The organism is Anaerocolumna sp. AGMB13025 (assembly GCF_029689925.1).
Classification (GTDB): domain Bacteria; phylum Bacillota; class Clostridia; order Lachnospirales; family Lachnospiraceae; genus Anaerocolumna.
The window spans coordinates 5,617,712-5,733,054 of sequence record NZ_CP121445.1 but is presented as its reverse complement, the minus strand read 5'-3'; the positions used below and the strand labels follow the sequence as shown (position 1 = coordinate 5,733,054).

The 115,343-nt window shown below is 37.2% G+C and carries 90 protein-coding genes (2 of these 90 running past the window's edge); 76 read left to right on the top strand and 14 right to left on the bottom strand.

What is annotated here, in order from left to right; all coding sequences use genetic code 11:
• Window positions 1-112: the final stretch of a nitroreductase family protein gene (locus tag QA584_RS23815; RefSeq protein WP_278271600.1), read on the top strand. 515 nt of this gene lie to the left of the window's left edge; the window shows 112 of its 627 coding nt (coding positions 516-627); its start codon lies off the left edge, out of view; the stop codon is at window positions 110-112.
• A 378-nt stretch (window positions 113-490) separates the two neighbouring features.
• Here the strand turns inward: QA584_RS23815 and QA584_RS23810 are convergent, their stop codons facing one another.
• On the bottom strand, window positions 491-859 hold the full coding sequence (locus QA584_RS23810; RefSeq protein WP_278271599.1) for a DUF1292 domain-containing protein: 369 nt from the start codon (window positions 857-859) through the stop codon (window positions 491-493).
• A 267-nt stretch (window positions 860-1,126) separates the two neighbouring features.
• Here QA584_RS23810 and QA584_RS23805 point away from each other — a divergent pair, with 267 nt between their 5' ends.
• The 3 genes from QA584_RS23805 to QA584_RS23795 all read left to right on the top strand — a co-directional run bounded on the left by QA584_RS23805 (window position 1,127) and on the right by QA584_RS23795 (window position 5,040).
• Window positions 1,127-1,801 carry a hypothetical protein gene (locus QA584_RS23805; RefSeq protein ID WP_278271598.1) on the top strand — a complete coding sequence of 225 codons (675 nt, stop codon included), beginning with the start codon at window positions 1,127-1,129 and terminating at the stop codon, window positions 1,799-1,801.
• Window positions 1,802-1,941: 140 nt separating this feature from the next.
• Window positions 1,942-4,344 (top strand): ATP-dependent DNA helicase, encoded by a 2,403-nt coding sequence (locus tag QA584_RS23800; protein WP_278271597.1) that lies wholly within the window; start codon window positions 1,942-1,944, stop codon window positions 4,342-4,344.
• Between the two features lie 153 nt (window positions 4,345-4,497).
• Complete coding sequence (locus QA584_RS23795; protein ID WP_278271596.1) at window positions 4,498-5,040, top strand: hypothetical protein; 543 nt, start codon at window positions 4,498-4,500, stop codon at window positions 5,038-5,040.
• A gap of 3 nt (window positions 5,041-5,043) precedes the next feature.
• Here QA584_RS23795 and QA584_RS23790 read toward each other — a convergent pair whose 3' ends face one another.
• Together QA584_RS23790 and QA584_RS23785 are read right to left on the bottom strand one after the other, a co-directional pair.
• A complete protein-coding gene (locus QA584_RS23790) occupies window positions 5,044-5,922 on the bottom strand; it encodes a VanZ family protein (RefSeq protein ID WP_278271595.1) in 879 nt (292 codons plus the stop codon).
• Between the two features lie 120 nt (window positions 5,923-6,042).
• Window positions 6,043-6,966, bottom strand: a complete 924-nt coding sequence (locus QA584_RS23785) for a diacylglycerol/lipid kinase family protein (protein ID WP_278271594.1) — start codon at window positions 6,964-6,966, stop codon at window positions 6,043-6,045.
• Between the two features lie 655 nt (window positions 6,967-7,621).
• On the opposite strand from QA584_RS23785, the gene QA584_RS23780 reads away from it, so the two are divergent.
• From QA584_RS23780 to QA584_RS23685, 20 genes are all read left to right on the top strand, one after another.
• Complete coding sequence (locus tag QA584_RS23780) at window positions 7,622-8,302, top strand: LiaF transmembrane domain-containing protein (RefSeq protein ID WP_278271593.1); 681 nt, start codon at window positions 7,622-7,624, stop codon at window positions 8,300-8,302.
• On the top strand, window positions 8,299-9,135 hold the full coding sequence (locus tag QA584_RS23775; protein WP_278271592.1) for a DUF4097 family beta strand repeat-containing protein: 837 nt from the start codon (window positions 8,299-8,301) through the stop codon (window positions 9,133-9,135). The genes QA584_RS23780 and QA584_RS23775 overlap by 4 nt, the downstream gene beginning before the upstream one ends.
• Before the next feature lie 621 nt (window positions 9,136-9,756).
• On the top strand, window positions 9,757-12,705 hold the full coding sequence (locus QA584_RS23770) for an insulinase family protein (RefSeq protein ID WP_278271591.1): 2,949 nt from the start codon (window positions 9,757-9,759) through the stop codon (window positions 12,703-12,705).
• Window positions 12,706-12,797: 92 nt separating this feature from the next.
• Window positions 12,798-13,706, top strand: coding sequence for a GTPase Era (gene era, locus QA584_RS23765; RefSeq protein ID WP_278271590.1), 909 nt, complete (start codon window positions 12,798-12,800; stop codon window positions 13,704-13,706).
• A gap of 154 nt (window positions 13,707-13,860) precedes the next feature.
• A complete protein-coding gene (locus tag QA584_RS23760; RefSeq protein ID WP_278271589.1) occupies window positions 13,861-14,052 on the top strand; it encodes a hypothetical protein in 192 nt (63 codons plus the stop codon).
• Complete coding sequence (gene recO, locus QA584_RS23755; protein ID WP_278271588.1) at window positions 13,994-14,734, top strand: DNA repair protein RecO; 741 nt, start codon at window positions 13,994-13,996, stop codon at window positions 14,732-14,734. Before QA584_RS23760 ends, recO begins: the two co-directional genes overlap by 59 nt.
• A gap of 83 nt (window positions 14,735-14,817) precedes the next feature.
• Window positions 14,818-15,417, top strand: a complete 600-nt coding sequence (locus tag QA584_RS23750) for a hypothetical protein (protein WP_278271587.1) — start codon at window positions 14,818-14,820, stop codon at window positions 15,415-15,417.
• Between the two features lie 201 nt (window positions 15,418-15,618).
• Window positions 15,619-17,007 carry a glycine--tRNA ligase gene (locus QA584_RS23745; protein WP_278271586.1) on the top strand — a complete coding sequence of 463 codons (1,389 nt, stop codon included), beginning with the start codon at window positions 15,619-15,621 and terminating at the stop codon, window positions 17,005-17,007.
• A 104-nt stretch (window positions 17,008-17,111) separates the two neighbouring features.
• Window positions 17,112-19,733 (top strand): pyruvate, phosphate dikinase, encoded by a 2,622-nt coding sequence (gene ppdK, locus QA584_RS23740; protein WP_278271585.1) that lies wholly within the window; start codon window positions 17,112-17,114, stop codon window positions 19,731-19,733.
• A gap of 317 nt (window positions 19,734-20,050) precedes the next feature.
• A complete protein-coding gene (locus tag QA584_RS23735) occupies window positions 20,051-21,058 on the top strand; it encodes a helix-turn-helix domain-containing protein (RefSeq protein ID WP_278271584.1) in 1,008 nt (335 codons plus the stop codon).
• Between the two features lie 160 nt (window positions 21,059-21,218).
• Entirely contained in the window at window positions 21,219-21,386 is a 168-nt protein-coding gene (locus QA584_RS23730) for a hypothetical protein (protein WP_278271583.1), read from the top strand.
• A gap of 8 nt (window positions 21,387-21,394) precedes the next feature.
• Window positions 21,395-22,012 carry a Fic/DOC family protein gene (locus tag QA584_RS23725; RefSeq protein ID WP_278271582.1) on the top strand — a complete coding sequence of 206 codons (618 nt, stop codon included), beginning with the start codon at window positions 21,395-21,397 and terminating at the stop codon, window positions 22,010-22,012.
• Between the two features lie 243 nt (window positions 22,013-22,255).
• Window positions 22,256-23,212, top strand: a complete 957-nt coding sequence (locus QA584_RS23720; protein WP_278271581.1) for a linear amide C-N hydrolase — start codon at window positions 22,256-22,258, stop codon at window positions 23,210-23,212.
• A 493-nt stretch (window positions 23,213-23,705) separates the two neighbouring features.
• Complete coding sequence (locus QA584_RS23715; RefSeq protein ID WP_278271580.1) at window positions 23,706-24,323, top strand: TetR/AcrR family transcriptional regulator; 618 nt, start codon at window positions 23,706-23,708, stop codon at window positions 24,321-24,323.
• A 1-nt stretch (window position 24,324) separates the two neighbouring features.
• The gene (locus QA584_RS23710) at window positions 24,325-25,218 is read left to right on the top strand and encodes an alpha/beta fold hydrolase (RefSeq protein ID WP_278271579.1); all 894 of its coding nucleotides are present in this window, start codon (window positions 24,325-24,327) and stop codon (window positions 25,216-25,218) included.
• Between the two features lie 715 nt (window positions 25,219-25,933).
• On the top strand, window positions 25,934-26,782 hold the full coding sequence (locus QA584_RS23705) for a MerR family transcriptional regulator (protein ID WP_278271578.1): 849 nt from the start codon (window positions 25,934-25,936) through the stop codon (window positions 26,780-26,782).
• A gap of 78 nt (window positions 26,783-26,860) precedes the next feature.
• Window positions 26,861-27,685 (top strand): creatininase family protein, encoded by an 825-nt coding sequence (locus tag QA584_RS23700; protein ID WP_278271577.1) that lies wholly within the window; start codon window positions 26,861-26,863, stop codon window positions 27,683-27,685.
• Window positions 27,686-27,925: 240 nt separating this feature from the next.
• Window positions 27,926-28,135: an AraC family ligand binding domain-containing protein gene (locus tag QA584_RS23695; RefSeq protein ID WP_278271576.1), complete on the top strand. Its 210-nt coding sequence runs from the start codon at window positions 27,926-27,928 to the stop codon at window positions 28,133-28,135.
• A 111-nt stretch (window positions 28,136-28,246) separates the two neighbouring features.
• Window positions 28,247-28,756, top strand: a complete 510-nt coding sequence (locus QA584_RS23690) for a helix-turn-helix transcriptional regulator (protein ID WP_278271575.1) — start codon at window positions 28,247-28,249, stop codon at window positions 28,754-28,756.
• Between the two features lie 130 nt (window positions 28,757-28,886).
• Window positions 28,887-29,531 carry an MBL fold metallo-hydrolase gene (locus QA584_RS23685; RefSeq protein ID WP_278271574.1) on the top strand — a complete coding sequence of 215 codons (645 nt, stop codon included), beginning with the start codon at window positions 28,887-28,889 and terminating at the stop codon, window positions 29,529-29,531.
• A 256-nt stretch (window positions 29,532-29,787) separates the two neighbouring features.
• Here QA584_RS23685 and QA584_RS23680 read toward each other — a convergent pair whose 3' ends face one another.
• The 3 genes from QA584_RS23680 to QA584_RS23670 all read right to left on the bottom strand — a co-directional run bounded on the left by QA584_RS23680 (window position 29,788) and on the right by QA584_RS23670 (window position 31,873).
• Window positions 29,788-30,384, bottom strand: a complete 597-nt coding sequence (locus QA584_RS23680) for a TetR/AcrR family transcriptional regulator (protein WP_278271573.1) — start codon at window positions 30,382-30,384, stop codon at window positions 29,788-29,790.
• 18 nt (window positions 30,385-30,402) lie between these two features.
• The gene (locus tag QA584_RS23675) at window positions 30,403-31,254 is read right to left on the bottom strand and encodes a CPBP family intramembrane glutamic endopeptidase (RefSeq protein ID WP_278271572.1); all 852 of its coding nucleotides are present in this window, start codon (window positions 31,252-31,254) and stop codon (window positions 30,403-30,405) included.
• A gap of 157 nt (window positions 31,255-31,411) precedes the next feature.
• The gene (locus QA584_RS23670; RefSeq protein WP_278271571.1) at window positions 31,412-31,873 is read right to left on the bottom strand and encodes a MerR family transcriptional regulator; all 462 of its coding nucleotides are present in this window, start codon (window positions 31,871-31,873) and stop codon (window positions 31,412-31,414) included.
• A 290-nt stretch (window positions 31,874-32,163) separates the two neighbouring features.
• Between QA584_RS23670 and QA584_RS23665 the strand changes: the two genes are divergently transcribed.
• Window positions 32,164-33,210 (top strand): SDR family oxidoreductase, encoded by a 1,047-nt coding sequence (locus QA584_RS23665; RefSeq protein ID WP_278271570.1) that lies wholly within the window; start codon window positions 32,164-32,166, stop codon window positions 33,208-33,210.
• 308 nt (window positions 33,211-33,518) lie between these two features.
• Here QA584_RS23665 and yeiL read toward each other — a convergent pair whose 3' ends face one another.
• A complete protein-coding gene (gene yeiL, locus QA584_RS23660) occupies window positions 33,519-34,208 on the bottom strand; it encodes a transcriptional regulator YeiL (protein ID WP_278271569.1) in 690 nt (229 codons plus the stop codon).
• A gap of 167 nt (window positions 34,209-34,375) precedes the next feature.
• Here yeiL and QA584_RS23655 point away from each other — a divergent pair, with 167 nt between their 5' ends.
• The 9 genes from QA584_RS23655 (at window position 34,376) to QA584_RS23615 (ending at window position 44,285) form a co-directional block, all read left to right on the top strand.
• Complete coding sequence (locus tag QA584_RS23655) at window positions 34,376-35,005, top strand: class I SAM-dependent methyltransferase (protein ID WP_278271568.1); 630 nt, start codon at window positions 34,376-34,378, stop codon at window positions 35,003-35,005.
• A gap of 292 nt (window positions 35,006-35,297) precedes the next feature.
• On the top strand, window positions 35,298-35,549 hold the full coding sequence (locus tag QA584_RS23650; protein ID WP_278275230.1) for a hypothetical protein: 252 nt from the start codon (window positions 35,298-35,300) through the stop codon (window positions 35,547-35,549).
• A gap of 965 nt (window positions 35,550-36,514) precedes the next feature.
• The gene (locus QA584_RS23645) at window positions 36,515-37,861 is read left to right on the top strand and encodes an ABC transporter substrate-binding protein (protein ID WP_278271567.1); all 1,347 of its coding nucleotides are present in this window, start codon (window positions 36,515-36,517) and stop codon (window positions 37,859-37,861) included.
• A 154-nt stretch (window positions 37,862-38,015) separates the two neighbouring features.
• Entirely contained in the window at window positions 38,016-38,897 is an 882-nt protein-coding gene (locus tag QA584_RS23640) for a carbohydrate ABC transporter permease (protein ID WP_278271566.1), read from the top strand.
• 4 nt (window positions 38,898-38,901) lie between these two features.
• The gene (locus tag QA584_RS23635; protein ID WP_278271565.1) at window positions 38,902-39,798 is read left to right on the top strand and encodes a carbohydrate ABC transporter permease; all 897 of its coding nucleotides are present in this window, start codon (window positions 38,902-38,904) and stop codon (window positions 39,796-39,798) included.
• Window positions 39,799-40,007: 209 nt separating this feature from the next.
• Complete coding sequence (locus tag QA584_RS23630) at window positions 40,008-41,756, top strand: sensor histidine kinase (RefSeq protein ID WP_278271564.1); 1,749 nt, start codon at window positions 40,008-40,010, stop codon at window positions 41,754-41,756.
• Window positions 41,757-41,903: 147 nt separating this feature from the next.
• Window positions 41,904-42,644, top strand: a complete 741-nt coding sequence (locus QA584_RS23625) for a response regulator transcription factor (RefSeq protein WP_278271563.1) — start codon at window positions 41,904-41,906, stop codon at window positions 42,642-42,644.
• 69 nt (window positions 42,645-42,713) lie between these two features.
• Window positions 42,714-43,202 (top strand): GNAT family N-acetyltransferase, encoded by a 489-nt coding sequence (locus tag QA584_RS23620; protein ID WP_278271562.1) that lies wholly within the window; start codon window positions 42,714-42,716, stop codon window positions 43,200-43,202.
• A gap of 294 nt (window positions 43,203-43,496) precedes the next feature.
• Entirely contained in the window at window positions 43,497-44,285 is a 789-nt protein-coding gene (locus QA584_RS23615) for a helix-turn-helix domain-containing protein (protein ID WP_278271561.1), read from the top strand.
• Window positions 44,286-44,456: 171 nt separating this feature from the next.
• On the opposite strand, the gene QA584_RS23610 is transcribed toward QA584_RS23615, so the two are convergent.
• Window positions 44,457-47,078, bottom strand: a complete 2,622-nt coding sequence (locus QA584_RS23610; RefSeq protein ID WP_278271560.1) for a transglutaminase domain-containing protein — start codon at window positions 47,076-47,078, stop codon at window positions 44,457-44,459.
• A 335-nt stretch (window positions 47,079-47,413) separates the two neighbouring features.
• Between QA584_RS23610 and argC the strand changes: the two genes are divergently transcribed.
• The 7 genes from argC (at window position 47,414) to QA584_RS23575 (ending at window position 57,093) form a co-directional block, all read left to right on the top strand.
• Entirely contained in the window at window positions 47,414-48,361 is a 948-nt protein-coding gene (gene argC / locus QA584_RS23605; RefSeq protein ID WP_278271559.1) for an N-acetyl-gamma-glutamyl-phosphate reductase, read from the top strand.
• 511 nt (window positions 48,362-48,872) lie between these two features.
• Window positions 48,873-49,370 (top strand): chemotaxis protein CheW, encoded by a 498-nt coding sequence (locus QA584_RS23600; protein WP_278271558.1) that lies wholly within the window; start codon window positions 48,873-48,875, stop codon window positions 49,368-49,370.
• Between the two features lie 104 nt (window positions 49,371-49,474).
• A complete protein-coding gene (locus QA584_RS23595) occupies window positions 49,475-51,307 on the top strand; it encodes a methyl-accepting chemotaxis protein (RefSeq protein WP_278271557.1) in 1,833 nt (610 codons plus the stop codon).
• 393 nt (window positions 51,308-51,700) lie between these two features.
• The gene (locus tag QA584_RS23590) at window positions 51,701-52,867 is read left to right on the top strand and encodes an IS110 family transposase (RefSeq protein WP_278271556.1); all 1,167 of its coding nucleotides are present in this window, start codon (window positions 51,701-51,703) and stop codon (window positions 52,865-52,867) included.
• A gap of 427 nt (window positions 52,868-53,294) precedes the next feature.
• Window positions 53,295-54,257, top strand: coding sequence for an ABC transporter permease subunit (locus QA584_RS23585; RefSeq protein WP_331487732.1), 963 nt, complete (start codon window positions 53,295-53,297; stop codon window positions 54,255-54,257).
• Between the two features lie 13 nt (window positions 54,258-54,270).
• Window positions 54,271-55,194 (top strand): carbohydrate ABC transporter permease, encoded by a 924-nt coding sequence (locus QA584_RS23580; protein WP_278271555.1) that lies wholly within the window; start codon window positions 54,271-54,273, stop codon window positions 55,192-55,194.
• 66 nt (window positions 55,195-55,260) lie between these two features.
• The gene (locus QA584_RS23575) at window positions 55,261-57,093 is read left to right on the top strand and encodes an ABC transporter substrate-binding protein (protein WP_278271554.1); all 1,833 of its coding nucleotides are present in this window, start codon (window positions 55,261-55,263) and stop codon (window positions 57,091-57,093) included.
• 64 nt (window positions 57,094-57,157) lie between these two features.
• On the opposite strand, the gene QA584_RS23570 is transcribed toward QA584_RS23575, so the two are convergent.
• Window positions 57,158-58,702 carry a response regulator transcription factor gene (locus tag QA584_RS23570; RefSeq protein ID WP_278271553.1) on the bottom strand — a complete coding sequence of 515 codons (1,545 nt, stop codon included), beginning with the start codon at window positions 58,700-58,702 and terminating at the stop codon, window positions 57,158-57,160.
• Between the two features lie 4 nt (window positions 58,703-58,706).
• Window positions 58,707-60,497, bottom strand: coding sequence for a sensor histidine kinase (locus tag QA584_RS23565; protein WP_278271552.1), 1,791 nt, complete (start codon window positions 60,495-60,497; stop codon window positions 58,707-58,709).
• Between the two features lie 503 nt (window positions 60,498-61,000).
• Here QA584_RS23565 and QA584_RS23560 point away from each other — a divergent pair.
• The 7 genes from QA584_RS23560 (at window position 61,001) to QA584_RS23530 (ending at window position 70,094) form a co-directional block, all read left to right on the top strand.
• Window positions 61,001-61,582 carry a TetR/AcrR family transcriptional regulator gene (locus QA584_RS23560; protein WP_278271551.1) on the top strand — a complete coding sequence of 194 codons (582 nt, stop codon included), beginning with the start codon at window positions 61,001-61,003 and terminating at the stop codon, window positions 61,580-61,582.
• Window positions 61,579-62,319: a CPBP family intramembrane glutamic endopeptidase gene (locus QA584_RS23555; protein ID WP_278271550.1), complete on the top strand. Its 741-nt coding sequence runs from the start codon at window positions 61,579-61,581 to the stop codon at window positions 62,317-62,319. Before QA584_RS23560 ends, QA584_RS23555 begins: the two co-directional genes overlap by 4 nt.
• Before the next feature lie 374 nt (window positions 62,320-62,693).
• Window positions 62,694-64,052: an MATE family efflux transporter gene (locus tag QA584_RS23550; RefSeq protein ID WP_278271549.1), complete on the top strand. Its 1,359-nt coding sequence runs from the start codon at window positions 62,694-62,696 to the stop codon at window positions 64,050-64,052.
• 211 nt (window positions 64,053-64,263) lie between these two features.
• Window positions 64,264-64,701 (top strand): hypothetical protein, encoded by a 438-nt coding sequence (locus QA584_RS23545; protein WP_278271548.1) that lies wholly within the window; start codon window positions 64,264-64,266, stop codon window positions 64,699-64,701.
• A 28-nt stretch (window positions 64,702-64,729) separates the two neighbouring features.
• Window positions 64,730-66,895, top strand: a complete 2,166-nt coding sequence (gene secF, locus QA584_RS23540; protein ID WP_278271547.1) for a protein translocase subunit SecF — start codon at window positions 64,730-64,732, stop codon at window positions 66,893-66,895.
• A 323-nt stretch (window positions 66,896-67,218) separates the two neighbouring features.
• Entirely contained in the window at window positions 67,219-68,946 is a 1,728-nt protein-coding gene (locus QA584_RS23535; RefSeq protein WP_278271546.1) for a phospho-sugar mutase, read from the top strand.
• Between the two features lie 137 nt (window positions 68,947-69,083).
• Window positions 69,084-70,094 (top strand): effector binding domain-containing protein, encoded by a 1,011-nt coding sequence (locus QA584_RS23530; RefSeq protein WP_278271545.1) that lies wholly within the window; start codon window positions 69,084-69,086, stop codon window positions 70,092-70,094.
• A 244-nt stretch (window positions 70,095-70,338) separates the two neighbouring features.
• Here the strand turns inward: QA584_RS23530 and QA584_RS23525 are convergent, their stop codons facing one another.
• Both QA584_RS23525 and QA584_RS23520 read right to left on the bottom strand, forming a co-directional pair.
• Window positions 70,339-71,679, bottom strand: coding sequence for an MATE family efflux transporter (locus QA584_RS23525; RefSeq protein WP_278271544.1), 1,341 nt, complete (start codon window positions 71,677-71,679; stop codon window positions 70,339-70,341).
• A gap of 15 nt (window positions 71,680-71,694) precedes the next feature.
• Window positions 71,695-72,060, bottom strand: a complete 366-nt coding sequence (locus QA584_RS23520; RefSeq protein WP_278271543.1) for an ArsR/SmtB family transcription factor — start codon at window positions 72,058-72,060, stop codon at window positions 71,695-71,697.
• A gap of 455 nt (window positions 72,061-72,515) precedes the next feature.
• Between QA584_RS23520 and murA the strand changes: the two genes are divergently transcribed.
• The 8 genes from murA to QA584_RS23480 all read left to right on the top strand — a co-directional run bounded on the left by murA (window position 72,516) and on the right by QA584_RS23480 (window position 82,377).
• Entirely contained in the window at window positions 72,516-73,829 is a 1,314-nt protein-coding gene (gene murA, locus QA584_RS23515) for a UDP-N-acetylglucosamine 1-carboxyvinyltransferase (protein ID WP_278271542.1), read from the top strand.
• Between the two features lie 238 nt (window positions 73,830-74,067).
• Window positions 74,068-75,129 (top strand): MBL fold metallo-hydrolase, encoded by a 1,062-nt coding sequence (locus QA584_RS23510; protein WP_278271541.1) that lies wholly within the window; start codon window positions 74,068-74,070, stop codon window positions 75,127-75,129.
• A 111-nt stretch (window positions 75,130-75,240) separates the two neighbouring features.
• Window positions 75,241-75,666, top strand: a complete 426-nt coding sequence (locus QA584_RS23505) for a DMT family transporter (RefSeq protein WP_278271540.1) — start codon at window positions 75,241-75,243, stop codon at window positions 75,664-75,666.
• Window positions 75,667-76,124: 458 nt separating this feature from the next.
• On the top strand, window positions 76,125-77,075 hold the full coding sequence (locus QA584_RS23500; protein WP_278271539.1) for an ABC transporter permease: 951 nt from the start codon (window positions 76,125-76,127) through the stop codon (window positions 77,073-77,075).
• Between the two features lie 184 nt (window positions 77,076-77,259).
• Entirely contained in the window at window positions 77,260-78,129 is an 870-nt protein-coding gene (locus QA584_RS23495; RefSeq protein ID WP_278271538.1) for a carbohydrate ABC transporter permease, read from the top strand.
• 78 nt (window positions 78,130-78,207) lie between these two features.
• Window positions 78,208-79,929, top strand: coding sequence for an extracellular solute-binding protein (locus QA584_RS23490; RefSeq protein WP_278271537.1), 1,722 nt, complete (start codon window positions 78,208-78,210; stop codon window positions 79,927-79,929).
• Between the two features lie 242 nt (window positions 79,930-80,171).
• Window positions 80,172-81,254 (top strand): mannonate dehydratase, encoded by a 1,083-nt coding sequence (locus QA584_RS23485; protein WP_278271536.1) that lies wholly within the window; start codon window positions 80,172-80,174, stop codon window positions 81,252-81,254.
• A 403-nt stretch (window positions 81,255-81,657) separates the two neighbouring features.
• Window positions 81,658-82,377, top strand: a complete 720-nt coding sequence (locus QA584_RS23480; RefSeq protein WP_278271535.1) for a GntR family transcriptional regulator — start codon at window positions 81,658-81,660, stop codon at window positions 82,375-82,377.
• A gap of 156 nt (window positions 82,378-82,533) precedes the next feature.
• On the opposite strand, the gene QA584_RS23475 is transcribed toward QA584_RS23480, so the two are convergent.
• Window positions 82,534-83,412 carry an AraC family transcriptional regulator gene (locus QA584_RS23475; protein ID WP_278271534.1) on the bottom strand — a complete coding sequence of 293 codons (879 nt, stop codon included), beginning with the start codon at window positions 83,410-83,412 and terminating at the stop codon, window positions 82,534-82,536.
• A gap of 152 nt (window positions 83,413-83,564) precedes the next feature.
• On the opposite strand from QA584_RS23475, the gene QA584_RS23470 reads away from it, so the two are divergent.
• From QA584_RS23470 to QA584_RS23420, 11 genes are all read left to right on the top strand, one after another.
• A complete protein-coding gene (locus QA584_RS23470) occupies window positions 83,565-85,559 on the top strand; it encodes a glycoside hydrolase family 20 zincin-like fold domain-containing protein (RefSeq protein ID WP_278271533.1) in 1,995 nt (664 codons plus the stop codon).
• A gap of 261 nt (window positions 85,560-85,820) precedes the next feature.
• Window positions 85,821-87,668, top strand: coding sequence for a sialate O-acetylesterase (locus tag QA584_RS23465; RefSeq protein WP_278271532.1), 1,848 nt, complete (start codon window positions 85,821-85,823; stop codon window positions 87,666-87,668).
• Between the two features lie 414 nt (window positions 87,669-88,082).
• A complete protein-coding gene (locus tag QA584_RS23460; RefSeq protein ID WP_278271531.1) occupies window positions 88,083-89,594 on the top strand; it encodes a L,D-transpeptidase family protein in 1,512 nt (503 codons plus the stop codon).
• Window positions 89,595-89,948: 354 nt separating this feature from the next.
• A complete protein-coding gene (locus QA584_RS23455; RefSeq protein ID WP_278271530.1) occupies window positions 89,949-90,632 on the top strand; it encodes a response regulator transcription factor in 684 nt (227 codons plus the stop codon).
• Window positions 90,625-91,932 carry a sensor histidine kinase gene (locus QA584_RS23450; protein WP_278271529.1) on the top strand — a complete coding sequence of 436 codons (1,308 nt, stop codon included), beginning with the start codon at window positions 90,625-90,627 and terminating at the stop codon, window positions 91,930-91,932. The genes QA584_RS23455 and QA584_RS23450 overlap by 8 nt, the downstream gene beginning before the upstream one ends.
• A gap of 321 nt (window positions 91,933-92,253) precedes the next feature.
• The gene (locus QA584_RS23445; RefSeq protein ID WP_278271528.1) at window positions 92,254-94,545 is read left to right on the top strand and encodes an ABC transporter substrate-binding protein; all 2,292 of its coding nucleotides are present in this window, start codon (window positions 92,254-92,256) and stop codon (window positions 94,543-94,545) included.
• A gap of 142 nt (window positions 94,546-94,687) precedes the next feature.
• The gene (locus QA584_RS23440) at window positions 94,688-95,584 is read left to right on the top strand and encodes a carbohydrate ABC transporter permease (protein ID WP_278271527.1); all 897 of its coding nucleotides are present in this window, start codon (window positions 94,688-94,690) and stop codon (window positions 95,582-95,584) included.
• A gap of 112 nt (window positions 95,585-95,696) precedes the next feature.
• A complete protein-coding gene (locus tag QA584_RS23435; protein ID WP_442870365.1) occupies window positions 95,697-96,539 on the top strand; it encodes a carbohydrate ABC transporter permease in 843 nt (280 codons plus the stop codon).
• Window positions 96,540-96,556: 17 nt separating this feature from the next.
• Window positions 96,557-98,599, top strand: coding sequence for a hypothetical protein (locus QA584_RS23430; RefSeq protein WP_278271525.1), 2,043 nt, complete (start codon window positions 96,557-96,559; stop codon window positions 98,597-98,599).
• Complete coding sequence (locus tag QA584_RS23425; protein ID WP_278271524.1) at window positions 98,586-99,650, top strand: hypothetical protein; 1,065 nt, start codon at window positions 98,586-98,588, stop codon at window positions 99,648-99,650. The genes QA584_RS23430 and QA584_RS23425 overlap by 14 nt, the downstream gene beginning before the upstream one ends.
• A 274-nt stretch (window positions 99,651-99,924) precedes the next feature.
• A complete protein-coding gene (locus tag QA584_RS23420) occupies window positions 99,925-100,584 on the top strand; it encodes a TlpA family protein disulfide reductase (RefSeq protein ID WP_278271523.1) in 660 nt (219 codons plus the stop codon).
• Window positions 100,585-100,688: 104 nt separating this feature from the next.
• On the opposite strand, the gene QA584_RS23415 is transcribed toward QA584_RS23420, so the two are convergent.
• Window positions 100,689-101,948, bottom strand: coding sequence for a radical SAM protein (locus QA584_RS23415; protein WP_278271522.1), 1,260 nt, complete (start codon window positions 101,946-101,948; stop codon window positions 100,689-100,691).
• 839 nt (window positions 101,949-102,787) lie between these two features.
• Here QA584_RS23415 and QA584_RS23410 point away from each other — a divergent pair.
• The 9 genes from QA584_RS23410 to QA584_RS23370 form a co-directional block, all read left to right on the top strand.
• Window positions 102,788-104,638 (top strand): sensor histidine kinase, encoded by a 1,851-nt coding sequence (locus QA584_RS23410; RefSeq protein ID WP_278271521.1) that lies wholly within the window; start codon window positions 102,788-102,790, stop codon window positions 104,636-104,638.
• 26 nt (window positions 104,639-104,664) lie between these two features.
• Entirely contained in the window at window positions 104,665-106,260 is a 1,596-nt protein-coding gene (locus QA584_RS23405) for a response regulator transcription factor (RefSeq protein WP_278271520.1), read from the top strand.
• Between the two features lie 385 nt (window positions 106,261-106,645).
• A complete protein-coding gene (locus QA584_RS23400) occupies window positions 106,646-107,593 on the top strand; it encodes an ABC transporter permease (RefSeq protein WP_278271519.1) in 948 nt (315 codons plus the stop codon).
• A gap of 30 nt (window positions 107,594-107,623) precedes the next feature.
• Window positions 107,624-108,514 carry a carbohydrate ABC transporter permease gene (locus QA584_RS23395; protein WP_278271518.1) on the top strand — a complete coding sequence of 297 codons (891 nt, stop codon included), beginning with the start codon at window positions 107,624-107,626 and terminating at the stop codon, window positions 108,512-108,514.
• A 72-nt stretch (window positions 108,515-108,586) separates the two neighbouring features.
• Window positions 108,587-110,341: an extracellular solute-binding protein gene (locus tag QA584_RS23390; protein WP_278271517.1), complete on the top strand. Its 1,755-nt coding sequence runs from the start codon at window positions 108,587-108,589 to the stop codon at window positions 110,339-110,341.
• 802 nt (window positions 110,342-111,143) lie between these two features.
• Window positions 111,144-113,540 carry a hypothetical protein gene (locus QA584_RS23385; protein ID WP_278271516.1) on the top strand — a complete coding sequence of 799 codons (2,397 nt, stop codon included), beginning with the start codon at window positions 111,144-111,146 and terminating at the stop codon, window positions 113,538-113,540.
• Window positions 113,541-113,898: 358 nt separating this feature from the next.
• The gene (locus tag QA584_RS23380) at window positions 113,899-114,036 is read left to right on the top strand and encodes a hypothetical protein (protein WP_278271515.1); all 138 of its coding nucleotides are present in this window, start codon (window positions 113,899-113,901) and stop codon (window positions 114,034-114,036) included.
• Window positions 114,037-114,120: 84 nt separating this feature from the next.
• Complete coding sequence (locus QA584_RS23375; protein ID WP_278271514.1) at window positions 114,121-115,020, top strand: hypothetical protein; 900 nt, start codon at window positions 114,121-114,123, stop codon at window positions 115,018-115,020.
• Window positions 115,021-115,030: 10 nt separating this feature from the next.
• Window positions 115,031-115,343, top strand: partial view of a nucleotidyltransferase domain-containing protein gene (locus QA584_RS23370; RefSeq protein ID WP_278271513.1) — the start only. Its footprint extends 401 nt past the window's final position; only the first 313 of its 714 coding nucleotides appear in the window; it begins with the start codon at window positions 115,031-115,033; its stop codon lies off the right edge, out of view.

The window sequence follows — 115,343 nt, the reverse complement described above, 5'->3', positions numbered from 1 at the left end:
CGATTATTTTATGCCTTGTTTTTTATCCATTGGATATCCGGCGGAGGAAGCAGCGGTGATAGAACAGAAAGAAGTTAAGATAGAAGATAAGATACATATTAATAAGTGGTAATTGATTGCAGTGATGTGGCTAATATTAATGGGATGCAGAAATATCACATGACAGTTTTTTATGAAGGTAAGAAAAATTAGAGGATTGCAATAGATGTACAGATTGTAGAACTATTATATAGAAGAACAAAGTAGATATACAGATTGAAGAACTATTATATAGAAGAACAAGGTGTCAGTTTACTGACACCTTCGCGCCGGAGAGGATTAGGCAGTAATAAACTTACTCTCCGATAGGTTGCGCATTCATACCGGAGCGTTTTTATGTAATAGGACGCAATTTCTATTACATAAAAAAAGACTATTGTAAAATAAGTATTAAAAGCCTTATCATCAATAGTCTTATATCTTTTACAGCATTGGTATGCTTAAAGGAATATTATACTTCTTCATCTTCGCTGTCTTCGTCGTCATCATCGAACATGTCATCAAATTCTTCACTGTCCATTAATTCGTCAAATGCATCGGATACTGCTTCGAATTCTTCGTCGTCTTCAATATTAAGTAATTCAATTTCATCGTTTTCATGTTCAATGAATTGATATAAGAAGATTTCACCATCTTCATCATCTTCTCTTTCGGCAGGAACAAGTGCAATATAATCTTTTTCACCAACCGGGAAGATACATAAAACTTCACATTCTAAGTCTGTACCGTCATCCAATGTTAGTGTTACATTCATATGATCATGATCATGTTCGTGGTCATGTCCGCAACCGCAATCACAGTCGTGTTCGTGTTCGCTCATTATAATATACCTCTCTTTCAGTAAGCCTGTGAATAGGAATTCTACTCCGGCAAATAATATTATGGCAATAAAATGAAGAATCCATTCTATTGTTTCATACAATTTGACTTTAACAGATAAACCGTTAAATTGCAAGGTAATTCTAGCCATAAAAATAAATTTATTTTTACTAAAAATATATTGACTTTATATAAAAATAGAATAAAATATACAATAGATTTGACAAGAATAATAGGTATCAGGCGGGAAAGAGAGGAGAACATTTAAGTGGCTACAACCAATGCTAATGATAGCAGACCAAGAGATAATCGTGGCAATAATATGAATGCCAGATTAAACGAGAACCACAGGCCAGGAACTAGTCGTGAAACCGGAAATAATCATGGAATGACCGGACAAGGAAACAGAGACAGCAAACCTTTTAATCGAGAGAATAAACCCTATAATAAAGAGAACAGACCCGGTAATTCTTTTAATAAGGAGAATAAGCCCGGTAATTCTTATAACAGGGAAAACAAACCTTACAATAAAGATTCCAAACCCTATAGCGGAAAAGATAACAAGGACGGCAGACCCTCCGGTAACTTTAACAGGGGCAGGGATCAAAAAGGCGGCGGTTATAATAAGGATAAGGATTATGACAGTGACAATCGGTATGGCAAGGGCTATAGCAGCGGTAGAGACCAACGAATGGGTGACTCCAGAACAAAAACCTCTCAAAGTAAGGATAAGGAACAACAGCCTGATAAATTTGAGACGATAAAGCGCTTAGAGAGAGAAAAGAAAGCAGTTCAGAAGAAGAATCAGGAAATCAATAAAAAATCGGATAAGCCAAGTAAACCTCAGGTAAAACAAAGAAGAACCAATAATATCGACTGGACGAAAGGGTATGAAAGCGGTCGGTATGGTGATGATGACGAAGATTATACCGAATTTTTATAGGCTATAATCTTATATATACGAATAACATAAATTAAAGGCATCTGTAAATGAAGCAATCATTTAAGATGCCTTATATAATATATGGCTTATTCCCACACAAGAATACGGGGATACTTAACAGATAGGGGTAAACATTTATTATGGGAAACGAAGCAGCAGATATGATTAAAATATCCGTAAGGAACTTAGTCGAATTCATATTACGCTCCGGGGATTTAGATAATAGGACCGGAGGCAGGCGGGATACGGATGCGATGCAGGAGGGCAGCAGAATCCATAGAAAAATTCAAAAACAAATGGGTTCTAATTACAGTGCAGAATTTCCGTTAAGCATAACGGTTCCAGTTACCAGGGAGGGTATTGAATTTGAACTTTGCGTAGAGGGCAGAGCAGATGGTATTATCAACCAGCCAGAGGAAACACCCTCTGTCATAATAGATGAAATAAAAGGTGTCTATATGGAATTAAGCCATCTAGAGGCACCAGTAGCGGTACACCGTGCCCAGGCCATGTGCTATGCTTATATTTATTCCAAACTGTATGAACATGAAGAAATCGGCATCCGTTTAACCTACTGTAATCTGGAAACCGAAGTTATGAAGTACTTTGATGAGAACTTTACCTTTACTGAATTGGAAACCTGGTTTATGAATCTGACCAGAGAATACGGAAAATGGGCTGTTTGGCAGCTTGGCTGGGCTAAAATACGTAATGAAAGCATTAAGACCCTTGACTTTCCCTTTGCTTACCGGATGGGTCAGAAAGAACTGGTTACCGATGTTTATAAGACTATAATCCGTGATAAGCGGTTATTTATTGAAGCGCCTACTGGTGTTGGCAAAACCATATCGACTGTTTATCCAACTATAAAAGCCATGGGGGAAGGTCTTGTCAGTAAGATTTTTTACCTGACAGCCAAGACCATAACCAGAACCGTTGCAGAAGAGACCATTCAGAAATTGGTGGAAAAAGGTCTTCATATGAAATCAGTGACCATAACCGCAAAGGAGAAAATCTGTGTGCTGGACAAACCAGACTGCAACCCCGTCTCCTGCCAGAGGGCAAAGGGGCATTATGACCGGGTTAATGATGCAGTATATGACTTGCTTACGAAGGAAAATGAGATATCCAGGGATTTGATTCATTCCTATGCCCAAAAGCATATGGTGTGTCCTTTTGAAATGTGCCTGGATGTAACTACCTGGGCGGATAACATCATTTGCGATTATAACTATGCTTTTGATCCTAATGTATATCTTAGAAGATTCTTTCTGGGTGATAAAAAGAATGATTATGTATTTCTGATAGATGAAGCACATAATCTGGTGGATCGTGCACGAGAGATGTACAGTGCGGTGCTCTATAAAGAACAATTTTTAAAAGTTAAGCGTATTATTAAGACACAAAACGGAGCATTATCAAATCCTTATAACACCCCGAAACTGGAAAAGCGGCTGGAGGTCTGCAACAGTGATTTGCTTAAGCTAAAAAGAGAATGCGAGAATTGTAAAGTAATTGATAATATAACGGATTTCGTTTTGCATCTGATGCGGCTGATGACAGAATACGAGGAATATCTGACAGGGTATAAGGACTCGGAAGGGAAGGAGGAAATCTTAAGCCTGTATATGGATATCCGGCATTTTCTCAATATATACGAAATCTATAATGAAAAGTACCTTACCTATACGGATTATGATGATCAGGGAGAGTTTCGCATAAAATTATTGTGTATGGATCCTTCTGATAATCTGAATGCCTGCCTTGATAAAGGGAAAAGTGCGGTGTTTTTCTCAGCCACTCTCTTACCCATACAATATTATAAGGAGCAGTTAGGGGGCAGAGAAGGAGATTATGCTGTATATGCACCTTCTCCTTTCTTAAAAGAGAACCGTCTGCTGATGATCGGCAGTGATGTGAGTACTAAATATACCAGACGTAATAATGAGGAATTTGAAAAAATTACTGAATATATTGCTGCCTTTACCAATGCCAGGAAAGGTAATTATATGGTTTTTTTTCCTTCTTATCAGATGTTAAACCAGATAGCGGAACTTGCGAAAGACCGTTTAAACGGACTGGTTATCCAGAAAAATAATATGACAGAGCTTGAAAAAGAGGAATTTTTAGAAGATTTTACAACAGAGCCGGATACCAGCAGAATTGGTTTTTGTGTTATGGGAGGAATCTTCAGTGAAGGCATCGATTTAAAAAATGACAGGTTAATCGGAACCGTAATTGTCGGCACCGGTCTTCCCATGATAGGCAATGAAAAAGAACTATTCCGCAGCTTTTATGATGAACGGAATGGAAGAGGATTTGATTATGCTTATTTATATCAGGGAATGAATAAAGTACTTCAGTCAGCAGGAAGAGTAATCCGGACCATGGAGGATAAGGGTGCCATTCTGCTTTTAGATGAACGGTTTCGTCAGCCCCAGTATACCGGTCTTTTTCCCAGAGAGTGGTTTCCGAATCTGCTCGTTAATGTAAAATCCATGGAAGCGGAACTTACTAATTTTTGGAATCAGATGGATTTATGATAGAATACCAAAAACCATCGCACCAAAATGGACAATTGTATTTGTTACAGGATAAGGAAAGGTTTTGCGAATTTTATATAGATATCTTGCGAAATAGATTGTTAGCAGATATACTTAAGGTAAAGGTATTTCAAGGTGGAAGGGAGCAGTTCTATGGGATATGCGGTTGTGGGTTATTTTGATTACACTTCAGAAGAAAGAATAAAGGCACTGTGGAAAGGAATGGAAGTTATCGGTGTAGACGATTATCTGATTCATTCCTTCAATAGTCCCCATATCAAATTTGCTATGTTGGATTCACTTGATTTAGAATATGCCAATAAAGAACTTCTCTTACTTACGGAAAAAAAGCAAAAGATAGAGCTGTACTTTAAAAAGTATGGTATATATCCCAGTCAGAATCCCTTTCTAACGATCGATATAGCTGAGAATAGTGAGATTATAGAATTGCATAAGGAAATTCAAAAAACTTTTAGTAAATTTCTGAATAAAGACAATGGGAATTATTTTGTTCCGGGAATTTGGAAACCGGATTGCCAGTTAACCGTATCTTTTGATAAAGGAAAATTAGGGGCAGCAGTTGATTTTTTAAACGGCACGGACTTGCCCTTTAATGGGCTACTTAAAAAATTAGGTATTATTGAATTTTATCCCGCTAAGCAGCTGTTTTCTTATGAATTTTCCGAGAGGGTATAATAATTAAAAATGCAGGGATCTGCCGGAAAAGGAATAATGAGGTCTATTATACAGAAAGTCTTCCTCTGTGAAAAAACGGTAAATACGGTTTACAGTATGATAAAGAACAGCACCGATAAAACCTCCCAGTAAGCCCAATACTATATCGTCTAAATCGCATTTGCCCAGGTGAAATAGTTGCTGTAAGACCTCGACCAAAGCCGGTAGGAATAAAAGAGCCAGCAAACGGATTAACCTGCTTTGATAGCGCAGCAATAAGACGGCATAAAAGCCGAAGGGCAAGAACAGTGCCGTATCATATGCAATATATTTTATAACAGCACCCAATGTAAGACTGCCGTTTATGTAATTCTCAATCAGGGTAGCAATTGTAAAAAAGGGAATTAAATTTATCTTATCAATGCCGGTATAATGCCCCACAAAGGTTTTATTCCTAAAGAATAACAAAAAGATGAAAAGACCAACATAAAAAAAGATAAATATCAGATTAGTATTACGGTAAAATTTATTAAAATCTGAATATTTCAACGATCTATCCCCTAAATTGCGTATAACGCAGTATAGAAGAGGAATCAGCCAATTCAGGATAACAAACAAAATTAAATTAGGCTGATATTTTAGAAGGGAATCAGTTCCCCCAAAATAAGAAAGTGCTAGAATGATAGCACACATAAAAACATTCAATAAAGAATAGCTGAAGCAGGCTTCAAAACTAAGAGTCTTCTCCAAAAAGACATGGGAGAACAATAAGCAGATGAAAGCAGCAATACAATAGACAAATACCGTAGGACCAAGAAAGTAATAGACCGTAAACTGAGCCAGTTCCGTTAGGATACTGAACAAAATAATAAGGGTTGTAAAACTGATCGAACTCCTTTGCATAATAACCTCCATCTGCCCATAGCGGCAATCAAATACTGAGTGGAAAGCATCCTCTGTGTTTTTTATCGGTTAAAAAGCGTTTTACTTTTCTAACCGGAATCTTCTTATTAATGATAAAATTTATTTTATTATTCTTAACTGATTGGAAAGACAGGATACGGTCAGTTTTTGAAACCGATTGGGACATTCCCCATCCACATGTATCCAGGCCGGTTCTGTTATGTCAATATCCAGGGTGTGGCAATTAAAGGTTTCAACACCTTTAAAATGAATATGTTTTCCAATAAGCAGAAAGGGTAATACCGTAAGAATCCGCAGTCTGGAAACTCCATGAACGATACAGACAGAGAGCTGACCGTCATACGGATCTGCAGCCGGTGCAATCTGCATCCCGCCACCTTCATATTTGTGAATCATACTGGTTATTAGAAGCATTTTTTTATAAGATATGGTCCGGCAGCCATCGATGGTTACAGATCCATTTAAAAACTTGCAGGACATCAATTGCTTCAAAGCAATAATAATATAAGTGAGCTTACCCAGTCCATAACGGTTTAATAGTATCTTTAATTTAGAATGAAAGGTCTCTTCACAGATGGCAGCATCAAATCCAATACCGGTACTTACAGTAAACTTTCTTTCCTGTACCTTATCACTGGTTTTTACACTTCCCATATCAATATACTGAAAGCGGGAAGGAGTAAGGATTCGGTTAAGGTTTTCAATCGGATCCTTTGGCAGTCCTAAGCTTCTGGCCAAATCATTGCTGGATCCAGAGGGAATATATCCTAATATCACTTCGCTAAAATCCGTAATCCCATTGATTACTTCATTCACAGACCCATCCCCTCCAAGAACCACTATATTCTTAATGCCGGAATAAGTAAGACATATCTCCTGTGCTAACTCGGTCGCATGAAACTGGTATCTGGTAATATGGAACGTATAAGACACCCCTCGTTTATCAAGTTCCTCTTTAACAGTATGCCATATTTTAATGCCTCTTGCTGAACGGGATTTTGGGTTGATAATAAAGTGATACATAAAAAACTCCTCTGCATATTCGTTCCTTTTTTGTATATCTATGTAAATATTATATGAAATTTGGGTTAAAGTCAATGATGATAATTGACAAGATTGACAAAGATGCGGCGGCTTCCAGGTGTGGTTATATAATTCCTGCAGGGAAAGGTTCCTTGTGTCACTAAAAACTCTGATCAGTGCTTATAACAGCAGGAAAAGAGTAAAACTCGCTGACGCAAATGAAGATTTAGCAAAATGGTCATTATAGTAACTAATATGGTTACTTCCAAAGAGTGAGGCAGCTTCTGTGGTCCGGGCTGATTTTTTATCATTTGAAAGGTTCCCTAATGACACTTAAACCAGAGAATTTGCGTCAAGCTTGAGAAGGGGAACTGTTTGAACGAAGTGAGTTTTCCCCTTTTCAAGCTGTTATAAGCAAATTCTCCAGTTTTAGTGTCATAGGGGTTCTTTCACTGATAAAAAATCAGCCCGGACCACAGAAACTGCCGCCCCCTTTAAGCCCCCCTGTTAAATTAGCCCCAACAGCCATTTAATAAACACAAAAAATCATGACAAAATACAGTATGACCATATGACAAATGTAACTTGTTAATGAACAGTCCATAAAGTATCATTAGAGTATAAAATAAATGAAAAAAACTGGGAGGTTTTTAATATGAGAATAAAAACAAGTAATATAATGTGGGGGCTGTTCTTTATTGTAATCGGTGTCGGCTTCGCAGGAAATGCATTCAACCTATGGAACTTTGAATTATTCTTCCGCGGCTGGTGGACATTATTCATAATAGTCCCCTGTGGAATAAGCCTAATTCAGAATGGCTTCCGTGTAAGCAATTTAGCAGGACTGTTAATTGGTATCATGCTGCTGATGTCGAGTCAGGGTATCATTAACGGTGAAGTTATGGGTAAATTAATAGTTCCGTTCATATTTGTTTTAATAGGAATCAGCATGATATTTAAGAATATGTTTCATGGAGACTTCAGCCATCGCATCGATGTAAAGTATCAGGGAGGTTCAGCCGAACACTCTGCTATATTTTCAGGAAGCAACTATCAGGTAACCGGTGAAAAATTCTATGGAACAACAATTAATGCAATATTTGGCGGTGTTGATCTGGATTTAAGAAATGCAATAATTGATGAAGATGTAGTAATTAATGCCACTGCAGTATTTGGCGGAATTGATATAAAGGTTCCGTCCAATGTAAAGGTTAAGGTATCGAATGTACCAATCTTCGGCGGAGTTGATAATAAGGCAGGTACTTCACAGGATCCAAACGCCCCTACGATTTTCCTGAATTCAACTTGCATGTTTGGAGGGATTGATATAAAATGAGTGAATTTCAAAAAGTAATTAAATATATTGCAATGGCCTTTGCCGCGGCATTAGCCTTTACCATTCTTTCGGCAATCGTAACAGCCGTATTAGCCGTAACCGGGCTTCTATCCCATAATCCCGGAAAGGGCAGCATTGATATAAATAAAAGTTTTTCCGATGTAAAAAGCCTGTATATTGAAAATGGAGTCGGTACATTAAATATTAGAGTGGGCGAAGGTGATGAGATTTTGGTTGAGGCACAAAATATGCCCAGTGATTTCGTCGTAGAAAAAAGCTTCAGCAAAGAATTAAAGATTGAAAGCAAATTTAATTTCTGGAATTTTATCAGTGGTAATGGCGGAGCCGGTGATAAATCTAAAATTACCGTTTATGTACCCGCAGATTTTGTTGCAGACCGGATGAAACTAGATGCCGGAGCAGGTAATATTAATATTGAGGACTTAGAAGCGGAAAAGCTGGATATTAATGCCGGAGCAGGTAACATTAACGGTATCAGGATTACAGCTGAACAAGTCAAATTAGATGGCGGAGTGGGAAACATAACTTTAGATCAGGTTAATTTTACCGATTCTGATATAGACAGTGGTGTCGGTAATGTGAAAATACAAGGTTCCTTGTATGGAAATAATAAAATAGACTGCGGTGTCGGCGGTGTAACTTTGGACCTTTTACAAAGCAGCGATGACTATAATTTGAGAGTTGAAAAAGGCTTAGGTTCTATTCGTATTAATGGTGAAAAATATTCTGACTTAAACTGGGATAACAAAAATGCAGATAACACCCTGAAAATAGACGGCGGAGTTGGCAATATTGATATTAATTTTCAATAAGTATAGTTTCAAATAATAAGGAAGTTCAAAATTTAGAAGTGAAATGAGTATGGAAGACTTAAGGACTAAAAAGGAAAATGATTATTAGCATTAAAAAGAAACTTGCAGACTTTAAGTATTAAAAGAGAATGCAGTTTTAGCAATAAAAAGAAAAATAGATTCAAAAATAAAATTGCATAGAATAATTAAAGAAGGGTTTTTATCGATATCAGGTATGTCGAATAAAAACCCTTTTTCTTTTACGGTAAATTTCATTTTCTTTGCATATATCGAATACCTCAAGACATATATGGAAATAAATAATAAGAACACAATATTTAAAATCGAATACTCAGCACTAAAAGGCTGTTTTTGCCCTTGGTGGGCAAAACAAAGCGTGTTATTATTCACAACACGGATGCTTTTAGCAGGTGAATAAAAGTATTTTGGTTGGTAGTAAGAAATAAATCGGTGTTATCTTTAACATGACAATTCTGCTATAATATGATATAATTACCAGATAGTGATTGGGAATCGTCAAAGGATTGAACATGTGATTAACATAAATAAGTCTTCGGATATTATAACCGGGACTTTTCTTCATTTATTTTTTGAATTTAAATCATTTAAGGAGGATATGATATGCCCAGAAACTTAAAAAGCAGCAAAGAATTAGGCGACCTTACTGCTTATGAATTAGTCATCGAAGAAGAATTAAAAGATATTAACAGTCTAGGGTTATTATTAAGACATAAAAAGACCGGTGCCAGAGTAGCGGTAGTAACCAATGATGATAACAATAAAGTGTTTTCAATTGGATTTCGGACACCTCCTCTTAACAGCACGGGGGTCCCTCATATTATTGAACATTCCGTACTTTGCGGTTCTAAGGCATTTCCAGCAAAAGACCCGTTTATTGAACTTGCCAAAGGTTCCCTAAATACCTTTCTTAACGCAATCACCTATCCTGATAAGACTATATATCCGGTAGCCAGCTGTAATGACCAGGATTTTCAGAATCTGGTTCATGTATATATGGATGCAGTGTTTTATCCTAATATATATAAGAAAGAAGAGATATTCAAACAGGAAGGCTGGCATTTTGAACTGGATAATGAAGATGCTGAATTAAAATACAATGGCGTGGTATATAACGAGATGAAGGGAGCTTATTCTTCTCCCGAACAGCAGCTATTCCGCACGATCCAGAATGCCCTGTTTCCCGATACCGCATATGGAGTGGAATCCGGCGGCGATCCGGATTTTATACCGGACTTAAGCTATGAGGAATTCCTTAATTTCCACAGAAGATATTATCACCCTTCCAATAGCTATATCTATCTGTATGGGGATATGGATGTTCTGGAGAAGTTAAATTGGCTGGATACGGAATATTTAATGAATTTTGGCGATGAACCGGTGGATTCCGATATTAAGTATCAGACTCCCTTCGGCAAGGTAAGAGAAGTGGAAACTATGTATTCCTTAAGTGAAAATGAGGAAACTGCCAATAATACCTATTTAAGTTATAATTTATCCATTGGTACAAGTTTGGATCTGGATCTATGTATGGCTTTTCAAGTCATTGAATATGTTCTGTTATCAGCCCCTGGTGCACCTTTAAAACAGGCTTTATTGGATGCTGGAATCGGTAAGGATATTATCAGCAGTTTTGATTCGGATACGTATCAGCCTATTTTTTCAATTATTGCAAAGAATGCCGATGCAAGCCAGAAGGAAGAATTTGTTGAAGTTATACAGGAAACTCTGAATAAACTGGTTTTAAATGGACTGGATGAGAAGTCCATAAAAGCGGCTATTAACTTTTATGAATTTAAATACAGAGAAGCTGATTTCGGTCAATTTCCAAAGGGCTTAATGTATGGAATCCAGATGCTTTCCAGCTGGCTCTATGACGATAACAGACCGTTCTTAAAATTAAGCGCCAACCGGGTATTTGATGTATTAAAAACCAGAATCGGCACGGATTACTATACGAAATTAATAAATCAGTATCTGCTGAGTAATGATCACGTAGCTATGGTTACCCTAAAGCCCCAGCCCGGACTGACGGCCCTTAAGGATGAGCAGTTAAGGCAGAAGCTTGCAGATTATAAGGCAAAATTATCAGAGGAAGAGATTAAAAGAATCGTGGAGGATACGATTCACCTGAAAGCATACCAGGATGAACCATCGTTAAAGGAAGATGTTGAGAAAATTCCATTGTTAAGCAGAGAGGATATTGGCAAGACTGCTCTGCCGATATATAATTCAGAAAAGGAAGTAGATGGCATACCCTTAATCCATCATAATGTCTTTACCAATGGAATTGCCTATATGAAACTCCTCTTTGATCTGGAAGACATACCAAAGGCGTTGGTTCCATATGTGGGACTTTTATCCACTGTACTCGGCTATATTGATACCGAACATTACAGCTATCTGGAATTATCCAATGAAATTAATATACACACCGGAGGTATTAGTTCTGATGTGGCAAGCTTTGGTAAAAATGGAAGTTCCAAGGATTACCTGCCTACCTTCCAGATGGATGTGAAAGTATTACACGAGGAAATGGATAATGCTTTTGATTTATTAAAAGAAATCATCAGCTTCACGAAACTAGATGATGAGAAGCGTCTTCTTGAGATTATCTCGGAGGTAAAATCAAGGCTTTTGATGCACATAACCTCTGCAGGACATTCCGCTGCAGTTGATCGTGCCATGTCATATTTTTCGGAAGCCTCCAGATTCAGCGAAGAAACAAGAGGAATTGCCTACTTTAAGTTTATTGAGAATCTGGAAGCAGATTATCAGAATCAGAAAAGCAGTTTAATAGCAAATCTAAAATTATTGATGGAATATATATTCAGAAAAGAAAATTTAATTATAAGCTTTACTTCTAATGATGAGGGACTTGAGACATTAACCGGTAAACTGCTTCCCTTTGTGGAACAGCTAAAAACAGATCCGGTGGATAAAGTGTCGGAGCATTTTACACTGTATAAGACCAATGAAGGCTTTAAAACCTCCGGTCAGGTACAATATGTTGCAAGGACCGGTAATTTCCTGGATGCAGGATTTGAATATACCGGTGCTCTGGATGTTTTAAGAATCATTATGAGCTATGATTATTTATGGAACAATATCCGTGTCAAAGGCGGCGCTTATGGCTGCATGTGCGGTTTTTCCAGTATCAGCGGCAATGGTTATTTTACTTCCTATCGTGATCCTAACCTAAAGGAAACCAATGAAGTTTATGAAAGAGCGGTAGATTATATAAGGAATTTCTCTGCAGAGGAAAGAGATATGACCAAGTATATCATTGGCACGATAAGCGGTACGGATACTCCAAGAACACCAAGAACCCAGGGCAATGTCTCCATGGGAGCTTATTTGTCAGGCACGACCCAGGAGGATTTGCAGAAACAACGGGATGAAATATTAAATATTACAGTAGAGGATATCAGAAACTTAGCAGATATCGTAAAGGCAATCTTAGACTGCAATAATCTGTGCGTTATCGGCAATGAAACGAAAGTGGAACAGAACAAGGATTTGTTCCTGGAAGTAAAGACACTTATTAAATAAGGAATGTTGAATTGAAATAATCGCTGCTTATGAATGTGATAAAGTTAAATATATATTAAAATAATTCAGTTTTACGAAAAAAGGAAAAACATATGAAAAAAAATCAATATAAATCGGGCTTTGTAACCTTAATCGGTCGTCCGAATGTGGGAAAATCCACATTAATGAACCAATTAATCGGACAGAAGATAGCAATTACTTCCGATAAACCCCAGACCACCAGAAACAGAATACAGACGGTATATACCGAAGAAAACGGACAGATCATATTCCTTGATACACCGGGTATCCACAAAGCGAAAAATAAACTTGGGGAATACATGGTGAGTGTTGCGGAGAGAACGTTAAATGAAGTAGATGTGGTATTGTGGCTGGTGGAACCGACTACTTTTATTGGAGCCGGTGAACGATATATCGTGGAACAGCTTGCAAAGGTTAAGACTCCGGTGGTATTGGTAATTAATAAGATAGATACGGTTAAAAAAGAAGAAATCTTAAAATTTATTGCTGCCTATAAAGATATTTATTCCTTTGCAGATATCGTTCCGGTATCTGCACTAAAAGGGGAAAATACCAAACAGCTAATAGAAACCATCTTCAGTCATTTACCGCAAGGTCCTCAGTATTTTGACGAGGATACCATAACAGACCAGCCAGAACGGCAGATTGTTGCGGAATTAATCCGTGAAAAAGCCTTAAGGCTCCTAAACGATGAAATACCCCATGGAATTGCCGTAGGTATTGACCAGATGAAGGAAAGACGGGGCAGTGATATTGTAGATATTGATGCCACCATTGTCTGTGAACGGGATTCCCATAAGGGAATTATCATTGGAAAGAATGGTGAGAAGTTAAAACGTATCGGCACTGCCGCCAGGAAGGAAATGGAAAATCTTCTGGATATGCATGTTAACCTTAAACTTTGGGTTAAAGTAAAAAAAGATTGGCGGGACAGTGATTTTCTCTTAAAGAATTACGGATATAATAAACAGGATTTATAAAAACATGGAATAAACAGGTAGAAAAAATTTGTCAAGCCCCTTAAAAAAAAATTCATATGGGATATTCTTATCAGTTTAGAATTATTAGTAATGGAAATGATAATAAGGTAACTAACATATGATTTATAATATTTTTCAGTAAGGGGGCTCATCCATGAGAAATAAAGATTATTGGGAAAAATTTTCGAAAACCGGAAACATATTAGACTATTTGAATTATACGGCTTGCACGGTCGAAGAATTAAATCAGCTATTATCAATAGATGATGAAGAAGGTGGGTACAGTGATGATAGCAACCTCAGTGATGGGAATGGTTTTGTCGACCATGCCTATTGGGGATTATGACAGACGTCTGGTCATCTTAACGAAAGAAAGAGGTAAAATTACTGCATTTGCCAAAGGCGCTAGAAAACAAAGTAGTGCCTTTTTGGCATGCAGCCAGCCCTTTTCTTTCGGAGAATTTACTCTTTATGAAGGAAAAAGTTCCTATAATCTGATATCTGTAGATATCTCCAATTATTTTGATGAGTTGCGTAAAGACTTAGAGGCAGCCTATTATGGATTATACCTTTGTGAACTGGCGGATTATTATACCCATGAGAACGAAGATGGAACCCAGGTACTTAAATTATTGTACCAATCCCTGCGGGCATTAAGTCAGGAATCCATAGGAAGACCACTTGTAAGGACGGTTTTTGAACTAAAAATGCTGACCTTAAACGGTGTGGCACCACAAGTATTTGCCTGTGTTAAGTGCGGGAATACAGAGAAGCTGTTGCACTTTAACAAGGAAGAGGGCGGCATGCTTTGTACGGAATGTACTAAGAAGACCGGAAAATCATTACATCTATCCGCAGCGGCAGTTTACGCCCTGCAATATATCATATCTTCCTCCGTTGAAAAGTTATATACCTTTACCGTGTCAAAGGAAGTCATGTCAGAACTTAAAACCTGCATAGAAAATTATCAGGAAGCCTACATAGACAGGAAAATGAAGTCTTTGGATTTACTGGAAAAACTATTTTGAAGCTCAGAATTAAGTTGAAAATAATCCATTTTAAGGTTACAATGGTAAAAAACTTTATATTATATTGACGGAGGAATTAATAAATGAAGAAGTTTTTACTTTATATAGTCCTAACTCTTTGCCTGGTTCTGACAGCAGGCTGTAAAACGAAAAATAGAGAACTTACGGTTGAAGATGTAAAAAACAGCACAATTCTGGTGAAAAATGACGGAACAGTGCAGGCTGCTACGATTGAAACATTTGATAAGAATAATTATAGTCTGGATGAGCTGAAAGCTTTTATTACGAAAGAAATAGGCAAATACAACCAGGACAACGAAGCCGACAGCATTGTAATCAACACTTTGGAAGTAAAGGATAAAAATGCGGTTCTTATATTAAATTATAAAAGTTTAGAGAACTACACTGCATTTAATAAGGTGAAAGCATCTTTTACTACGACTGCGGATGCCAAAAGCAGCAAATTGGAGTTACCAGATGTGTATGTCAATGTAAAAGATGGAGCTTACACTTCTCCGGATGTAGCGCTTAAGAATAGTAAATACAAAGTGCTGGTATTAAATGAAAAGACAGATGTAATCGTAGACGGTAAGGTTAAGTTTTTTGCTAACGGGACTTTACACGGCAAATCTAATTTTGAAACCGGTTCTGCAGAGCCTTCGGTAATAATATATAAGCCCTGATAATAAAAATTATTTGTAAAAACAGCAGATTAAGGATTTACTTTTTAAAGAATATCCTATAGAATTTAAAACTGATAAGAAAGCCGGAATACGGTTTAAAAAATAGGTTGAAAAATTTACTTTCAGCCTAATAAATATGTGCGGGAAATTTCGCTACATATGGATGCGCTTTATAAATAAGCGCAGGAAATGGAGGAAAAGATGGAAAAGACTATGGAAAAAATTGTTGCCCTGGCAAAGGCAAGAGGATTCGTTTATCCGGGATCCGAAATCTACGGCGGACTTGCCAATACCTGGGATTATGGTAATCTGGGTGTAGAATTAAAGAATAACGTAAAAAAAGCCTGGTGGTCAAAATTCATTCAGCAGAACCCATATAATGTTGGGGTTGACTGTGCCATATTAATGAATCCTCAGACCTGGGTGGCTTCCGGACATCTTGGAAGCTTTTCTGATCCCCTTATGGATTGTAAGGAATGTCATGAAAGATTCCGTGCAGATAAAATAATCGAGGATTATGCCCATGATAATGGCATTACACTGGAGGGTTCTGTGGATGCCTGGTCTCATGAAGAAATGGCTCGCTATATAGAAGAACATAGTATAAGTTGTCCTACATGTGGAAAACATAACTTTACTGATATTCGCCAATTTAACTTAATGTTTAAAACCTTTCAAGGGGTTACCGAGGATGCCAAGAATGTGGTTTACTTAAGACCGGAAACAGCTCAGGGTATTTTTGTTAACTTTAAAAATGTGTTAAGGACCTCAAGAAAGAAAATTCCTTTTGGTATTGGACAGGTTGGTAAATCCTTCCGTAATGAAATCACTCCTGGTAATTTTACTTTTAGAACCAGGGAATTTGAACAGATGGAGCTGGAGTTCTTCTGTGAACCGGATACCGATTTAGAATGGTTTGCTTACTGGAAGCAGTTTTGCATCAACTGGTTAAAGGCACTTGGAATGAAAGAAGAAGACATGCGTGTCCGTGACCATGATGCAGCGGAACTTTCCTTTTACAGTAAGGCAACGACCGATATTGAATTCCTGTTTCCTTTTGGTTGGGGAGAGTTGTGGGGAATAGCCGACAGAACAGACTATGACCTGACACAGCATCAGAATGTATCAAAAGAAGATTTAGCTTATTTTGATGATGAAAAGAAAATCAAATATGTACCTTATGTAATTGAACCTTCCTTAGGTGCCGACCGTGTGACCCTTGCGTTCCTCTGCGGTGCTTATGATGAAGAAGAACTAGGAGAAGGAGATGTAAGAACCGTGCTTCATTTCCATCCGGCTTTGGCTCCGGTTAAAATCGGCGTCCTTCCTCTTTCTAAAAAATTATCAGAAGGTGCTGAGAAAATTTATACGGAACTCAGTAAATATTATAACTGTGAATTCGATGACCGCGGTAATATAGGAAAACGTTACAGAAGACAGGACGAAATTGGTACTCCTTTCTGTGTAACCTATGACTTTGAATCTGAAACAGATGAGTCTGTTACGGTCCGCGACCGTGATTCCATGGAGCAGGAAAGAGTCAAAATTGCTGATTTAAAAGCGTATTTTGAGAAAAAATTTGAATTCTAAAAAAAGAAAAAAATGATACCACAATTATAAAAGTTATGATATAATGTTAAATGGTGACTAGAAAGTCAAAATTATGAAATATATTTTAGGAGGTTATTACTAAAATGGCAAAATGGGTATATTTGTTTAAAGAAGGTAAGGCAGATATGAAGAATCTGCTTGGTGGTAAAGGAGCTAACTTAGCAGAAATGACTAATTTAGGACTTCCTATTCCTCAAGGTTTCACTGTAACAACAGAAGCTTGTACGGATTATTATAACAGTGGCAAAAAAATCACAGATGAGATAAAAGGTCAAATCTTTGACGCTTTAAAGATTCTTGAAGACCAACAGGGAAAGAAATTCGGCGATACTGAGAATCCTTTATTAGTATCCGTTCGTTCCGGAGCCAGAGCATCCATGCCTGGTATGATGGATACCATCCTTAACTTAGGCTTAACTGACGTTGCAGTGGAAGGTTTTGCAAAGAAGACTGGAAACCCAAGATTTGCATATGACTCATACAGAAGATTTATTCAGATGTTCTCTGACGTAGTAATGGAAATCAGCAAAGCAAAATTTGAAAGAGTATTAGATGAAATCAAAGAAAAGAAAGGTGTTAAATTTGACACTGAACTTTCTGCTGACGACTTAAAAGATGTAATTGCTCAATATAAAGCTTTATACAAGGCAGAAAAAGGTACAGAATTCCCTCAGGAACCTACAGAACAGTTAATCGAAGCAGTTACTGCTGTTTTCCGTTCATGGGACAATCCTCGTGCTATTTACTATAGAAGAATGAATGATATCCCTGGTGACTGGGGTACAGCAGTTAACGTTCAGGCCATGGTATTTGGTAACATGGGAGATACTTCAGGTACAGGCGTTGCATTTACACGTAATCCATCTACTGGTGAAGCTAAGATTTATGGCGAATACTTAATCAATGCACAAGGTGAAGACGTAGTTGCTGGTATCAGAACTCCTCAGCCTATTACAAAACTTGAAGAAGATATGCCGGAAGCTTACAAAGAATTCATGAGAATTGCAACTTTACTTGAAAATCACTATAAAGATATGCAGGACATGGAATTCACAATTGAAGATAAAACACTTTACTTCTTACAGACTCGTAATGGTAAGAGAACAGCTCCAGCTGCTCTTCAGATCGCTTGCGATTTAGTTGATGAAGGAAAGATTACAAAAGAACAGGCAATTGCAAGAATTGAAGCGAAATCCTTAGATCAGTTATTACATCCTGGATTTGATGTAAAAGCGTTAAAAGCAGCTGCACCTGTTGGCAAAGCACTTCCTGCTTCTCCTGGAGCAGCAGCTGGTAAAGTATACTTTACAGCAGAAGATGCTAAGAATCACCATGAAAAAGGTGAAAGAGTTATCCTTGTCCGTCTTGAAACATCACCGGAAGATATCGAAGGTATGCACGCAGCAGAAGGTATCTTAACCGTACGTGGTGGTATGACTTCTCATGCAGCCGTTGTTGCTCGTGGTATGGGTACTGCTTGTGTATCCGGTTGTGGTGAAATCGTAATTGATGAAGCAGCAAAAGTATTCACAATTGCTGGACAGACTGTAAAAGAAGGAGATTATATCTCACTTGATGGTTCTACCGGTAACATCTACATTGGAGACATCCCTACTGTAGAAGCTGCTATCAGCGGAAACTTTGATAGAATTATGACATGGGCTGATGAAATCAGAACATTAAAAGTTAGAACAAACGCAGATACTCCTGCCGATGCAGCTAACGCTGTTAAATTCGGTGCAGAAGGTATCGGTCTTTGCCGTACAGAGCATATGTTCTTTGAAGGTGATAGAATCCACAAGATCAGAAAGATGATTCTTTCTAAGACTGTTGAAGCCAGAGAAGAAGCTCTTAACCAATTAATTCCTTTCCAAAAAGGAGATTTCAAAGGCTTATACGAAGTTATGGAAGGAAGACCGGTTACAATCCGTTTCTTAGATCCTCCGTTACATGAATTCGTTCCAACAGAAGACGATGATATCGCTGCATTAGCAAAAGATATGGGTCTTTCTGTAGAAGAAGTTAAAGCTACTTGTGATTCCTTACATGAATTCAACCCTATGATGGGACACAGAGGCTGCCGTCTTGCTGTTACTTATCCTGAAATCGCTAAGATGCAGACAAGAGCCGTTATGGAAGCAGCAATCGAAGTAAAGAACGAAAAAGGTTTTGATATCGTTCCTGAAATTATGATTCCATTAGTTGGTGAAAAGAGAGAATTAAAATTCGTGAAAGATATCGTAGTAGAAACAGCAGAAGCAGTTAAGAAAGAAAAAGGATCTGACATCGAATACCATATCGGTACTATGATCGAAATTCCTCGTGCTGCCTTACTTGCTGACGAAATCGCTGAAGAAGCTGAATTCTTCTCCTTCGGTACTAACGATTTAACTCAGATGACCTTTGGTTTCTCCCGTGATGACGCCGGTAAATTCTTAGATGCTTACTATACGAATAAGATTTTTGAATCTGATCCATTTGCAAGACTTGATCAGGACGGTGTTGGACAGCTTGTTAAGATGGCATCTGAAAAAGGACGTAAAACAAGACCAAACATCAAACTTGGTATCTGTGGAGAACATGGTGGAGATCCTTCAACCGTTGAATTCTGCCACAATGTAGGTCTTAACTATGTTTCCTGCTCACCTTTCCGTGTGCCGATTGCTAGACTTGCAGCAGCTCAGGCTGTTCTTAACCAGAAATAGGAAGATTCATTTGTTTGATAAGTATATCGACTATAATGAAGCTAAAGCCTATAAAATTGCTAAAAAAGGTCTTTTGAGAATGTCTCAATGGTACAATGATATAACAATATCAGTATATTTATTAATAGTGTAAATTAATATAGAGCACTCTATCATGTCAAAGTGATAGAGTGCTTTTGCGTGGTATCATCGTGTTGAAGAGAGGTTATTTATTATATAATGAAGTAAATAATTTTCGTAATCATATTTTGAATCAAGTATTTACAACTCAGAACTGTTATACTTAGATGAATAAAATATAATAGCGGGGGATTATAATGAGCTGTCTTAAAGATATTTTTCGCTCAATTGAGTACATTAAAAATAACATAGAAGAAAATTTGACTTTAGAGCAATGTAGTAACGTGGCTGGATTATCAAAACCATACTATAGTAATATGTTTCGCTTCTATATAGGTGAGACTCCAAAGAACTATATACTAAAGCAAAAACTTCTCTACAGTGCTTATCAATTATTTGGCAATGATAAAATAATTGATATTGCACTGACAACTGGGTATCAAAGTCATGAAGCATTTACAAGAGCTTTTAAAAAGGAATTTGGAATGACTCCGACAGAATATCGGGAATTGAAAAAATGTCTGGTTGCCCCAATTCAAGATTTGAATGACATAGAATGTGCATTTTTATACCATTCTGCATCAATGTATAACAGAAAAGGAAAAGATTTGTTTAAAGGACATAAGGAGATTCAAAATTCTTTAATGGAGAAAGGTTATATTAATAAAGAAAAAATGGAATGGTCACTGGAAGGCAAACAGTTAAGTGATAAATATTATTATGATTGTACTACGACTATTCTTCAAACCTATAAATTGACAGATAACTTAGATGAGATATATCAATATACCAAAAAAGTTATAAATATTTCCAGACTGCTATTTTATAAGTTTATTTATGAATTATATGAAAATGGCTTAATAATTAATATTGGGATAGGAAGCTGTGGCTCAAATTGTTTTCAATGCAATGCATTTTTAGCAACAATTGAAGATGACGATAATTTAAGAATAAACTATGTAAATGAAATGAAGTTACAAGGTGTAAATATTGTTAAGGAAGAGGTTTATTGTTTTGGCTGCATGTCAGGGACGAGAGCAAACTATTGTTTATTAGGTTGTCCATGGAAACCTTGCTGTGAGAAACGGAAAATAATTCGTTGTAATTTATGCAAAGAATATGCATGTAAAAACTTAAGTAATATGTTTATGCATCTGCCTGATTTTAAGGAGAATTTAGATAAGTGTATACATCAATCTGATTGATATCTTACAACGGATTTTAAAAGAAGAGCTCAATTCATCATTATTTTGAATTTAAGAAACAGGTATGAATAATCAATTGACTTACTAAAAGTATAAGGTTTTGGTGGAAGATTTGGAGAAATTATGATATACTATTATTATGAAATGAAGAGGTGATAATATGGAAAAGAGTCTGAAGATAGCAAGACAGGTTGCTGGAACTATGGCGATAGAAGGAATGAAATTAAATAAAAAAGAGTTCTTATTAATTCAACAATGTGCCTCTGGTAAGAAATCTTCGCAGTTGATTATTAATGATTTAATAAAGAAGTATAAGGTGAATAATTAGGAGGCTTAATGCAGCAATATTATTATGAATACGAGCATGATAATAAATATTGTTATCCAAATTCATATACTTTACGGAATAAATTAAATATCAGAGATGATAAAATTCTCCTCGAAGCGGAACGTAATATAACTGCGTTACGAATTTTAGAACTGAAGCAGAATGCTCCGAAGGGGAAGCCTGATTTTCAATATTTATGCAGGCTTCATAAGTATATCTTTGGAGATATTTATTCATGGGCAGGAAAGATTCGGACAGTTGATATTTCGAAAAGTAATGTGTTTTGTAAAAGTGAATTCATTCTTGAAAATGCGGATGTTATTTTCCGACAATTAGAAAATGATGGTTACCTTAGAGGTGTTCAAGCAACTGCAATGCCTAGTAAGTTAGCATATTATTTATCTGAAATTAATGCAATTCATCCATTCAGAGAAGGAAATGGAAGAGTACAGAGAGCTTATGTTGAAATATTGGCAGACAGAGCTGGCTATGAAGTGGATTTTTCTGATGTAGGACAAGATGAAATGATAAGAGCTAGTGCGGAGGCGTTTCATAAAGAATATGGTTTGATGAATGAACTGTTTTCAAGAATCACGAAATATATTAATAAAGTTAATGAAAAATAAAACACCTATATTTCATTCCATACCACACAAGCAGTGTTGAATCAGGCAAAATAGTTGAGATTTCAACGTTTCTCGGTGGTCTGACTTAGATTAGACTGTATTGAATAATAGCGAAGAAATTATAGAGCACCCTATCACATAAAGTGGTAGGGTGTTTTTTTAAGGGATGATTTTGCTTGTAACATATAAATTAATATGATATGATAAAAAATTAGAAAATATAAGTGGCAGGGGGGATATAAAATGAAGGTTATATATAGTGCAGATAAAAGTATAAGAGTAGAAATTGAGAAAGAAAGTGATAGGCCTTATTATTCAATGCAGTATTATGGTGATTACTGCATTGAAGAATATTTAAAGGAAGGTGCTTGTAATATTGAAGAATTTTGCAACTTTGTTGATAAGAATCTAGTAAATAAAAAGATGAATCTTAATAACAAAGTGCAAGGATGTGCGGCATTTACTGCTAGTAACATTGAAGGAGATATTCTATTTGGGAGAAATATGGATTGCGAGTGTGCAATTCCAATGTGCATTCAATTAAATGATAATGATAACTATAAATCATTAGCTTTTTTAACAATGGATGAACTGGACTGGGATGAAAATACATATGATACACTTGAAACGGATGCAAAATTAACTTTAGCAGCACCATACAGCCCTAAAGACGGAGTTAACGAACATGGATTAGCGGTTGCATGTCTTACTGATGCCCATGCAAAATATCCTCAACACAATAAAGTCACATTATTTGATGAAACATTACCAAGGTTGATTTTAAACAAGTCTAAAACAGTCGATGAAGCAATTCAACTTGTGGATAAATTTAATTTGTTTTACATAATTGCTCCACTACATTTTCTAGTTGCAGATGCAAATGGAGATTCCGCCGTAATCGAATTCGAAAATGGTAAGATGGCTATTATCAAGAAAAATAAGAATTATCAGGTAGTAACTAATTTTACATTATTCAACAATCCAAATCATGAGGGCTTTGGAAAGGATAGATATGAAAACATTGATAGTGAATTGGAAAAACGACATGGAATTATTTCAGAAAATGATGCATTGGAGTTACTTAAGAAAAATGTAATACCTGGTGATGAGCAGTGGTCAGCAGTTTATAATCTGACAAAGAGGAGTGTACTGATTACCTTTTCGGGAGAATATAACAATGTATACAAATACGAAGTATAACTAGTGTTAAACCCAATCTGCGAAGCTCACTACAGATTGAAAACTCCAAGTACTATCGCTCCCTATAAAAGAATTGTTCATTTCCACGAGTATTCTTTTATAACAAAATTTGCAAGCATGACAGATGAAAAAATAGTGAAAGTAACCTTATTAATGATATTAGTGAAAATAACTTTAAAAATTGTTCACTATGTTTTCATTGAGGACGGCTCAGGCTGTTCTTAACAATAAATAATATTGAGATTTCAACGTTTCTAAGTGGTTTGACTTAGGTTAGACTGTATTGAATAACGAATAAGAAACAAATATTGCACCCTATCATGTAAAAATGGTAGGGTGTATTTTTGCACCTATCTATAGCATAGCCATGCAATTAAAAATAACTCTGGTAAGTATTCAAAAATAAATTGCTATATTTTATTATTAGTTGTATTTCTAACGACTGTTAGGTATAATGTAACTAACAGTTGTTAGGTGAATAGGGAGGTGTTGAATGGTAGATAAGAAGAATACAAAAGAAATGATAGAAAATGTTGCGTTGGATTTATTTTCAAAGAAAGGGTATAAGGCGGTATCTATAAGAGACATTGGTAAACAAGTCGGAATTAAAGAAAGCTCAATATATTATCATTTTAGTAATAAGCAGGCAATTATGGATTCACTGCTTCAAAAGATTGATATTCTTATAGGTAAAATGAAAGCTAGTTTTGAAACAGAGTTCACTAAGCTGGATACAATTCAAGAAGTAGCATTTTGTGAAGTGGCTATCGGTTTTTTGAAAAATTATCTTTTAAGCCCTCATGTTTATAAGGTGTTATCGGTTTTGACAATTGAACAGATGTCTGACAAAAAGGCTTATGAAATATACCAAAGACTTGTATTCGAATTGCCGCTATTACAGCAGGAGCAGGTTTTTAGAGAGATGATTGAAAGAGGTTATATAAAACCTAATAATCCAACAGTATTAGCACATGAATATTACTCGGTTATCTACTTTGCATTTCAAAAGAACTGTGTCGGATGTGAGGTGACAGATGAAAAAATTAATATTGCATGTGAAGAAATTAATATCAATATTAACGATATTTTTAGAAAGATGAAGGGGGTGTGATATGATGAAAGTATATCGGAGCGAAAAGGCTGCCAATAAAATAAGAAGTACATATGATGAACTATTAAAACAATGGGGTATACCAGTGAAAGAATTGATGGTGCCTACTATGTATGGCTCTACTCATATTATTATTACAGGAAAAGAGGATGGTAAACCTCTTCTTATGTTTCATGGTGTAGGTGATGATTCGGCATTGATGTGGATTTATAATGCAAAAGCACTTGGAGAATATTACAAGCTATATGCGATAGATACGATTGGCGGACCTGGAAAAAGTTTAATGGGTGAAAAGTATAATACGAGTTATGATGATGTTATATGGATTGATGAAATAATGAACTATTTTAATTTGGAAAAATCATCAATAATAGGTGTTTCCCATGGTGGATATTTAGTTCAGCTTTATTCATTATATAGGCAGGAGAAAATAGATAAAGCAATTAGTGTTTCATCTTCCGTACCTATTGATGGTAGCGGAAGTTATTTGAAGACTATGATGAAAATATTTTTACCAGAGGCATTATTTCCTACCAAAAAAAATGTTATAAGGCTTCTAAGAAAGCTTTCAGGGAGTCATGTTGATGTGTTCACTCATAATGGAATAATACTGAAGCATTACCAATGGTTATTAAAGGGATTTAATAATATGGCAATGAGGTATCATAAGGTTCGTATGTTTACAGAGGACGAAGTAGAGCAAATTAAGGATAAAATATATTACCTTGTTGGACTTGAAGACCCTTTTCAGAAATTAGGAGGTGCTGCATTATTAAGGAAATATAATATGAATGTAAAATTTTATGATGGTGTTGGGCATGGCATTAATCACGAGATTGCGGAAATTATAAATAACGAAGTAATTCAGATTATGGAAGGAAAGGCTGCGTTCTAATTGAGTCCTGCACAGCAAAAGAAAGGACATTACAGATTATGGATAGATTATGGATATTAAGACAAAAGATTTTAAATGCTTGCAAAATTAATTAAATTTGATATAATAATATTATAAAAGGCAATCGCCACAGGGTGGTTGACCAGTATAAGATAGTAAAAAACCTTCCTGAACCGGCCAAAGTACAGGGGAGGTTTTTTATGTTAGTGACAAATCAAATAAATGAATGTCAGTAAAGCTATAATGAACATGCCGAATTGAATAATATCTTTAAAATCGAACTTATTGTTCATAAGCATCACCTCCACTCTATGTAGAATGAAGGTCAACCACCCTATACACGATTGCCAGCAGTTTTATAACTGCTTATACAAATTATACCATAGCACCAAACGGAACACAAGTTCGAAAGTGATTTTGTTAAACGGTCAGTCACTGTGTTTTTATTGAGGGCAGCGCAGGCAGTTTTAAATAATAAGTAAGAAGAGATTTTCTCCGTAAGGAGAGTAATAAATATCTGAGATGTAAATAGTAAGTTCCATATCAATTAAGAGATTAGTTGATATGGAACTTTTATATTACATGAAGTGTTATTAGGGATAAAGATATGTAATTATTGTTAGTTACTAATTTGAATGGTATAATATTGTTAAAATCTATTTATAGAATTAAGAGATAGCCAATAGATAGATGCAAAACACTGCGGAGATGAAAAATGGATGAAATATTATTAAGTATAGGTCAATTAGCTAGAATATGTAATGTTACTCCCAAAACCTTACGCTATTATGATAAAGTAGGATTATTAAAACCTGCAAAGATTAATTCAGAAAATGGATATCGCTTTTATTTTAAATCACACATCACTCGTGTGTTGGCTATAAAACAATTACAAGAAATAGGGGTATCTTTAGAGCAAATAGGCAGATTTTATAAGAAAAACTTTAGTTCCAATTTAGTAGGCGGACTAGATGAAATGCTTAGGATTCAGGAAAAAGAGATTATTTCTCAGATGGAAGAACTTTCAAAGAAACAGAGCAAAATTAAAATGATTCAAAGTCAGTGTAAAGATATTAGTGATAAACTATCAGAATACTGTAATGAAAGCTTTATAAAAAAAGAATTAACTGATAGGAATATAATTTATAAAGAGTATTCTGGTAAACATTCACCTGATATTTACAGAACTTATTATAAAATGATACTGGATTCTGTCCTTTTATCAAAACAGAGCTTCGATAGTATAATTTCTCCGCCTATAGCAATTTGTTGTTCAAAATCCATATCAGAAAATGTTATTATTCAAATAGGTTACCAGGTAAATGAAATGATTGAACTTGAAAATATAAGTCATAAAACAATAAATGCAGGATTATATGCATGCGATATATATCATGGACCTTATGGTGATAAGAAAAATAAATTTTATGATTGTTTATATGAAAATATTCGAAAGGAAAATTACATTATAACAGGAAATCCAATAGAGATATATTATATAAGTGAAGTGATCACAGATTGTAAAAGTAATTATTTAACCGAAATACAAATTCCAATTCAATAAAAAGTTATTGACTTTGTCCTTAGGGCAAACTTTATCATAAATATAATAAATAATAAAGAACCTAAGGAGAAATGAATTATGGAATATTCTATTTTTAAAAATACTATGGTAGACATGACATACCCTCAAATTGAAGAGGCAATAAAAAGAGGATCCAGTGTATTGTTACCTGTTTCTGTAGTTGAGGAGCATGGACCACATTTATGTCTTGGAACGGATATTTATTTAACACAGACAGTATCTGAAAAAATAAAGAGATACTTACAAAATAAAAATTGTGAAGTATTAATTGCCCCTCCGTTTTATTGGGGAGTGAACAGCATTACAAATGGTTTTACAGGCTCCTTTGAAATTAAAACAGATACAATGAGCATTGTGCTTTTAGAAGTTATAAAAAACTTAGCAAAATGGGGATTTGATAAAATCATTTTGTTGAATTTCCATGGCGATTTTGTTCATATTAAAACAATTATTGAAGTCGTTGAGAAAGCAAATAAAGAAACAGTAAAAGCATATTTTATAAATTCTGAAAATGTATTTTCACAGTTAGGGTATTTGCAACAGGAAGAATATCTGATTAAGGTTAATTTAGACCAAGATGATGTTTCATTAGAAAAAGAGTATTTAGATATTCATGCAGGAGCTTTTGAAACGAGTTGGATGGAACATTCATATAAGGATTTAGTTTATACTGATATTGCTAAGAAATTAACTCCAACAAATTTAAGTTTTAATGAATTGAGAAATTGGAGTCAAGGAGGAAATGCTGCAAAAAGTATAACCCCAATGGGTTATTTTGGAAATCCGGCTAATATTGATACAGAGAAAATTGACATAATTATAGATGCTTTAATAGCTAAATATTCAAAATCAATTATAGATATTATTAGAAAAGATAAATAATGGAAATTATATAATGTATAAATATTACATTGCTAACCACTGAACCACTACAGCACAGGCTGTATTAAAGAATAAATAAGATGAGAAATTTCTCTAAGAGAAGAATGCAGTTTTTCTTGAAAATAGGTTAGAGATCCTTATATTAACAGGAAAAGTTGATATGAGGGTCTCTTTTTGATATACTTGAGAAACATTCATAAAACATGTAGTTTTCGTTAGTTGAAGAACTAGGAGGAAAATATGAATATAAACAATCTATTTTTTCATCTTTACTACTGCAATTGCAGGCAGCCAGACGGAGTTGTGAAATATTCAAGTAGAATTAATAGAACATTACAGCATCATGAACTATTATTAGTTACTGGAGGAAAAGGATACATTAGAGTTCCACATAAAAGCTATCAGCTTAAGGAAGGTACTTTGATCTATCTTTGTCCAAATGTTCAATAATCTATAAATGTAGACTCTGTAGAACCTATTAGCTTTTTTTCAGTACATTTTAGTTATGCAACAGTAGGATTCGATAATGATAAATGGGATATTACAGAGGAGAATGAAACTTTGTCATTAGAATTTGTTCAAAATTTAAAGGACTATTATCTGGTTAATAATGTATTTAAAGAGTTAATAGAAAACTGGATGGAAAAACTTCCAAATTATGAGTTCATAGCGAAAGCTTTATTTCAGAAATTATTATATGAGATTTTTCAAAATATAAAAAATAATAACGAAAACTATTCGTCTTCTTTAAAGGTTGATAAAGTAATTGAATATATGCGGCTAAATATAAAAAATAAAATTACCTTGACGGAATTATCTGAACTGGTACGTTTGTCCCCTGCATATCTATCTAAGGTGTTTAAAGAAATCACAGGTTATTCAGTGATAGAGTATTTTAATAGAATAAAAATTGATAAAGCCAAAGAACTAATTATCGATGGGGATAAAAAAATAAAAGAAGTGGCTCAAGTACTTGGCTTTACTGATGAATTTTACTTTAGCAGGATATTTAAAAAAATTGAAGGTATAAGTCCTTTAGAGTTTTATCATAAAAATGTCCATGGATATTAAAATTTTGCATGGAATAAAGCCAATTTCATGATTATAATTAGCACATACTTATATATCAAGGAAGGCGAATATATTAGAAGGAATCTTTCCAATAGGAAGAACATAAAAAAGATTAATGGAGGAAAATTTTATGAAGATAAAATGGTTTGGGCAATCATGCTTTATGATAACTTCTCAAAATGGAACTAAAGTACTAACAGATCCGTTTCATAATATGTTGGGGTATAAATTACCTGAAATTGAAGCAAATATAGTATCTACAAGTCATGATCACGGTGATCATAATAATATGGAGGCAGTAAAAGGAAAATTCATGCATATAAATGAATCTGGTGTCTTTTCAAAAGATGGGATCGAGATAAAGGGCGTACAGACATTTCATGATAAAGCTTCAGGAGCTAAGAGAGGTAAAAATACCATATATAATTTTAAAATTGATGGACTAAATGTTTGTCATTGTGGGGATCTTGGACATACTCTGGACGCTAATCCCTTGAAAGAAATAGGCAACGTAGATATACTGATGCTTCCTGTTGGCGGGAGAGCTACAATAGATGCCATTGATGCAGTTCATGTAATGAAGCAGTTAAAGCCTACAGTGGTTATACCTATGCACTATAGAACGAAAGCATTTGGGATATTTGGTTTCTTGTTTGCGAAGGTTGATAAGTTTATAGAAGCTTCAGGGCTGAAAGTAAAGGAACTTGAGGTCCTGGAACTAAACCAAGAGAATATTAAGAATTATTCTGGGATTGTTGTTCTTAAATATAATTAAGAGTAATGCAACTTTTAAAAGGCGTGTTAGAGTGATATACTTTATTCATTGCTCACCACTGAGTCAAAAAACGATTCACTTCTTGTATTGGAATTTATGGACTAATCAGATAAACCTGTTTTGAGATAAATTCTCCTATTTGATATAATAAATTGAAAACTACAAAAGGATAATTATTTGCGGTGAAAATATGAAGGTTATATACAATGATGATAAGAATATAAAAGTAGTTATTGAGAAAAAGTGATAGATCATATTAAAGAGAAATACCTTCTAAAAGCAGTTTGATTGTTTTGACATGAAAGGCTGCGTAATCATCGCCGGTTAAGTTTGGCATAGACATACAGAACTGAGCTGAGCCAGCCAACATGGACCATACAGCAAAACTTAGAGCTTCGGCATCCGAACCTTTGAATTCTTTTTTGACAATTCCATTTTCTATTACTTGTTTGATCGTATTAAATGTTAAATTCATCATTTTTTGTATTGTTTCTAGTGCATCCGTATCGCTAGACGGAGTTTTCACATATTCTTCCACTGCCTTGATAAGCGGATTTTCACAATCTCTTCCATATAGATCGGCTAATGCAAGTAACTGATTAGTTGAAGACATGTCATGATTTACTATAGCAAGCCACTTATCATTTACTTGTTCTATATGCTGAGTTAGTACTTGGAGAAAAAGCTCTTCTTTATTCTTAAAATGATGATAGAGATTGCCCTTACTCATTTGGGTCAATTCACATAATTCGTCCATTGTTGCTTGATTATATCCTTTTTCAATAAATAACGTTCGTGCATGAGCTAAAATTATAATTTTAGCTTCATCTGCCAGCAATCTTCGTCTTGCCATAGACCTCTCCCAAAGGACCTATGAAAGGTCCCTTTTTCTCACAAAAATTTTGTAAATAAGATATAATGCAATTATAACAAAAATTCCAATGGATGCAAACCTCATATCGAGATTATTTCTGTAAAGAATACTTTGCAATCCCATACCAGCTAAGGTTGAAGAATTGTAAGACCAAATAGCTGTATTAAAAATGTTAACAGCAAAATGAATAGCAATTGGTGCAACAAGCCCGTTGGTTTGATATGCTACAAATCCTAGAAATAATGCCATTATTAAGTAATAAAAAGGTCCCCAAATGCCATTGCCGTGGATTTCAGGGTTAAACCCATGAATCAGTGTGAACAAAATGGATGTACTGAAAATAGCCCAAAATACACCCCCTTTTAATGGTCTGAACATACGGTATAGATATCCTCTGAACAAAATTTCTTCAGCACAACTTTGCAACAAAATCAAAGGCGCTGTTACAATCAAGGTGCCAAACCAAGGCAGTGGATCAAAACTAAGTTTAAATAACTGAGGATGGACTAATAAATCTACTAGCAAATATAATATAAGCGCCAAAAGATAAAGTGAAAAATAGACCAGGAATATACGTAAATTTGGTTTCTTTCCTTCTAATAAAAATGCTTTGAAAGAAATATTGTAAAAATACTTAGTGACAACAAAGATAGCAAGCCAAAGAAATAAAAACGTTAAATAAATGCTTATCAAGCCCGGCAGCCCGCTGCGGGTTGCTGGAATCAAAGCGTTGAGCATCGTAATGGACAACAAACTGCCACCTTGCCATATAAGAAAAATAACAACCAATCCTACTATAGATTTAAGACTGAATGAAATTCGTGGTTCCATTCCATAGAATTTTTCCATTGCTTTCACCTAACTTTCATATAATTTAACTACCGACTGTTTAGTCGGTAGTTAAATTATATGAAAGTTAGGTGAAATTGTCAACAATAACATTTTCTGCGCATCATCTCATCTTAATTGTTGATAATGTCTTAACCCAGTATAACTGAGTTTGTCATCAATCTGAGGCTCTTGATTGATTAATTTGAGTATAACGGCTTAGCAAGCAATTCTCTCGTTTTTCGTCATTCACTTTTCTTATTTGTTCCTTAATGATTTCAGCAGCGTTAGGTGAAGTATAGATTTTAAGCTTTGCATCTACAAGCTTAAGATTCTCAGTAAGGGCATTTATCTGGTTTACAATTTCGCTTCGGTGATCAATAAGAAGTTCTTTTCTTAAATCTATTGTAGCAGCACCTGCCATACAAAAATCAATATATTTCTTTATATCTTTGATTTGCATTCCGGTATTCTTTAGACAACATATAGTCTTAATCTGACTAATATCTGATTCGGTAAATGTTCGGATTCCCGACTTGTTTCTCGAGACAAAAGGGAGCAGACCTTTTTTGTCATAGAAACGAATCGTAAATATGGATAATCCTGTAATTATTGAGACATCCTTTATCGTATAAGTCATTTTTATAATCGCCTCCTAAATTAGTATAAACATTTTAATTTTTATTTTTACAATAATTTTAACATTCATTCAATGAAAAAGAATTAGTATAACAGAAAGTCGTGCAGAAATAAATTCATGTAAGAAGAATTTACTATTTCAAAATGAATTTGCAATCAAGAATTTAACTATTCATTTTACATTTTATTTTTTTAAAAAGCTTGACCTAGACACAAGTCTAGGGTTTAGGATGATTATAAACAATAAGTGATTATTTTTCAAGTGACTTATATTAACTGGAGGTAGAAGTTATGCAAAAAACAGTTTTAGTAACAGGCGGCACAGGTTTTGTTGGTGCACATATTATTCTTCAATTATTACAGAAAGATTATAAAGTAAAAACTACACTTCGCTCAATAAGCAGCAGTAATAAAGTAATTGATACATTAAAATCGAATGGTATCACTAATATTGAGAATCTTTCCTTTGTTGAAGCAGATTTATCAAAGGATGATAATTGGGATGAAGCAATGAATGGCTGTGATTATGTATTAAGTGTGGCATCACCTGTCTTTATGACGATACCGAAAGATGAAAATGAAGCAATACGACCCGCAGTGGAGGGTATTACCCGTATACTTAAAGCGGCTCGTAATGCAGGAGTAAAACGTGTTGTAATGACTTCTAATTTTGGGGCAGTTGGATTCAGCAATAAAAATTCGAATAAAGCAACAACAGAGGCAGATTGGACAGACCCTGATGAAAAAGGCTTATCAGCTTATGAAAAATCAAAATTATTAGCAGAACGTGCCGCTTGGGATTTTATGAAAAAAGAAGGTGGTAGTATGGAATTTGCTACCATCAATCCGGTAGCTATATTAGGACCTTCTTTAAGTGCTCACATATCAGGGAGTTTTGGACTTCTGCAACATTTATTGGACGGACCAATGAAAGTGATTCCAAAAATTCCTTTAAATATTGTGGATGTTCGAGATGTAGCCCAGCTGCATATATGTGCTATGACAAATCCGGATGCAAATGGACAACGTTTTATAGCTTCTGCAGATGGTCAGATCTCCCTACCTGAAATTGCAGCGTTGTTAAAAAATAAAAAACCCGACATAGCTAAAAACATTTCTTTAAAAACAATACCCAATTGGGTACTTGAATTTAGCGCACTATTTAGCAAGCAAGCCAAAGAGGGAGCCCTGCTATTAAAGATAAGCCGTAATGTGAGTAACAATAAGGCAAAGGAAATGTTTGGCTGGAAGCCCATCGCAAATAATGAAGAAATAATTCTTGCTTCAATTAACAGTATGGTTAAATACGGTATTTTAACCCAGAGCCAAAGAAGCTAACATCTATTCATTGTGTACCACTGAACGACAGCAGTGCAAGCTGCTTTAAAATAATAAAGATGATACTTCCCTGAGAGAAGAACATAGTCTTGTTAGCAATAAGTTAGAGACCCTATATTAACTGGTAAAGTTGATATAAGGGTCTTTTATGATATGTTTGAAAAACTTTCCTGTAAGATAACAGAGAGCGTTACTTATAAATCACAGTAAGGTCAATCTTACCGTTACTTATGAATCACAGTAAGGTCAATCTTACCGTTACTTATGAATCACAGTAAGGTCGATCTTACCGTTACTTATAAATTACACTAGAGTCGATCTTGATTTAGATCAAGTGATCTATGGGCAATCGCCATTAATTTTTCTTCTGAAATTATCTTATAACCAGTAGGTGATTTCTGCAGAAGACCCTGTTTTACTAAATCAGCGAGTACAAATAGGAAATGACGGTAGGTAACACCAAGAAATTCAGAAGCTTCCGTATGCTTTTCTCTATAAACTCCATTATGTGAGGTTTGTATAATATACAGTGCAAGTCGATTTTCCAACGGATAGATTTGATTTCTGGAATAATTGGAAGTATTTTCAATTGCTTTGGTAGCTAAAAAGAGGCTAAGGTTTAACAGAAATACAGAATCCTGCAACAATTGATGCTTGATAGGTTTAATATCAATTTCATAGCATAAACATCGAGAAATGGCTTTTACGCTATTTGATGTACTTTGGGCACCTATAAGTTCCATTTCGCCTATAAAGCATGGTGCATTCATAAAATTAATCAAGGATACTCTGCCATTTGGATGGGTTAGATATAATTTTGCCGAACCTTCGAGAAGATAATAGAAATAATTGGGCGTTTGGTTATCAGGTAGTATTAATTCATTTATATCAAATTCAGCTATTTTTATATAGGGAAGGATATCAAAGGAAAACATAATCCATGGCTGATAAAGTCTATTATAGTTAGCGATACACTCAGGGTCAGTGATGTAATGCATATTAAATTCCTCTCTGAATAATTTAAGACTTCTTCTATCGTATTGGAAAGAAAATGGTAGTGAAGAATTATTCTGCTTATTCGAAAACTGATTTAATGTGAGAAATCTCATACCTATTATATATAAAAATAGAATATAATACAATAAAAATTCGTGGAGGTTAAGTTATGAGTCATAAAGAGTATTGGAATAGTGTAGCAGAGAAAAAGGAATTTACTACCCCTTTTAATTTAGATGAATTTGTTCAGTATGTGAGTGAAGATGCAGCCATTTTAGATCTTGGCTGTGGGTACGGAAGAACGTTGAATGATATATATCAGCATGGATTTCGAAACCTTGTTGGTATTGATTTTTCAGAGGGAATGATTAATAGAGGGAAAAAGCAATTTCCTTTCCTGGATTTAAGAGTCAAATGTAATAAAGATATAGATTTTGATGATAATTCTTTTGACGCAGTCATTTTATTTGCCGTTCTGACATGCATTTCGTCTGATCTGGAACAACTAGATTTAGTGAAAGAAATCAAACGAGTACTAAAACCTGGCGGATACCTTTTTATTAATGATTTTCTTTTAAATAATGATGAGCGTAATTTGATGAGGTATGCCGCCTATGAAAAAAAATATGGGTACGGAACGTTTGAATTAACTGAGGGGGCAGTTTTACGACATCACCATATTGATTATATTGAATCACTATTAATTTCATTTACAAAATGTAAAATGGAAGAGGTTACGTTTAAGACGATGAATGGAAATCAATCGAATGGCTTTTTTTATATCGGCAGGAAGGAGTAAGGGTTCACTGGTGGTTGAACCATTCTTATCAGAAAATATCAGACACGACCTTTGTTCTTTTGCCCTGTAGTATTTCAATTTTTGATGCGAACCATTTCGGTCAGAGAAGAATGAATCAAATGATACGGTTCAACATCTAATGAAAGTTTGCTAAAGTAATTTACAATAATGGATAAATGTGGCAATATAATATTTGTAGTATGTATTAGGATAAGCTCCAAATGATAATTTCCTAGAACAAGTTACGTCAATCGGAATACCGTACAGTGACGAGATTTCGGGTTTGCATCAAGTGAGAGCCTTTGCAGATACAGGTATGTTTCGGCAAGCAAAAGGATTAATTTGCACAAATATACGGAAAGAGGAAGAAGCTCAATTAATGAAAGTGATATGTGAAGAAGAGGGATTAGTAGATTTTCCGATTTTGGCAAATATAGATTTTGGTCATAGAACACCTATGATGGTGATTCCCATGGGGGCACTTGCTGAATTAGATTGTGATAACGCAAAATTTACTATATTGGAATCTGCTGTTATAGAGTAATACTAATGACAAATTCACTCATAACTATGTTTTCTTTTAGGTCACTCTGGCTGTATTGAGTTGCAAAATTGTAAGGTTTTTGAACTTTGGCTTTGAATGGGGATAATGTTTTTAGAAATTTTATGTAACGTATGCGCGAATAGGCGGCTGCATTCTCTTTCTTGTAGCCATTCGCGCATACGTTACACAAAATTTCTAAAAAACATTATCCCCATTCTCTCCCAAGTAATTAACTCTTTGATTTGCAACAGCTTCTTCGTCATATTCCTTTTGCTACTGACCACGTATTTGGTTTTCTTAGTACAAGTCAGAGCCTCATCAAAAGATGAAGAATCCAAAAACAATCAAAAATAATCAAAAAAATCAAACAAAAATCATAAACAAAAAACAAAAATTATAAACAAAAATAATAAAATAAAAACGATATACAAAAATAATAAATAAAAATTATAAACGAAAGTAATAAATAATATAAAAAACGAAAATTAAAACGAAAATATAAAGCGAAAATTAATAATGGAATTAACAATCGAATAAAATAAAGCGAAAAAAATTACGAAAATTAATTGTGCATATAGGCAAAATAGTAAAAATAGTGCTTGTTGAAGTAAATATATTCCATTTAAATTATGGAAAGATAATTATATAATGAAACAGGACAAAGGGAATTGCATAAAAATAATAAATTTTTGATAACTTTTTTGGCTATTGTGCTCATAATATTATTGATGACTGTAAGTGGTAGAATGTCACCGCTAAATTGAACGAAGCAAAGGGGAGATGCGAAAGGATAAAGACGGTAAGACCAAAATTGGCTGTTTACCGGTTAAAACAAGCAACAACTAATAATAAAGATGGAAATGTGATTTGGACTTAAGCTGATATACGGCAAAACGCCGGAGGCTCTAAAATGCATGAGGTCATATCACATTAACATAAATAAAATTATATTTAGGAGGAGTATTATGAAAAAAGTTATTGCGTTACTGATGGCTATGATGATGCTTGTATCACTCGCTGCATGTGCGAAGAAAGATGATAGCACATCTACGGGCAGTAATGAAACTGCCTCAACCGAAACACCTACTGCAACCGCAACCGAAACACCTGCTGCAACCGAAACACCTGCTGTTACTCAGAGTGAGTCTACCGACCTTACTATGTGGTGTATCGCAGTAGAGAGCGATTCAAATCGCCATGCTTATGAAACTGCCATCGCTGATTTCCAGGCAGCTCATCCAGAAATCAACCTTAAATGGGAAGCTACACAAAACCAGGATTATAAGACAAAAATTAAAGCTGCTGCAGCAGCAAATGAACTGCCAGATATTTTCTTTACATGGGGCGGCGGTTTCCTTAGAGAATTTGTTGACGCTGGTCGTGTTTACAGCTTAGATGATGCTTATGCTGCTTATGCTTCTGAATTACCTGATAAAGTGTTAGTAAACCACAAATATGACGGCAAGCTTTATGCTGCACCAACAAATTATAATGTTGTTGCTATGTTTGCTAATATGGAACTTCTGAAACAAGCAGGTTTCGATAAGGTTCCTGGTACATATGAAGAACTGCTTGCTTGCTGTGACGCTCTTGTTAAAAAGGGAATTATTCCTTTTGGCTGTTCAGGGAAAGAAACCTGGTGTGTAACCGAGTATCTTGAGTCTATGATCGAGAAGAGTGTTGGTGCTTCCGCACTTACTGATATGTATCTTGGCAAAACTCCATGGAATAATGAAGGTGTTATCAATGCAGTCACTAATTTTCAGGATATGATTAATAAGAAGTATTTTGATCCGGAAGGAATTGCACTTAGTAATGACGAAGTTAAAGCAAACTTCATAGCAGGAAAGTACGCTTTCTATATTAATGGTACATGGAACTGTGCAAGTTTTGTTGATATAGCTGATAAGATTCAGGTTGCAGAATTCCCGGTTATTGATTCTTCCAAGTCTCAGTTGGGCGAGCTTATCGGCGGTCCTAGTGATTCACTTGCTGTTTCAGCTAATTCTAAGAATGCTGATGTTGCTGCAAAGGCTGCATTAGAACTTGCTAAAGGCGTTTGCCATTATGGTTACCTTGACGGCAATGGACTTCCTGCATGGACTCCAGATTATGATACCAGCAAACTCAATCCACTGACACTGTCAGTTGCTGAAATTATGAATAATTCAAAGCAGAGTGTTTTATTTGGTGATGGTATTCAGTCTGCTGATAATGCAAATATTTATCTTGACTATGTTAACCAGATTTATGCTTCTGCAATAGATGGTAAGGCATTTGCTGAAGGTCTGGATAAAGATCTTAAAAAATAGTAATTATGGGAAGTATAGGTTTATATAAGAAACATGAATGAGAGCCATTAAGCGATTCGGTTCTGATTCGATAAAGAAAGAAGCGGTTTCCATACGATTGTCTGGAGCATAATCATCTGGGAACCGCTTCTAATCTATTAGGGAAGGAATCAAGATGAAAAAACTATATAGTAATAAACTGACAATTATTCTTTTTATTCTCCCTGCGCTGATTCTTTTTCTTTTCATTCTTGTTGCACCGATATTTATATCGGGTTATTACAGTTTATTTGATTGGAACGGCTTTGGAACAAAAACTTTCATTGGATTAAATAATTATAAGGAACTGTTTACCAGCAATTCAATCGGCTTTGTGAAGGCTCTGGGCAATGCGCTGCTTTTGGCGCTGCTTTCAGTGGGAATTCAATTGCCTATGGCACTGGGGTTGGCGCTTCTTCTTGGTAAGGGAAGAAAGGGGGAACGAGGTTTCCTTTCAATTTATTTTATGCCCGTTCTTATATCGACTGTTGTTATTGGACAGCTCTGGCTAAAGATTTACAATCCCTCATACGGTATTCTTAATGTAATGCTGAGATCTCTTGGCCTGGACAGTTTGGCTAAGATTTGGCTTGGAGAACAATCTACCGCACTGGGTGCAGTTTTCGTACCTGTTTTATGGCAGTATGTCGGTTATCATATGCTGCTGTTATTTGCCGGTATAAAGAGCGTTCCCCCCGAGTATCGTGAGGCAGCAATGATTGATGGAGCAAGAGAAGGACAGGTAAACCGTTATATTATTTTGCCGTACATAAAGCCAATACTGAAGATAAGCACGATCTTTGCTGTTACAGGCTCCCTTAAGTCTTTTGACTTAATCTATGTATTAACAAATGGCGGACCGTTACACGCAACGGAGGTGCCTAGTACGCTGATGATAAGTATGTTGTTCCTGCGTAATAGATATGGTATGGGCAGTACGATTGCTCTCCTTCTCATTGTGTTGTGCTTCGCATTTGCATTGATTATTGGCCGCATATTCAAGGATAAGGAGGATTAACAACATGAAAATCGGTGATATCTCTCTGAATCAAAATAAGAAATCCAGACCACAGGGTGAATCCTTCCGGAGTAAAGGAATTAAAGGCAAAGAGATTTGGGTATACATCGTATTGGGGATCTGGGCGCTTATTAACCTGTTCCCTGTGTATTGGATGTTTACCTTTTCCCTCAAGAGCAACGATGAAATATTTGGTAAAAATGTTGCCGGTCTTCCGAAAGAGTGGCTATGGTCAAACTATGATAAGGCAGTGAATTCAGGTCACATTGGCAAATATTTTCTGAATAGTGCCATTATTGCCGTCGTGACCATTGCAATCGTTATGCTGTTTTCACTTATGGCGACTTTTGCCCTGACAAGATTTATTTGGAAGGCAAGGAAGCAAATGAACGCATTTTTTATGCTTGGCTTGACGATACCTATTCATGCGGCAATTGTACCTATCTATGTTACTCTTTCAAAATTGCATTTACTGAATACTTACTTAGCTCTTATTATTCCCTATGCCGCCTTTTCCTTAGCCATGGGGATACTTATCTGCACAGGTTTCATGCAAGAATTACCCATAGATCTTGATGAGGCAGCGTGTATCGATGGCTGCAGTACAGGGGGTATTTTCTTCCGTATTATAGTACCTCTGATGAAGCCGGCGGTAGCAACAGTATCAATTTTCACTTTCCTGCAGAGCTGGAACGAGTTGATGTTTGCGACTATCTTTATTAGTGATTCTGTACACAAAACACTGCCTGTCGGTATACAGGCTTTTTATGGACAATTTAACACGGATTGGGGACCAATTGGTGCGGCTTTGGTTTTAGCAACATTCCCGACCCTCATATTCTACATCTTCTTTAGCAAGAAGATACAGGATAGTTTCATTGCAGGAGCAATTAAGGGCTAGTGATAATTTTAATATTATTTTCAGATGGGTTTCGGACTCTGCTTAAGTGGATTTATTAACAACAGAGTCGGAGACCCGTTGTAATATTATCGTTATGGATAACTTTGGATATGCCGTGTTGAAAATATGGAGAAGGTGTGATACGATAATAGGTAGAAAGTATGGTTAAAATTAGTATTTATATAAATATACACGATTGAGGTGCAAAAATGTGGAATGGAGGCAATGGATTAAAACGCGACTTTAGAATGTCGCTGCAGCAAAAGGCTCTGTTAATGCTTATTATTCTGTTGCTTTTTTTCTCTATGATGTTTATGATAACCTCCTCTATCATAATTAAGAAAACGGAAGATGATTTCAAAGCAAGAACATCGGAAACAGCAGTCAATAATGTGGTGTCTACCATCAGAGCAAGTTTGGTCAACTACAATTACTTGACACGTCTGATCATGCTCAATGATAGAGTTGTGAGCTATTTAAAAACAAAAGAAACAGATAGAGAAAAGATATATGATGTAAAAGAGGGGATAAATGAAATACAAAGTTTATATAGCTATATAGATTCGGTATATATCTTCCGCAATGATGGTGAGCATGTAAGTACAGGAATAGGTGAATATTCTATTGATATAAACAGCGTAGAACGTTCTAATATATTGGATGCACGGGGTGCTATAGTCATTTCTATTAATGGCAACGGAACAATTAGCAAAAAAGGAAGTAAACCGTTACTTACCATGTCACGTGCAATCTATGATATTAATTCTCAAAAGCTCTTAGGAATACTAATGATGAACATATCAGGCGATGTGTTTAATGATGCGCTTGCATTACAAAATCCCAGTGGTATGTGTATACTTGATCGCAATGGTACACTTCTATGTGGAAATGAAGAAATCGGTTCATTGTATGATAGCGACTACAATAGTAACAGTATCGTTTATAAGAGTATTCGCTTAGGTGGTGAGAGGAAGACACTGACCGGCAAACTGGCGGTAAAGCCGTTAGTAGTCTTGTGTGCCAGTGGCAAGGGGGCAGAACCAATGCCGCGGGATACCTTACATGCATTGATGATAACTCTGACAGCATTTATCCTGTCAGCATTTGTTTGTGCCTGGTTTATTACAGTTAATATTGCACGACCTATCAGGAATTTAAGTGAAGCAATGGAGCGGACAAGATCATCTGGGTGGCTCAAGAGAATTGATACCGAAATGCCAAACAATGAGATTGGCAGGTTGGCTGAAAGCTACAATAGCATGATAGAGTATCTTAACGAGCTGTTTAATCGCCTGCTGGAGAATGAAAAGAATATGCAAAAGGCAGAGATACGTGTACTCCAAGAGCAGATAAAGCCGCATTTCCTCTATAATACATTAGAGACGATCAGCTATATGGCAGTGCAGGAGAAGGCAAGTAAAGCCCATGATGCGCTGGAAACCCTAGGCAGCTTTTACCGAAATTTCCTCAGCAAAGGTGATCGCGAGATACCACTAAAACGTGAGCTGCGCATTACACAGGATTACCTCGCCCTGCAAAAACTTCGGTATGGAGATATATTTGTAGATGAATATATCCTTGACAATAGTACACTTGATTTTATGATACCTAAGCTGATTCTTCAACCCCTTGTGGAGAACTGTATCTACCATGGAGTACGTCTTAAGGGAGAAAAGTGTGTTATTCGCATTACTACCTGCATGGATGAGGGTGGTTTACATATAATTGTGTACGATTCAGGCGTTGGCATGAGCGCGGAACAGATAAAGAATGTACTGGAAGCAAGCGAGAAGGATGATATAAAGGGACTGTCAGGCTTCGGTCTTCGTGGCACCATTAATCGGATACGCTATTACTATGATTACGACAACATAGTACAGATACGCAGTGATCCAGGCGAGTATACAGAAATAGAGATATATATTCCCAAAATAAGGAAAAATAAAACAGAGGAATAAGTTTGAAAGGTACTTTCAAACTACTTATAAAAGCAGTAACGCAGAAAGGTCTGCGTTATGCAGGAGGAATAAGTTTGAAAGGTACTTTCAAACTACTTATAAAAGCAGTAATGCAGAGAAGGTCTGCGTTATGCAGGAGGTATTAGAATGATGTACCGAGTTATGATCATAGACGATGAGATGTCCGCTCGTAGGCTACTGCAGGCGTCCATAGATTGGCAATCGCTTAATATGGTATTGGTGGGTGAGGCTGAGAGCGGAATAGAGGCAATTAACATCATTGATGAGTTGCGCCCGGATATTGTTTTTGTTGACATTTCTATGCCTTTTATGAATGGGATAGAATTCATAGAGGTTGCAACAAAGCGATATACAGACTTAATGATTATCGTTTTGACAGGATTTGATGATTTTGAGTATGCACGTCAGTGTGTCCGCCTGCCGGTGATAGAATATATGCTTAAACCCATTGTACGGCAAGAGGTGATTGAGGTGCTCACCAAGATAAAGGAAAAACTTGATAAAATCAATACTCGTACACAGGAGACTGGACAGGAAATTACTCCCTCTGATATCGAGAAGATAATGCAGTATTTACGCGATACGTTTACTGATTCTAATATAAACCTAACTTCTGTGGCACAGCATTTTGGATTTAATCCGAGCTATCTTAGCCGGAAATTTAAACAGGAAACAGGAAAGAGCTTTGTCGAATTCCTTATTAAGTGCCGGATGGAACGGGCAATTATGCTGGCAGGAACAAGCAAGAAGATGTTCTGGACTGCCAATGCTGTTGGTATCCCTGACCCGAACTACTTTGGACGCTGCTTCAAAAAATATACGGGCAGCAGCTATTCGGATTATGTCAGCTCACATACCAACCGGTAACAAACCTGCTATTAAGTATATTGGGTATTACAGCTCAATTTTTCAGAAACAGTAATTTGGGAGGAATATATGATAGAGTTGCGTAAGATTGATTCGGATAATGTATGGAAGGTAATTAAGCTTTCGGTGAATATTGAACAGGAGAATTTTGTAGCTACCAATACGAAAAGTATTATAGAAGCATATACTACTATAACTTCGGGAGGAGTAGCTTTACCGTTTGGTATCTACGAAGATGATTGCCTGGTTGGATTTGTTATGTTTGGATATGGTACAACTGGGGAGGAAAGTGACCCAGTAATTGCTCAAAACAATTATTGCATTTGGCGATTCATGATTGATAAAAAATATCAACACCAAGGAATAGGAAAGAAAGCGTTATTCGTATCGTTGCAATACTTAGAATCAATGCCCTGCGGTAATGCGGATTATTGCTGGCTTTCTTATGAACCTGAAAATGTAATTGCAAAAAAACTTTATTCTTCGGTAGGCTTCCATGAAAATGGTGAGATGTGTGAAGGTGAAATTGTATCAGTATTAAAACTGCGTGAGAATTAATTTATTTTGAATAATAGAGTATTACACAGGCTAGAGAACTTGTGAAAATATAGGTTGAATTCATCCTAGATAAAGAGCATAATAAAGAAATATGAGATAGATAAAATGAGCCACATATCAGCGACTTTTGCAATCGTTGATATGTGGCTTTATAAATTCCGGTACTGGTATCACAAAAAATGTTTGAGGATAGTACTTAGCCGTTATATAATATTGTTAGAGACAATTACGTGCAAGTATATTCAAGAAAAGCAATTTATCTTCTGTTACTATGTAATTAAGCGAGGTGAAAGAATGGATTGGATCCGTATTGTACAGAAAGCAATTGACGAGATTGAATTAAATATTTATGAAGAAATGGACGCTGATTTATTATCAGGTCATCAATTTGTTTCTTCCTTTTATTTTCAGAAAATGTTTTCAGCTCTTTGTGGTTGTACGGTTGGAGAGTATATTAGAAACAGAAGATTGACTCTGGCCGGTTATGAAATTGCTAATACAGAACAATCAATACTAAATATAGCTATGAAGTATTGTTATGACTCTGCAGAAGGATTTTCAAAAGCATTTACCAGATTTCATGAGATCTCTCCACTTGCAGCAAGGAAGAATAAATCGAATCTAAAAGCATTTGCTAAAATCTCGCTAATAAAAAATTTAACAGGAGGTAAAGTTATGCTAGGAAATTTAGAGGAAAGAGGCTATATTGTTAAAGAAACCGGAGCAGTATATTATACGACGGATATGGACCGGACATTAAGTTGGTTTACCGACATACTTGGATGGTATGGTCAGATTGAAGCACGCAATGAATTAAATGAGGGAACTTACGGTTGTGTAAATAATATCCCCATTGAAATTGAATCCCTGCGTATAGCACCATTTACAGGTATCCATATGTTTCGGGGTGAGCCTATAAAACGAGTGGTAGGGTTTATGCTTATTCAAGGTGTAGAGCAACTGTATTCCTTTGTTAAAAGCCGCGGCTGGAATGAGATATCAGAGGTTGAGAATCAGCCCTGGGGTGGAAAGACATGTTCCGTTACCACTATTGATGGCAGTATTCTTACTTTCTTTGAATAAGTCAGAAGGAAGCCCTTGATATTTCCGTACATTTAGTTTCATATTATGATGATTCAGGCAGCCAACTGGCTGCCTGAATCTATAGTTTATCATATTAATTTTACCAAAGAAAATTTATAAAGAACAAAATTTAGCAGCGGTCCCTTTTGTGAATGTGAAAGGAAGTTAGAACTACTGTTTTGATGAGTCTTTTATAATAATAATATATCCATAAAATTGTCCATAAGAGATTTTATCCAAATCCGTATCTGTAAGTTTGTTTTCAGAATATAGTTTTTTGACTACCTTTTTAATAATTGTTTCATAATCATCTAAGCTGCATTTTATTGCCGCGACGTTGTCCTCAGTATTTAAAAACTGATTATATAATATAGAGACAGCCTCAGCTTCATTCTCTGCATATAAGTTATTTGCGTAATAATAATCGTGTTTATTATCATCATTCTTAACAAAATCAAGATTTGAATCCAGATCAAAACCACTATCTAATACGTAATCTATCTTCTCCGCATAATCGCTTGAGGTTTGGTATAGCATAAAAGGAATTCCTGAGGTATTTACATTATTCGTACTATCGATCCAATACCATTCCTCCTCTAATTTAACGGCATTCCATGCATGTGGCAGAGTTCGGTCCAGATATCCGGTTAAAACAACACTGTCGACGCCGGCTTCATAGCAGAGTAGTTTGAAAGCATAGGCATAGGACTGGCATACCCCTCGGTTCTTGCATAAGATACCATAGGTATTAAAGGAATCCTCAAAACCAGAGACATCCGAAAAACCGCTTTTCTCAGCTGCATCTAAAGCAGCATCATCATAGGCGGTATTGTCTTCTAAATAATCCCAGATGTCTAATATAATCGCTTCCTCACTGTCTTTGGTATCTATATGCTCTTTGACGATTTGATTGGATTTGGCTAAAATCTCTTTTTGCATGGACTTAATTTTGGCAGTATCGTATGAATATTCGATATTAAGAGTCTTGGTTATGATATTGTAACTATAACTTTTAAGACCCAGAATATAGGGGTTTTGGTAATAAACCTTGTTAAGCGTATCAATTAAGGTTTCTCCGTTTTGCAGGGAAGGAAATGCCTGCAGAGGAATATGTTCCTCACCATTAATCATCTGAAGTGCCAAGTATTCTTCTTCAGAGGAATCCGCAAAAACTGCATATTCGGTTGTAGGTACTTTTGTCTGATTTCCTTCTGCAACTTCATTTTGCGTTGACTTGATTTGTTCATCAACCAAGTTGGCAGAAGTGATTTCTGAAGGAATCGTATTATCCGTATCTGAGACTGTCTGGGATGCACCAGGCTCATCCGTTAATGTAGTAGTAAGATCCATAGGTGTAACATCATAAGAAGAGATATAGGTTTTAATATCCTCCGGTGTATAACCCTCCATATAGAGTCCGCAGTATATGATTCTGCAAACTTCCATGTCTGCCCTGGTATATAAAGCCTCTTCGTCAAATAACAATTTAGATTCCAATGGATAATCGACAGTTTTAGACAAATCGATATTTACATTTTCGTAGGTAGATGCAGCAAGGGTAGGAATAGAATTATCCGGAATAACGTTGATTTCATTTTTAACTGGGTTACCGCTGTATTTGGTATTGGTAGAATTATCAATCTCCTCCGGATATTCATGTTTGTCACTATGATAATCAATGGTACCTGCCAATAAAGTATTTTCTACCTGATATTCATAGGTAGCTTTGTCATAGCCGTCCTCTAATTTCTCATATTTAGAATCTATTTTTTTATAGGAAATGGGATACTGTAAGATACTTTCATCTTTCATTCTGACAGCAACTGTATTTGGTAATCCGTTTTCCGTGTCAATGCTGCCTTTAATTGTATTGGGCATCTGACTATAAAATTTCCAGGGGGATATCTCTGTACTAAAGAAACTTTCCTTGCCATCCTTGACCGCAGTTATGTAATAGTTATCATAATCCATCCAGTTTTCACTGGATACATAGCCATCAATAAAACTGCAATTGTCATTCCCATCTAAGTTAATATCACGAAAAGAGGTATCTGTTGTTTCTGTAAGTAAGTCTAAATGTTCGCCAACATATCCCCGTTCTGCTGCAGATAAAGCAGAAGATGTTTCACTCTGCATAATTACACTGGCTTTATATACCCGGTAGCTGTCAGCACCAACTATTTCAGACCATTTCAAGGTAAAAGTACCATCGGTATTTAATTGATAACCGATATTGGGTGTACTTACTTCATTATAAACTGTGAAGGGTATGATAAGAGGTGTATTCAGTTTTTTGACTTCAGTTGAATTAAAATCATAGTTTACTGATAGATAATAAATTGGAGCATATCCCCAGATATCTTCTTCGGAAGTATTGTTTAATCTGGAATCAATATTAAGTACAGAACTTTTAGGTTTAACAACTACATCAACTCCCTTGGTAGTTTTATAACCATCATTATACTGTAAGACGGTACTTTCTTTTTCGCATTTCCTATCTGTGTGTACCGTTATGGCTTTTACAGGATCCACATCGCTGTTAAAATGAAACACAAATTCTGTATTCTGTTCCACATTATACATCGGTGTCATAACCAAGTCATCGGACTCTTGATACTTTGATTTTAGGCTCATTACGGTTGTATCGGTAGGACCTTTATCTGTGGTTAAAGTATCAGAGGTTGCAGTATTTGAGGTATTATCATTTAAGGTCTGCTTTTCTATTGTCGATAACCCGCAGCCAGATAACAATAAAGAAGTACATAAAATAATGCTGATTAACTTATTTTTCATTTGTGTCTTGCAGAAATTATGTCTCTGCTTTCCTCCCTAAATTTTGTTTAACTAAATATATCAGGCGAAGCATGTATATTAGTTATGGTGATTCCGTATCATTGATATAAAAATTATACAATATAAAATGGATAAAATGTACAGTTTTCAAAAAAAATTTCTTCATAATTCGAAGATTTACATCTTATAGCTAATGCAGCTAAAAAAAGTAAGGATAACACTTGAATAAATATACATAATGGTGTAATATATATACAAACACATGCAAGGCTCATACTGAGGTCTGAAATGATTTGGAAAATACCCGTATTAAAAAAATAAAAGGAGAGATAAACATGGGATATAAGGTATTCGTAGATGGACAGGAAGGAACCACAGGATTAAGAATCCATGACTATTTATCAAAAAGAACAGACTTGGAAATTCTTAAAATCGATTCTGAAAAACGTAAAGATCTGGAGGAAAGAAGCCGTTTATTAAATGATGCAGACATTGCATTCTTATGCCTTCCCGATTTCGCCTCCAGGGAGTCAGTTTCACTAATTAATAATAACAAAACACGAGTTATTGATGCCAGTACAGCATATCGAACAGATAAAAATTGGGTATATGGATTACCAGAGCTTAATAAGGAACAACGCGAGTTAATAAGAAATTCCTCCAGAGTTTCAGTTCCAGGCTGCCATGCTACCGGATTTGCTTTAAGTTTATATCCGTTGGTTTTACAAGGTATCGTTCCAGTAGATTATCCTATTGTATGCAATTCTTTGACCGGCTATAGCGGTGGAGGAAAGAGTCTGATTGACACCTATCAAAACGGAGAATTTAGCGGAAAGAATAGTCCTAAACATTATGGTCTTAAATTAAACCACAAACACTTGCCAGAGATGAAACAAGTTACGGGAATAACATATCCCCCAGTGTTTACCCCTATTGTTGGTAATTATTATAACGGGATGGTCACAACAATACCGTTGGTCTCACGGCTTTTGAATAAAAAAGTAACTGCTAAGGACATATACCATATCTTTACAGAATACTATGCCGACGAACGATTCATAAAAGTATTGCCCTTTGATGAAATCATTCCTTTAGAAAACGGGTTTTTAGATGCAGAAGGATGTATCAATACAAATAGATTTGAACTATATATTACCGGAAATGAGGAACAAATATTAGTTATGACAAGATTTGATAATTTAGGTAAGGGAGCTTCCGGTGCTGCGATCCAAAATATGAATATCATGTTGGGAATGGAGGAAGACACAGGCTTAAACAGTTAAAGGGATTTGATATAACAAGGTAGACATCTGATTCACCTGGCATACAGGTTTAATCAGATGTTTTTCTTTTTCTACGAGGATTTTTAACTCTCATGCCTTGTTATTAACTCGTGATATACAAATTTTAGCATATATGTCATTTTGTGTCGAATTTACATATAATATGCAATAATTTGTTGATTTATGAAAATATGTAATATATAATCTATGTAGTAATTTCATTAATTTCTTTTTATATAGCAGTAACCAGGGAAACTTCGGGAGGTTTAACTGGAAAAAATAATAAGATACTAATTGTTGATGAAACTTTATTATATTTATACGAACAATGATTAGCGGGCTTCTTAAAAAAGACGAGAATGGAAGTGGTGCGTGCAGAATAGGGGAAGCAGGAGTATGAACTAAGGAGTGTATCAGGTTATCGTTAGTAAGAATAGTATAATCAAATATCTGGTTTGAAGCAATGAGGAAAATATGAATTGCGAAATCGTAGTAGGGAAGGAGACAAAAGATGGAAGAACCAAATGTAAATGACTTAGCAGCCGAAGAAGATACACTAAGGGGAAGATACCTGACATTCACTCTGGGAAAAGAATTTTACGGCATAGAAATCAGATATGTCACAGAAATCATTGGCATCCAGTCTATTACGGAACTGCCTGAGCTATCGGAATATTTTAAAGGAATTATTAATCTAAGGGGGATTATAGTTCCGGTTATGGATGTCAGGCTCCGTTTTAAGAAGGAATTCATAGAGTATAATGACAGAACCTGTATCATTGTCATTAATATTAATGAGATATCGGTTGGATTAATTGTAGACAGTGTATCCGAGGTACTCTCCATAGAGGATCAAAATATTGTAGAGCCGCCGAAGCTGAACAGAGGCGGTCAGAGCAGATTTGTTCAAAGCATTGGAAAGGTTGGCAGTGATGTGAAGCTGTTACTGGACTGTGAGAAACTACTCTCTGAGGATGATATGGAAGAGTTGGATAGAGTAGTACTATAGCAAATATGCAATGCAAATATGCAATGCAATGATGCATGCAGATATATGAAGATTTTTGAAATAAAGTTTGTTAATTAAACTTATGATTCTAAGGAGGAAGCCATATGCTAAAGGGTTTTAAAAATTTTAAAATAGCAACAAAATTGATTCTGTCATTTATTCTGGTAGCATTAATTGCTGGTGTTGTCGGAGCGGTAGGACTGGTTAATATTATATCAATTAATAATGCAGATTCCCAATTGTATGACGATAATACACAAGGAATCCGAATTATAGCAGATGCGGATGTTTCGTTTCAAAGACTCAGAATCAATTTGCTGAAGATTCTTACTGACAGTAACAATACAGAAACCTATAAGGAAAAAATACAGACCTATTCGGATACAATGAACAGTATGATTACGTCTTATGAGGAGACTATATCACAGGCTGAGGATAGAAAACTGTATGAACAGCTGAGCAAGGATAAAGAGGGTTTTGATAATGCACTAAAGGAAGTAATGTCCGCCGTTGAAGCTTCACAAATGGATGAGGCCAAATCGATCATTCTGGGAGATGCACAGACAACGGCTGATACGTTACAGACCTCCTTTGATAACCTTTTCCAATACAATTCTGATGCTGCCGCTGATAAATCAAAAAGCAACGATCAGTTGGCTTCCTCATCTATTATAACTATGATAATCATCATTATTGCTGGAGTATTTCTGGCAATTGTATTAGGACTTATTATTTCCAGAATGATCAGCAAGCCTATTAATATTATGGTTACCGCTGCCGATAAACTGGCCCTTGGAGATGTTAATGCCAATGTAGAGGTATATTCAAAGGATGAAACCGGAAGTCTGGCAGATTCGTTTAGAAGGATGATTACGAATATACGAACTCAGGCAATTACTGCGGAAAAAATTGCAGGCGGAGATCTCACAGTTGATGTTTCAATTAATTCAGATAATGATTTACTAGGCAAAAAATTACATGAGATGGTGGAGAAAAATAATGAAGTCCTCTCGAGTATTGCAGTAGCCTCTGATTTGGTTGCCGCAGGTGCCAAACAGATGTCAGATGCAAGTATAGCCTTGTCCCAGGGAGCAACAGAACAGGCAAGCTCCGTAGAAGAATTGACCTCCTCACTGGAAGAGATATCCGTACAGACAAAGATTAATGCAGAGAATGCTAATAAAGCGAATGAACTGGCGGAAATTGCAAAAAATAATGCCATGGACGGTAATTCTCAGATGAAAGAAATGCAGAAGGCTATGGAAGAAATTAATATATCCTCCGAAAATATCTCTAAGATTATCAAAGTTATTGATGAAATTGCCTTCCAGACCAATATCCTGGCATTGAATGCTGCTGTAGAAGCAGCAAGGGCAGGTCAGCATGGCAAGGGCTTTGCCGTTGTTGCAGAAGAAGTCAGAAACCTGGCTGCCAGATCGGCAAATGCGGCAAAGGAAACAACAGATATGATTGAAGGATCTATTCGTAAAGTCGAGGTTGGTACGAAATTTGCTAACGAGACTGCACAAGCCCTGAACCGGATTGTGGAGGATGTATCAAAAGCAACTTCACTGGTTAGTGATATTGCGATAGCCTCCAATGAGCAGGCGGCGGCTATTGAACAGGTAAATCAGGGTATTATGCAGGTATCTCAGGTTATACAGACAAATTCCGCTACTTCCGAAGAAAGTGCTGCCGCCAGTGAAGAATTGGCCGGACAGGCAGAGGTACTTAAGGAATCCGTTAGTAAGTTCAGTCTGAAAAAGAATTATGCAAATACCAGGCAGTATGATGAATTAAATCCTGAAGTCATTCAAATGCTGGAAAAACGATTTAGCCAGAAAAAAAGTTCTCAGGTAAACGGAGAAAAGGAAAAAGTGAATTCGGGCAATAATGCAAGAATTGTATTATCTGACAGTGAATTCGGAAAATATTAAGCTTGTATTATAGTATAATAAATTAAAATAAGGTATTATTTCAAAAAGTAGTTTACTATTTGATTTTAATTAATAAAAAGTGGTATGTCTTTGGTAATTTAAATGACATGCCATTTTTTTATTGCATAGGAAACTTCTTCGAACTTACCTCGTATGTTAAATTGATATTAGTTCCTTACTCTTTTCTTGAGTAAGTGTATACTGTTTATAGGCACTGTGGATTAGTCGAACTTACCTAACGCTTAGACGTTTGTTCATAGGCTATAACCACAGTTGCCTGCTTAAATGTTGATCAGTTAGATAACGCATGACGTTTTAATTAGCACGAGGCTACATAGCAGGCAGTTCTGTGGAATAAGCAACAGTGTCAATCTACTAAAAGGAGCTATTATTATGATTTACGTAGGCATTGATGTCGCAAAGAATAAACACGATTGTCTTATCACCAGTTCGGACGGCGAAATTCTTTTCCCTGTCTTCACCATTTCTAATGATCTTATTGGATTTTCTCTTTTGCTTCAACGTATGCAATCCTTCACCAATAACCCTGAAACAATAAAAATAGGGCTGGAAGCAACTGGTCATTATAGCAACAATATCGCTGATTTCCTCGCTAATAAAAACTACCACATTTTTATTATCAATCCGCTTCACACTAGTCTATACAAAAAAAGTCTAAGCTTTAGAAAGACGAAAACGGACAAGGCTGACGCCCAATCAATCGTATCAATGCTGATGACACAGAAGCTAACGCCCTATGCACCTGCATCATACCATGAAAAAGAACTAAAGTCACTAACAAGATATCGTTTTAACCTTGTAAAAGATTGCTCCAGGCTCAAAGTATCGTTCGCTAGGTTGATGAATATCATTTTTCCCGAATTAGAGAAAATAGTTCATGAACTACAGGTTAATTCGATTTATCACCTTATGAGTGAATACACCAATACTAACGCTATTTCAAAGGCTCATCTGACTCGTTTGACTAACCTTTTATCAAAACATTCAAAAGGTCACTATGGTCGTCAAAAAGCAATTGATATCAAAGAAGCAGCCAAACAATCAATCGGAACCTGCGATGGCATACAGACCATTGAATTACAACAAACCCTAGCTCGCATTTTTCTGCTGCAGGAACAAACCGAAGTGATTGAGAAAAGAATAAAAGAGATTGTTAAAAATATAGATTCTCCTTTTATAACGATTCCCGGTATTTCTTATACAACTGCAGCTATCATTCATGCCGAAATAGGTGATTTTTCTGATTTTTCTAATGCCGAAAAAATACTTGCATTTGCCGGAATGGAGCCATCTATCTATCAATCTGGGCAGTATACGTCTACCCATGCCAAAATGGTTAAAAGAGGCTCAAAATACCTGCGTTTCGCACTTTATACAGCCGCTAAAAATGTTGGTAAATGGGATACTAATTTCAGTTTATTCTTACAGAAAAAACTGGCAGAAGGAAAACCTTATAATGTTGCAGTTTCCCACGTTGCAAAAAAACTGGTCAGAGTTCTTTACTGTATGGAAATGAAACATGAAGCTTACATAAAGTAGTTCTTATCTCTCATATCAATTTTTCAAGGCAGCTTTCAAGGTGCTTTATTTGTCATGCTATTTTCAAGGTACAATTATATAACAGTAAACTAATATAAAATAACTACTTGACATAGTTAGTCTATGCAATAAAAAAGCCTTCCAGGCAGGATGCGCATGACGCACTTAAGGAAGATTGTCACTGTCGTGACAGTGCGTCAGCGCTAGAGTCTGGCGAGCCAGACTCTTTGTTCTTTATAAGAAAAAACCAAACTACACTAAAAAGTAGAGATTTAATACGCTGATTTATAGATATTACATGAAAAAGTATTACAAACCTTAAAAAATATGTGATATGATATAGGATTTTTGATGTATTAGCAATAGATTATTTCTTATAGAATAATGACAGCAAGATGATGCGATTTAGAAAGGGGCTGGATGTAAGATGGCTTTGAAAGTGAAACAGAACAATATAACAGTGAATAAAACTTTACATAAGAAGAGAAAAAATAATATAGAAGGTAAGAAGATGTTCTTGCTTATTCTTCCTTTTCTTATTTTGTGTTTTATGTTTTCCTACTACCCGTTACATGGATGGATATATGCGTTCTACGATTATAGAGCTCCACTCAAATTATCGCAAACGGAATTTGTTGGTTTTAAGTGGTTTAAAGCATTATATAGTAATCCAACACAGGTAAAACAGATACTTATCGTTTTAAAAAATACGTTTGCAATGAGTTTTTTAGGACTGGCAACTTCTTTCCTTCCTGTTTTATTTGCTATATTTTTAAGTGAAATTAATAGTAAAAAGTTTAAAAATTTAGTGCAGACATTAACTACCCTGCCGAACTTCATCAGCTGGACATTAGTGTATTCTGTTGCCTTCAGTCTGTTTTCTACAACCGGTATGGTAAATAGTGTATTAAAACAGTTAGAGCTTATTTCAGCGCCACTTAAATTTTTGGACAGCAATAATCATGTTTGGCTTATGATGATTATGTGGAGTATCTGGAAGGGCTTAGGCTGGGGCTCTATTATGTATCTGGCTGCGATTGCCGGTATTGATCAGGAAATGTTTGAGGCAGCTAAAGTAGACGGCGCAGGAAGATTTCACATTATTAAAAATATTACAATCCCATCCTTAATGCCTACTTATCTGGTTATGTTGATGTTTACGGTATCCAGTTTTTTATCAAATGGCATGGATCAGTATTATGTATTCCAGAACGCATTTAACAAACAGCACATTCAGGTACTTGATTTGTATGTATATAATATTGGTATGACAGGTAAAAGTTTATCGTTAGCAACAGCAATCGGCATCCTCAAGAGCTTGGTAAGTATAACATTGTTATTCTTTGTTAACTTTATATCCAAAAAGACCAGAGGCGAAAGCATTATTTAGAGAGGAGTACAGCATGAAGAATGATAAGAAAGTCAGCAATAAGATAAAACTTACAACAAGTGATATCCTGTTTCACATATTCAATTATACTTTTTTTGCAGTATTTACAATTATATGTTTTTATCCATTTTACTATTTGATTATTAATTCAATCAGTTCCAATGAGTTAAGTGCCAATGGCTATATTAACCTCATTCCAAAGCAGATGCATCTTCAGAATTATATTGATGTATTTAAATTAAGCGGGTTAGGAAATGCAGCACTCGTCTCTGTAACCCGAACAGTTATCGGTACTGCATGTACTGTTATGGCATCCGCATTTTTAGGATTTATATTTAGTCAGCAGAAATTATGGCATAGAAGATTATGGTACAGAGCAGTTGTAATTACCATGTATTTCAGTGCTGGTTTAATTCCAATGTTCATGACGATGAAATCCTTAGGGCTTACCAATAGCTTCTGGGTTTATATTATACCGGCCATTGTACAGCCGTTTAACATCATTATGGTAAAAACCTATGTGGAATCAATTCCGGCTTCACTTCAGGAAGCGGCAGAGGTAGACGGTGCAGGTGTATTAACAAGATTCTTTAAAATTATACTTCCCACCAGCACACCGATACTTGCTACCATTGCAATCTGGGCAGCGGTAGGTCAGTGGAATTCCTTCCAGGATACCCTGATTTATATAACAGATCAAAAACTGTATTCCTTACAGTATCTGCTGTATACCTATATCAATCAGGCAAGTTCCCTGGCATCTTTGGTGAAATCATCCGGTAATGTGTCAGCAGTTTCCAGTCTTGTAACTATGCAGACACCGACATCGATTCGTATGACAATTTCTGTAATCGTTGTTTTGCCAATATTATTTATTTACCCGATGTTCCAAAAGTATTTTGTAAAAGGCATCATGATTGGAGCAGTTAAGGGTTAATTAAAAATTTTTTATATTTCTAATTCATATAAAAAATTGAAAGAAGGAGAAAAGGAGGTTTTACAATTGAGAAAAAGTAGCTTTATGAAAAAAACGCTAAGCGTAGTATTAAGCTTAACGATGCTGGCATCGGTGTTAACCGGGTGTAGCAAAGACAACACCAATAGCAATGGCACCGAAAACAATGACACCAAAACCAATAACACGACTGAGGTAACAACCAGGGGAACTGATACCGAAGGAACTAACAAGAACTATGATAAGTTCATTACCGTTGATGTTTTCGACAGTCAGGCAAACTTCCAGGGTATGCAGTCAGGATGGTTTGCAAAAGTAGTAAAAGATAAATTTAACATGGAACTAAATATTATTGCGCCGAACGTTGCAGGTGGTGGTGATTCACTTTATCAGACACGTTCCGCTAACGGTAATTTAGGTGATTTAATTTTAACCAATGCGGATCAAAACAGATTAAAAGACTTAGTAACAGCTGACTTAGTACTTGATTTAACAGATTATATCGGGAATGAAAAGAATCTACAGGAACGTATGGCTGCGATTGAGAACACCAGTTCCCTTACAGGGAAAGATGGATTATGGGCAGTGCCCAGTCAGACATCTTTATTATCACCGACCGAACCGACAGAAGCAACCGACCCGACTTGTGCTCCAAGTATTCGTTGGGATTTATACGGGCAAGTTGGTTATCCTTCCGTTGCTACGTTAGAAGATATATTACCAGTTCTTAAGCAGATGCAGGATAAGGCAGGAAAAAGCAACTCAGGTAAGAACGTTTATGCATTTTCATTATTTAAAGACTGGGATGGAGATATCATGCAGAATGCCGGATCATTTACCGCATTATATGGTTATAACCCTCAGGGCTTTGCATTATATGATGTAGCTGGTGATGATATCCAAAGCATGATAGATAGTAACTCTCAGTATGTAAGAGCATTAAAATTCTTATATAACGCTAACCAGATGGGTTTAGTTGACCCAGAATCTACAACGCAGAACTTTGATGCGGTATCTGCTAAGTATACGGATGGTGCTGTGCTTTATTCCTTATGGCCTTGGTTAGGCGGCGGTTATTATAATACATCAGATAATATTGCAGCAGGTAAGGGATTTGCTGATGTTACGATTCAGGATGGTAAATATTTAAGTTTTGGTAACACGCCGTTAGGTGATAACTCCTTTGCAATTATGATTGGCAGCAAGGCAAAAGATCCTCAGAGATTAGCAGACTTTATTGACTGGTTATATTCTCCGGAAGGTATTACTATGTCTGCTACCCAGACTGGCGGTAAATGTGGTCCGGAGGGCTTGACTTGGGAAATGAAAGACGGAAAGCCTGTATTTACTGATTTTGGTAAAAAAGCTTTTATTGAAATGGATCAACAATTAGAAGTTCCTGAAGAATGGGGTGGCGGTACCTGGAAAGACGGTATCTCTGCATTAAACTACAATGCAGTTGGTATTACCGAAGTTAATAAAGAAACAGGTATGAATTACAACTATCAAAGATGGGAAGATTACGCTAAATTAACGGAGTCTACACTTTCTAAGGATTGGTCGGCACATAACGATAATACTACAACCGGTATTGAATACTATAAAGAAAAGAACATGTTAGCTGTAAAACCTGGTATTCCTTTCACTGGAACTGAATATTCAACAGATATCAGTGCAATCAAGGAACAGTGCAAGCAGATCATCGTTCAATATTCCTGGCAGATGGTATTTGCAAAGGATCAAGCTGAATTCGACAGCCTGTTAAAAGAGATGCAGGATACTGCACTGGGCTTAGGATATGATCAGGTATACGAAGTAGACAAGAAAAACTGTGAAGACAGATATGCAATAAATAAAGATTATTTAGCGAAAAACCAATAATTAGCTCTAAATTAGTAATAAGAAAGGCCCGGTCTAATAAGATTAGATCGGGCTCTTTGATTAATTATTCTCCTTTTCTGAATTCAACGGGGCTTATTCCCTTAAGTTTTTTAAATTTATGATGAAAGTAATTTACGTTGCTATAACCAACCTTAGTTGCAATTTCATACACCTTCAGTCCTGTATTTTCCAGCAGTTCCACAGAATGTCTGATTCTCACTTCATCCAGATAGTTGTTAAAGCTCTGTTTCATCTTCTGTGTAAATAATTTACCCAGGTAAGAACTGTTATAACCAAATAAAGAGGCTATGGTTTCTAATTTTAATGGAGCAGAATAATTATGCTCGATGTAATAAAGAATATCTTCAAAAATATATTCATTAGAACTGTTACCAATGGCACGTATGAACATTTCAAACTGCTCAGTAAAATACTGAATGATTTCATATAAATAATACTTATTTTCAATAATCTCAATAATCATAGAATTATGTGCAAAAGGAATGTTAATATGACTGTATTTATGCATAATAGCTTGTTTTGTCTGAAGAAAGATATCGGCTAGAAAGCGCTTAATGGTAATAACATCATCTCCACTCTGATAAAGGGAAGTTTCTAGTTCCTCAAGTATCTGAATTAACATCCGTTTATTTTTTGCTTGTATAAAATTAACCATATTATTACTGTAAAACTGAGATTTTTCAATACTTACGATGGATTGATAAGAAGATATCTCAGGTAAAGCCTCATAAGATAAAACATGCTGATTTTCAAAACAGAAAAATCTTCTGCCCATTAATCGCTTGCAATCCTCATAGGACAAATGAATATCGAAAAGATTGGAAGCTGTTCTTCCGTAAGTAAGGAAGATGGAATCCAGAGGAGAACCTTGTTGAGTACCGTTTTCATAATGCAGCAGACAGGTGTTAAATTTGTTTAAAGCATGATTACCCTTAAGTAATATGATTTCCTGATTGTCCAGTGTGATATGTTCAAAGAAATTGTTACCCTGGTTGGCCACTTTAAGCAGATCGGCAAAACTGTAGCTCGTAAAAAAAGGAGTATACCCTTCATAAATAACAACCTGATAAATAGGAGCATATAATCCCATCTCTAAATAATTAATTGAGTTATTGGATTCCGTTCCCAGCAGTAAGTCTCTAAGAATTGTGGATTTGGCTTTAATCAGATATTGATTCAGTGATTGCTCCTTTTCACGGGTTTTTATAATCTTTTCTTTCACAGTTATTACTGCTTTTTCTAAAGCGTCTTCATCAATTGGCTTTGTCAGATAGAAGGAAACGCCATAATGTAAAGCAGTTTGGGCGTATTTAAAATCAGAATAACCGCTTAGAATAATAAAATCCCCATTAAACCCTGTGCTGCGCACTTTCTCGATTAACTCCGTACCATCCATGCCAGGCATGCGGATATCAAGCAGAACAAGATTCGGATTATATTTTTTTATTTTATCAATTGCTTCTTCACCGGAAGCTGCGTCACCACAGACACAAAAACCGAGAGAGTTCCAATCAATCACATATTTAAGACCTTCTCTTACGATTGCCTCATCATCAACAATTAATACATCCAGTAATGTATAGTCCATACACTTATGCCTCCTTGACTGTTATAGCTGGTATAATAAGGGTTACTGTAGTGCCCTCGTTAAGCTGGCTTGCAAAGGTAATACCATATTCTGCCCCGTAAAGTAGCTTAATCCTTTGATTAATATTATATAAACCAATACTTGAGGTAGTGTCAAGAGAGGCTGAATTAATCCGCTTATTCAGTTCTTTTAATTGCACGGCATTCATTCCGTTACCGTTATCAGTTATTTTTATAATAAGCATATTATTTGCAGTTTTTGAAATATTAATTATAATCTGACCGTTCACTTTATTGCGTTCCAAGCCATGAATAACAGCATTTTCAACAATTGGCTGTAATAATAACGGTAAAATCTTATAGTTATTCAAATCCATATCTTCATAATAATTGATAGTATAATTCACCCTGTCACCAAACCGTATTTTTTGAATGGACAGATATACCTCTACATATTCAAGCTCTTTTGCCAGTGTAGTTGAGTCAGTCCCCGTATTCTCCAGTACATAATGCATGGACTTACCCAGAAGTTTTATGGAGGTAATGACATCCTTATTGCCAGTTGATAGTGCCTGCATACGTATTGTTTCTAAGGTATTATATAAAAAATGCGGATTGATTTGGTTTGCCAGCATCTTATATTCCATTTGCTGCTGTTTATTAATCAGCTGCTGCTCTACAATCTGAGATTGATAGAAAAGTGCTTCATTTTCAGAAATCTTTTGAACGGTTGATTTTAGATCTTTAAAGATCTCTGTCAGCTCATCATCTCCTTTAAATAATTTCATAATATTATAATCCCCCAGACTAACCTGATGCATTGCATTTTTTAGGGTTTGAACACGGGTATTAAAATAGGAGGAATACAAAATAGTCAAAATAATTGGAAATAAAGTTACAGTGATGAGAATAACGACATAAATTAAGGTAATCCGATTAAGTCTGGCATAAGCGTTTGGGTCCGTTACACAGATGTAGAACTTATTGTAGGTTTTATAAGGCAGGAAGGTAACGATATTAGCCAGCTGCTTTTTGGAATCAATCACAAGGGGACCGGTGTATTTATAGTAATTATTATCAAATTCTGAGGGAAAAGGGATTAGCTTTTGGAGCCAGTTTCTCTCGGAAGAGTAAAATGTGAGCTCATTATCCACGGAAGCCATAACGGTATACTCACTGTCAAGTAAGCGGTTTTTTAAATAATTGGCATCAATGCTAAGGACTAGATAAGCAGAGTATTTGGTTGAATTAATACCGATACGTCTGATAATGGAAAGCTCATAAACCTTACTATGCCAACTATCTTCACTGGTTAGGCATTTCCAACTGTTTAAGGCATTTTTGGCAATCTGGTCGCTCCACTGCAAGCCGCTGTAATTATTCACAGTAGTAATGTAGGAATTACTCGGTATATTAGGATTATTGGTATAAATCATAATCGATGCGATGGCAGCAGTGGTAGAGCGCATTGTTGTGAGGGAGTCGGTGGCTAGTTTATAATATTGCCGATCATTTGTAGTGCTAAAATCGGAACCCAATAGTTTACGCAGATAATTACTATTAATTAAATTATCACAGGAAGTATATAATGAAGTGGTAATATCAAAGATGGTTGAATTGATTCGCAAAGCGGCAGTTGATACCTGGGATTCGTATTGTTCTGACATTTGCTTTCTTGCCTGCATGATCGAAAATAATCCAACTATAAATAGCGGTATAAAGGTAGAAAACATACAGATGAGAATGATTTGCTGTCTAACTTTTGGTTTGACAAAATGCATAACTGGTTTTTTCATTTACATGCACCTTTCTATAGGATATTAAAATTGGACAAGGAGACCCTATGATATAAAATAGTATAGTATAGATGTTCTAGAAAAAATACATCAAAAATTCTAGATTAATGATACGAATATTGAAGGACTTCAGGTTAGATGTATAACATAGTTATTTTTTATGGTTCAGTTAAGAAAAGACCTAGTGTGAATTCCCATCAGTTGTATCCTAATAAATGCTGAAATCATAGGCGTTTTATACGATACTTAATGCAAGGAAAATACAGATTTTCTTTAGAACCTTGCAGGATGTGATGAGTATGTATAAGAAACATCGAAATAAACAGTTAAACTTAAACGATTTCAACCAATAGTTTCAATGATTGACATTCCAGGATTCATATGATATGATAAGTAACATATGTTAGGTAACGATTGATGCGTAACAATTGTTATGCAATAATTTTTATGAAATCAACGTTAGATAAAAAATATATCTAAAAAAGTTAAAAGGAGTGATATAATTGCCACCCAAAATCAAGGTTACAGAAGAAGAAATAGTAGGTGCCGCCTTAAGAATAGTCAGAGAAAAGGGTTTTGAAAATTTGAATGCCCGTGATTTAGCGAAGGAGCTTGGTTGTTCGGTGCATCCTATATTCAGAGTGTTCAACTCTATGGAGGGACTTAAATCAGAGGTTTATAAGATAGTGGAGCAGATTTATAATAAACAGATGCAAAGTGCCCTGGAAAGTGGTAAAGAAGGATTCCTTAGTGTTGGGCTTACTTATATTAATTTTGCCAGGAATGAGAAGAACCTGTTCAAACTATTATTTATGTCAGATGCCTTTCGTGAACAAAGCATAATGGATATAGTAGGTGCAACAGAGGGAGATGATGAAGTAATTGCTATGCTGAGCCAAATGACTGGCTTAAGCACGTTAGGGGCAAGAGAGTTATATGCCGGTAACTGGCTGACAACCCATGGTATTGCCTCCATGTTCGCTACCAACAGCTGCAAGTTAAATGATGAAGAAATAAGACGGTTCTTAGGTAATTGTTTTAATGGTATATTGATGAAATTAAAAATGGAGGAAGAAACAAAATGAAAAAGTCATTTGTACAAAATCATTCTTATATTGCAGCAATACTGATTGGGTTACTCTGCGTCTTTATGTCAGCACTGGGAATGGCAGTTCCGCAGATTATAGGTCTGGGTGATAGGGATACTTATCTGGTGGCTACTATTTTTCTGATAATCTCAGTCATTGTCGGATTGTTTATTATGAATAAATCCAGGTCTTCTCTGGCAGAATACGGTTTTAGGAAAAATAGAAAGGGAACCTTTCAAAAAGTATGCTTTTATATCCCTTTACTGATCATGGAACTTATTCCTATTGTGGTATTCGGTTTTAGTGCGGATATTGCAAAGATAGATTATATAATAATTGCACTTTTTACAATAGCAGTTGGTTTTAATGAAGAAATATATTTTAGGGGATTAACACTTAAATTCCTGGAGGGAAAAGGAAAGAAAAAAGCAATTATCTATTCTTCTGTTATATTTGGAATCCTTCATCTTGCTAATGTGTTTAATGGTAGAAATACATTATATTTGGTATTACAGGTATTGTTTGCATTCTTAGTAGGTATTGTTCTGGCTGAACTTGTAAGTTTGACCAAAAGTCTCTGGCTAGTTATTATCTGGCATGCAGCCCATGATTACATATCATATATAACAAAAGATGATTTAGATAAACAGTCATTGATTGTATTGGCAATACAAGTGGGAATACTATTGATATATGCAGTTTACCTTTGGTCTTTAAGTATGAGAGAAGAATAAGCTGGGGTTCTTACAAAGCGACATAGCAGGGATTTATTAACTTAACTATAGTAAAAAAGAGTGACTAAATATATCACTCTTTTTTTATATTACGTGAAGAATTCGTCCGCCAAGGCGCGAAAGTGTCAGTAAGCTGCCACTTTATTCTCACAGAAAATTATGAACTTCCTTTCTTTTTCTTCCATAATTACGAAAGTTGTCAGTGAGCTGACATAGAATATTGTGAGTTCCTTTTATTTATATAAGATACTATATTGAATTTTAAAAGAATAAGCTATATGATGGGGTTAAACTAAATACAGAAGCAGTATATGTAATGAATTCATTGATTCATATAATAAGAATTCCAATATAAGAGAAATGAAGAAAGGAATATGGAAATATACATGACGAATGACTTAACAACAGGGAACCCCATGAAATTAATTATTGGATTTACAATCCCCATATTAATAGGAAATATTGTACAGCAATTTTATTATGTTATAGATTCCATTATCGTCGGACGGTATCTGGGGGTGAATGCACTTGCAGCTGTTGGTTCCACCGGATCGCTGACCTTTCTGGTTATCGGCTGGGTCATGGGTGTGACAGGCGGCTTTAGCATCATCGTAGCCCAGCGTTATGGTGCCGGAGATATAAAAGGTGTGAAACATAATATAGCAATGTCTTACTATTTGTGCATAATTATGGCAGTAGTAATGACAGCCGGTCTATTGCTGGCAAATGGCTCGATATTGCGTACAATGAATACACCTGCTGAAATTTATCAAGATACCTATCATTTTATAAAAGTTATTTACATGGGACTGACCGCTACTATAGCCTATAACATACTGGCCTCTATTCTTCGTGCCCTGGGAGACAGCAGGACACCTCTTTATTTTCTGGTCTTTTCTTCTGTTGTTAATATACTTTTGGATTTACTGTTTATTGCCGTATTTTCCATGGGCGTGGAGGGAGCAGGTTATGCTACGGTAATCTCACAGGCTATAGCATCCATCTTATGCTTTATCTATATGCTTAAAAAATATCCTATATTAAAACTGAAAAAAGAGGATGCCCATTTTTCTATGAGAAGTACAAAGAGGCTAATAGGTATGGGAGCACCGATGGGACTTCAGTTTTCTATCACCGCGATTGGTGCAATTATAGTCCAGGTTGCCCTAAACGGGTTTGGTCCGGTATACATAGCAGCATTTACCACCTGCGGAAAGATTCAGAATATTATTACCCAGCCATTTCCTTCCCTGGGGGCAAGCATGGCTACCTATGTCGGCCAGAATACCGGAGCAGGGAGAATAGACAGAGTAAAAGAAGGAGTAAAAGCCAATATTATCTTAACTATGATCTGCAGTGTAGTTTCCATGATAGCAGTATTGGTTTTTGGTGACTTGCTGGCCAGGCTATTCTTAACAGATGCCAGTGGACTTGTAGTTGAAAAAGCAAAAATATATTTCTTTGCGGTAGCCGGTTTTTATCCTGCCTTGGGACTTATATTTGTGTACCGGAATACCTTGCAGGGGTTAGGCTATGGTTTATTGCCTATGCTTGGTGGAATTTTTGAATTATTTGCAAGGGGGCTGGTTGTTGTTATCCTCGCAAGACCGTTAGGATATCTGGGAATTTGTTTAGCCAATCCGGTAGCCTGGATATCTGCGTTAATACCGTTAATTCCGGCTTATTATTACAGGATAAAAAGATTAAATAACAATATGGAAAGGAATAGTTAATAAATAAGATACACTGATAAAGTCAGTCTTTGCGCATTCCTGGAAAATGAAAAAATGTATGTAAAAAATACATATTTCTTATTGTGTTTCTATTTGATATAATGGTACAATAGAAATACTGTGGGAGTAAATAAAATATTCCCTGTATATATTAATATCTGCTTTTCAAAAAAGAATTGGAGTATAAGAAGTTATTACAGGAGGAGTACCATTGAACGGCTGGTCGAAGAACAGTAAGGGCATTTACCTGATATTAGCGGTATTATTTTGCATGACCATACTGGCATCAGAAATAAAGAATTACCATATAGACTCAGATACTACTCCGCTGCCTTCTTCCAATCCGGATTCTGTATCAGAGAAATCACCCAAAAGTAAAAATTCAGATTGTATCGTTGAGATGTTAGGAATATTGGCGGACGAAATTAACGCTGGTATTACCTCTGGTAACGTTACGATTTTGGCATACAGGAGTTATTCTTTAAAGGATTTAATTCCTGGCATGATCTTTTTATATTTCCCATTTGTTTTGTGGGCTCTTATGGTCGCATTACGGATCGGTAAACATGTAAACAGAATGTATCTGATTATATTTATACACAATTCGGATGGCGAGAAAGGGCTGACCGAAGGAATTTTAGCAGTGTAAAATATAAAATCAGAAAAGAGGATAATAGATGAAACCAGGTAAAAAAATGCTTGCAGTTATTTTTCTTTCAATAGCTGCGTTTGTTTGTATTGCGGTGTTTGGCATTGGAAGTAATGTCAAAGGTATCTTTGACATGCGTTTTGGTATTGATATACGCGGAGGAGTTGAAGCAATTTTTGAACCACAGGGTCTTGACCGTACGGCTACGGAAAAGGAACTGGAAGCGGCAAGGGAAGTTATAGAAACCAGACTTGATAACGAGAACATATCAGATCGTGAAGTAACCATTGATAAAAGTGCAGGTTATATCATTGTACAGTTCCCCTGGAAATCCGGTGAGACAAACTTTAATCCGGAGGATGCGATAGCAGAACTTGGTGATATGGCAGAACTTACTTTTAGGGATCCGGCCGGTAAGGTATTAATTCAAGGTAAAGATGTAGAAACCGCAACACCAGAGAAAGATAAATCTGATGTTTCTAATGGTTATGTAGTAGCCCTGAAATTTAATGCAAAAGGTTCAAAAGCATTTGAAGAAGCAACTGGAAACTTAATTGGTCAAAAAATGAGCATCTATATGGATGACAACTTAATATCCAATCCTTCAGTACGAAATAAAATAACCGGAGGACAGGCTGTTATTACCGGTATGCAGACTTATGATGAAGCGAAAGCCTTAGCAGAAAAAATTAATGCAGGTGCCCTTCCGTTTTCTCTGGAAACTACCAACTTCTCAACAATCAGTCCGTCCCTTGGTAATAATGCTTTAAATATCATGGTAATTGCAGGTATTATAGCATTTTTTGTAGTGTGTATCTTTATGATCTCCTATTATAAACTGCCCGGTATTGTTGCCTGTATTATACTGGTATTGCAGATGGTACTGCAGATGCTGGCAATTTCGATTCCTCAGTATACCCTTACCTTACCTGGTATAGCAGGTATTATTCTGACCCTGGGTATGGCAGTGGATGCGAATATTATTATTTCAGAACGTATTTCAGAAGAATTAAAGAAAGGATTCTCCGTAAGGAGTTCCATTCGAAATGGATATAAGAGTGCATTTTCTTCCGTACTGGATGGTAATGTTACGACAGCCATTGTTGCAATTATATTAATGATATTTGGCTCCGGTTCCATGTTAAGTTTTGGTTATACTCTATTAGTGGGTATGGTGGTAAATCTTTTAGTAGGAGTTAATGTATCCAAACAACTTTTATTATCCTTTGTCGAATTCAAAAAATGGAGTAATGAGAAGTGGTTCCGAAAGAAGAAAGATCAAAAGGTAAAGCAGGTATATCAGAAAAAATATATATTTGCCATAATCTCAGGAATTATTATAATAGCCGGAATCATAGGAGTCTTTGCCAAAGGAGTAAGACTGGATACTCAGTTTACCGGTGGGGCTGTATTAAGCTATACCGCAACAAATGAGGCAAATACGGATAAAATAAAGGATGCGATTGAAAAGCAGACAAACAGACCGGTTACGGTTCAGATTAAAGCAGATAATATGACCGGCAATAAGAGACTTTCCGTTACATTGGCGGGTAATCAAGGTATTTCCCCAGATGATCAGAAAGAGATTACAGAAGCTATTAATAGTACTTCTCCTAATGTGAAAGCGGAACTTGCAGAAACCTTTGTTGTAGAACCATATATTGGTGCTAAGGCGCTGAAGAATGCTGGTATAGCCATTGCTCTTTCCTCTATATTTATTGTTATATACGTTTGGATCAGGTTCTCAGTTATGTCAGGACTTTCAGCCGGCATCATGGCGTTAATTGCCCTGATACATGATGTTATTGTTGTGTTCTTTGCCTTTGTATTGTTTGGAATCCCGCTAAATGATGCATTTGTCGCGGTTGTACTGACAATAATCGGATATTCCATCAACGATACCATCGTTGTTTATGACCGTATCCGTGAAAACAAAAAGAGCAGCAGTAAATTATCTGTTGTGGAATTGGTAAATGAAAGTGTGACACAGACCCTTGGCAGATCCCTTAATACATCCTTTACAACCGGAATCTGTGTCCTAATTATCATGGTTGCATCAATCGTATTCCAGATTGGATCGATTAGGGAATTCTCTCTTCCCATGTTCTTTGGTATCGCAACCGGATGTTATTCTTCCATATGTATCGCAGGCACCCTTTGGGCAGGCTGGGAAAAACGGAAAGAAAGAGCTTAATTTAAAGCCAATCAGTACGCAAAATTAACCTTTTTATACTCGAATTAAATATAAAATATTAAATAGTAAAATATAAAACAGCAAAGAGTTCCATATCAATTAGTAATTAAATGATATGGAACTTTTTAAATGCCATAGGGAAACTGATTTTTGCCCTTTAAGCTGAATAAAGTCCTTCATTTGGTATAACTATAAATATAAGGCTAATCCATATATTGTACTAAATCTTAACCGGTGATAAAATATTACTATATGGAAAAAGCTAAGAGGAAGGAGAGATAATTCACCTGTCAGGCAATACGAAGGGAATTATAACGAGTACTATGAATGATTATAAGAAAGAATATGAAAGATGGCTTCAGAACGAAAGACTTGATACCTCGTTAAAAAAAGAACTGGAAGAAATAAGGGATAACGAAGCCGAAATTAAGGACAGATTTTACAGTGATTTATCCTTTGGAACAGCCGGATTACGGGGGATACTTGGTGCCGGAACCAACCGTATGAACAAGTATGTGGTGGGTAGAGCTACCAGGGCTCTTGGTAAGGTAATCTTAAAGCAGGGAAGGGAATACGCCGAAAAAGGGGTAGCCATTGCCTTTGACTGCCGGATTATGTCCACAGAATTTGCAGAGCTGTGTGCCCTTATCTTATGCAGCATGGGAATTAAGGTATATCTCTTTGACACCTTAAGACCCACTCCGGAATTATCCTATGCAGTAAGATATTATCAATGTGTGGCAGGGATTAACATAACTGCCAGCCATAATCCAAAGATTTATAACGGTTATAAAGTATATTGGGAGGAGGGTTCCCAGATAAAAGCTGCGATAGCGGACCAGATTCTAAAGGAAATAGCTGAGCTGGATTTGTTTGAAACCTCAGATATACTGGAAAGGGGTATAGCTAAAGCACAAGGCTTACTGATAACGATTAATGAAGAAGTGGATGAAAGCTTCTACGAAAAAACCATGTCTGTGTCTTTACGGGATAAGGAAGTAGATAAAAATATTAATATTATTTATACACCTCTAAACGGTGCAGGTAATATCCCTGTCCGTACCGTGTTAAAACGGATGGGGTATACCAATGTCCATGTGGTAAAGGAACAGGAGAATCCAGATGGAACTTTCCCGACCATTGCGTATCCCAACCCTGAAGATCATGCAGCATTTGCACTGAGTGAAAAACTTGGGATAGAACTAGGTGGGGAGGTTTTAATTGCCACAGACCCGGACTGTGACAGACTTGCAGTTGAGGTTATCCACCAGGGTAATATAATTGGGTTAAATGGAAATCAGGTGGGAGTATTAATGATACACTATATTCTTTCGTCCCTGGCAGAAAAAAACAGCCTCCCAGATCATGGGGCCATGGTAAAGTCCATAGTTACCGGTGAAATGGGCAGTGCAATTGCAAAAGTCTACGGTGTCAAAATGTTTGATGTACTGACCGGATTTAAGAATATCTGTGCCCTGCCAAACGAATGGGATAAGACAAAAGAGTATACCTATCTCTTTGGCTACGAAGAAAGCATCGGTTATAATGTGGGAAGTTATCTGCGGGATAAAGACGGGGTATCAGCCACACTGATTCTTGCGGAAATGGCCGGATACTTCAAAAAGCTTGGAAAGACCTTGATTGATGTATTAAATGACTTGTATGAACAGTATGGCTATTACAGCGAAAACACCATATCCATTGTTCTGGAAGGAATACAAGGTCAGGAAAGAATAAAAAGGATGATGATAGAGTACCGCAAAGACTATGCAGTTTCCATTGGTAGTTCCAAACTGACTCAGATAACCGATTATGAAACCGGGGAAGAAACAAACATAGTTACCGGTGAAAAAATAACCATAGATACAGAAAAAACCGATGCGGTCCGGTTTCAATATAACGATGGCTGCTGGTATACCTTAAGACCGTCAGGGACAGAGCCCAAAATTAAACTATATATTTATACGAAGGCAGATAAGAAAGAGTTGGCAGATGCTAAATTAAAGGAAATTGAAGATGCTGTTTTAGGAATTTTGTATCATATTAATTAATAACACAGCTGGGATAGGCTTTAAAAGATCTGCCCCTTATAGAAAAAAAATTATTATTTCCTCTTGACTTTGACGTCGCGTCACTAGATATACTTTTCATATGCCTGGTGCGCACGGGTTACTAAAGGAGAATTGAAATGGAATTACTAACAATTACCCAAATATCAAAAACTTTCAATGTATCAACAAGGACTCTTAGATATTATGAACAGATTGGTCTTTTGCCAAGTGTTAAGAAGGAGGATTATTCCTACCGGACTTATGACAAAGCTTCCGTAATGAGGCTGAGGCAGATTATAATCCTCCGTAAACTTCGGATACCGTTAAAGCAGATCAAAGAAATCTTAAAAGATGAGGATTCTGTCCTGGCAATCGAGTTCTTCAGAAAAAGCATTAATGAAATTGATGATGAAATTACTGCATTATCCACCATCAAAACAATTTTACTGAACTTTATTGAAAGGCTTGGTGATGTGGTTCCGAAGAAGTTGAAGCTGGATTTATTTGGGGATGAAGACATATTGAAAGTGATTGATACCTTAACAGTAACAAAAATCAATTTCAAGGAGGAAAAATCAATGAATGAATTAAATCAGGCAACGGAAAGCTTAAATAAGTTAAAGGACATAAGAATCGTATATCTCCCGCCCATGACGGTGGCAGCAAGCCAATATACCGGAACCGATAGTGAAACCCATGCAGGGGAGCAGCTGAATGATTTTATAAGGAAGAGCGGCTTGTTAAAAATCAAGCCGGATGCAAGACATATCGGGTTTAATAACCCCATGCCGCCCAGGGGCACAGAATTTGGAACACCCTCTGTCGGCTATGAAATGTGGGTTTCCATTCCGGAGGAGATGGAAGTACCGGCGCACTTAGTAAAAAAACACTTTTATGGCGGGCTGTATGCTGCCCATGCCATACACATGGACGAATTCGATCATTGGGGATTGTTAGCAGACTGGGTATTTCATAATAATCCCGATTATGAATCTGCCTGGGGAGAAGTGCGTGCCGATTATCATGAAGCAGAAGCAGACTGGGCTCTTGAAGAACAGCTGAATTTTTATAACAATGTCCAGGATACTAATTTTGACAGTGAAAAAATGCAGTTGGATTTATTATTTCCGATTAAAAGAAAGAACTAAGAAAAGAAAATACTAATAAAAGAATATATACGGATTCCCTCATAACCTTGAAGATTGGAATCACAAAATACCTGCTATTTCTATGAACAGGTATTTTGTGATTCTATTTTTATGCATAAAAGCACCTTGTGGATTTGAGAGCGGAACTGTCCTAAACGATGCACGATCCTACCGCCAAGAATAGGATCAACGAAATAATCATTGCTGCAAGTATTTAATCTGCTTCCGACTTATAACGATAGATTTACCTTATATCTATTTCTTTCCATTTCCCCGTCAAATACCGGCTAAATGACAATAAATAATTTGCTGTCCACCCCATAGGAACCGCGTACCATACGGCGGCAATACCCCAGACCGGTGCAAATTGAAAAGCCACAAAGACACGGATTGCTAGATTTACCAGGTTAGCAGCGGTAAAGACTTTCATATCACCTGCACCCCTAAGTAAGCCGTCGGTTATCATTTTAAGTCCCAGCATGATATAAAAAAATCCCATGAACTTTAAATAAGCCGTACCGGTCTGTAAGGCAAGATTACTGCTTTCTTTATTTAAGAAAGCAGAAATAATAGGGGTATGGAATAGTTCCAAAGCTCCGCAGATAAGTACTGCAAATGCTGCCAGGATAATATAAGCCGAAAAGTAACCTTTCTTTACCCTTTCCTTTTGTCCCGCACCGATATTTTGGGCTGTAAAAGTCGATACCGCATTGCCCATAGCTGAAAGAGGCACTACGCAGATACCTTCAATCCGCATGGCTGAGGAATAACCGGCTAAAACCTCGGAACCAAAACCATTCACGACGGACTGTACCAGCATCATACCAATAGAAACAATGGACTGCTGGAGGATAGAGGGCACTGCAATCCGGAATATTTTACCTAATAAATGAATATCATATCGTTTTATATAATTACCTTTTTCAAAATTTCTTAAATATCGTATTAATATAAGGAAAGCCAGTATGGCTGAAATACCCTGAGCTATTAAGGTTGCCCAGGCCACTCCCCCTACCCCTAAGTGAAATACAATTACGAAAAAAAGATCCATCAACACATTTAGAACGGATGAAAAAATAAGAAGATATAAAGGGATTTTAGATTTGCCCAAGGAATTAAACACAGCCGCCAGGACATTATACATAAAAAGAAAGGGCAGACCGATAAAATAAATCCTTAAAAACAAAGCCGCCTGGTCGATTATATTATCCGGTGTATTTAGCCATCTCATAATTCCAGAACTTAAAGTAAATCCGCCTATACCAAGCAAAATACTGATTCCAAGGAAGGTTATCAGTGCAGTATAGATGGAGGAACGCATTCTGGAATAATCTTTAGCCCCAAGATACTGGCTGGTTAATACGGAGGCACCAATGCCACCTCCAATTGCAACAGAGATAAAAACACTTGTCAGGGCGTAGGAAGCCCCGACGGCGGCCAGTGCATTTTCATTGACAAACCGGCCTACAATAATGGAGTCCACCATTGTGTAAAGCTGCTGGAACAGATTACCTATTATCATGGGAAGGGCAAATAGAAATAAAGATTTTCCAGTATTACCATGAAGCATGTCACTTGATTTCATTTGTAGAGTTCTCCTTTAAATTTTACTGTTCGGTGCTAGACACACGCGTTCTCTTTTGATTTTACTGTCACAATCATACTCACAGAAACAATTCTTTATTTCTTTTTGGGATTGTTCTGCCAACCGGGTCATGTCAGAGATAGTAGTTTCAATCAATTTCAGAGTATCAGTTTTAACAATATAATGCATATGATACCCTAACTTTTTCCCATATATAATATCTGCGTCCCTTAAAAGCTGCATATGCTGGGATACCGCAGATTCACTGATACCTATCTTTTTTGAAATAACCCGGACACAGTAGTGCCGTTCCAGAAGCAGAGTTATAATCTTATATCTGGTCGGATCTGAAATCGCTTTTAGTTGATTCGTAATGTCCATCCTGAATATCCTCCTTTATAAATCGGTAAAAAATATGTATGAATATAGCATGTCCAATAAAATATATATAACATACATTATAGTTCCGAATTTGATTAAGTCAACACTTAATTAAATTTGAAACAGAAAACTGGCATTCTGGTGTATCTACATATTACAAAACGTAAAACCCGGGAAAATAAGCTGTTATTTTTCTGCAGGCTGCTTAAATCAGTAACAAAGTAACGAATGATATTGAAATAGATTGAAAAATTTGGTCTGAAATGTTAATATTGTAACAAGATGATATTTACAAAAATTTTATATACTTAAGAAATTTTAACAAATATGATTCAAATGAATATTTATATTATAGATACATATATGAATTATCGGATGCGGACTGCAAAACCTTCCAAAAAGAAAAGGTAAATCAGGGAGAAGTCTGCTTATAAGGAATAAGAAAGGGTATAAACATGATAAACAGCAAAACTTACCTGAAAGTGAATGGAGGCAAAGCACTACAGGGAGAAGTAGAAATCAGTGGTTCTAAGAATTCAATTCTGGCCTTAATACCTCCGATGTGTTTAGGGGAAGGCGAAGGAACATTAACCCATATATCCGGAATATCAGATATTGATGCGATGAAAGGAATTTTGGATGAAATCGGAATACAAATGACCTATGAACAAGATAGCGTTAAAATCAAAGGAACCATGGTTTATTCCGAATTAAGCAAACTGTATGTTTCCCAAATCCGAGCCTCCAATTTATTTCTCGGTGTATTATTAGCCCGCTTTGGTAAGGCAATTGTTCCGTTATCCGGTGGAGACAAGATAGGGAACAGACCCATAGACATCCATTTATATGTGTTTAATAAATTTGGTATTCGGACAGAAATCATAGACGGATACGTAAAATGTGAAGCAACCCAGTTTCCATACAAAGGACAAAAGATATTTTTAAGATTTCCAAGTGTTGGTGCAACAGAAAATGCAATGTTAGTTGCCAGTGCCGCCGATAGTGAAACGATTATCTACAATGCTGCCATGGAACCGGAGATTGTCGATATGGCTGTCTTATTAAATTCCATGGGAGTTAGGATATCGGGAGCAGGAACTCCTGTAATCCGTATCAAGCCGTCTAAGAGAAAGTTACAGCGGACGGTCCATGAAGTTATGCCCGACAGACTGGAAGTTGGGACCTATCTTTTTATGATTGCAGCTACAAAAGGTTACGGTGTCCTAAAGAATGTAATACCGGAACATGTTATTTCCGTAATTACTATATTAACGGATTCCGGAGCGGACATTACCGTTGATGATAATAGTATCAGAATTAATGCTAAAAACTGCACTTTAAAACCCGTTAATATTGAAGCTTTACCCTTTCCTGGGTTTCCGACGGATCTGCAGCCCTTTGCTACGGTGTATGCTCTTGCCTGTGAAGGAAAATCCTCTATAAAAGATGCAGTTTTTCCGGTTCGGTTTAACCATCTGTTTGAAATGAGAAGAATGGGCATGGTCTATGAGAGTGTGTATTCACAAGTTATCATTGACGGAATTCAAAGATTAACCGGAACAACCATGACCGGAACAGATATCCGGATGTGTACGGCACTGGTTATGGCGGCATTAATTGCAGAAGGGGAATCAAAAATCTACGGTTTGGAACATATCCTGAGAGGTTATGATAATTTATTCCCGAAACTGATTGGTTTGGGAGCAGATATCGAAATCATAGAAGAGGAGAATGTTGAGATGGTCCTGCAAGTAGAGTGTATTTCGTAATATATAGTAAAGGATTGATTCGTTCCTATACGGTAGGAGTGCAAAGAGTGCTTTATTATTGAATGGATGTAAATTAATAGGTTATGTGAAATGTTTTTTGCCCTAAGTTGATTTTTTATCAGCTTGGGGCTTTTGTTCGTTCTGTTGAACAAATTAATTTTGTGTCGTAGGGCTGAGGAAGGAACCTTTTTATTATTTCAAAATATATTGTGGGTAATGAAACGGAAGGAAGTATACCATGCAACCCTTCACTCTTTCTCATTCTGGTCCTTCGCTGGATTCCTTACATGCTCCTGAGAATTTTTATATTGACATATGCCGTATCGGAGATGCAGATTCTTTTCTGTTAAGGAAAAACCAGGATTTTATGCTGGTTGACACCGGCAGATATGAGGATGCAGAAGATATTACCGGACTACTTAACAAAAGAGCAGCAGTCAGACTGAAAGCCCTGGTAATTACCCACTATGACAGTGATCATATCGGAGCTTACTTAGCCGTCATCGATTATATGAATACGTTAAAATCCGCATTAAATCCACGAACCATAGAGCATATCTATGCCAGAAGGTATAAAAAAGAGCAGTTAAGTATATTACCGAAGGACAGATACCAAAATTATGTGAAGTTTATCAATGGGATCCTTAGATATTTAAACCGCAGCTCAGAGGAATTTGATCTAAATGCACTGCCGTCTTATGAAACCACTGAGGCAAAAGCAGATGAATTATATGGTAACGGTGAGGGAGTATGGATTTTTCCCTGCCGAACAAATCCTTGCAGTAATTTTACCCTGGATGCTGCCGTTTACATACAGTGGTTAAACAGGGAAGCCTCTTATCTTACGGCGGGTGTCACAGCCAGAGTCTTAGCCGGGAATGTTAATAATGATTCGCTGATCTTTCAAGCAGTCTGCTATGGCAAATCCGCGTTGTTTTTAGCTGATATGGGTTATAGCGGTCTGAATGATTTAATCCTTTACCGTTCTTTTTATCTAAAAAGTGATATATTAAAAATTGCACATCACGGGCATAAGTACAGTTCACCTTCTTATATCATTGATGAAATAAATCCAGTACTTTCTTTCGTAACCACCACACTTGATGCCATACCAGATGATACCTCCTTTTATAACCGGCTGGAGGAACTTACTGCCGGGAATATTAATTTTGGTTCCCTGATCTTTTCCGGGAAGGTATTTGGAAGTTATTCCACCATAGCCATCCGTAAAACAACTCCCCAGATTTATACGGAAAACACATCAATTATTGGTCACCAGGCAGCTTTTGGCAGGGTATGAGTCAGTGGTCAGCACGTAATATTTCTTTGATTTTACATGTTTTAACGAATAGCCTGTATATAATAAACCTCCCCTTCATATCTATGATTATAGGTACAAGGGGGATTTTTTATGAATCTGTTTGCTATGCTCCTTGCTATATTGGCAGGAATATTTACTACGATAGAAGCAAGTATTAATTCGCAGCTTGGAAAATATTTAACACCAAGTATTGCTACTCTCCACAGCTTAATTGTAGGTCTGACATTTATGTTCTTTATTAATTTATTTTTAGGCAATCTTCCAAGATATGCGAAGGTTACTTCTGTTAATCCAATCTGGTTGATTGGAGGGTTTTTTGGAGCGTTTATCATTTACCTGTCCTCTAAATCCATTCCCAGGCTTGGAATTTCAAGTACATTAATTCTCATACTGGCAGGCCAGCTCGTAAGCGGTCTCTTAATTGATGCACTGGTCAATAATGCCGAGATCAGTTTTAAGAAAATGATGGGAATGATTATGTTTTTGGCAGGAGCAGTTATTTTTCTTCAGGAATAAATGGTTAAAGCAAGGTCTAAAACCACAAACTCCTCGCTATGCTCGTCAAACAGTGTGCATTTGCGAAGTTTGAGTTAGTAACTAAAGGGTATAAGAATCTCTATAAAAAGGTTTCATATAGATAAGTTTATATGGAGCCTTTTTCGCATTTTTATGATTTTTATTAGGAAGAAATCTATCCAGTCAGGTATCTATCCAGTCAGAAATTTGGCATTGGAGATAAGCGTTCAGAAGGTCATTTTTCATGATATTACTAATAATTGTCATTTTATTACTAATAATTGCTGTGAACGGACAGAGTTATTGATTAATTTGAGATGTAGTTTATTATATTAATATACTAATATATTTGTTGCGAGATGAAAAAATGCGAATAATTCCTGTAATTCAGTTGGCTTTTGCCTGTTTATGTAGAAGTATTGGCATAAATATTTATTAACTAAGAAAGAGGTGCAGAAATGAAAATTTCTAAGACGAAACAGCCGGTCTCAACAATCAGGCGAACCCGAAATTATATCAGACGCTATTGGACCCTTTACCTTTTACTGACTCTTCCAATTATATATTTCCTGGTTTTCCGTTATACTCCTATGGCGTATATCATGATAGCTTTCAAGAAATACAGTATAGTCGAAAGCGTCTGGGATATGAAATTGGCGGCAAATCATGGGTTCCAATATTTCATCCAGGCCTTTTCCAACAGAGACTTTCTCTATGCGCTGAGGAATACACTTTTGTTAAATTTATTGGATCTGGTGATTGGTTTTCCGGCACCTATCATATTGGCCTTACTACTTAATGAATTAACGTTCCGACGGTTCAAACGGGTTACCCAGACAGTTGTTTATCTGCCCCACTTCCTATCCTGGATTATTATCTCCGGTTTGGCATTGCAGCTTTTTGCTCCTACGAACGGTTTGATTAATTTGGCACTTACTCATATGGGGCTGGCTCCGGTTCAATTTCTTAATGACCCTGCACACTGGGTAGGAACTTACATATTTTTAGGAATCTGGCAAAGTGTGGGCTGGAACACGATTATCTATCTTGCATCAATTACCAGCATAAACCCAGAGCTTTATGAAGCAGCCTCGGTTGACGGAGCAAACCGCTTTAAGAAAATGTGGCATATTACCTTACCCGGAATCCGTTCCACTATTGTTGTACTTCTTATCTTAAGCCTTGGAAAAATTATGGGAAGTGAATTCGACCGACCCTATGCATTAGGGAATAACCTGGTTAAGGGTGTTTCAAACGTTATATCTACTTTTGTTTATACCAATGGTGTACGCGGACTTCAATTTTCCCTGACAACGGCAGTAGGACTATTCCAATCCATTGTCTGCGTAATTTTCTTACTGGCAGCCAACGGAATAGCTAAGAAGTTTGGTGAACGTGGAATCTGGTAAGCTGGAGTTAGATGTTTCCAACCTATTTTTATATAAAGCAGTATCGCAAGGAAGCCTGCGATATGCAATGGGTTAAGTGTTGAAAGAAAATATAAGAATCCAAAAGACGCCACATAAAGATTCTTTCAACCTTCATATGTGGCAGTATCGCAAGTCTGCTTGCGATATGCAAAGGGGGTAAAATATGATAAAATCGAAAGCTACTAAAATTGGTGACTTGGTTGTTGCTTTCATCTGCTGTTTGATTATTTTAGTTTGTTTACTGCCGCTTCTTTACGTATTGGCCCGTTCGTTAAGTTCTACCGACGCACTAATCCGCAATAAAGTTATACTTTGGCCGGTGGGTTTGAATTTTGATGCCTATAAGACAGTATTAAGTGATGCCAAGTACATTTGGTCTATTGGGTGGACGGCAATCCTTACTATTATCTGCACCATTTTGTCACTGTTTATGACAACGATTTGTGCCTATCCGCTAATATTTGACAAACTAAAAGGACGTCGTTTTTTCAATACCATCATCATTCTTACTATGTATTTTAATGCAGGTACAATTCCTTTATATCTGTTGCTTAAAGATCTGGATATGATCAATAAACCTTCGGTACTTATTATTCCAGGCTGTTTAAGTGTATTCAATATGATAATTATGCGAAGTTTTCTATATGGGATACCCGATAGTCTACGGGAATCTGCGGAGATAGACGGAGCAGGCTATATTCAGATACTTATTAAAATCTACCTGCCCCTTTCCACACCGGCGATTGCTACCATTGCCCTGTTCTATGCCGTGGGACGCTGGAACGGTTTCTCCGATGCCCTGATGTTTATGAATGACCGGCGTTTTTATCCGATTCAGGTGCTGTTATACAACATTCTTAACAATGTTATGAGCGTTGAAGTTTCTACCAAGGAGGGTTTTTCAAGCCCGGGGCTCTCAGAATCCTTAAAGGCTGCCACCGTTATGTTTGCCACAGTACCAATTCTCGTGGTTTATCCCTGGCTGCAAAAGTATTTTATAACAGGCGCAACCTTAGGTGCGGTTAAGGAATAACAGTGCTGTTTCACTTCTTTACGGACGTAATATGTCACATATTAATTATATAATAAATAATTTTTAGGAGGAAAAAGGATGAGAAAAATTATTTCAATCCTGCTTGTTTTCTGCATGGTAATCGGAACTTTTACGGCATGTGGTAAGAGCAAGGAAACAAACAGCAATGCAGAACAGCAGACGACAACGGCAGTATCCGATGCCACAAAAGACAGTACTTCGGCTGATACGGCTGCGGCAGACAGCAATGCTGAAATTGTAGACGGAAAATTTGTGAAGACAAGACAGATTACGGTGGAAGTATATGACCGTGCCAATGACGGCGGTTCCAAACCGGAAGATAACTACTATGCGAATTACATTAAAGAAGGTATGTTAAGAGATCACAATGTAGAAGTTACCTTTGTACCCGTTCCACGCTGGACAGAAGTGGAACAGCTTAACAATCTCCTTGCATCCGATAATGCACCTGACGTATGCGTTACCTATGATTATCCTACCATTCAGACTTACGCTGATATGGGTGGTGTAACAGATTTAAACACCTTAGTAGAAGATAATAAGGCTTTGCTGCCCAATTTATGGGAACTGTTAGGTACCACCAATATTTACTGGGATAAGAATCCGGATACCGGTTCTATATGGGCACTGGAGGCAAAATTACTGGTTAATAACCGTATTAATACCTTCGTTCGTGAGGATTGGCTCAAAAAGTTAAATATTGCCGAACCGAAAACCAAAGAAGAGTTTGAAGCTATGTTAGTTGCTTTTAAAGAGAATGCTTCTACACTTCTTGGCGCTGATGCCGACAAGATGATTCCGTTCTCCATAAGCTTTGACGTGGGCTGGCGTTCCGACGACCTGATTTCAAGCTTTATACCGGATTCCATAACTGATAAAGATTATTATGTGAATGGCTTTGATGATAGAAAACTCTTACAGCCTGGCACCAAAGAAGCTATCAGAACTCTGAATAAGTGGTACAACGAAGGACTGGTATGGAAAGATTTTGCTCTTTATCCAGCCGGTGATACCACAGAAGATAACTTGATGAAAGCAGGATATGTGGGTGCCTTCATACATAACTGGGATTATCCTTACCGCAACGGCGAAGACAGTATTCAGAGCAATTTACAAAGGTTAGTTGGACCAGACTCCGGATATATTGCTATCAGCAGCTTTCCCAATGATGCAGGATTATATAAGAAATACCTTCCAGGTCCTATTGACCGTAAAATCTTCTTACCTGCTACCAACGATGAACCAGTTGCATCCCTTATGTATCTGGACTGGATCAGCAAACCTGAAAACCGTCAGTTCCTTCAAATCGGTGACGAAGGTGTTACCCATGAAACACAAGCAGACGGTTCTATAAAATTAATTGCAGCAACCGGTGAAAAAATCATGAACTCGGTTAATAACCTTGATTATACCATTACCTGTAATGGTCTTGATCTTGGCGATAAGGATAAGACAGTTAAATCAATCGCACTTGGTTATGCCGGTGTTGATCAACGTTATATTGAGAAGGCTTATGCCGCATCCATGACAGATCCTCGTGTCGGTAGAAATACTAATGTCGGTAAAATTACTTCTGAACAGGGTGTAGGAACTTCCCTTACAGACAAACGTAACGCATTGTACGATCAGGCTGTAGTTGCTGCGGCCGATAAGTTTGATGAGGTATTTGATTCCGGGCTTAAGGATTATCTAAGCTCTGGCGGGCAGGCTATTATGGATGAACGTAAAGCAGCATGGGAAAAATACTTCGGAGATTCCACCAGTCTTCCAGAACAATAATAACTGTAACAGGAGGGCTCGTCTAATCACGAGCCCCCTCTTTTTATAAGTAAATTATTTGGTAATTGCGAAACTATTTAGTTTTCTGAATATACCCTACAATTAATACGAATTTCATAGCTTCAGTTGCCCTCTGGGCAAGATTCAGCTCTGAAATTGTATTAATTGCTTGGTATATAGATACAATAGTAGAGTTTCGCAATTACCAAAAAGTAAATTAAGTTATTAAGGAGAATGACCTTATGAAAATGATATTACGCTGGTTTTCCGGCGGGGATGACAGTGTAACCCTGGAACAGATCCGACAGATTCCTGGTGTTTCCGGAGTGGCTACGATGCTATCGGATATTCCGGTTGGGGAAGTATGGCCTCTTGAGAGACTTAAGGCACTGCGGGATGAGGTTCAGGCAGCCGGTCTTTTACTTGAAGTAATTGAAAGTGTCAATATCCATGAAGATATAAAAAAAGGATTGGCTTCCAGGGATAAATACTTAAATAACTATTGCAAGACCATAGAGAATTTGTCAAAGATAGGAGTAAAATGCTTATGCTATAACTTTATGCCCGTTATGGATTGGGCCAGGAGTGATCTTTCTTATCCCTTGGAGGACGGCAGTACGGCTATGGCATATGATCATGAGGAAATTCTTAGAATGAATCCTTCCATGATTGCAGAAAAAATGCTTAGCGGCTCAAAGGGCTATTACCTCCCTGGCTGGGAACCAGACCGGCTAAGGGCAATGTCTGCAGATATTGAATACTATCAGAATATGTCAGAAGAGCAGTACTGGGAGAATATGAAATATTTTTTGGATATAATCATACCCTGTGCACAGGAATTTGATGTGAAGATGGCGATTCATCCGGATGACCCTCCGTTTTCAATCTATGGCTTACCCAAAACAATTAATAATGCACAGAACATCAGAAAGTTTTTAAGTTTAAATCAAAGTCCATATAACGGATTAACTTTCTGCACCGGATCACTTGGAGCCGATCTAAATAATGATATACCTGCAATGATCAGTGAATTTGCAGCCCAAGGACGCATACATTTTGCACATATAAGAAATATAAAACATAGGAATGAGAAAGTATTTACCGAATCGGCACATTTAAGTGCGTGTGGTGATTTAGATATGTATCAAATCGTTAAGGCGTTTCAGGATAATGGATTTGACGGCTATATCCGTTCCGACCACGGACGTATGATATGGGGCGAACAAGCCAGACCCGGATACGGTCTTTACGACAGGGCCTTAGGTACTACATATCTTTCCGGTCTGTGGGAAGCGGTTGATAAAGCCCGCAATTACAAAGAGTAAATTATGAAACAGTAAGTTTAGTAGTTTCAAATCGAATAAACAGTAGATTAAAGTTGAAAAAGAAATAAAAGTAACTTTAAGTTGTAAAATCAAAATGTTTTTAATGTTTTAAAATCGTAATTAAAGTAAGTTTAAAGGAACAAAATTGTGATGAAGTAGTAAGCTTAAAAGGAAAAATTTCAAATGGAAGAAGCAAAAATGAGCAAAAACCATTATTTCACACCGATTGGTTATTTACAAAGCAGACTAGGGGCTGTAATATTGAAAATATAGTTTAGGTTACAAGGGCATAACTCTTATAAATTATAATGCTTAGCAGAATTTAAGCGAGAGAAGCGATAGGATGAGATTGGTAAGGGCAGTGTCAGCAATATACTACAAATCAGGCTGAGGAGTGAACAAAATGGAGATTACAAAACGGTTGTTAAATGAAAGCGCAAGAGAGTACGCATTAAGGCAGATACGCAATAATATTATAGCTTTGAAATTAAAACCCGGAAGTAATGTAAGTGATAATGAACTGGCCAGGGAATTGGGTATGAGCAGGACTCCGGTACGTGAAGCACTCCAGGAACTTCAGAAAATTAATCTGATTGAAGTATATCCCCAGAGAGGCAGTGTAGTCTCTCATATTGACTTTGATATTGTTGAAGAAACAGTATTTTTGCGAAGGGTTTTGGAGAAAGCAGTGGTGGAAGAATTGTGCGGCTCAATTACGGAGGAAAAACTTCTTGAATTGGAGAAGAATATTAAACTGCAGGAATTTTATCTGGATAACCTTACGCCGGAGAAAATGATGGAACTGGATAATGAATTCCACAAATCCTTATTTGTACTTTGCAATAAAGAACGTATCTATGACCTTATGGAGGGGATGCTGGGGCATTTTGACCGGATACGGACCTTAAGTTTATATTCTGTAAAAGATATTAAAATTGTATCAGATCATAAGGCAATTTTAAATGCAATCCGTATAAATGATAAAAAACTGGCCGGTGACTTCATCATTAAACATCTGTCCAGGTATAAGCTGGATCAGAGTGAGATTATGGAGAATTATCCGGAATATTTTAATACCGAGAAGGAAAAGACAGGAGTTCCCACTATTCTTTCGTCTCTTTGATTTAAGGATAATTATCCTTAAAGTGCTGCTAAGCAGACGAAGGGTTTGCCACCGGACATAAAATAGAAAATAAAAAGGTACACGATATGAATGTATATCCGTTACCTTTTTTAATTATGAGGAAAATGGGAAAAAATGTGGTTTGGAGCCAATCGATTATGTACAGGGATTGTTTCTGCCGTAAGCCTCCATTTCCTTAAATTCAGAAGGGGTACAGCCTTTGTGGATTTTAAACATGCGGATAAACGCAGAGATACTTTCGAATCCGCTCCGCCTGGCTACCTCGGAAACGGTGATATCCGGTTCCATAAGTAAAGAAGCGGCATGCATGATTCGTTTCCGGTTCAGATACTGATAAAAGGAGATATCTGCATATTGCTTAAAGATCCTGGAAAAATAAAACTTACTAAAGCCTGCTTTAGCAGCAACCTGTTCCAGGGTTATATTTTCATGAAAATGCTCATTGATGTAATTACATATGGAAAGAAAGATCTGGGAATTCTCGATTTGCTTTAAGGAGCTTTCCTGTTGGGGAATTTTAGCCAGTGCATAGTTCCTTCCGATAATCGAGTATATGGATATCAGTTTGGAGTATATGATCGTATCATGGTAAAGAGCTTCACTTTCATATTCGAAAGCGATGCCATGAATCAAGCGCTGGAGCCGTTCATGAATTTTAGAGGAATTACCGGAGGTCACATGAACAACGGGATACAAAAGTGCTGCCAGGGACTTAAATTCATTCATGGAATCCAATTGGGACAGGTCAGCGATGATAATATAACGTCTGCCGGAATCCGGTGAGGTGAGACGGTGCAGTACTCCCGGACTGATAAAGATAATATCCCCTTCGTTAAGAACATAAACATCTTCACCGCAATAAACAGTATAGATATTATCAATGGGCATAATGATTTCAAGAGAGGTATGCCAATGAAGGGGGTAATCATCTTCCTGAACATTATCATATACACGTATGGTTGAATTAATCGGGAAATCTACGGTTTCCTTGATTCCGTTTAATGTTTTAATCATGCAGATACCTCGCTTTAAAAATCGGAGTTATTAGACAAAAATACAAATAGACTATTAAATTTATGTATATTATAGTATGTTTTTCGTGAAATGTAAACAGTTTCCTCTTAAAAATATAGTTAATATGCATTGACTTGGAGAATGGAGATAGTATGAAGTATACAAAATGCTGGCTTGAGTATCGGAGCCTTTCAAAGACAAATCAATCCGAGGTATTACTGGTTTGTAATGCTAAGGGGAATCTGGCGAAAAGTATGACAGATGAAATAATACTTGCCTTTAAACGGTTGTATGGAAGAAAGGTAATAACCAGTGAAAAAGAAGTGAAGAAAGATACTATTATTTATTTAAAAATAGATAAGAAGGCAGGGCTTAACAAAGAAGGTTACCGGATTAACTGTTACAACGGAAGGTGCGTTATTTCCGCGGTTTCGGATACAGGTCTTTTGTACGGGACCTTTGCCCTGTTAAGAACCCTTCAGATTCAGAATGTAACAGACTTTAATACCTTTAGTTATACGGAGGAAAAGGAACCATCAAATCCTTTGCGTCTGATAAATCATTGGGATAATATGGAGGGCGATATTGAACGAGGTTACTCGGGAAAATCTTTCTTCTTTAAAGATAATAAACTGCTCTTAAATGAACGTACAAGAGAGTATGCAAGGCTTATGGGATCCCTTGGCATTAATGGAACAGTAATCAATAATGTTAATGTAAGGGGGAATGCAACGAAACTTATTTCAGATAAATATTATGATAAACTGCGTTCAATGGCTGAGTTGTTTGCAGCTTATGGAGTGAAGCTCTTTTTAAGTATTAACTTTTCTGCTCCCATGGAACTGGATAACTTAACTACTGCAGATCCCTGTGAGGAAAAGGTGAAGTCCTGGTGGAAAGCAAAAGCCGAGGAAGTATTTCGGAATATCCCAAATTTTGGCGGATTTTTGGTAAAAGCCGATTCAGAAGGAAGACCGGGACCCTTTACGTATGGAAGAACCCATGCCGATGGAGCCAATATGCTTTCGGAGGCGGTGAAACCTTATGGCGGTCTGGTAATATGGCGTTGTTTTGTGTACAACTGCAAGCAGGATTGGAGAGATAACAAAACGGACCGGGCAAGATCCGGATATGATAATTTTATGCCGTTAGACGGTAGATTTGCTGATAATGTTATTTTGCAGATTAAGAACGGACCCATGGACTTTCAGGTACGGGAGCCTGTATCACCACTTTTTGGCGGACTTAAAAAGACTAATATGATATTGGAAGTGCAGATTGCACAGGAATACACAGGGCAGCAGTGTCATGTCTGCTATCTGATTCCCTGGTTTAAAGAAATTTTGGCTTTTCATACTTACTGCAAAGAGACAGGGGATACCGTAGCTGATCTTGTAGCTGGCAGGACCTATCATAATAAGAACTGCGGTATGGCTGCGGTTGCCAATACCGGCAATGATATAAACTGGACCGGTCATGATCTGGCAGGGGCGAATCTGTACGGCTTTGGCAGGCTTGCTTTTGATACGGAACTCACTGCTGAGGAAATCGGGAAAGAATGGATTATACAGACTTTTGGTCAGAAGAAAAAGGTTATAGAAGTTATACTTAAAATACTGATGATGTCCTGGCCTGCTTACGAAAAATATACCTCACCTCTTGGTATCGGTTGGATGGTTAAACCGGCAACCCATTACGGACCAGATGTTGACGGTTATGAGTATGACAGATGGGGGACTTATCATAAAGCCGACCACAAGGGAATCGGCGTGGACAGAACGGAAAAAGGAACCGGATACTGCAGCCAGTATAATGCACCACTAGCAGACCTGTATGCCGATAGAAAGACCTGTCCAGAGGAATTACTGCTTTTCTTCCATCATATAGACTATGATTATGTCTTATCCTCCGGCAAAACTGTGTTACAGCATATTTATGATACCCACTTTGAAGGCGCTATGGAGGCGGAGCAATTCCTTCAAATGTGGAAAGAGTTAGAGGCTTTGCTGGAAAAAGAAACTTACCAAAGGACTCTTGAGCGGTTAGTTCATCAAAAGGACCATGCAGCAGAATGGCGGGATGTAATTAATTCTTACTTTTATAGAAAAACCCTGATTCCGGACCAATATGGAAGGCCCTTATATTAGCAAGTAAAGTACTGCTCTTCATAAAATTTAATTCATTTACTGCCAGCTATTTAACTTAATATTTCGTTTCTGTCATTTGTCCTAACGCATAAAACAGGGCTGATATTATGGGGATCATATGCTAGACGAGGTGCTATGTAATGTTAAAGAGTACAAAAATGAGTTATGTTATATTCATTCGATAATAAAATAAAAGCATTTTGCTTCGATAAAATAATATTTTTATAAAAATTATAAATCTATATTTAGGGAGGACATGAGATGAAGGAAAATGGACTGACACTATCCCCTATATTATCTGACGGGATGATTTTGCAGCGAGACACCGTAAATCATATCTACGGTACGGAGACAATAGCAGATACAGTTACGGTTTACTTTATGGATACCAAGTTTACCGCTTTGGTAGCGGATAATTCTGATTTTTGTATAGAACTGCCCCCAGTGGCAGCGGGAGGACCCTATAGTATAACAGTAGTGGGCAGCGGTGAAATCACAATACAGGATATCATGTTTGGTGATGTATACATATTAAGCGGACAGTCCAACATGGAACTGCCGGTCAGAAGGGTGTTAGATGTATCGGGAGAAGAGATTTTAAATACTTCGGAGCCTGATATCAGGCAGTATCACCTTCCACCGACCTATAACTTTTCATCACCCGAAAAATATATGTATGAAGGACAGTGGAAAAAAGCGGTGATGGAGGATTTAATGGAATTCAGTGCTGCCGGTTTCTTCTTTGCAAAAGAAATCAAAGAAAAGTATCAGGTGCCGGTGGGACTGATTCTTAGTGCAGTGGGAGGTTCTAAAGTAGAAGCCTGGATGAAAGCCTCGACCCTTTCAGGATTTGGGGACTATGAGAAAACCATTGAAGGATTTAAAAACCCTGAGGTTTTCAAGGCATTTCTGGCAGACCAGCAGAAAGCAGCAGATGATTGGGTATATGCGCTTGAAGAATCAGAATTCAAACGATCGGATACGGAGAATTATAAAGAATGGGACATTTGCAAAGTACCATCCCTGGTTTCAGATTATAATACCTCCTTTACAGGCTCGGTGTATTTATGCCGGGAAGTTTTTCTGGATTTTGAACCGGAGGGAGAGGATTCCTATATTTATATGGGCAGCATTATAGACGCCGACATGCTGTGGATTAACGGGGAATTAGTCGGAAGGACCGAATACCGGTATCCGCCAAGAAAGTATGACATTAAAAAAGGTATACTTAAAAAGGGCAGTAACCAGATTACTCTTCGGATTCTGATTAACAACGGCAACGGGGGAACAATAAAAGACAAACCCTATCACCTTTACTATAACGGGCAGAAAATTAACCTTACGGGAGAGTGGTATTACAGAATTGGCAAAAAGGCCGAAACCGTAAGACCATCGGCATTGTTTCCGCCTCTTTTACCAATATGCTTTTACAATACGGTAGTCGCACCTCTTTCAAGGATAGAAGCAAAAGGTGTTCTTTGGTATCAGGGTGAAAGCAATACCAATGCCCCAAAAGACTATTGTGAAAAATATACCGCCATGGTTACCGACTGGCGGAGAGCAGCAGGCAGGGAATTACCCTTTATCTCTGTTCAACTGGCTAATTACAGAGAGCCGCTTAATACTCTTGAGGATACCGGATGGGCAGAACTGCGGGAGCAGCAACGACAAAGTCTGGCATTAAAGGATACTGCTCTGGTCACGGCTCTTGATATCGGAGAAGAAAATGACCTCCATCCCCAAAACAAAAAAGAACTTGGCATACGTCTTGCCAGAGCAGCAGCCCATCTGATATATAAAGACCCCGTCGTACCCATGGGTCCCCTTCCGAAGGAAGTAAAGGTCCTAAAAAACGGCATAAAAATCACCTTTGAATATCTGGAAGAGACAGAAAAAGAATATGAACTGAATAATTTTGAACTTGCAGACCAGAATGGAGCCTACCATCCAGCCACGGCTCTTAGAAAAGGGAAATACGTAACAGTAACCTATAAAGAAGAATCAAAGCCTACAGCCATAAGATATGCCTGGAGTGATAATCCCCGTAACATTAACTTTTACAATGACTCTGGTCTCCCGGCACCTGGCTTTCGCTTAATCGTAGCTTAAAAGAAGTCATCTACAGCCAAACGAAGGAAGCAGCTGCCAGAGGACACCGGTGAAAAAACCTAAAATCAACTAAAATCCTTAGCTGGAAAATTGGATTAGGATCTGTTTCTTAAGCACTTAAGAAACAGATCCTAATCTATGCTTTTCTTAATAAAGTAAAATGCCGCTGATTTTATTAAGTATCTACAAGCAAACTGGGAAGTGAACGTATAATTACCCAACCACAAAATGTAAGTAATAATCAAAAATATACATAATATGGAAATATTGGAAGCAAAAACCCTAAAAAATCAATCGTTGTAATAATGATTTAAAAAAAACTTAATTAATTTGCCTAAAAAATATCATCTTTTTATGTTACAATACATACATGCAACATATTAATTAAAAAGAAAGAAATAAAGAAGGTGCAAAATGGCAAATAATAATATGACTAAAAATATTGCGGCTAATCGGAAAAGCAGAAGCAAAAAGGCTAGTAGCGAAAAAGTCCTTCCCTATATTGGATTAGGGCTGTTACTGCCATTTATAGTTCTGTATTTTTTCTTTACCTTTTATTATAGCACACATTTTTATAATAATACGGTCATTAACGGAGTAAATGCCTCCAACAAGACTGCAAAACAGCTAGAAGAGGCGATAAACTCCCAGGCTAATTCTTATGTCCTTACCTTAGAAGAGAGAAATGATGTTAAGGATACCATAAAAGGTGAGAATATAGGTTTACATATGGTTTATGACGCAAGCATGAAAGACCTGTTAAAAAAACAAAGCGGATTTGCCTGGCCGGTATCCTTTATGAAATCCCATGAATTAGAAATTGATACCATGATAGAATATGATGAGTTTTCATTGGATAAATTACTGGATAAGCTGAATTGTTTTAAAGAAGCCAATGTTTTAGAACCGGTAGATGCCCATATATCCGAATATGGCGAGAATGGGTTTACCATAGTCCCTGAAAATCCGGGAGCCAAAGTAAATAAGGATAAGTTGGCAGAGGCAGTAAAACAAGCGGTTACCTCCCTGGAACCCACTCTTAATTTAGAGAAAGCAGGCGTTTATGAAGAAGCAAAGGTTACTTCAGGGAATAAAAAATTATTACAGGCATTAGAAGAAATGAATAAAATAGCAGGAGCAAAAATAACCTATCAATTCGGCGATGTTACCGAAGTTTTAGATGGAAACCAAATTAGTAAGTGGCTTACCCTGGGAAAGGATTACAAAGTAGAACTTAACCCGGATGGTATCAAAGAATATGTGGATTACATAGGAAAGAACTATAATTCTTTTGGCAGGGTACGTACCTTTAAAACTTCTTACGGAGACGAAATACAGGTTAAAGGCGGAGATTATGGCTGGTGGCTAAATAGAGGTCAGGAAGTAAAAGAACTTACGGAACTAATACAAAATGGGAGCCAGCAGGTGAAAGAACCCTCTTATTATCAGACTGCCCAGCAGTACGGTAAGGATGATGTCGGAACAACCTATGTGGAAGTAAACTTAACTGCCCAGCATTTGTTTTTCTATAAGGAAGGAAATCTTGTCCTTGAGACAGATTTTGTATCGGGAAATTTATCAAAGAATTGGGGTACCCCGGTTGGAACATATCCGGTTCAGTATAAAGAAAATGATGCTACCTTAAACGGAGAAGACTATTCCACGCCCGTTAAATACTGGATGCCTTTTAACGGCAATATCGGTTTTCATGATGCCCCCTGGCGGAGTGAATTTGGTAAGAATATTTACCTGACAAGCGGCTCACATGGCTGCATTAATATGCCCCCGGCGAAAGCCAAGTTAATGTTTGAAAATATCAAACGGGGAGTAGCGGTTGTAGTCTATGAACTGCCGGGAACCGAAAATTATGGCAAAGAGAAGGATAAAGATAAAGACAAGAATAAAGATACGAACACCCAGGACTAAGCCACAGCAAATACGACGGAAAATGAAACCCCTGGAAGATAAGTCTTTTATCTCATACCATGCATTTAAAACACATAATATATCCAATAAATGAATGAATGCCCCGGAAATAAATGATACTATGTTTGTTTCCGGGACTTTTTTCGGATTACAGGTCCTGCCCGGAACAAAAAAAACTTAAGGAATTCATCATATAGATGTCAGAGAATTATAATTGTTTTTGATTTTGTCTAATGGTAGAATATAGAAAATGTTAGGAATTTGATTGATAAGAAAAAGTTTGTAGTCTTAAAGGCACTAAATAAGTAGATTTTAATTAGATATCAGCTAAGATATAAAGTGAAAGGACGCATTATGAGGTTATTAATGATTGAAGACGATGAAGAATTATGTGAGGCGGTTGCCGTTCATTTAAAAAAGGAAGGTTACGAGATGGATGTTTGCCATAATGGAGAGGACGTAGACTATTATATATCTGCTTTTACCCATGATGTAATTATACTAGACCGGATGCTTCCGGGGGTTGACGGACTTACCATACTAGAGACCATACGAAACAATGGCAATGCAACTCCGGTGATTATGGTAACTGCTATGAATGGGATTAACGACCGGATCGACGGATTAGACGGCGGGGCAGACGATTATCTGGTAAAACCATTTGAAGTATCAGAATTGCAGGCGAGGATCCGTGCACTGCTGCGAAGACCCAGAAAGTTTGAAAACCATGAAATTCTTACCTTTTCGGATATGGAATTAAATATAAATACCTATGTGGCGGTCTGCGGCAGTAAAAGTATATCCTTATCAAAAAGAGAAGGAACTTTACTTGAATTTTTTCTTCTGCATAAGGAACAGATTCTGACCAGAGAGCAGATTTTAAGCCGGGTTTGGGGAATGGATAAATTTGTTGAGGATGGGAATATCGATAATTACATATTTTTTCTCAGAAGAAGGCTCAAAGCCCTTGAAACCAAGGTAGGGATAAAAACAATACACGGCATCGGCTACCGGTTAGAAAGGAAGGAAAATGCATAGTAAAAACCTGCTTCATTCCATCCGAAACCGGTTGATTTTATTGTATACCTGTTCTACGGGGCTGATTTTAACGGCGGTGCTGATTTTCGTAGCTGTGATTACGGACAGGCAGTTAGAGAGAAACCAAATCAATTCCTTTCAGAATAACTATATCACCATAAATCAAAATATCCAGTCAAGTTCTGAAATCAGTAATTTATGGATGGCGGAAATGGAAACGAAAAATTATTTGATTATCCATATCGAAGATAACGGCTCTCCTTTCTTATTTCAAGGTTCCTGGAAGTCTCCTACGGACCGCAATACACTGGTTGATAAAGTGAAAGAACTGGCGGCTGCAGATAATATCAATACAGGTATTAGACCCATTTCCTTAAAGGAATTACAAAGTAACATTTATCCGGTAAAAGGAGATAAAAACGATAAATACCTGGGGGAAGTTTTCCTGGCACCAGTTAAGGAGGGTTTTCGAAGTGTAATAGTACTCCAGTATATATCCAACAGTGAGAAAGATAATTTAAAGCAAAAGCTTGTATTGGTTCTTCTTGGTCTTGCCGGCATAGCCGCATTATTTCTGGTGAGCAGACAGATGGTAAGTAAGGCTTTAAAGCCGGTGGAAGAAAGCAGAAGAAGGCAGACAGAATTCATAGCCGCTGCCTCCCATGAATTAAAATCCCCTCTGGCTGTCATACGTGCCAATGCCTCTGCATTAATGCTTGCGCCAGAGAGGGCAGGGTTTTTTACAACGGGTATTGAAAAGGAATGTAAACGTCTGGCGGCACTAATTGAGGATATGCTGTTATTAGCTTCGGCAGACGCAAGGACCTGGAAAATAAAAAAGGAAGTACTGGATCTGGATACGTTATTGATTGAGGTTTATGATCTGTTTTATTCCTATTGTAAGGAACAGGGAAAAGAATTAAAACTTATCCTACCCGATACCATGCTGCCTCGAGCAGAGGGAGATGGGGAACGTATTAAACAGATCCTGGCGGTTCTTATTGACAATGCGGTGACTTACACATCGGAAAAAGATACAATCTGCCTGCGGGGTCATGCAAAGAAGAATCGTATTTACCTTGAGGTTGAAGACCATGGAGCCGGTATTTCCCAGGAAAAAAAAGTGGAAATTTTCGAGCGGTTTTACCGGGAAGATAAGTCCAGAAAGGATAAAAACCACTTTGGACTTGGACTTAGTATTGCAAAGGAATTAAGCGAACTAAACGGTGGCAGCATAACTGTGACAGACACCAAAGGCGGCGGTGCAACCTTTATTGTTTCTCTTCCCGTTTATAAATAAATTAAACGCTGGTGTTAAAGAAGTAAAGCATGAAATAAAAAATAAATTATATATTTACCCAAAGTATATCTTCTGTCAATAGATCACGTAAAATGTTCCACACAAGTCAATAAGTAGAAATGGAAAAGCTGATAAAGGCAGGAGCAGAATTGGAAACCTGTAATACTCAGCTTTTTTATTAGTCTTAGATTACTTGTGCGAAGCTAACGCCTTTATTCAATAAAATCTAATAAATAAAATCTAATAAATAAGATTCTTAAAGATTTTTTAGAGATTTCCCTGTTAAATTAAATACAAAGAAAATTATTTGGAGGAAATAAAATGAGACGAAGAATAACAGCAGTATTGATTCTCCTGGTCCTTGTTGTAACGAGTTTTTCCGGTTGCAGCAAAGAGGGAGAGAAAGAAGCAGGAAAATTAAACAATGTAAAAAACAATCAGACTGATAATGGTAAGAAAGAAGATAAAAAAGGGGATAAAAAAGAACCTACTATGGGCAGGTATATGGAAGAAAAGGTGAAACTACCTGACCTTGCGGGAGATGAAACAATGATAAAAGTCCTGGAAAATAAGGATAAACAGATTGAAGTCTTTACAGCAAATAAGGGCAAATATAACTGTTACCGTCTAAAAGAGGATATGACCTGGGAGAGCAGTACCCCAGAGTGGCTGAATAACAAGTTAACCCAGGGGGCTAATAAAGTAATTAATGATATCTGTATGGGAGAAGACGGTAATTATTACCTGGTTGTTGCCGATTACAGTAATGATACTCAGAAATCCGCTATCATAAAAAGTGCAGAAGGAAAAACTGCGCAAAAGGTTAACATACCTTATCTTGATAAAGAGACCACTACCAGTAGTAATTATAAACATTATCCGGGTATCGTTAAAATTCAGGTATTGGAAAATGGCAGTATGGTTTTAAGTGATATGTGGGAATCATCGTCCCTGTTAGTATTTTCACCAGATGGAAAGAAAACAGATAAAGTAAAAATCGGGCAGAATCAATACGGACAAGATCAAAATTACATAACCAACGGGAATGATATTATAACAATAAATGAAGATGGTACCAGTGTCATGTTTTATGATACACAGCAAAAGCAGATTAAGCGTTCGGTTGATTTTAATAATAAGAGCAATGATATCTGCTATGCCATGAAAAATGACGGTACTCTGTTACTCGGAGATTCTGCAGGAATACACCGTCTGCAAAAAGATGGCACCCTATGGGAAACCGTTGTGGATGGCTCCCTTAATTCTATGAGTATGCCGTCCTTTACCTTTGCTAACCTGTTTGTAAAAGAAGGGGAACAAGAGGAATATTATGGGGTTTACGGTAATGGTGACAGAGGATACGTGATAATGCACTATGTATTTGATAAAAACGTAGCTTCCGTACCCTCGAAAGAAATTACGGTATATTCCTTAAAGGAGAACAGTACCGTAAGACAGGCAATTGCTCTGTTCCAGTCAGAAAATACGGACATCAAGGTAAACTATGTAGTTGCTATGGGAGAGGAAGCAGGTAAGGTAACCGATTATATCCGTGCCCTTAATACGGAATTACTGGCTGGAAACGGAGCTGATGTACTGATTTTAGACGGTCTGCCAGTTGATTCCTATATTGAAAAGGGAGTACTTGCAGATATTAACAATCTCATAAGCCCTCTGGAGGAATCAGGAGAATTACTTAAGAATATAACGGGTGGTTATCAAAAGGACGGAAAAGTCTACCAGGTGCCCCTGCGGTTTTCTATTCCGATCATCCAAGGAAAATCAGATGCAATAAAAGCTTCGGATAGCCTTAGCCATATTGCGGATTATATAAAACAGAATAAGGATAAAACCTATAGTGGAACAACCACTTATAAACAGCTGCTGGAAAATTATTTGGCGTTATACTCAAGTGAACTGATCCAGAACGGACAGTTAAGTGATGAAAACTTTACAACTTTCCTAAAGAATATAAAAGCAGTGTCAGAAAATATAAAAGCCACGGAAACCAATGAAGAAAACAGAGATTTTGATTCAGTCTATGCAAAGATGTTTGGTGGGGAAAGATTATTTTTAGAAAATACCTTTTCGATTTTAAAGGGCAACGAGACTACTATGAGTCAGATTAGAAATGTGTATGATACCATATTGTTTTTTGCAATTATGAAAGATAAGGAAATCAGTTACCAAGCCATCAATCAGATGTTTATACCAAATGGTCTGGTGGGGCTTAACAGTAAAAGCAAAGAAAGTGAGATAGCACAGAGATTCATCAGCTTTTTATTTAAATCTGATGTTCAGGATTCCAATGTATATGACGGATTTCCTGTTAACAGTGCTTCCCTGGACAAATGGTTTGCAAAAGAAGATGACGGAATGTCGGTTGCTTCTTCCGATCAGGATGGCAATGAGGTTAGCGGGGGATATCCGGTAAAAGCAGAAAGGGAAGCAATACGAAACATTGCTTTAAGCCTCAACAAGCCGATTCAAACCAATTATATCTTAAATGATCTGATTGTGGAGGAAGTATTACCTTACTTAAAAGGTGAGATTGATGAGAACCAGGCACTGGCTGGTGTAAAAGCCAAAGTTAATACTTATCTTGCGGAATAAGCAAGGGTACAGGATTTTCATACACCCTTTGCGGCTGTCTGGCAGCCATGCCTGGAAGTGAAACCTAAGGCAGTATGACAAGAAGTAAAACAAAGAATATGGAAAGAGAAAACCGCAACAAACAATTAAGGGAAAATAGCTTATGGTTAGAAATGAACACAAACAAAATAAGTATAATAAGAAACTTAGGAAACGAAAGGTTTCAGAAGCAGGAAAAGCATGGCTTTTCCTGCTTCCAAGCTTCTTAGGGGTAATCTTCTTTGTACTGCTGCCCTTTGCTGATGTAATCAGGCGCTCGTTTTGCGAGGCTATGAGCAGCCGGTTTGTAGGTCTTAGCAATTACAGACTGGTGTTACATAATGCAGCTTTTTTGCTGGCAGTCAAAAATACAGGAAGGTTTTTGCTAACCTGTATCCCTCTTTTACTGGCAGTATCTTTTCTTTTATCCTTACTGCTATATTATCAAAAGAAACATACGGAATTTTTTAAGACTTCCTTTTTGCTGCCCATGGCAATTCCGGTAGCCTCGGTGGTCCTATTGTGGCGGTTATTATTTCATGAAAATGGTCTGATTAATGTTTTACTGCTTCATTTAGGAAAAGATAAAATAGATTTTATGAATACCAGTAAAGCATTCCTGGTCTTAGGGTTTAGTTATCTGTGGAAAAATACCGGTTATAATGTAATCTTATGGCTGACCGGCTTAAATGGAATATCAGTAAATCTTTATGAAGCCGCCGGTGTAGACGGCGCAGGATTTTTTGCTAAACTCCGCTATATTACCCTGCCTCAACTCCTGCCCTCTGTCTATGTAATAACTATCCTCTCTTTTGTTAATTCCTTTAAGGTATTCCGAGAGGCTTACTTAGTAGCAGGGGATTACCCCCACGAAAGTATCTATATGCTCCAGCACCTATTCAATAACTGGTTTGTTAATCTGGATGTCCAGAAGATGAGTGCTGCGGCAGTGATGTGTGTCGTTATATTTGTAATCTTGATCCTGTTATTTAAGAAAATTGACAGGGATGGGGAAGACTAAATAAGACTAAGCAATAACTAACATAATGGCCAGGTTTGTAAGGCATAGGAAAGTCAGTAAAATTAATGAAGTAAATAAGTCAGTACCACAATATGGAGAGTTTTATATGAAGATGAAAAGCGGATTACGGACTGCCCTGTTGTTTATCCTCACCCTGATTATATGGATTCCGGTGTGGATGCTCCTTGGCGGTTCCATTATGGGAGCAGATGAATTACAAAAAAATATCGGTCCGGTATTGGATCAAAGTAAGGGAATGGCAGGTTTTAGTGTATTTCCGGAGTATCCTACCTTAAGACCCTATGTAGAATTATTATTGGATTCTCCAAAATTCTTTGTAATGTTCTGGAATTCCTGTATTCAGGTAATACCGGTGCTCTTAGGACAGCTTGTGGTGGCAGTGCCGGCAGCCTGGAGCTTTGCCTGGTATGAATTTAAGGGTAAGAAGATACTCTTTACGGTTTATATTATTCTGATGGTATTGCCTTTTCAGGTAACTATGGTATCCAGTTACCTGGTACTGTACCGCCTGGGGCTTGTAGATACACATTTGGCAGTGATACTGCCTAATATATTTGCAACGTTCCCAGTGTTCATTCTGGTTAAGTTTTTTAAAGCCGTTCCCAAAGCCCTGATAGAAGCTGCCAAATTAGACGGTGCTTCAGATTTTTATATATTTACCCGGGTGGGGATTCCAATTGGTGCCCCCGGAATCCTGTCTATCGTCATATTAGGCTTTTTAGAATACTGGAATGCAATTGAACAACCCCTGACTTTTTTGGTAAGAAGAAAAGAGCTATGGTCCCTGCCTCTTTATCTGCCGGAGATTACTACAGGTAAAGCAGGTGTTTCCTTTGCGGCCTCCGTCCTTATGATGATTCCGGCAGTGCTGTTGTTTTTATATGGACAGAAATATTTAGAGCAGGGAATTGCAGCTTCCGGCTTAAAGGAATAGAAAGGTGGCATTGTAAAATGGAGAAAAAATTAAAGAATTTATTACTCTTATTCTTTGCCTTAATGGCATTGTTTACAGTAGTATCAAGGGCGGCAGCCTCGGTAATGGTAGCAAAGGTGCAGACAGACACCACCAAAGGGGGAAATCTTACTTATAAACTGTCAGGCAGCGGTATTCTTAAGGAGAATGGAGAAAAATACATAGATGTCTTTGAAGGGTTTAAAATCGGAAAACTTTATATAGAAAAAGGCAGCAAGGTCGAAAAAGGGGATCCCCTGTTTGCGTATGACTTAAAGCAGGTGAAAGAAAAAAAATCAGATCTGGATAAGGAACTAAAGAAATTAACACTTCAATATGATAAATCCGCTTTAACCGCTGAAAATCAGGACAATTCTCTGGATGTAGCAGCAGCCCAACTTACGAAGAAAGGGGCAGAGGAAGATTTAACGGCTGCAAAAAAAGCTCTTTCCGATACAAAACATAACATAAAAAAAGTAAAGCAGGAAGCCTATAAACAAGCTGAGCTTGATTACGAGGAGGCAGAAGACTTAAGAGAAAAGGAAGAAAATAATGCAGACCGGGCGGTAGAGGACGCAGCCAGTGAGTATGAAGAAGTAATAAAACCAGAGGAGACCTTACGAACCAAAGTAGATAATTATAAAAATGCCGTAAGTGCCGGAAATGGAGACCTCATTGTAAAAACAGGGACGGAAATTTATGATTTTTATTATGATGGAGGCTATAAAGAACACTTGGAAGAAAAGGATAGTGCAGTGGAAAGTCTTAACAGGGCGCAGGAGGATTTAGCGGCAGTTAAGGCAAAGTGGGATAAGGCTATTAATGTCTGGGATCAGTATGACAGTGAAGAGTCAGTCCAAAAGGCTTATTATGCCCAGGTGGCAGCGAGAGAGGAAGAAATTAAGAATTACAGCCGTGCTGTAGAGGATGCCCAGAAAAAACTGGATAAAATAGCAGAGAAAGAAAATCTGCTGACCAATGCACTAAGTAATTACCAAAATGATATCAAAAATCAACTCTCCGAGAATCAGGAGGGGTCTTATCTTATCTTATATCAGGTGCTTTATGATAATCTTAAGCTGGATGAAACTAAAATAAGTGCCGCAAAAACAAAACTAGCCAGATCAAAAGAAGATAGGAAACAGATAAAACTCGGTTGGGAGCAGAAAATAAAAACCACTGCCCTTAAAAAAGAGAAACTCTTAAACGATTTACAGGAAATAAATAAAGGCACCTATGATTACACCGAAGACTTAAAAGATGCAGAAAAAGGAGTGAAAGAAGCTTGGCGTACTCTTGAGAATGCAAAACTTTCCCTTTCAAAAGCGAAGGAAAGTGAACAGCTGGCCAAAGAAAACAATCAGGTTCAGGATAAGTCCAAAGCTTTGGATTTGGAGCTTTTAAAGGTAGATATCGATGAAAAAAAGAAGGAAATCAGTAAGATAGATGACCTGATAACCAAAAAGGGAAAAGTAACTGCACCTGTTGGCGGAGTAATTGAAAAAAATGAACTGATTCTAGGCAGCACCTTAACTGGTCAGGAGAAATTTACAATTACAACCGGAGGTTATGAACTCGTCATAAAAGCGGACAAAGAGGAGATGAAACCCTTTGCGGTCGGTGATGAACTAAGGATAGAAACCGGAACAAGCGGGGAGAAGATTACTTCACAAATTGAAAATATCGAACTGCCGGATCAGGACGGTAATGTGAGTTTTACCGCACTTTTACCGGAGGGAAATTATAAAAATGGTGGAAGCCTAAATTATGAAATCTCGAAAGATTCGGAAAACTATAGGAGTTGTATACCAATTCAGGCATTGAGACAGGACTCAATGGGAACCTATGTGCTTATCGTAAAAGAGAAGGACAGTGTTCTTGGAAAAGAAGAAACCGCCTTCCGCCTTAATGTAACCCTGCTTTCACAGGACACGGATACGGCGGCAGTAGAAGCAGCCCTTTCAGAAGAAGACCAGGTTATTACCAGCAGCAATAAAAATATTAAAGAAGGTGACCGGGTGCGGATCTATGAAGCAGAATAAAAACATGGTGATTCTTATTCTTTTAGTAGTTATAACCATATGGTTTACCGGTGCCCAAATTCTTACCGCCTCCTTTCTAAGGAATCAGTATACTGCAGTGAGTATCCGGCTGAAAAACGGAGGAATTACGGAAAAGAAGATAAAGGAAGCACTCAGCAAGGAAAAAGAGAGAAATGACCCGTCCTGTCCAGAGACTGCTGCCTGGAAAAGGATACCAGAAGCAAAGGTTATAAATGAGTATCTGGGCCGGGAACAGAAAGTATCCGTTATAATTGCCGCTGGGGATATGAAGGTTACGGTTCCCATGACTTTACTTAGCGGTAATTATGTATACCCGGGAGATAAAAGAGGCTGTGTGCTGGATTCTAAAACCGCTTATGAATTATTCGGTACGGAATATGCGGTTTCCAATGTGGTTACTTATGAGAAGAAAAACTATATCCTTCGGGGGATTATAAAAACAGATTACCCGGTTTTTTTAATTCAGGGCGAGAAAGACAGTATAGAATATCCCAATCTTGAACTTACCTTCTCGGAAAAGGAGAGAGGTGAGTCACTGGCAGGGGATTTTCTCTTACAAAACGGGTTAGCCTCGGATTATATGCTGTTTGACGGATATTTTTACGGACGGCTGGTTCATTCTGTCATAACCTTACCGATTTGGTTCTTAACGTTTTTTTATTCTTTTCAATTAATTAAGTATTATATACATAAAAAAACTATCCTTACCCGAAAAACTTTTCTGCTATATGGTCTTATGCTGGTCTCTATCATAGCCACCTATTGTTTCCTGCTACATCAGTTAACAGGCAGTCCGGTCTATATTCCGGAAAAACTGATACCGACAAAATGGTCGGATTTCGGTTACTGGTCGGAGCAGTATACGCATATGAAAGATGAAATAAAAGAACTTAAGTATGCTTATCCCGGTCCTAAAGATATGTTCCTGCTAAATGAACTCTCTAAGCTTTCTCTTACAGTGGCTGTTATTACAGTACTTCATATAGCGGTTTATATGTATGTACATATACTTGCCTTAAGAGACAAGTAAGTGCGAAACTTCAATATTGTATCCATACACCATGCAATTAATACGAATTTCTAAGCGGAATCTAGCCTAAAGGGCGGCTGAGGCTTTAGAATTCGTATTAATTGCATTTTTAGGACCTTCTTAAAAGAAAAACTATGAAATCTAAAAAAAATAAAGCATGAAGGAAGCTAATTCTCTATATGTTTTTAAAGAATGGATAATTAGAGAGAGAATACTATTTATGTTGAAGCATTTTTCTTTTACACGGGACTGGGTGTCCGGATTTCTTAAAAGTATGAGGACATATTTTTGGTATACCGTAAATGCCGTGGGAATACTGCTGATTATTATTGAAGTTTTGACCATAATGGGATGGGAAAGCGGTACACTGGGATATATTAATTCCTTAAGGATTGGCAGGCCGGAAAGCACCCCGGTTATGGAAGGCGCGAAGGAGGAAAAGGGGAATTTTAATGATATCAATCGTAAGAAAAAACCAGTAATTCCTGCTTATGATTTTACACTAACGGATCAGTACGGAAAGGAGCATACTTTGTCTGATTATAAGGGACAGGTGGTTTTTTTAAACTTCTGGGCCTCCTGGTGTCCGCCCTGTAAGGATGAGATGTCTTATATTGAGGAGCTTTATAAAGAATATAATAAGAATAAAGAAAAGGTAGTATTTTTAGGTATTGCCAATCCAAAAAGTGAGGAAAATCCGAGTAATCAGGATGAGAAAAGAGAATTACTTATGGATTTCATTGGGAATAATGGCTATACCTTTCCCATTCTGTTTGATGAGACTGGAGAAATACTGAATAATTATTACATATCTGCATTTCCGACTACCTTTATGATTGATAGGAAAGGGAATGTATTTGGCTATGTTTCCGGTATGATGACCAAGGAGATTATGAAAAAGATAATCGATCAGACCTTATTATCAACGGAATAAATTGCCCTTGACAGCTCTGAAAATCAATGCAGCTTGCCGTTTACTAATAGTTAACTGGCATTGATTTTCAGAGCCTCCAAGAGCGCCTTCTGATATTAGATGATCTATATTGTTCTAAGCTCAGTAACTTTTAAAGATTTTTTTTCCTGGGATAAAAATTCGTATACGACCTCAGGAGGAAATATGACTTCCTCTGCAATCTCTTTCAGGGTTTTATATTCCCTGATTGCTTTTAAGATCTTAATACCTTCGGTGGTATATTCTGTGTTCAGCCCCAGATTTGGATAGACAATTTCATAGCGGTTTTCCGATTCAATAATGGAATATGGTTTGTTCAGCCGGAATTTCGCCTGCAAGGGAAGGGTCAGGCTGCTTGTCCGATTCATGACTTCGATACAAAACTCAGGGAGTTCAGGGGAAGAATTATAGGGACAAGGTATGCATACATCCTTGTATTTACATGGAGTGCATACGGTGTTAGTGTTCTTTTTATGTAAGAGTTGTAAGAATGGTTCGAAAACAGGAAAGTCCTCATTCCAATCATGATATTCTTCCATATTCAGTTTCATATCACTGTGATTCTGGCAAGTACTTATATTCCCGTTGGGATCTGCATAAATAGCACCAGTTAATGCATCGCAGGTAAAGCCTTTTATTCTATAATCCGTACCATATTTTTTATTCAGGTATTCCTTGAAGATAGGGTAATCATTTAATATATTTATTTTCATGCCAGGGTTACCGGCATGATATTGTGCGATTTCTTCGAAAAGGTCTAGGACTTCCCCGGTGCTGATTGCAAGCAGATCCTGATTGATATCTGCATTCCCTTTTAAAGCCAGGGAGGAGATCTGGTAGCGGATACCTAACTCTTTGGTGGATTCCATAAAGTCTAGGATTTCATGCCGGTTCAGTTTATTGGCAACAATATTTACACCTATTTGGGTACGGGGTGATTTGTATTTATTCAGATAGGTTAAATGCTTTAAGGTATCCATTGCCTTTTTCCAGGTTCCGGTACCTCTTACTTGGTCGTGACTATCTAAAAGCCCTTCCATACTGACAAAAATGGAGGCAATCGGATGCTTCATAATGGCATCAACTAAGCTGCCCTCAGCCTGTCCATTGGTAATAAGAGACACTTTAATTCCGTAAGAACAGGCATAATGTATTATTTCTTCTATCTCAGGATGTAAGAGGGGTTCACCCCCTAACAAAGTCATGTGATCAACAAATGTGCTGACATAGTCAATTACTTTTTTCCAGTTTTTATATTCGGGTTTATTTTGCTCCACCAGTGAAATGGCACCGCAATGTTTACATCTTAAGTTGCACCTTGTAGTGATATCCCAAGTTAAATGCATGTTATCACCGGTATCATGTATTTTAATGATACCTTTTCCCTTTCTATGGTATTTTTTGCCCGGATGGGCAGAAGGTATACTCCTGCGTTCATTGTATCAAGTTGAATTCCTAATGATCTATAAAACCTCTAGGGGATGACACGAAATATGTCTGCTAGTCCAAAGAGAAGAGGCTGTTGCAAAAAACTAAGACCGATTCAGCCGCTTATTTGCTTCGCAGCAGTCCCTCCGCAATGGTTATTAACTCCTAATTATGTATTAATCGCAGCCTTGTACACAAAAACCTGCAGGCCATACACTGCTCAAAGAGCTTTCAGCTTTCTTTTCCTTTACTATAAACATAGGAATCCCTCCTTCCATATTAAGTATATATAAATAACCTTAGATACTATATCCATATGGTCATCTATCAAAAATCATATGATGGCATGTACCTTGCGGGAACGCCAAAACAAAAGCTCTGCTATTAATTCAACAAACCAATGTATAGTTCAATTTAGCGCTACAACAAATACCAGTACTTTAAGGGAATGAAGCAGTAAAACAATATGTAAATATATGTAAATATTATATGACAACACATATAAACAAGTCAAGCTGTAATAAAAATATTAACAATATATGTAAATAATATTGGATTGCTATCAATATATAAGACTAGATCTTACAAGAGAAAACAAAAACAGTCAGGCATATTGCACAAATTCTACCTCAATAAATTTGTTAATAACGTATGTTTTAACATCGGACTAGTAATGACAAATACAGGATGCTATAATTAGTAAGATAATTCTGGAAAAAATCTCTCGAAACAATAATAGCGAAAGAAGGTTGGGGATATGGCGGGAAGACAGCACAGGAAGTTTGAAAAGACAAGAAAATGGGGAATACAGAAGTTTATGGTAGTTACCTCCATGCACTCTATGCTGATGATTACCATCGTAATTGTATTTATTGTATCCCTGGGGATGTGGTATCTGGTGCAGAACTATCTGGTGAAGGTAAACAAAGAACTTTACGACATCCAGAATAATTCTGCAGACCAGTATATTTCAGGGATTGAAGATAAATTATCCAATTATGTTACAGCTATGGGAGTAGTTTCTATGAGCAATGACTTAAGGGATAATATTTTTAACGATAAAGTTACCCGCTCCGAAATGGTTATCCTGGGAAAAGAACTGGGTCAGAGAATCAATGAAATGACTTTTTTTCTTTATCAGTCCCAGGAGGTGATCGGACAGCGGTTATATACATATCTGCCGGCAGACGGCTATTATTTTTGGGATATCAATAAGATAAAAGGCAAGGAGTGGTTTAAGGAATTAGCAGGAAAGAGCCCTCAGTGGTGGTATAGTTATTCTACCGTAACCCGCACCAATCACCTAACCCTGGCCGGAATTATCAATAATTATAATTCTATCTCCGGTGCCTGGGGAAAAGGCTACTGCTGCCAGACCATAACGGTAGATACCGGCAATCTGTTTATGCCCTATGAAGGTTCCGAGACCCTTGTTTATCTTTTTGATAATAGAACCGGACGTATTGTTTATGAATATTCCCCCTTACTGCCTGATGGGGAAAAGACATTGATACGTAAACAGATTATGGACACTTACAAAAAGGCATCTCCGGGCGGAAAACTGACGGAAAAGGTTAAGCTTACCGGCGATCAGGGAAAAACCGAGTATTATAACATCTTGACCAGACAAATTGCTTCCATAGATGTAACGGCTGCGGTCTTATTTAATCCAAAGCAGATGGAAAAGTCCGATGGCGCCAGAGCAATCTACGCAACGGCAATCCTTTTGCTATCCATGATGGTTTTATTGCTTTTATCCAATTGGCTCTATCAGAAAAAATTAAATCTGCTTATCGTACGTATGGATAAATTCGATGAAAAGGACTTACAGCTGCCGGAACCAATTGGAGGAAAGGATGAGCTTGCAAGGATTGAGCGTCATCTCTTTAAGATGCAAAGGCGGATACAGACCTTAATACAGGAGGAGTATACTGCTAAAATGCAGGTAATGGCAGCCCATCAACAGGCATTGATTGCCTGCATTAATCCACATTTTCTTTATAATACGTTAAATACCATTTCAGCAATGGCATGTGTGGAGGGGGCTGACAGTATCAGTGAAATGATTGCCGCCCTTTCCTCCATGTTCCGGTATTCCTCCGAAGTGACAAAGCAGAAAGTGACGCTTAAGGATGAACTTAGGAATATTTCGGATTATCTGTATATTCAAAGCATTCGATACCAGAATGCCTTTACTTATCAGGTAAATATAGAAGAAGCTCTTTATGACTATCAGGTCCCCAAACTGATACTGCAGCCTCTTATAGAAAATGCCTTTAAGCATGGCTTTAAAAACCGGATGACGGAAAGGGAGGGAGACAGACAGATACGGGTTTTAGCAGTGCAGGAGAAGGGGGATCTGATTATAACCATAGAGGATAACGGCAGGGGAATTTCTAAAGAAAAGCTGTCGTCCATACAGGGGCAGATTGAGGAATCAGAGTCCAGAATGACAACTGCGGTCTTAAGTAATGGAAGTATCGGACTGTTAAATGTGCATCACCGGATACGTCTTGAGTATGGTGCAGGCTATGGTTTGCAGATAAAGAGCGAAGGGGAAGGAAAGGGGGCATGTGTATCCATAAAAATGTCCTGTGGAAAGAGTTAAACTAGAAAAGAAGCGGAGGTAAGAGTGTGCTTAGTATATTAATAGCGGATGATGAGAAACTGGCCCGTGAAGATATTTTATATAAGGTAAGCCGGAGCGGCTTCTATTTTAAATGGGTAATAGAAGCTTCTTCGGCAGAGGAGGCACTTGACATGATTAGAGAACATAAGCCAGATATTCTGCTGACAGATATTATGATGGGAGAAATGAGCGGAATTGATTTGGTAAGGACAGCAAAAAGCGCCTCTGCGGAGATAGTTACAATCTTAATTTCGGGTTACCCGGAATTTTCCTTTGCAAAAGAAGCCATTGCATTAGATGTAATTGAGTATCTTCTTAAGCCGGTAAGGCAGGAAGAATTGACAGCAGCCTTATCAAAGGCAGTAGCGAGAGTAATGCATCAGAGAAATTTATTTCAAATTCCGGTATACTTTGAAAAATCAGTGGAGTATTCCCTGGATGAACGGCAGAAGGAGCAGTTGTTTGCCTTCTTAAATGGAATGGAAACAAATCTTGATTTTCCTGTGGCAGCCTTATTTCCTGAAAAGGCAAATTTTTATCAGATGGGTATCCTTCGACTATCAATAAATAAGACAGAAGAAGGGGAAAACGAAAGCTTCCGGCTGTATTACGACAGGCTGCGCCAGAAGGTTCAGAATATAATTAGAGAAACCGGCGGTTCCTGGTTTATAAGCCTGAATAATTTTGCACAGAATCAGCAGATAACAGTAATTGCAGCTTCTTCCGAACTAAAATCAAATAAGGCGGAGGAAACCTTTGCAAAAACCTTTGAACATATATGTCTGCAGGTAAGCCAAAAGCTTGAGGTTGGGCTTCATATTGGTGTATCGGCAGTGTCAGACTCGGTATCCGGAGGGTTATTAACCCAGGCAAGACAAGCCCTTGATTTAAGGCTTTCTTTAGAGAGTCCCTCAAACCGGGTATTTTATTGGAGTGAATGGGAGAAAGTGGCTTCTGCTAATCTGCCGGAGGAGGATTTTAAATTGTATCAGTGCCTGTTGGCGGCAGATGATTTAAAGCAGACACTTTGTACGGTAAGGAGGATATTTTCCTTTGAGGTACCAGGCATGGCTATGCACATCCGTATGCTTTATGTGGAATTAATCTGCATTCTGGCCCGCACCTGTGTTAAAAAAATTGGAGGAAGCGTAGTATCCATGCTGGGTCCGGAATGTTTATCCGGTGCAATAATCGACCAGTTCTCCAACCGGGAAGAATTAATCGAGAGTCTGTGCAGAACCATCACCACGGCTCTTAGCCAATGGATGGCAGTAACAGCAGATGCCAGGTCGGTACTCTCAGGAGTTAAAAGTTATGTGGAGAATAATTTTACCAATAGTGAGTTGTGCACGAATTTTTTATCAAAACAATTTTGTATTTCTTTGGGTTATCTATCGGCTTCTTACAAAAAGGAGTTTGGAATGACCATATCAAAGCAGATCATTAACCTTAGAATGGACTATGCCAAGAAGCTTTTAAAAGAAACCAGGCTTAATATTCTTGATATATCCGATAACTGTGGTTTTAATAACGTCAGTTATTTCATGCGTACTTTTAAGAAGTATGTCGGTTGTACTCCAAACGAGTTTCGTGAAAATTAATGAATTAAAAATTTAACAATCCAATTAGTATAGCAAAAAAGCCTTTAAATGATATATCATTTAAAGGCTTTTTGTTCATTATCACAACAAAAATTAAAATAGTGCATATAAAAACAAAAAATAGTTGATATTCATAAGACGGCAGGGGTAGTAAACTTAATGCAGTTAAGTAAATACAAAGAATTCAGAACTGGTTTTACAAAGGTAATTGCGAAACTCGAATATCGTAATTCTATATCATGCAAATAATACAATTTCAGAGCTGAATCTTGCCCGTAGGGCAACTGAAGCTATGAAATTTGTATTAATTGTATGATGTATTCAAAGAACTATATAGTTTCGCAATTGCTAACTGGTTTTACAGTAAGAAAGGAGAAAAAATCTTGTGAATACTACCATGAAAGTTAAGACAGCGGGGCAAGTACGAATAAGAAAACTATGGCAGCAAATTATGAAACACAAGGTGCTTTATCTGTTTATCCTTCCCTGTGTGATTTGGCTGTTGGTTTTTTGCTATTATCCTATGTATGGGGCACTTTTAGCATTTAAATCTTATAACTATAATCTAGGGATTCTTGGGAGCCCCTGGGTTGGGTTTGCGAATTTCGAAGAGTTCATAAAGTCCCCGGACTTTTGGATCGTCATGAAAAATACCATAATTATCAGCGGTTTAAAGATTATCTTCGGATTCCCTGCACCGATTCTGTTAGCTCTTTTAATAAACGAAGTAAGGTCAAAAAAGTTTAAACGGGTAGTGCAGACCATGAGTTATCTGCCCAATTTCGTATCCTGGGTAGTTGTTGTCAGTCTGATGACGGTTATTTTTACACCTTATGGCGGAATTGTTAACAATATAAGGGAAGCTTTTGGCAAGGAATCCATTTTCATTATGGGAGAGAAGGGGTATTTCTATCCCATGATTGTACTTTCAGATATCTGGAAAGGGGCAGGCTGGGGTTCTATTATCTATCTGTCAGCCTTATCCGGAGTCAGCCAGGAACTATATGAAGCTGCAACCGTTGACGGTGCCGGACATTTAAAATGTACCTGGCATATTACACTGCCTTCTATCAAGGGAACCATTGGTATTATGTTTATTTTCGCGGTGGGAGGTATTTTAAATGCAGGATTTGACCAGGTTCTGTTATTACAGCAGCCGGCTAACAATCAGATATCCGAAATACTGGATACCTTTGTCTTAAAGACAGGTCTGAATTACGGAAGGTTTGAGTATGCCACGGCAATCGGCTTGTTTAAATCGGTATTTGCGTTTGCCTTGATGGCTCTTACTAATACCATATCAAAGAAGTTTATGGAAGTCGGCATTTGGTAAACCATAACAAGGAAAGAGGTCATTATCATTATGAAAATAAAAGAATCAAAATCCAGAAAATTATTTGTGGCATTTAATTATACGTTTCTTGCACTATTTGGTTTTATTACGTTATATCCCTTCTGGTATGTTCTGGTGGCTTCCTTAAACACCGGCAGGGATTTTGCCAGAGGCGGGGTATACTTTTTCCCCAGGGAATTCACTCTGGAAAATTTCAGCCATGCCTTTCGGGATTCCAGGATTTTCGAGTCTTTGACTATATCGGTTTCAAGGACGCTTATTGGTGTAATTTTAGGACTTATTTTTACTGCCTTAATGGCTTATGCCTTATGCATTAAGACATTACCGGGCAAGACATTTTTCACTTTCTTTTTTTATTTTACTACCATTTTTGGTGGCGGTATGATTCCCTATTATATGCTTTTACGTGACTTAGGGCTGACAAAAAGCTTTTGGCTTTATGTAATACCCGCTATATACAGCTTTTTTAATTTCTTATTACTTCGGACTTATTTTGATACCCTTCCTTATGAACTTAGGGAATCTGCCCAGATTGACGGCGCGGGGGAGGTAAAGATTTTATTCGGTATCTACCTGCCCTTATCAAAACCGATACTGGCAACCTTGGCCTTGTTTATTGGTGTAGGGCATTGGAATGACTGGTTTACAGGCGCATATTACCAGAGCCGCGCAGCGCTGTATCCTGCTGCCACCCTGTTACAGAAGCTATTAGGTGAAGCTTCGGCTTCTTCTACCATAAAGCTTGGACAGGAAACGAATTTATCCACTATGACCAGTTATACCACCCAGTCCTTGCAAATGGCATTTGTAATGATACTTACCATGCCCATTGTCATTGTTTATCCGTTCCTGCAAAAGTATTATGTAAAAGGTGTTATGATCGGTTCTATTAAGGGATAAAAGCGGTATGTACGGCATGGAAGCACCATGCTGATAAAAAACCATACAAATAAATTTTAAGGAGTGCGTGATATGAAAAAAAGATTGCTTGGGATTCTTATGATTATGGTAATGACGGTTTCATTACTTTCCGGGTGTTCCAAATCAGGGAGTGGTACCAAAGATTCAAAGCCGGCTGACTCGAATAGTGTTGGTACAGCTGCGGAGACTACGGCAGACGAGACATCAAATGGACCGAAAAAGTATGATGATGTCAAACTGAAAATGCTGATATGCTGGAACGGTGGATTTAAGACAGCATCGGATCAGTACAATAACGAAGTAGCTGAGAAAATCAGGGAAAAGACCGGAGTAACCGTTGAGTTTGAAGGTATCATGATGAGTGAAACAGAAAAACTCAATCTCTTATTTGCATCCGGGGATATGCCGGATATGATTAATGCACCTTATTGGGGAGGCAATGGAGGTGAAACGGCGGTTATTAAAAAAGCCGGTACCGAAGGCAGACTGCTGCCTATAGAAGATTTATTGCCAAATTATCCGAACCTTGCGAATGCTTATGATATCGGTGTAGTATCCCAGTCCTATCTGGAAAATGATTTGGATTATAAATACTTTGGCGGACATCGTTATATCCTGCCCCAGGAAACTCCGGGTGATGACAATGGTGTTACAAACTGGGCATACGGTGTATTTGTCCGTGGTGACGTACCTGCCGCACTGGGAATTGATCCGAAAAGTATCAAGACCAAAGATGACATGTATAACTTCATGGTGAAAGCAAAAGAACATGGATTTAAGGATGTTAACGGCAATGATTGTATCGTAGCAACTACCTACCATAACGGCTGGGATAGTTCAGGCTACTCTATTAATTTTGCTGATAAAAAATTCAGTAATTACAGAAAACAGGCCGATGGTACTTATACCTTCCTCGCTTTGACGGACGACTGGGTTAACAGGGATTTATTTACCTGGAAATTAGTAAATCAAGGCTTGTTGGACGTAGAATGCTTTAAACAGACAGATGCCCAGGCAGATGAAAAGGTGGGTAATGGTACTGCACTATTTGCCTCTGCACAGTATGGTTCTGTTATTAACTCAACAAAACTTACCGGTTTATATAGTTCCCATCCGGAATTACGTTACATACCGGTTGGACCGATGACTTATAAAGACGGTCAGCCGTTAGTACAGCTGGAACAAAATGGACGTGCAGGTTCTCCGGCTATTATTTTCCCTACTTCCTGCTCTAATATTGAGGCAGCCCTTACTTACCTCGATTATGTAAACAGTGAAGAAGGAGCCCGTTTATGCCAATATGGTATTGAAGGTGATACCTATGCTATGAACAGCGACGGTAAACCCCGTCTGAACAGTGAGATACTTGCCAGAAAAGCAGCCGGTGATTCCTCTGTGGATGATGAACTCCGTGAAAAAGGTATCGGCTATATTTTAGGTCGTACACTTCAGGCTGACAAACGTTTTACCTGGTGGGGTGAAAACAATGCAGGGGATGCAGATGCAGCTCCGCCGGAAATGGTGGAATACAAACAGGCCCGTCCGGTTGAGCGTGTCAGTGGTTATCCTTTGGAAGGTTTAGTTATCAATTATGAGAATTATGACAAGGTTAAGAAGTTTGCTTTTGAAGGAACGACTATGACGGATTATGAACAGCGTGCTTATTTTGCTGATACCGAAGAGGAAGCCCGTGCAATTTTAAAAGAGTATCAGAATTATTTATTGACTCAGGAGAATGGTATTTTTAAGGATTACTTAAAATATGTTACGGAATGTGCTGCTTCTAGGGACGATGTATTGGATTAATTAGGAACAACTTTCAAGGGGTTGATGAAATTGGTTTCAAGGGTTGATAAAATCGGTTTCAAGGGTTGATAAAATCAGCTTTTAGTTGTTGAGATAAGCGGCGGTTATGATATATTTCATATGCTTCATATTCTTTGGCTGAATTCACTAATGGATTTTTCATATGGTAAAGCGGAGCCCAAAAGCACAAACTCCTCGCTGCACTCGTCAGACAGTGTGCTTATGGGCTCCATACCATATGAAAATTCCATAAGTGAATTTTGCAGCTAAAGAATGAAGCGCATATGAAATATATCATAACCGCCGCTTATCATTTTTAGGTTGTGAGCTGATTTTATCATGGTGTTGGAAGTAGTTAGCTAAGAGCTTAAATATTTACAAGAGCTTAATAATTTACAAGAGCTTAATAATTTATAGAGCTTAATAATTTATAAGAGCTTAATAATTTATAAGAACTTAGTGATTTCTTACTTGGGAGCTAGTAATTCCTTGAGAAGTTAGTAATTCCTTGAGAGCTAGTAATCCTTTAGAGTTAGTAATTAATTAAGCGTTTAGCAATTCATTCAGTATCCATTAAGAATCAAATTATTTAATGAGTAAGTTGGAATATATCCATTATAATTGTCTTATTGACATCATGCGATGTAGTTGCCAACATCAGTCCGCATGTTAACTGGGAGAAATGTTTTTTTGTTTTAGTCTGTTTTAATTGGTCATGGAGTGATAAAATTATTAAGATTTTACGTAAGTTATGATTTATGCTGTAAATGGTTAATTGGTTTAGTAAAGAGAGGGAATGTATATGTCATATATAAGAGAACGTTCGGAAGAGTTAACAGGTTATCAGGAGGCGGCGCCCTGGCAGCCTAATATTGATGTTCAGTGTGATTTTGTTATGGTTTATGGGATTGATTCTTCTATGCCTGAGAGGGTGCGTAAGTTTAAGGAGAAGGGGTATGTTGTCCATTTGATGACAGGGATTTCCTGGGGGGAATATCAGGATTATTTGTATGGTGATTATGACGGGGTTAATCACTGGGAAGAAAGTCAGATGGACCGGGAGGGTAAGCATATTCAGCATGGGAAGGATGTGCCTTATATGTCGCCTACGGTTGCTTTTGCGGGGTATCTTACCGAAAAGTTAAAGGTTTCTATTGATGCTGGGGTTGAAGCTATTCATATGGAGGAACCGGAGTTTTGGGATCAGGGAGGTTATTCGGAGGCTTTTAAAAAGGAATATCTGTTGTTTTACCGAGAACCCTGGCAGCCGCCTCACAGCAGTTTGGATGCAAGGTACAAGGCTTCTAAGTTAAAAGCCCATTTATATGCCAGGACGATTGGGCGTATCGGGGAAGCGTTAAAGGAATATGCGCTAACGAAATATGGCAGAGTGTTAAGGTTTTATGTTCCTACCCACAGTCTCCTTAATTATACCCAGTGGAAAATCATCAGTCCGGAGGGGGCACTAATTGGGCTTCCTGCTGTTGATGGGTATATTGCACAGGTTTGGACTGGTACCAGCCGCCCAGCCAATGTTTTTGAGGGTGTGGTTAAGGAGAGGACTTTTGAGACTGCATTTTTAGAATATGGAATTATGCAGGAACTGGTTAAGGGTACGGGAAGAAGAATGTGGTTTCTCCATGATCCCATTGAGGATAATCCTGAGTATACCTGGGAAGATTATCGTTATAATTACGTTAAGACTGCAATTGCTTCCCTGCTGCATCCGGCTGTCCATAATTATGAGATCTGTCCCTGGCCAAGAAGGGTGTTTGACGGGGTATTTCCCAGAAAGGCAGGTCTTGCTGGAGGAACCATACCAACGACTAATATGCCCGGTGCCAAGGCGATTACTACAGAATATGCGACCCTGCTTAACAGTATGGTACAGCTTTTTGGGGATATGGACCAGCCGGAATATACGTTTGACGGCATTAATGAGGGTGTGGGTATCTTAATGTCTGATTCGGGATTATTCCAAAGAAGTTATCCGGATGGCATTATATTAGATGAGAGTGCCCTGATGATGGAAAAAACCTTTGAGGAAATTAAGAACCGGATTCATGACGGAGAGGATTGCACTGCAATAAGCCGCAGCTTTATGGAAAAGATTTTAGGAGATAAGGATTTATTCCGTACCTTTGTCCAAAGCGGAACGTTCCCGGATTTCTTTGGAATGGCAATGCCTTTGCTAAAATACGGGCTTCCAGTACGTCCGGTACTACTTGATAATGTAAGGCGTTTTCCTGGGTATCTGGATGATTATAAAACGCTGATACTTAGTTATGAATATATAAAGCCGGAATCTCCGGATGTTAACAACGCCCTGGCTGCCTGGGTCAAAGGGGGAGGCGCGCTGATTTATATCGGAGATGGCAGTGATCCCTATCATAACATTGAGGGTTGGTGGAACCGTTCGCAAAACCAGGAGGACGGTAAAGAAAGGTATAAAAATCCCGCAGAACATCTATTTGAAATGCTTGATCTGCCTGGGGAGAAAGAGGGAAAAGTTATAAATGTTGGCAGAGGACATGTGCTGGTATTAAACCTGGCACCGGCTAAACTTTGTCTGACCACTGAACTTGCGGCGGATTACCGTAACCGGGTAAAGGAAGTATTAGCTTTTGGAGGCAGTGATTGGAAGTTTACGAATCAGCTTACCCTTCGCAGAGGACCCTATATTATTTCGGCGGTTATGGATGAAGGCAGCAGTAGTTTTGAGCAGGAAAAGGAGAAAGGACTGGAGAAAGAACTGGAGAAAAAGCAGGAGAAAAAACTGGAGAAAGAACTGGAGAAAAAACTGGGAGATGCTCATAGTTTTAAGGGACTTTTTGCAGATATGCTCGCTAATGATTATAAGATAATTAAAGAAAAGCAGGTTGCACCGGATGAAAACACCATATTGTTTGATTTCTCCAAAATAGAAGAGGAAGACTGGCGGATTATTGGCTCCTCGGTAAGAGTATTTTCTTTGGAACCAGATGAGGATGGCACCGGTTTTACCATGAAGATAAAGGGAGCCGATAAGGTAAGTGCTTATTTAAGAATCCGCATGCCTTATAAGGTATCATCACTTATGGCATTCGATGAGAACAAGAATCAGGTGCCATTTGAATTTTCCTGGGAGGAAGAAACCCGTACAGAGCTGTTTTCCTATGAGAGTTCGAATCAAACGGTATTTTTGAAAGGAAATTTCTGATGTTCCTATGAAAACCCAATAAGAAATTATTTAATTACCAATGTGGACTGGAAACAGACTGTGTTGGTAATTTTTATGCAATCAAAACAGGTGTCCATTACATGAGAATACTCCGCTTTATTTTCGTATCACGCCATTCGGTCAAAAATAAATACCATTCGGATGTAAAATATTTACACCAAAAACGTTTCATGGTATTTTTTCATTAAGCAATAGAAAAGTCATACCTGCAGGTCTTGCAATCTATACAGTCTGAGGGGCGGCGGACAAAGACGTAACACAGGTCTGCTGACTGTTAAAGGGCTAGTTCAGATAGATTGGATAAAGCTAAAATTATAAACAAAGGAGGTGACATTACATGGAAGATTTAAGAAGAGAAGAATTAGAAATGGCAACTGAAGCAACAGAAAACATCAGTCTTGTTACATTATTTGATGATTGTGAAAGTGGTTTCTTAGCTAAGAAGGACAAGCTTATCACATGGTTATTATCATAATCAGCAATGTATAAGGGATTATAATTTGAGGCTTTGCCTTTATGGCAACAGCCTCACTTTATAAATATAAGAATGGAGGAAGCGATGGAGACATATAAGTTAGGAAATATTTGTATATGTTCCGCTAAGGAGTTCCGTTGTTTTGATCTTCTAAGAGAAGAATTAATAAATAATCAGGTATTATTTGAAATGCCTGTTCATGTAATAAAACTGAAAGCTTTAAAAGAATGGGATAATACATATTTATATGGGAAGTCCCGGATTCATAGAAATCCACACAATGGCCATGAAATCTGGAAAGACGAGGAAGGTGCGGAGACCATTGATATCCTGGGGAGTTTGATTATACGCAGTGCTGTCTTTGAGACTAATATCTATTATTGTCTTGAAGGTGATCTTTATAGTTGTCTTAGGAATAAAATATGCGGGATGATACGGCAGTATGTGCTAAGGGACTCTTTATTTGGAATACATTCGGCTTTGCTTGGGAAGGGCCTTCGCAAACTACTGATTATCGGATCAAAAGGGTCTGGAAAAACCTCTTCTATTCTAAATGGAGCAGCACATCATGGAAAAGTATTTACGGATGAATTTATATTTGTAGACCAGAACCTGAAGGTGAGCTGTTTAAAAAGATTTCCGGCAGTTACAAAGCATACGTTAAAGGCATACTTTAAGGATTCGGATTTTACCATTCGGGGTGAAATTTACAGTGACTTGGCAGGCGAAAATAAATACCTGCTGGATATAGCTATCAGTGAGGAAGATAAATTCCCTTTGCGGGAGATTGATACCATATATGTATTACCACTTAATAAGAATCAGATAATCAATGAAGAAAATAAAACCAGCATTGTGACCGATAACTTTATCACCGGAAATGGCAAAAGTGGTGAAGTGATTCAGATTTTTGAAACCCTGGTAAGGAAAAGTAAAATGATAACCATAGCTCAGCTTAAAAATAGTTTAGCCAGAATGGAATGAAGGTGTAGTTATGAAAGATGTAACAGAACTCATAAAGGATTATTGCAGTCAAAAGGATATACCCTGCAAAGGTGCTATACTTCACGGTTCCCAGGCAGTAGGCTTTGCGAATAGGAATTCCGATTATGATTTTCTTATCATAACCGATTCAAAGACAGGCTTAAAAATCGATACGTTTATCGATAACGATAACCGGAAAATCCAGCTTGAATTTATGGATACCCAGGCACTGGAGAAGGAATTAGCCAGTTACGAAAAGGGGCTCTTTGACAAAATGTCAGATCTTAATCTGATGGCTGGACGGGTTTTTATGGGTAAAATAC

What these genes read in the sequence shown, in the direction of transcription:
- QA584_RS23810 (WP_278271599.1), bottom strand. Translation starts at nt 859, where the DNA reads ATGAGCGAACACGAACACGACTGTGATTGCGGTTGCGGACATGACCAC.
- QA584_RS23800 (WP_278271597.1), top strand. Translation starts at nt 1,942, where the DNA reads ATGGGAAACGAAGCAGCAGATATGATTAAAATATCCGTAAGGAACTTA.
- QA584_RS23795 (WP_278271596.1), top strand. Translation starts at nt 4,498, where the DNA reads ATGGGATATGCGGTTGTGGGTTATTTTGATTACACTTCAGAAGAAAGA.
- QA584_RS23790 (WP_278271595.1), bottom strand. Translation starts at nt 5,922, where the DNA reads ATGCAAAGGAGTTCGATCAGTTTTACAACCCTTATTATTTTGTTCAGT.
- QA584_RS23785 (WP_278271594.1), bottom strand. Translation starts at nt 6,966, where the DNA reads ATGTATCACTTTATTATCAACCCAAAATCCCGTTCAGCAAGAGGCATT.
- QA584_RS23780 (WP_278271593.1), top strand. Translation starts at nt 7,622, where the DNA reads ATGAGAATAAAAACAAGTAATATAATGTGGGGGCTGTTCTTTATTGTA.
- QA584_RS23775 (WP_278271592.1), top strand. Translation starts at nt 8,299, where the DNA reads ATGAGTGAATTTCAAAAAGTAATTAAATATATTGCAATGGCCTTTGCC.
- QA584_RS23770 (WP_278271591.1), top strand. Translation starts at nt 9,757, where the DNA reads ATGCCCAGAAACTTAAAAAGCAGCAAAGAATTAGGCGACCTTACTGCT.
- era (WP_278271590.1), top strand. Translation starts at nt 12,798, where the DNA reads ATGAAAAAAAATCAATATAAATCGGGCTTTGTAACCTTAATCGGTCGT.
- QA584_RS23760 (WP_278271589.1), top strand. Translation starts at nt 13,861, where the DNA reads ATGAGAAATAAAGATTATTGGGAAAAATTTTCGAAAACCGGAAACATA.
- recO (WP_278271588.1), top strand. Translation starts at nt 13,994, where the DNA reads ATGATAGCAACCTCAGTGATGGGAATGGTTTTGTCGACCATGCCTATT.
- QA584_RS23750 (WP_278271587.1), top strand. Translation starts at nt 14,818, where the DNA reads ATGAAGAAGTTTTTACTTTATATAGTCCTAACTCTTTGCCTGGTTCTG.
- QA584_RS23745 (WP_278271586.1), top strand. Translation starts at nt 15,619, where the DNA reads ATGGAAAAGACTATGGAAAAAATTGTTGCCCTGGCAAAGGCAAGAGGA.
- ppdK (WP_278271585.1), top strand. Translation starts at nt 17,112, where the DNA reads ATGGCAAAATGGGTATATTTGTTTAAAGAAGGTAAGGCAGATATGAAG.
- QA584_RS23735 (WP_278271584.1), top strand. Translation starts at nt 20,051, where the DNA reads ATGAGCTGTCTTAAAGATATTTTTCGCTCAATTGAGTACATTAAAAAT.
- QA584_RS23730 (WP_278271583.1), top strand. Translation starts at nt 21,219, where the DNA reads ATGGAAAAGAGTCTGAAGATAGCAAGACAGGTTGCTGGAACTATGGCG.
- QA584_RS23725 (WP_278271582.1), top strand. Translation starts at nt 21,395, where the DNA reads ATGCAGCAATATTATTATGAATACGAGCATGATAATAAATATTGTTAT.
- QA584_RS23720 (WP_278271581.1), top strand. Translation starts at nt 22,256, where the DNA reads ATGAAGGTTATATATAGTGCAGATAAAAGTATAAGAGTAGAAATTGAG.
- QA584_RS23715 (WP_278271580.1), top strand. Translation starts at nt 23,706, where the DNA reads ATGGTAGATAAGAAGAATACAAAAGAAATGATAGAAAATGTTGCGTTG.
- QA584_RS23710 (WP_278271579.1), top strand. Translation starts at nt 24,325, where the DNA reads ATGATGAAAGTATATCGGAGCGAAAAGGCTGCCAATAAAATAAGAAGT.
- QA584_RS23705 (WP_278271578.1), top strand. Translation starts at nt 25,934, where the DNA reads ATGGATGAAATATTATTAAGTATAGGTCAATTAGCTAGAATATGTAAT.
- QA584_RS23700 (WP_278271577.1), top strand. Translation starts at nt 26,861, where the DNA reads ATGGAATATTCTATTTTTAAAAATACTATGGTAGACATGACATACCCT.
- QA584_RS23695 (WP_278271576.1), top strand. Translation starts at nt 27,926, where the DNA reads ATGAATATAAACAATCTATTTTTTCATCTTTACTACTGCAATTGCAGG.
- QA584_RS23685 (WP_278271574.1), top strand. Translation starts at nt 28,887, where the DNA reads ATGAAGATAAAATGGTTTGGGCAATCATGCTTTATGATAACTTCTCAA.
- QA584_RS23680 (WP_278271573.1), bottom strand. Translation starts at nt 30,384, where the DNA reads ATGGCAAGACGAAGATTGCTGGCAGATGAAGCTAAAATTATAATTTTA.
- QA584_RS23675 (WP_278271572.1), bottom strand. Translation starts at nt 31,254, where the DNA reads ATGGAAAAATTCTATGGAATGGAACCACGAATTTCATTCAGTCTTAAA.
- QA584_RS23670 (WP_278271571.1), bottom strand. Translation starts at nt 31,873, where the DNA reads ATGACTTATACGATAAAGGATGTCTCAATAATTACAGGATTATCCATA.
- QA584_RS23665 (WP_278271570.1), top strand. Translation starts at nt 32,164, where the DNA reads ATGCAAAAAACAGTTTTAGTAACAGGCGGCACAGGTTTTGTTGGTGCA.
- yeiL (WP_278271569.1), bottom strand. Translation starts at nt 34,208, where the DNA reads ATGCATTACATCACTGACCCTGAGTGTATCGCTAACTATAATAGACTT.
- QA584_RS23655 (WP_278271568.1), top strand. Translation starts at nt 34,376, where the DNA reads ATGAGTCATAAAGAGTATTGGAATAGTGTAGCAGAGAAAAAGGAATTT.
- QA584_RS23645 (WP_278271567.1), top strand. Translation starts at nt 36,515, where the DNA reads ATGAAAAAAGTTATTGCGTTACTGATGGCTATGATGATGCTTGTATCA.
- QA584_RS23640 (WP_278271566.1), top strand. Translation starts at nt 38,016, where the DNA reads ATGAAAAAACTATATAGTAATAAACTGACAATTATTCTTTTTATTCTC.
- QA584_RS23635 (WP_278271565.1), top strand. Translation starts at nt 38,902, where the DNA reads ATGAAAATCGGTGATATCTCTCTGAATCAAAATAAGAAATCCAGACCA.
- QA584_RS23630 (WP_278271564.1), top strand. Translation starts at nt 40,008, where the DNA reads ATGTGGAATGGAGGCAATGGATTAAAACGCGACTTTAGAATGTCGCTG.
- QA584_RS23625 (WP_278271563.1), top strand. Translation starts at nt 41,904, where the DNA reads ATGATGTACCGAGTTATGATCATAGACGATGAGATGTCCGCTCGTAGG.
- QA584_RS23620 (WP_278271562.1), top strand. Translation starts at nt 42,714, where the DNA reads ATGATAGAGTTGCGTAAGATTGATTCGGATAATGTATGGAAGGTAATT.
- QA584_RS23615 (WP_278271561.1), top strand. Translation starts at nt 43,497, where the DNA reads ATGGATTGGATCCGTATTGTACAGAAAGCAATTGACGAGATTGAATTA.
- QA584_RS23610 (WP_278271560.1), bottom strand. Translation starts at nt 47,078, where the DNA reads ATGAAAAATAAGTTAATCAGCATTATTTTATGTACTTCTTTATTGTTA.
- argC (WP_278271559.1), top strand. Translation starts at nt 47,414, where the DNA reads ATGGGATATAAGGTATTCGTAGATGGACAGGAAGGAACCACAGGATTA.
- QA584_RS23600 (WP_278271558.1), top strand. Translation starts at nt 48,873, where the DNA reads ATGGAAGAACCAAATGTAAATGACTTAGCAGCCGAAGAAGATACACTA.
- QA584_RS23595 (WP_278271557.1), top strand. Translation starts at nt 49,475, where the DNA reads ATGCTAAAGGGTTTTAAAAATTTTAAAATAGCAACAAAATTGATTCTG.
- QA584_RS23590 (WP_278271556.1), top strand. Translation starts at nt 51,701, where the DNA reads ATGATTTACGTAGGCATTGATGTCGCAAAGAATAAACACGATTGTCTT.
- QA584_RS23585 (WP_331487732.1), top strand. Translation starts at nt 53,295, where the DNA reads ATGGCTTTGAAAGTGAAACAGAACAATATAACAGTGAATAAAACTTTA.
- QA584_RS23580 (WP_278271555.1), top strand. Translation starts at nt 54,271, where the DNA reads ATGAAGAATGATAAGAAAGTCAGCAATAAGATAAAACTTACAACAAGT.
- QA584_RS23570 (WP_278271553.1), bottom strand. Translation starts at nt 58,702, where the DNA reads ATGGACTATACATTACTGGATGTATTAATTGTTGATGATGAGGCAATC.
- QA584_RS23565 (WP_278271552.1), bottom strand. Translation starts at nt 60,497, where the DNA reads ATGAAAAAACCAGTTATGCATTTTGTCAAACCAAAAGTTAGACAGCAA.
- QA584_RS23555 (WP_278271550.1), top strand. Translation starts at nt 61,579, where the DNA reads ATGAAAAAGTCATTTGTACAAAATCATTCTTATATTGCAGCAATACTG.
- QA584_RS23550 (WP_278271549.1), top strand. Translation starts at nt 62,694, where the DNA reads ATGGAAATATACATGACGAATGACTTAACAACAGGGAACCCCATGAAA.
- secF (WP_278271547.1), top strand. Translation starts at nt 64,730, where the DNA reads ATGAAACCAGGTAAAAAAATGCTTGCAGTTATTTTTCTTTCAATAGCT.
- QA584_RS23535 (WP_278271546.1), top strand. Translation starts at nt 67,219, where the DNA reads ATGAATGATTATAAGAAAGAATATGAAAGATGGCTTCAGAACGAAAGA.
- QA584_RS23530 (WP_278271545.1), top strand. Translation starts at nt 69,084, where the DNA reads ATGGAATTACTAACAATTACCCAAATATCAAAAACTTTCAATGTATCA.
- QA584_RS23525 (WP_278271544.1), bottom strand. Translation starts at nt 71,679, where the DNA reads ATGAAATCAAGTGACATGCTTCATGGTAATACTGGAAAATCTTTATTT.
- QA584_RS23520 (WP_278271543.1), bottom strand. Translation starts at nt 72,060, where the DNA reads ATGGACATTACGAATCAACTAAAAGCGATTTCAGATCCGACCAGATAT.
- murA (WP_278271542.1), top strand. Translation starts at nt 72,516, where the DNA reads ATGATAAACAGCAAAACTTACCTGAAAGTGAATGGAGGCAAAGCACTA.
- QA584_RS23510 (WP_278271541.1), top strand. Translation starts at nt 74,068, where the DNA reads ATGCAACCCTTCACTCTTTCTCATTCTGGTCCTTCGCTGGATTCCTTA.
- QA584_RS23505 (WP_278271540.1), top strand. Translation starts at nt 75,241, where the DNA reads ATGAATCTGTTTGCTATGCTCCTTGCTATATTGGCAGGAATATTTACT.
- QA584_RS23500 (WP_278271539.1), top strand. Translation starts at nt 76,125, where the DNA reads ATGAAAATTTCTAAGACGAAACAGCCGGTCTCAACAATCAGGCGAACC.
- QA584_RS23495 (WP_278271538.1), top strand. Translation starts at nt 77,260, where the DNA reads ATGATAAAATCGAAAGCTACTAAAATTGGTGACTTGGTTGTTGCTTTC.
- QA584_RS23490 (WP_278271537.1), top strand. Translation starts at nt 78,208, where the DNA reads ATGAGAAAAATTATTTCAATCCTGCTTGTTTTCTGCATGGTAATCGGA.
- QA584_RS23485 (WP_278271536.1), top strand. Translation starts at nt 80,172, where the DNA reads ATGAAAATGATATTACGCTGGTTTTCCGGCGGGGATGACAGTGTAACC.
- QA584_RS23480 (WP_278271535.1), top strand. Translation starts at nt 81,658, where the DNA reads ATGGAGATTACAAAACGGTTGTTAAATGAAAGCGCAAGAGAGTACGCA.
- QA584_RS23475 (WP_278271534.1), bottom strand. Translation starts at nt 83,412, where the DNA reads ATGATTAAAACATTAAACGGAATCAAGGAAACCGTAGATTTCCCGATT.
- QA584_RS23470 (WP_278271533.1), top strand. Translation starts at nt 83,565, where the DNA reads ATGAAGTATACAAAATGCTGGCTTGAGTATCGGAGCCTTTCAAAGACA.
- QA584_RS23465 (WP_278271532.1), top strand. Translation starts at nt 85,821, where the DNA reads ATGAAGGAAAATGGACTGACACTATCCCCTATATTATCTGACGGGATG.
- QA584_RS23460 (WP_278271531.1), top strand. Translation starts at nt 88,083, where the DNA reads ATGGCAAATAATAATATGACTAAAAATATTGCGGCTAATCGGAAAAGC.
- QA584_RS23455 (WP_278271530.1), top strand. Translation starts at nt 89,949, where the DNA reads ATGAGGTTATTAATGATTGAAGACGATGAAGAATTATGTGAGGCGGTT.
- QA584_RS23450 (WP_278271529.1), top strand. Translation starts at nt 90,625, where the DNA reads ATGCATAGTAAAAACCTGCTTCATTCCATCCGAAACCGGTTGATTTTA.
- QA584_RS23445 (WP_278271528.1), top strand. Translation starts at nt 92,254, where the DNA reads ATGAGACGAAGAATAACAGCAGTATTGATTCTCCTGGTCCTTGTTGTA.
- QA584_RS23440 (WP_278271527.1), top strand. Translation starts at nt 94,688, where the DNA reads ATGGTTAGAAATGAACACAAACAAAATAAGTATAATAAGAAACTTAGG.
- QA584_RS23435 (WP_442870365.1), top strand. Translation starts at nt 95,697, where the DNA reads ATGAAAAGCGGATTACGGACTGCCCTGTTGTTTATCCTCACCCTGATT.
- QA584_RS23430 (WP_278271525.1), top strand. Translation starts at nt 96,557, where the DNA reads ATGGAGAAAAAATTAAAGAATTTATTACTCTTATTCTTTGCCTTAATG.
- QA584_RS23425 (WP_278271524.1), top strand. Translation starts at nt 98,586, where the DNA reads ATGAAGCAGAATAAAAACATGGTGATTCTTATTCTTTTAGTAGTTATA.
- QA584_RS23420 (WP_278271523.1), top strand. Translation starts at nt 99,925, where the DNA reads ATGAGGACATATTTTTGGTATACCGTAAATGCCGTGGGAATACTGCTG.
- QA584_RS23415 (WP_278271522.1), bottom strand. Translation starts at nt 101,948, where the DNA reads ATGCATTTAACTTGGGATATCACTACAAGGTGCAACTTAAGATGTAAA.
- QA584_RS23410 (WP_278271521.1), top strand. Translation starts at nt 102,788, where the DNA reads ATGGCGGGAAGACAGCACAGGAAGTTTGAAAAGACAAGAAAATGGGGA.
- QA584_RS23395 (WP_278271518.1), top strand. Translation starts at nt 107,624, where the DNA reads ATGAAAATAAAAGAATCAAAATCCAGAAAATTATTTGTGGCATTTAAT.
- QA584_RS23390 (WP_278271517.1), top strand. Translation starts at nt 108,587, where the DNA reads ATGAAAAAAAGATTGCTTGGGATTCTTATGATTATGGTAATGACGGTT.
- QA584_RS23385 (WP_278271516.1), top strand. Translation starts at nt 111,144, where the DNA reads ATGTCATATATAAGAGAACGTTCGGAAGAGTTAACAGGTTATCAGGAG.
- QA584_RS23380 (WP_278271515.1), top strand. Translation starts at nt 113,899, where the DNA reads ATGGAAGATTTAAGAAGAGAAGAATTAGAAATGGCAACTGAAGCAACA.
- QA584_RS23375 (WP_278271514.1), top strand. Translation starts at nt 114,121, where the DNA reads ATGGAGACATATAAGTTAGGAAATATTTGTATATGTTCCGCTAAGGAG.